The sequence below is a fragment of the Serinibacter arcticus genome (assembly GCF_004786095.1).
GTDB lineage: Bacteria > Actinomycetota > Actinomycetes > Actinomycetales > Beutenbergiaceae > Litorihabitans > Litorihabitans arcticus.
Genome location: NZ_RHPJ01000002.1, coordinates 344,908 through 460,250, shown reverse-complemented (window position 1 = coordinate 460,250; position 115,343 = coordinate 344,908). Strand labels below are relative to the sequence as shown.

Here is a 115,343-nt window from a genome sequence, read left to right as displayed (position 1 = left end):
CGCGCGACTCCTCCACGCCGACCCCCGCCGTCTCGCACTCGATCCTGCTGCACAACGGGGCGGCCACGTCCGAGGGTGTCCGCACCGCCGGCCCCGGCATCGCCGACGGCATCGTCATCACGCCGTCGCACAACCCGCCCACGGACGGCGGCATCAAGTACAACGGGACCGACGGCGGCCCGGCCGGCGGCGACGTCACCGGCTGGATCGCGCGCCGCGCCAACGAGCTGGTCCGCGCCGGCCTCGCCTCGATCGAGCGGATCCCGTACGAGCGCGCGATCACGCACGAGCTCGTCGCCAGGCACGACTACATGAGCACCTACGTCGACGACCTCGACTCGATCATCGACCTCGAGGCGATCCGCGCGGCCGGCGTCCGCATCGCCGCCGACACCCTGGGCGGCGCCGCCGTCGACTACTGGGCCGAGATCGGCGAGCGCTACGGCCTCGACCTCACCGTGATCCACCCCGAGCCCGACCCGCAGTTCTCGTTCATGACGCTGGACTGGGACGGCAAGATCCGCATGGACTGCTCCTCGCCGTACGCGATGGCCTCGCTGCGCGAGCTGATGGCGCCCGATGGTGCGAATGCCGGAAAGTACGACATCGCCACCGGCAACGACGGCGACGCCGACCGGCACGGCGTCGTGACGCCCGACGGCGGGCTGATGAACCCCAACCACTTCCTCGCCGTCGCCATCGACTACCTGTTCCGCACGCGGACCGGCTGGTCGGAGCGCTCGGGCGTCGGCAAGACGCTCGTCTCCTCCTCGCTCATCGACAAGGTCGCCGCGGACCTCGGCCGCCCACTGGTCGAGACGCCGGTCGGCTTCAAGTACTTCGCCGAGGGCCTGCTCGACACCTCGATGGGCTTCGGCGGCGAGGAGAGCGCCGGCGCGTCCTTCCTGCGTCGCAACGGCTCCGTCTGGACCACCGACAAGGACGGGTTCATCCTCGACCTGCTCGCCTCGGAGATCATCGCGACGACGGGCGAGTCGCCCTCGGCCGCGCACGCCAAGCTCGTCGAGAAGCACGGCGAGTCCTGGTACGCGCGGGTCGACGCCGTCGCCACGCGCGAGGAGAAGGCCAAGCTGAAGGACCTCTCGGCCGACGCCGTCACCGCCACCACGCTCGCGGGCGAGGAGATCACCGGTCGCCTCGTCACCGCGCCGGGCAACGGCGCCGCGATCGGCGGCCTCAAGGTCACGACGGCGAACGCCTGGTTCGCCGCCCGCCCGTCCGGTACGGAGGACGTCTACAAGATCTACGCCGAGTCCTTCGTCTCGGCCGACCACCTGGTCCAGGTGCAGGACGCGGCGCGCGCCGTCGTCGCCGACGCGATCGGCTAACCGACCACGTAGACGGTGCGAGAATCTCCCCCGTGGCGAACCCGTACAAGCAGATCCTGAGCAAGCCCGGCGCGTGGCAGTTCTCCTCCGCGGCCCTGTTCGCGCGGCTGCCGATCTCGATGGTCGGCATCGGGATCGTGCTGATGGTCTCGGACTCCCAGCTCTACGGGTCCTACGGTCTGGCGGGCCAGGTGGCGGCGGTGTTCGTCGTCGCGCAGGCGATCGCGGCGCCGCAGATCGCCAAGCTGATCGACACCTACGGCCAGGCGCGCGTGATGCGGCCGGCGATCGCGATCTCCATGGGCACCCTGGTGCTCCTCGCGATCGCGGCCACGCGCCTGTCACCCACGCTCGTGCTGTTCGTGCTCGCCGCGATCGTCGGCGCGACCATGGGCAGCATCGGGTCGCTGGTGCGCACGCGGTGGAACGCCGTCGTGGCCAACCCGACCGAGCTGCACACCGCGTACTCGCTGGAGTCCGTGCTGGACGAGGTCGTGTTCGTCGTCGGGCCCGTGCTCGCGACGATCCTGGCCACCACGGTCCACCCGACGGCGGGGATCGCCGTCGCCGTCGTCGCCGCCGTGATCGGTGGCTACGCCTTCCTCGCGCAGCGCAGCACCGAACCGGCGCCCAGCGGTCGGCGCGAGGGCGGGCACGGCCCGTCGCTGCTGCGCTCCCCCGCGATGATCGTGCTCATCGTCGTGTTCATCTGCATGGGCGCCATCTTCGGCGCCACCGACGTCTCGACCGTCGCGTTCGCCGAGGAGGCCGGGAGCAAGGGCCTGTCGGGCGTGATCCTGGCGTGCTTCGCCGGCGGCTCCCTCGTCGGCGGCCTGTTCTACGGCGCCCGCACGTGGCGCAGCTCGCTGTGGCGGCGGTTCGCGATCGGCACGGTCGCGCTCGCCGTCGGCGTCACGCTGTTCTTCTTCGCGAGCACGCTGTGGATCCTGGCCGGCGTCATGCTGGTGGTCGGCCTCGCGATCGCACCGACGCTGATCACCGGCAACGCCCTGGTGCAGGCGATCGTGCCGCACGAGCGGCTGACCGAGGGCCTGACGTGGATCGGTACGGCGCTCGGCGTCGGCGTGGCCGGCGGTTCGGCGATCGCCGGGCCGATGATCGACGCGCACGGCTCCCACCAGGGGTTCCTCGTGACGATCGGGGCGGGCGCGATCGCCGTCGTCGTGACGATCGTGACGATGGCGCTGCGGGGGCGTCGCAGCGCGGCCGCTGATCGGAATGAAGCCGTTGCGGCGAGCGTTGTCGAGTAGGAGAACCACCACCGACCTCAAGGAGTGCGCGACATGAGCACGATCGACCTCACGGCCAGCACGTTCGGCGAGACCATCACCGGCAACGGCACGGTCGTCGTCGACTTCTGGGCAGACTGGTGCGGCCCGTGCAAGCAGTTCGCCCCCACCTACTCGGCCGCGTCGGAGAAGCACGAGGGCATCGTGTTCGGCAAGGTCGACACCGACGCCGAGCAGGAGCTCGCCGGCCAGGCCGGCATCTCCTCCATCCCGACGCTCATGGTCTTCCGCGACCAGATCCTCGTGCACCGGTCCTCCGGCGCGCTGCCCCCGGCCGCGTTCGAGGAGCTCCTGACCAAGGTCAACGAGCTCGACATGGACGCGGTCCGCTCGGACATCGCCACGCGCGAGGCCGCCGAGAAGGCCGCCGCCGTCGAGGGCTGAGCCCGCCCGCTCGCTCCTGGCGAGCACCGCACCACGCACGAGAAGCACGAAGGCCGGACCCCCGCGAGGGGGCCCGGCCTTCGTGCTGTCAGCGCCGGTTCAGCGAGCGATCCGTCAGCCGAGCTGGCTGTAGCGGAACAGGAACGCCGCCATCGCGTCGCGCTTGACCGTGACGACCGGCTCGAACTTCACGGTGCCGTCGGCCTGCGGCCACCCGGTCGAGATGCCGGACTGCGCCAGCCAGGCGATCTCGGTGAAGAACTGGTTGTCCGTGGCGACGTCGGAGAACGGCGACGTCGTCGGCAGCTCGACGGCGGGCGAGTCGGCGAAGCGGTAGAGGAACGCCGCCATCGCGTCGCGGTTGACCGGTGCGAGCGGGCGGAACTCCTGCCCCGCGGGCGTCGTCCACCCGGTGCTGATCTCCTGCTCGTACAGCCAGGAGATCTCCGTGTAGAACTGGTTGTCCGTCGTCACGTCCACGAACGGCGAGGTCGCCAGGGGCACGTAGTCCGCGGGCGAACCGGCGTAGCGGAACAGGAACGCGGCCATGGCGTCGCGCGCCACGGGGGCGAGCGGACGGAACTCCTTGCCGGTGGGCGTGTCCCAGCCGGTGGTGATCTTCGTGGCCACGAGCCAGCTGATCTCGTCGACGAACTGGTTGTTCGCCGCGACGTCCGTGAAGACGCGGTCCGCACGCGGGGCGCACGGGTCGGTCTGCGGGCCGGGGTCGGGCGCCATCTCGCCGACCGTGCCGTCGGCGAGCACCACGGCGTCGTCCTCGCGCACGGTCAGGAGCCCGAAGGCGTCGGCCGTGACGGCGTTCGTGACGGTCGCCGCGGTGACGGCGATCGACGTCGTCGCCACGAGCGAGGGGCGGCGGTCGCCCTCGAGCGGGACGGCGAACGCGAGGCAGGTCTGGCCCGGTGCGAACGTGACGGACGAGGCCAGGCGCTGCGCGCCGACCGTGCCCGCGCCGCCGATGGCCTCGACGTAGGCGGTGACGGGCGTCTCGCTCGGCGCCGAGAGCGTGACGCCGACGAGCGCCTCGCCGGGGCCGTTGCCCTCGTTGACGTACGCGTCGCCCACGGTGAGGCTCGGCAGGCCGAGCTCGGCCACGGAGCCGACGTCCGGCGTCGAGAACGCGACGTCGGAGACGTAGGCCGCTCCGGCGTCGCCCACGCCGCCCAGGCGGATCTGGCGGACGTCCGTCAGGTCGATGCCGACCAGGTCGGCGACGGGGTGCGTGACGGTGCGCAGGTAGGTCTTCTTCAGCGGGGTGGCCGTGCCGGGCAGCGGCGCGAGCGCGTCGCTGACCTGCGAGGCGGTGAACGTCGCGGTGCGGCCCTGACCGTCGAGCACCGAGACCGTGAGGTCCTGGGCGCCGGTGGTGAGCTGGCCGGGGGCGGCGCGGAAGGACAGGTTCTCGAAGCCCGAGACGTCACGCTGGTCGGACGGGAGCGCGATGCGCACGCCGCCGCCCGCCGCGGTCCACCGCAGGTCGAGCATCTGCCCGGCCGGGGCCGACGGCGCGAACCGCATCGGGGTCCAGTGCGGCGCCTGCGAGCTGGTCACGTTGGCCTGCTGCGCGCACGCCGGGGTCTGCTGCGGGAACGGACGCCCGTCGAGCGAGGCGCAGTAGGTCGCCGTCGCGGCGCCCTGGACGGTGACGCGCGTGGAGGGCGCCATCAGCGGGGCGACGTCGAGCTGGCTCGCGCCGGCCTGGGCGGCGACCGTGTGGACCTCGGCGTCGCCGACGGCGGCCGGCACCGCGCCGGAACCGTCGAACATCGGGAGGAACTCGTCCTGCCCGCCCATCGTCAGCATGAACCAGCCGGAGACGTAGGCGTCGCCCAGGTTGTACTGCTCGGCGGGCGCGAGGCGCGACTCGGCGCTCTGCCCGCAGACCGGGTTGACCTGCTGGCGGTCCTGCGCGGCCCAGTCGTCGGACACCGCGTACGGGTACAGGCCGGGGGTCCAGTTGGTGTTGAAGAAGTTGTGGTTCGCGCCCATCACGAGGCCGGTGGTGCGGAGCACGCCGTCGTCGAACGCCTGGCGCGAGTCCTCGTAGAAGTGCTGACCCTGCAGGTTGACGACGTCGCCGTCGCAGTACGGCAGCAGCGTGTAGGTGGGGACGTTCGGGAGGCTGAGGCGGCCGAAGTCGACGGGCGCCAGCGGCAGCACCGACTCGATGCCGTACGGCTGCTCGAGCGCGTCGTTCATCAGGGCGGCGCGGACGACGCCGTCGCCCCCGCGGGAGTGGCCCATCAGACCCACGTGGTCCAGGTCGAGGCGGCCGGTCAGCTCGCTCGAGAGGCCGGCGGCGGCGCCGGTGTTGGCCTGCGCGAGCAGGTCGAGGTGGCTCAGCACCAGTCCACCGCGCGCCGTGGCGCCGTAGTCGGGCGCGAGCTGGTTGTCGTTGGAGTTGATCGCGTTGGCCGCGACCGAGACGACGACGTAGCCGTTCGAGGCCAGGGTCTCCGCCGGGGCGTCGTAGCCGAGGTAGCTCGGGATGTCGACGAGGCCCGGGGCGCAGGGGTAGCGCGCCGGGTTGGGGATCGGGGTGGCCGGCGTCGGGTTGGCGCACGAGCTGTGGCGGCCGTGCAGGAAGACGACGACGGGGCGCTCGCCCTCGGCCTCGACCGGGTAGTAGACGGCGGCGCGCATCTCGCCCTTGATGCCGCCGATGTCCTGCAGGTCGACGGCCTGGTCGCCCAGGTCGTAGTCGGCGCGGGCGACGGTGAACGCGCCGTCCGCCGTCGGGTCGGCCTCGAGGACCTCGCGGGCGGCGGCGGTGACGTCCGTGGTGTCGGCGGCGTCGTCGGGGCCGGTGCTCTGCGGGCCGGTGGAGCGCTGCTGCGACGGCGGCTGCGCGGCCTGGTGCTGCGCGGAGGAGGTGTCCTCGAGCGGCTGACCGGACCAGCCGGCCTCGACGCTCGCGGCGTCCAGCACGCTCGCATCGGCGGTCACGGCGGTGAGGCTGAGGCCGTCGGCGGACTCCACGGCGCTGCCGACCTCGACGCCGTCCACGAACACGGCGGGGGCGGCGCTGCGGATCTCGAGCTGCTCGTCCAGCTCGACGGTGACCTCGTAGAGGCCGCTGACCTGCTCGACCTGCCAGCCGTCGCCCTCGACGACGACGGGGGCGCCGCCGTCGGGCTCCGCGTGCGCGGCCACGGGCGTCACGACGAGCGCGGCCGCGGCGATCGCGGCACCCCAGCCCAGTGATCGACGGCGTGCGGGGGTCTGTCTCATGCGGGGAACTCCTTCAGGAGGGTGAGCGGCGTCGGGGCCGCGGGCGGTGCCGAGCGCGCGTGCTCCGCGCGCGGTGGCATCGTCACCATCCCCCGCCGATGAGGACCGGCGGTTTCCCTCGTGGAACGTCCGTGTTTCGATCTGCGGGATTCGTGTCTCACGCTGGAAACGTTCACAGTCGAACGGGTCCGGCGTGGCGCTGCGCCCCCGCCCACCGTCAGGGGATGCGCGTGAGGCGCTCCAGGAACGCGGCCATGGCGTCGCGGGCGACCGGCAGGGACGCGCGGTACTCGCGGCGCCCGTTCTCCTCCCACCCCGTCGAGACCCCGGCCGAGGAGACCCACGCCATCTCCTTGAAGTGCTGCTGGTCGGTGAGCACATCAGCGAACGGTGAGGCCGTCGGCGCCTGGAAGGTGGGGCTGCCGGCGAACCGGTACAGGAAGGCGGCCATCGCGTCACGCGCCACCGCCTCGTACGGGCGGAACTCTCGACCGGCGGCCGTCTCCCAGCCGGTGGAGATCCCGCGTTCCCTGAGCCAGGCGATCTCCTTGTAGTAGACGTTGGTCGTCGCGACGTCGACGAACGGGCTCGTGGACGGCGGGGTGTAGGCGGGCGACCCGGCGAAGCGGTAGAGGAACGCTGCCATGGCATCGCGAGCGACCGGGGTGAGCGGCCGGTACTCCGGACCCGAGGGCGTGCTCCAGCCCGTCGTCACGCCGGTCACGGCGAGCCACGCCATCGACTCGTGGAACAGCATCCCGGTCGGGACGTCCCGGAACAGCTCACCCGAGGTGCGCCCGCACGGGTCGGTGCGGATCGCCGTCTCGGGGGGGAGCGGCGGGATTGCGGGCCTCGTCCGTGTCGCTGGCGCGCCGTCGTCCTCGAGGACGGTGAGCAGGGTCCAGGGCACCGCCCCGACCGCTCCCTCGACCTCTGCCGCGCTGACGACCACGGCTCGTCGCGCGGCTGGCGACTCCAAGCGATCACCGACGAGCGCCACCGCCAGAACGGCACAGGTCTGGCCCGGTTCGAAGGTCACGGTGCGCACGGCAGGTTGCGCGTCGGGGCCTCGCTCGGTCACGGTCTCGACCGAGGCCGTCACCGGGACGGGCGCTGGGGAGGCGAGTCGGACCGGGACGAGCGCGATGCCAGGACCATTCCCCTCCCTGACTTCGAGCTCCTGGAGCCGGAGCTGCGGCAGGGCCTGCCCGTTCGGACCTCCGACATCCGGAGTCGAGAGGGCGACGTCGGAGACGAGCACCGCGCCCGTGGAGCTCGTTCCCTCGAGGCGGACCTCCGCGATCCGACTGAGATCGACCGCCGATCCGGGCGGCAGGTCGACCGGGAGCCGGACCGTCCGCAGCAGCGTCTTGGCCATCGGCGCCGCTCGACCGGGTAGCGGCTGCAGGGCCGCGTCCAGCGAGGCGTCCGCGAGGACGGCCTCGTTCCCCGCGGTATCCGAGACGATGACGCGCATACGCGGGACGCTCGTGCTGTCCGGGGCAAGGGCCGCACGGAACGAGAGGGCCTCGTAGGCCCGGGCGTCAACAGGTTGCGGCAACCTGATCCGAATACCCCCGCCCGTCGAGGTCCAGCGCAAGTCGAGCATCCGACCCGCAGGTGTCGACAGCACGTTGAGGGTCGGCGCCCAGTGCGGCGCCCGGCTGGGCGGCACGTCGGCACAGGCGGGCAGCGACGCCGCGGCCGGAGTCCCCGGGAGCGAGGCGCAGATCCGCGCCGTTGCACCGCCGATCGGTGCGACGGCGGACGACGCCGCCGTCATCGGAGCCAGGTCGACCCTCGCGCTCCTCGGCATCGTCGCAACCGTGGTCACCTCGACGCCCGACGCCAGCAGCTCCTGCGGGACGTGGTCCGAACCGTCGAACAGGTCGAGCAACCCGGCCTCCGCGCCCAGTGTGAGCCGGAACCACGCGGACGCGAACCGGTCCCGGACGTCGACCTGCTCCTGGGCGGTCAGCCTCTCCGACCCGACCACGTCGCCGTCGCCGTCGCCGTCGCGCGAGCAGGCGGGGTCGACGGGTGCCTTCGCCGCGATCTGTCGGTCCCAGTCATCTCCCACCCAAGGTAGAGGCAGGTCATCGCGGATCGGGTCGGGGAGCTCGCCCCCCGGTAGGGCGGAGTTGAAGTAGTTGTGGTTGGCGCCCATCACGAGGCTCGTCGCCCGGAGCACGTCATCGTCGAACGCGTAGCGCGAGTCCTCGTAGTAGTGCTGCCCCTGGAGCGTGACCAGATCGCCGTCGCAGTAGGGCAGCATCGTGTAGGTCGGCACGTCGGGCAGCGTGAGCCGCCCCATGTCGGTCGGCGCCAGCAGCATCACCGACCGGATACCCGAGCGCCCCTCGATCGCCGCGAGCTGCGTCGCCCGGACGACCGCCTCGCCTCCGCGCGAGTGGCCGAGGAGTCCGATGTCGGAAAGATCGACCTTCCCCCGCAGCACGACCGGCGCACCGCCCTCCGCCGTTCCCGCCTCCACCCGCGCGAGCAGATCGAGGTGGGCGAGGATCTGACCGGCGCGAGCCGCCGCCCCGCGGTCGGGAACGGAGGCGTCCCACGCCGCGACGGCGTTGGTCCGCATCGCGACGACGACGTAGCCGTCCTCAGCGAGATCCGTGGCGAGCGACGCGAACCCCGTCTGCGCCGCGACCTCCGCCTCGTCGAGGGCGCACGGGTACGACTGCGTCTCGACGGCGACCCCGCTGTCGGCGGTGGTGCAGATGGGACCTCGGCCGTGCGCGATCATCACGACTGGCCGCCGTCCGGCGGCATTGACGGGGTAGGTGACCTGGGCGGCAAGCTCACCCATCCGACCGGGGATGCCTCGGAGCGGGACCTGCGGCCCGAGGTCGTAGTCCAACGTCGCGATGTCGTAGGTCATCCGATCGGGATCCACCTCGGCGAACGGTCGGGCCTGCGTGGCCGCGTCGGGATCGCGCACCACCGAGGCACGAGCAGCATCGGTCGTCAGGCCGCCCTCACCGGACCACCCGGCCTCGATGTCGGCGGCCTGTAGGACGGCCGGGTCGTCCGTCACCGTCGTGAGGGTCGCGCCGTCCTCGGAGACGACGGCGACGCCCACCTCCTCGCCGTCGACCATGACCGCCGGTGCGGCCGCGCGGATCTCGAGCGGACCGTCGAGCTCGACCGTCACCTCGTACGCCTCACCGACGCGCTCCACGGTCCAGCCGTCACCCCAGGCCTCGGGCTCGGCGCTCGCCGGAACAGCCAAGAGGGCGGTGGTGGCGGCGAGCGCCGCCACAGCGACGACGGCGAGTCCGCGGCCGCGGCGGCACCGGCGATCACCGGTCGGTCGGGGTCGGGCGGCGGTCATCGGCGTCGTCCTCTCGAGGGGGCTCGAGAGGCACGACGGCGTGCGACTCGATCGTCCCGACCACGGTAACCCGACCTCCCCTTACCCGGGTACGGCAACGGCGCCCGGAGGGACGAGCCACCGGGCGCCGCTGGTCTGGGGGCCGGCACCCTCGCTGCTGCGGGTGCCGGCGGGGGATCGACCTCCGCGCGCTACCTCTGCACGAACGGGAGGAGGATCGCGTTCACCTCATCGGCGTGCGTCCACAGCATCCCGTGGGGCGCGCCGTCGATCTCGTGGTACTCGGCCTCGGGGAAGGCCTCGTGGAACGGGCGACCCGTGGCGTCGATCGGGAGGATCTGGTCGGCGGTGCCGTGCGCGATGAGCGAGGGCTTGCCGCTGGCGCGGACCGCCTCGACGTCGGCCGTGAAGTCCTCGACCCAGGTCGGCACGACGGCGTAGGCCGCTACCGGCGCGCTGCGCGTGGCGGTGGCCCAGCTGGCGTCGACGGCCTCCTGCGAGATGCGGGAGCCGAGGGTGTCGTCCAGGTTGTAGAAGTTCTGGAAGAACGACGTGAACCACGCGAACCGGTCCTTGCGGGCGTTGGCGTCGATGTCGTCGAAGACCTCCTGCGGCACGCCGTTGGCGAGCATGCCGGGCTCGAGGGAGCCGAGGAACGCGAACTTCGCGACGCGATCGGTGCCGAAGAGCTTCGCGTAGCGGGCGAGCTCACCCGTCCCCATCGAGAAGCCGACGAGGATGACGTCGGTCAGGTCGAGCTCGGTCAGCAGCGCGTTCAGGTCCGTCGCGAAGGTGTCGTAGTCGTAGCCGGTCTCGACCTTGGAGGACTGCCCGAACCCGCGACGGTCGTAGGTGATCACGCGGTAGCCGGCGCTGCGCAACTCGCGCGCCTGACGCTCCCAGGACGACCCGTCGAGCGGGTAGCCGTGGATCAGCACGACGGCCTGGCCGGTGCCGTGGTCCTCGTAGTAGAGCTCGATCGGGGTGGAGTTCTCCTGGCCGACGGTGATGAGTCCCATGATCGTGCCTTCCTTCCGGCGACGCGAGAACGGTCGTTCTCCGCGATGGGTCTACACTAGAGAACGAACGTTCTCAGCGCAAGCCCGTTGATCGCCGACAGGAGGACCGACGCATGACCACCACCGCGAGCGACCACGACCGCATCGTGCAGGCAGCCGATCGGCTCTTCTACCGACGCGGCATCCAGGCCGTGGGGATGGACGCCGTGCGGGCGGAGTCCGGCGTCCCGCTCAAGCGGCTCTACGCGCAGTTCGCCTCCAAGGACGCGCTCCTCATCGAGGTGCTGCACCACCGCGGCGCGATCTGGGACTCCGGCATCGCGGCCGCCGCGGCGTCCGCGGAGGGACCGCGCGCGAAGCTCTTGGCCGTGTACGACTTCCTCGACGCCTGGTTCCGGACCGACGACTTCCGGGGCTGCGGCTTCATCAACGCGTTCGGCGAGCTCGGGGCGGTGTCGTCCGAGGTCGCGGCCGCGGCACGCGAGCAGAAGCTGGCCTTTCAGCACTACGTCGGAGCGCTCGTCGCCGAGATGGGCGCCTCGCCGGTGCTGGCGGCCCAGCTCGCGCTGCTCGCCGAGGGCGCCCAGACGACGGCGGCGATCAGCGGGCTTCCCGACGCCGCCATCCACGCCCGCGCCGCGGCCGAGACCCTGATCGACGCCGCGCTCCTTACCGCCTGATCGGGGGCGCCCACGCCGCAGACGATGACGGCGCCCGGTGGGTCTCCCCACTGGGCGCCGCCTCGTCGAGTCGCCGCCTCGTCGAGTCGCCGACTCGCCGCCTCGCCGACTCACCGCCTCGCCGACTCACCGACCGCCACCCGGCCCAGCTGCCGAGTTCGGGGGTTCGCGCCGAGTTCGGGGCCCAGCCATCCGAACTCGGCGACAAACCCCGAACTCGCGGATTCGCGTCCCCGAACTCGATGGAGAACCCCGAACTCGACACGAAAGCCCGAACTCGGGGCCCCGACCCGGCGCGGCTGCGACTGGACTCGGAACACCCCGCCGAGAACGTCCGAGGTCGCGCGACGGCGCCCCGGAACCCGAGCCAGGACGTTCTCGGCGGGGGCTGAGGGGTGGGCGGGGCGGGCGGGACGGCGGGCGCGGCCGGTGCGGGCACCGGGCGCCGGGGCGGAGGCGTGGGCGGGCACGCAGCAGCCCCGCCCCTCGGATGAGGGACGGGGCTGCTGGACGTGCGTGGTGCTAGGCGCTCACGCGCTCAACGCTCAGCCCAGGTCGAGCTTGCTGTAGCGGTGGAGGAACGCGGCCATCGCGTCACGGTGGATCGGGGACAGCGGCTGGAACTGACGCGTCCCGTCGTTGCCGACCCATCCGGTCGTGATGCCCTGGTCGGCCAGCCACGTGATCTCCGCGTAGAACTGTGTGCCGGGCACGACGTCCGTGAACGGCGACGTCGCGGGGGCCTCCCACGTCGGCTCCTTCGCGAGGCGGTAGATGAACGCCGCCATCGCGTCTCGGTTGATCGGCTCGAGCGGTCGGAACTGACGCGTCCCGTCCGCCTGCACCCAGCCCGTGGAGATCTTCGCGTCGTAGAGCCACGCGATCTCCGTGTAGAACTGGTTGCTCGTGTCGACGTCCGAGAACGGCGAGGTCGTCGGCGCCGTGTAGTCCACGGGCTTGGCGAGGCGGTAGAGGAACGCCGCCATCGCGTCGCGGTTGATGTCCTCGAGCGGGCGGTAGGTGACCGAACCGTCCGCCTCGGGCCAGCCCGTCGTGATGCCGTTCTCGAAGGCCCACAGGATGTCCTCGGAGAACTGCAGCTCGAACGGCACGTCCGCGAACGGCGAGGGGTCGCCGGCCGTGACGGTCACCGGCACCTGGACGGTCGTGCCCGAGGGCGCCGCCGTCACGACGAGGTCGTACACGCCGGCCGCGAGGGTGCGGGGCACCTGCGCGGTGATCGTGGTCGACCCGGTCGCCACCGGGAAGGAGCCCAGCTCGACGTCGCCGAGCGTCGCCGTCACCGTCGTGTTCTCGGGCGAACCGAGCGACGTCAGGTTGAGCTGGCCGACGGGGACCGTCAGGTCCGTTCCCGCCTTGACCGGCGCGATCGCCGGAACCTGCACCGCGCGGCGGGCGAAGTCGGGCGAGATCGGCGAGCTGTCACCCAGGAAGCTGATCCACGCGTCGCGGTCGATGAGACCCGAGTCGCGCGTGTCCTTGCCCTGCGTGAAGATCCGGAAGTTGTCGCCACCGGCCACGAGGAACGAGAACGTCCCGATGCGGTACTCGGCCGCCAGGTCGATCGGCGCGCCGTCGATGGTGATGGACGTGATCCGGTTGTTCAGCGTCTGCGTGGCGTCGAACGTGTACGACACGTTCTCCGACAGGCCGAGCTGGAGGTACGGACGCGACGGGATCGTGCCGTCGGCGTTCGTCTGCCACTGCTGCTCGAGCAGCGTCTTGAACTGCGCACCCGTCAGCGTCGTGGTGGACAGGTTGTTCACGAACGGCAGGACCGCGTTGGCCTCGGCGTAGGTGATGAGGCTGTCGTCGCCCTTGAGCAGCTCGGCCCGCAGACCGCCGGGGTTGACCACACCGATCGTCGCCGCGCCGCGGTCCGGGGAGGACAGCGAGCTGACGAGCGAGTCGGCCACCAGGTTGCCCAGCGCGGACTCGGCCGCGCGGTTGTCACGCGTGCCACCCGTCCAGACACCGTCCACGTAGGAACCGCCGCCGAACGCGGACGTGATGTCCGCCGTGACCGAACCGACGGCCACCGAACCGACCGCGTTCGCGTTCGCGAGCGCGGCGTCGACGATCGTCTTGACCTCGGCGACGCGCGGGAACGCGGCCACGAGCTCGGCGTCCGCCGTCGTGCTGCGGGCGACGTTGCGAGCCGTGTAGGCCGTGACCTCATCCGTGTCGGTGTCGTAGGTGAGATCGATGCGGCCGAGGAACTCGCCGTAGTTGCCGGTCTGCAGGATCGGACGGGTCTTGCCCGCCTCACCCGTGACGGGGGCGTCCCACGCGTACTGCTTGTGCGTGTGACCGGTGAAGATGACGTCGACCGCGGGACTCGTCTTCGTGACGATGTCCGCGAACGCGCCGCCGTCGGCGACCTCCTCCTCGAGGGTCGAGCCCTCGACGAGACCGGCGCCGGCGCCCTCGTGGTACTCGGCCACGATGACGTCGGCCTCACCGTTGGTGAGGTCGCCGTCGGTGAGCTGGGTGGCCACGCGGTTGACCGCCTCGACCGGGTCGGTGAAGGTCAGCTCGGTGATGCCGTCGGGCGAGACCAGGGTGGGGGTCTCCTCGGTGACGACGCCGATGACGGCGACGTTCACGCCGTTGACCTCGTGGATGGAGTACTCCGGCAGCGCCGGCGAGCCGTCGGCCAGGCGCACGTTGGCACCCAGGTAGGCGAACTCGGCGTTCTCGCCACCGTCGACGACGCGGTCGACCAGGTCGTCGTAACCCTGGTCGAACTCGTGGTTGCCGACCGCCGAGGCGGCCAGCTCGAGCGCGTTCAGCACGTCGATGGTGGGCTGGTCCCCGGCGATCGCCGAGGCGAACAGCGAGGCACCGATGTTGTCGCCGGCGGACAGGAAGAGCGCGCCGCCGTCGGCGTCCTCGATCTCCTTGCGCTGCTGCTCGACAGTCCCGGCGAACTTCACCGTGTTGGCGTCGATGCGGCCGTGGAAGTCGTTGATGTTCAGCAGCGACAGGTCGACGGGGCCCTCGGGGACGACGACGTCGTCACCGGCCGTGAGGCCGACGATGACGGGGTCGTGGTCGGAGGAGCGGTACGGGCCCTCGGCGAAGAAGTCGGTCCCGTGGTTGAGGTAGCGGCTGTACTCCAGCGCGATGGACTCGCCGGAGTTGATGTTCCAGATGTCCGCACCGGTGGCGCGCTCGAGCGCGACCTCGTTGAGGAGCACGTGGTCGAGCGACCCGGACAGGCCGGAGAAGCTGTAGGAGTAGCCGACGCCGTCGAACGCGGTCTCGACGTTCGTGAAGCCGTCGCTGTACAGGACCTGGAGCGGGTCCTCCAGGCCGTAGGAGTTGAAGTCACCCAGCAGCGCGACGGCGTCGCCCTGCTCGGTCACGGTCGGCAGCCAGTCGCGCAGCGCCGTGGCCTGGGCCACGCGCGAGGCGTTCGACGCGCTCTGGCCGTCACCGGCGTCGGCGTCGCCCGGGAGCGGACCCGCCGAACCCTTGGACTTGAAGTGGTTGACGACGACGAAAATGCTCTCGCCGCCGTCGGCCGGGACGAACTCCTGCGCGATGGGCTCGCGGGCGTTCTGGAACGGCTGACCGGACGCGCTCTGGTTGCCCAGCGCACGCGCGGCGCCCTCCTCGACGACCTCGGCCGGCTGGAAGATGATCGCGTTCGTGATGACGTCCTGACCGGACGCGGCGGGCAGGTCGGCCGAGGACGGGACGTAGTCCCACTTGGCCGAGCCGGCGTCCGCGTTGAGCGCGGCCACGAGCGTGGCGGTGGCCTCGTCGGCCGTCTCGCCGAGACGGGCCGAGTTCTCGATCTCCATCAGGCCGACGACGCTGGCGTCGACGGCGTTGATCGCGTCGACCAGCTTGCCCTGCTGACGCTCGAGGTCCGCGGCGCCCCAGGCACCGCGCGGGTCGCAGCCGCTGTTGACCGTGACGGGGTTGCCGTCGCGGTCCTTGTACGACGTGCAGCCGGGGGTGTTCGCACCGAGCGTGGTGAAGTAGTTCAGCACGTTGAACGACGCGATCGCGAGGTCGGCGTCACCGATGGCGACCGTGTCCGGGCCCTCGGTGCGCGTGTTCTCGAACGTCGCCGGGTAGGCGGTGGTGTCGGCCGGGGTGACCTGGCTGACGGGGTTGAGCTTCCACGCGTCGTTGCGCCAGTCGAGGATCACCGGGTCGGTGAACTCGACGGCCGCGCCGACGATGACCGGCTCCGTCGTGGAGATGTACGGCGGCGTCTGGGTGCGGTTGTTGAAGAAGTTCGTCGTGGCGCCGTCGTCGAGGACGATCGCGCGGGCGGCGTTGTCGGCGGCGGCCGCGGCCGCCTCCGGGCTGCCCGGGCGGCCGACCTGCGTCGGCTGCACCAGCGGCGTCGTGCCGGTCGCCAGACCGAGCTCGCCGTACTGGTTGGTCGAGTACGTGTTGGAGATCGTGAAGTCGCCCTGAGGGGCGATGAGCATCGACTCGTAGGCCTCGCGGTCCGCGACGGCCGGCAGCTCGACGGCGGCGGGGACGACCGGGGCGGCCTCGTCGGTCAGCACCTGGGCGCCGTTGCTGGCGACGGAGATCTGCTTGAGACCGAAGAACTCACCCACGGTGCCGGTGACCTGGACGTGGTCGCCGATCTCGACCTGACCGACGGTGGCGGCCGAGTAGACGAAGATCGCGTCCGACACGGTGCGACCCGCGTTGTCGCCGCCCGTGCCGGGGGTCTGGATGACGTACCCGCTGAAGCCGCCGACCGGGTAGGCCGCGGTCACGACGCCGCGCGTGGTGACGGTGCCGGAGGTCAGGGCGCGCACCTGGGCGATCGGCAGGACCTCACCGGGCTCGGGCGTCTCCTCCTCGGGGGGCGTGGTGGAACCGGCGGCGGGTGTCGGTGCGCCGACCGTGAAGTCGGCCGCGTTGTTGGCCGTGTTGGTGCCGTCCTCGTCACGCGCGATCGAGGTCGTGTTGCTTCCTGCCGGAGCGGCGGCGCCGGCGAACGCGGCACCCGTGCCGAATCCGACCAGGTCGACGACGGCGGCGTCGGCCGCGCACGCGGCAGCGGCGCAGCTCAGCGCGCTCGTCGAGCTGACCAGCGCGACGTTGCCGTTCGTGGCGGACATGTTCACGCCGCCCGAGGCCGGCGCCTCGGGGAGGGGGGCGCCGTTCGCACCACCGGACGCGCCGGCCACCAGGTAGAGCCCACCGGCGGGGATCGAGCCGGTGAGGTTGATCCGACCGTTCCAGCCCGTTCCGGCGGCGGAGGCGTACTGGACCGACCAGCCGTCCACGCTCACGGCGGCGGCGCTCGTGTTGCGCAGCTCGACGAAGTCGTTCGTGTACGGGGCTCCGGAGTTCCCACCTCCTCCGTAGACCTCGTTGATCACGACGGGGGCGGTCGCGCTGACAGCTGCCACAGCTGTCCCCGGCGCGATCACCACCCCTGTCATTGCAATGGCAGCAGCACCTGCTACTGCGGCGGGACGAACCCACAAACGCATGACATCACCTCTCTAGACACTTCCGGAACGAACTCACGTTAGGTCGGCCGTACGACATCGCGACGTCGGTCAGGTAACTCCCGGGTGAACGCGAGCCCGGTTTCGCACGTGGGACGACGTCGTCGTCCGTCTCACATGACGGAACGACCATAACCCGGCCGGAGTGATCCAGGTCACCGGGAGTTCGTCGTCCGTTCACCGCCGCTCACGGAGTGGAACGCGCGCTTCGGCGACATCCCGGGGCGTTCGCGCACCGTCCCGTCACATCTGCCCCGGGCGCACGACGGCGGGGCGCACCCGCAGGTGCGCCCCGCCGTCGGACGTCCGGCCGGCCCCGCAGGGCCGGGCGTCAGCCGCGGTGCTCCCGGTAGTAGGCGACCAGCGCGCGGGTGGAGGCGTCCTGCGCGGCGAGCGCCTCGTCGTCGCCCTCGATCGCGGGCGCGATCTGAAGCGCGAGCTGCTTGCCGAGCTCCACGCCCCACTGGTCGAAGGAGTTGATGCCCCAGACGATCCCCTGCGTGAACGTGATGTGCTCGTAGAGCGCGATCAGCTGACCGAGCACCGACGGGGTGAGCGCCGGGGCGAAGATCGACGTCGTCGGCTTGTTGCCGCTGAACGTGCGGGCCGCGACCAGCGCGCCCGTCGTGCCCTCGGCCTCGACCTCGGCGGCCGTCTTCCCGAACGCGAGCGCCTTGGTCTGCGCGAGGAAGTTGGCCAGGAAGAGGCCGTGCACGTCCCGGCCGCCGTCGGTCAGCGGGTAGGCGGGGTTGGCGACGGCGATGAAGTCCGCCGGGATCAGCCGTGTGCCCTGGTGGATGAGCTGGTAGAACGCGTGCTGCCCGTTCGTGCCCGGCTCGCCCCAGAAGATCTCGCCCGTGTCGGTCGTCACCGGCGTGCCGTCCCAGCGCACCGACTTGCCGTTGGACTCCATCGTGAGCTGCTGCAGGTAGGCCGGGAAGCGGCTCAGCTGCTGCGCGTACGGCAGCACCGCGTGCGTCTGCGCGCCGAGGAAGTTGGTGTACCAGACGTTCAGCAGGCCCATCAGGACGGGGACGTTCTGCTCCAGCGGCGTGGTGCGCACGTGCTCGTCGACGGTGTGGAAGCCCTCCAGGAGCTCACCGAACGCGTCGGGGCCGAACGTGATCGCGAGCGACAGCCCGATCGCGGAGTCCACGGAGTAGCGGCCGCCGACCCAGTCCCAGAAGCCGAACGCGTTGGTGGGGTCGATGCCGAACGCCTCGACCTTGTCCAGCGCCGTGGAGACCGCCACGAAGTGGTGGGCGACGGCGTCGGTCCGGGCCGCGTCGTCGTCCCCGATCGCGCCCGCCTGGGCGAGGTTCTCCCAGAGCCAGTCGCGGGCGAGCCGCGCGTTCGTGAGGGTCTCGAGCGTCGTGAACGTCTTGGAGGCGACGATGAAGAGCGTGGTCTCGGGGTCGAGGTCGGCGACCTTCTCCGCGAGGTCGGTCGGGTCGATGTTCGAGACGAACCGCGCGGTCAGACCCGCCTGCGCGAAGGGCTTGAGCGCCTCGTAGACCATGACCGGGCCGAGGTCGGAGCCGCCGATCCCGATGTTGACCACGGTGGCGACCTTCTTGCCCGTGACGCCGAGCCAGTCACCGCTGCGCACGCGGTCCGCGAACTCCGACAGCCGGCCGAGCACCTCCTGCACGTCGGCGTCGACGTCCTGGCCGTCGACCTCGAGCGACGGCGACGCCTCCGCCGGGCGGCGCAGCGCGGTGTGCAGGACGGCGCGGTCCTCGGTGGTGTTGATGTGCTCGCCCGCGAGCATCGCGGCGTAGCGCTCGACGACGCCGGTGTCCTCCGCCAGGTGCACCAGCGAGGCGAGGATCTCGTCGGTCACGAGGTTCTTGGAGAGGTCGACGTGCAGGTCGCCGACGGTGCGCGTGAGGCGCTCGACGCGACCGGGGTCGCCGTCGAACCAGCCGCGCAGGTCCGGGGTGAACGAGCCGTGCAGGGCGGTGAGCTCCGCCCAGGCCGGCGTGGTGGTGGGATCCGTGGGAGCGGTCATGGTTCGACCCTAGCGGCGGGCACGACGGACACGACGGACGTGGCCCCACCCCGGTCACTAGGGTGTCCACGACCTGCCGGTCACTCAGCCACGACTTCCCCTGGACGGCCCATGCCCGCCTCGCCCTTCTCCTGGACCCTGCACGGCGACGGCCGCACGGTCGCCCCCGGCACCGTCGTCTCCCCCGGGGAGCGCCTGACCTGGCCGCGGACCATCGGCATCGGCATGCAGCACGTCGTGGCGATGTTCGGCGCGACCTTCCTCGTGCCGATCATCACGGGCCTGCCGCCCGCCACCACGCTGTTCTTCTCCGGCGTCGGCACGTTCCTGTTCCTGCTGATCACGCGCGGACGGGTGCCGAGCTACCTCGGCTCGTCGTTCGCGTTCATCGCGCCGATCGCGGCGGCGAACGAGGCCGGCGGGATGGCGAGCGCCCTGGGCGGCGTGGTCGTCGCGGGGGTGACGCTCGCCGTCGTCGGCCTGATCGTCAACCGGGCGGGGCACCGCTGGATCGACCTCGTGATGCCGCCCGTGGTGACGGGCACGATCGTGGCGCTCATCGGCTTCAACCTCGCGCCCGCCGCGTGGAACAACGTGCAGCTCGCGCCGGTCACGGCCGTGGTCACGATCCTGGCGATCGTCCTGGTGACCGTCCTGTTCCGCGGCATCCTCGGCCGGCTGTCGATCCTCGTCGGCGTGCTCGTGGGCTACGCCGTCGCGGCGATCCGCGGCGAGGTGACGTTCGACGCCGTCGCCGACGCCGGGTGGATCGGCCTGCCCGACTTCACCACCCCGACGTTCAGCGTCTCCGTGCTCGGTCTCTTCATCCCGGTCGTGCTCGTGCTGATCGCCGAGAACATCGGCCACGTGAAGTCGGTCGCCGCGATGACCGGCGAGAACCTCGACCCGGTCACCGGCCGCGCGCTGTTCGCCGACGGCGTGGCCACCACGCTCGCCGGCTTCGGCGGCGGTTCGGGCACGACCACCTACGCCGAGAACATCGGCGTGATGGCCGCGACGCGCGTGTACTCCACGGCCGCCTACTACGTCGCGGCCGCGACCGCGCTGCTGCTCTCGCTCTCCCCCAAGTTCGGCGCGCTCATCGCCACGATCCCCTCCGGGGTCATCGGCGGCGCCGGCACGGTGCTGTACGGGATGATCGGCGTGCTCGGCGCCCGCATCTGGATCCAGAACAAGGTCGACTTCTCCGACCCCGTCAACCTGACGACGGCGGCGGTCGCCCTCATCGCCGGCATCGCCAACTTCACGTGGGCCGTCGGCTCCCTGACGTTCGAGGGCATCGCGATCGGTACCGCCGCGGCGCTCGGGATCTACCACCTCATGCGGAGCGTGGCGCGCTGGCGCGGGACGACGGCGGAGCCCGTCTCCCCCGCCTCGGTCCCGTCCGACGCGCCCGCGGACGAGCGCGGCTGACCGCAGCCGACGCCGGCCGTGGGCTCCGGCTCAGACTCCGACTCCGACTCCGACTCCGACTCCGACTCAGGCCAGCGGCAGGAGCCGCCGGCCGAGCGAGCCGACCAGCGCCGTGATCTCGGCGACGTCGTCCCGCGCGACGGCGACCAGGGGCAGGCACTCCTCGTCGCCGTCGCCCTCGTCCAGGGCGAGCAGGTCGAGCCCGACGGCGGCCAGCACGTCGCGCGCGGCCGCGATCGCCGCGGTCAGGTCGTCGACGTCGACGACGGCGCGGAGGTCGACGTCGCGACCCGTGGCGAGCTCGGCGCGCGCGATCCGCGGCAGCGCGGTCACGGCGTCGACGAGCAGGTCCCCGGTGTCGCCCGTGTCGAGGCAGGCGATGGCGCCGGACTCGTCCAGGGCGTCGAGGAGGGCGGCCCAGGGGTCGGTGTCGAGGGAGCTGGCGTCGAGCGTCCGCTGCACGCTGCGCCACACCTCGGGGTCGGGTTCGAGCAGCGAGCAGAGCCGCTCCCAGTCGTCGGTGCGGTCGGTCCGCTCGCTGGAGGTCGTCACCGATCGAGCCTAACCAGCGCCCCGCGCACCCCGGATCCACACCCGTGGGGAATGAGATGGACGGGATCGTGGTTGTCACGTACGGTGGATCTGGTTCGGACGGCGACGTCCCGAACTCAGGAGCAGGCGAACTGACGCGTCGGCACCACCTTCCCGAGAGGCCCCAGCGCCCCTCACCCGTTCGCACTACGGCTCTGACGCGGTGAAAATCCCCGCAGCCGGCACCGCGAGATCACGGCAGCGCACCGCGCGCCTGGAGATCCTGCGCGCCGCACGCCCACCGAACGAGCGGGCCACAGTCATGTAGCACCAGGAGTACCCATGTCCACGATTCACTTCACCGATCACCGATTCACCGAGCGCACCGCCACCCCGGGCGCCGGCCGCAACGAGACCGAGACCGCCGCGCTCGCGGTGGGCGACGCCGTCGCGCACGTCCTCGCGGGCACCATGCCCGACGCCGAGCGCGTGCTGCGCCGGCCCCTTCCCATCGCGTTCCTCGACGACGGCCGTCGTCTCTTCCTCGTCATCGACGCCGGCCGTGGCCGTGCCGCCGACGCCCCGCGCTCGTGGGGCGTCGAGGTCGTCACCGACGGCGACCTCGTCGGCGAGCCGTCCGGCGGTCAGACCGCCGTGCGCTCGACGCAGCGCCTGACCCCGGAGTCCGCGGCCGCCGCCGCGCTCTACGTGCTCAGCGCCAGCCGCTGATCTCGCGCGGCACCCGCCGCACCCCTGCAGCAGCCCGGTTCCCGCCTCGAGAGGCGGGTGCCGGGCTGCTGCTCTACGTTGGGCGGCATGAGGACCTCGTCGTGACCGCGGCCGCCCCCGCCCGCCCCGCCGGTGCCACCGGCCCTCGGCGCATCGCCAGCCTGGTGGTGCGCGCCCTCGTCGTCGTGCTCGTCGTGGCGGCCGAGATCGAGCTGATCAGCGCCGCGGGCGAGACGTTCCAGGCGGCCAACCACTACTCCTACTTCACGATCCTCTCGAACGTGTTCGGCGCCCTCGTGATGGCCGCCGCGATCGTGCGACCGATCCCCGACGGGTTGCGGGGCGCCGCGGTGACCTTCCTCATGCTCACGGGCATCGTCTACAACCTGATGCTGCGCGGGGTCGACGTGCAGACCACGGCGTTCGCCAACCTCGCGCTGCACGTGGTCGTGCCGATCCTCGTGGTGCTCGACTGGTTGCTCGCACCGCCGAGGACACGGCTGACGATCCGCCACGTGCTGCTGTGGATGATCGTGCCGCTCGCCTACCTCGCCTACTCGCTGGTGCGCGGACCGATCGTGGACTGGTACCCCTACCCGTTCCTCGACCCGCGGCCGTCGGGCTACGGCACGGTCGTGGTCGGGGCCCTGAGCGTGGCGGTGGCGTTCTTCGCCGCGTCGCTGTTCGTGGCGTGGATCGGCAACCGCCTGGGCGGGCACGGCAGCGGCGTGCACCGTGACAGGGTGACGGTGTGAGCCGACCTTCGCAGGACGAGCCACCCGTCGACGGGGCCGACGGGTCGGTGCCCGACTACGGGACGCCGCCGCCGTCCGACGTACCCCCCGCGGGGTACTCGCCGGCGCCGTACGACGCCCCCGTCCCCGGGGCCGCCCCCGGCTACGGCGCCGCGCCGGGCTACGGGGACCCGTCCGGCTACGGCAGCCCACCGCCCGAGCACCGGCCGTACGCGGTCGGGGACGCGGGGGGACGCCGTCGGCCGGGCAACCGCGCCCGCCTCATCACCTCGTTGCTGCCGCTCGTCGCGATCGTGCTGTTCTTCGTGCTGCGCGGGAACGGTGTCGGCGCGTTCTGGCTGCCGTTCGCGTTCATCATCGGCATCGGCGTGATCTCCCGGGTCCTGCGGCGCGGGTCGTTCCGCGACTGACCGAGCGCTCGGCGCAGGTGACGCCGTCGGGCCGATGCGGCAGGGTGGTCGCATGAGCGGACAGCCGGACGACCGACCCTGGCAGGACCGACCGCCGGACGAGCCGCGCGACGGGCTCACCCCGCCGCCCGCCGCACCGCCGGGTGGCGCCCTCGTCCCCGACCCGACGGCCATCCCCAGCGCGTCGCCCTACGCCGTCTCGGGACCGGGCGCCTACGGGACCGCCGCGGACGACGCCTACCGCGCGGCCGCCGTCGTCCCTCCCCGGGAGCACCGCGGACTGTCGCGACGCAATGCGAAGCTGGCCACGTCGCTGTCGCCGTTCGCGGCGCTGATCCTGTTCTTCGTGCTGATGAACGTGGGCGGGCCGCCCGCGTGGCTGGCGTTCCTCCTCATCCCGATCACCGGTGTCGTCACCGAGCACCTGCGCGGCGACAAGGGTGAGGACCGCGACGGCGACCGGCGCCGGTCGTGACCGCCGCGCCCCTCCCGGACTCGACCGACGTCGTCATCGTCGGCGGTGGCCACAACGCCCTCACGGCCGCGGCCTACCTCGCGCGTGCCGGACGCCGCGTGCTCCTGCTCGAGGCCGACGACCACGTCGGCGGGGCGGCCGTCTCCGCGCTGGCGTTCGACGGTGTCGACGCCCGGCTGTCGCGCTACTCCTACCTCGTCAGCCTGCTGCCGCGGCAGATCGTCGACGACCTCGGGCTCGACATCTCGCTGGTCCGACGCCGCTACTCCTCCTACACCCCGGATCCGCACGATCCCTCGCGCGGGTTGCTCGTGGACAACGAGGCGGACGACGACGCGCGCGCCCGTGCCTTCGCCCGGGTCGGGGCGGGCGACGACGTCGAGGCGTGGTCGGCCTGGTACGACGCGACGGCGCTGCTCGCGCGGGCCGTGTTCCCGACCCTGACGCGGCCGCTCCCGACGCGCGCCGAGGTGCGGGCCGCGGTCGTCGCCGAGGCGGGTGCCGGTCGCGGGGAGGCCGCGTCCCAGGTGTGGCGCGACGTCGTCGAGCGCCCCATCGGTGAGGCGGTCGAGCGGCGCTTCGCCTCGGACCTGGTGCGCGGCGTCGTCGCCACCGACGCCCTGATCGGCACGTTCGCGGATCTGCACGACGACTCGCTCGCGGCCAACCGCTGCTACCTCTACCACGTGATCGGCGGCGGGACCGGGGACTGGGACGTCCCCGTCGGCGGGATGGGCGCCGTCTCGGGGGCGCTCGCCGCGGCCGCGCGCGACGCCGGCGCGCAGCTCGTCACCTCCGCCAGGGTCACGGCCGTGACGCCCGACGGCGACGTCACCTACGTCCTCGACGGGCGCACGCGGCAGGTGCGGGGCGAGGTGGTGCTCAGCGGCGTCGCTCCCGCCGTGCTCGACGCGCTGCTCGACGCCGGGATCGGGCTGCCCGCCGCGCCCCGGCCCGCGCTCGGGGCCGGACGGGTCGAGGGCGCCCAGGTCAAGGTCAACCTGCTGCTCACGCGCCTGCCGCGGCTGCGCGACACCGAGGTGGACCCGGTCGCGGCGTTCTCCGGGACGTTCCACGTCAACGAGCTCGCGACCCAGATCGCGACGGCGTTCGCCCAGGCGGTCGGGGGCGAGGTGCCGTCGCCGCTGCCGTGCGAGATCTACTGCCACACCCTCAGCGACCGCTCGATCCTGGGGCCGGAGCTCGCGGCGGGCGAGACCCAGACGCTGACGGTCTTCGGGCTGCACGTGCCGGACCGGCTGGTCGACGCCGTCGGGAACGACGCGCTGCGCGCGCGGCTGGAGACGGCGGTGGTGGCCTCGCTGGACTCCGTGCTGGCCGAACCGCTCGCCGACGTGCTCGCGCGGGACGCGCAGGGGCGGCCGTGCCTGGAGGTGCGCACGACGCGCGACATCGAGGCATCGGTCGGCATGCCGGGCGGCAACATCTTCCACGGTGACCTGTCGTGGCCGTGGCGCGAGGACGACGGCGGGGCCGGCCACCGCGGGCTCTCGCCGGCGCAGCGCTGGGGCGTCGCGACGCGGCACCCGCGCATCCTGCTGTGCGGGTCCGGGGCGGTGCGGGGCGGCGCCGTGAGCGGTATCGGCGGCCACAACGCGGCGATGGCGGTGCTGGAGGCGGGCTGATAGGTTCGCGGCCGCCCGAACCCCACGAAAACGCGCTGCCGAGCACCTCGGTCACCTGCCGCGGCGGGAGCATCCGCACCGTCACCCTGAACTACTGGTGACCGCCCCGCGGTGACGACCGCCGTCGTCCCCCGCTCGCGAGCTGCCACCACCGTGGCGGCGCCGCGGCGTCCGGTCCGACGGCGTCCTCCGGGGCGGGCCAGTGCTCCAGCAGGTCGCCGGGGCCCAGACCCAGCGCGTGCTCGATGTCCGCGGGGGTCGCGTGCTGCAGGTGGGCCGAGACGCTCTCGGTGACGGCCGCCCAGTACCCGCGCAGCGTGGACTCGGACAGGTACAGCTGCGCCCCCATCTCGGCGTAGGTGAGGCCGCGGGCGCGACCCGCGAGGACCTGGCGCTGCCGCTCGGACAGGATCGTCAGGCTGTTGCGCCGGACCAGCACCTCCACCAGGCCGACGAGTCCCTGCGGGATCACCACCTCCCCCGCCGCGACGGCGGTGATCGCCTCCTGCGCGACGGCCAGCGGTTCGGCCTTGGACACCACGCCGCGAGCGCCGGCGGCCAGGGTGGCAGCGAGAACGAAGCGCCGCTCCTCCTGGCTGTAGGCGCAGACCCGGTACCCCGCCCCGACCGCGGCGCGCACCGCCGCGACCCCCTGCCGCGAGTCGGGCTGCGCGGAGTTGGCCAGGTGCAGGTCGAGGACGACGACGTCGGCGGCCGGGCGGCGGTCGAGCAGCTGCTCGACGGTCGGGAACGTGCCGACGACATCGATCTGCGGCATCAGCACGGCGAAGGACTCGCGGATGACCGTCGCGTCGTCGACGACGGCGACGCGGGGTCGCTCAGACGGCACGAGCGGACTCCACCCGGGCGCCGGCGCCGGTGAGCACGGCCGTGCTGCCGTGTCCGGGTCGTGACGTGATCTCGACGTCGACCCCCAGCTCGGTGAGCTGCGCGTGCACGACCTCGCGCAGGCCGACGCCCCACCGCGCGCGATCGGTGTCGAACCCGCGGCCGTCGTCGTGCACCGTGACGGTCCACCGCGTGCCGTCCGGCGTCGCCTCCGCGTCGGCGTGGACGACCACCGTCGAGGCACCGGAGTGGTCGCGGACGTTCAGCAGCAGCGCCGCCAGCGCGTGGTCGAGGGCGGCCCCGACGGCGCCGTCCACCCGGACGCCCTCGGCCAGGTCGAGGGCCGCGTGCAGCGGAAGGTCGGAGAAGCGGGCCGTGGTCGCGAGGACCAGGGCGACGAGGCCCCGCTCGTCGCCGTCGTCGCCGTCGAGGTCGGGCCGGCGGCCGAGGAGGTAGCTGCGCATCCGCCGCGCCTCGCGCTCCGCCTCCTGCCGGACCGCCCGCCGGACGCCGTCGTCCAGATCGGGGTCGGCGAGGAGCCGCATGATCGCGGCCCCGTTGTGCAGGGCGACCTGGGCGCGCCGCTCCTCGTCGCGGCGCGCCAGCGCGGCCGCCTCGGCACGGGCGGCGTCGCCGTCGGCCGCGACCCTGCGCATGTAGGTGGTGACCACCCTGCTCACCGAGACCAGCACGACGTAGGTCAGGACATTGCCGATCACGGTGCTGGCGTTGTCCGACGACGCCTGCGCCCAGCGGAAGGCCACGTCCGCCACGACCACCACCGCGAGACCCGCCACCCACAGACCGAGGCCGCGCACGAGCGCGCCGCTCAGGAGCGCGCCCAGGGCGTTCCCGGGCTGGAAGCCGATCCAGGTGCCGATGCGCTGATCCGTCGGGACGCACAGTCCACCCAGCAGGAGCAGCACGACGGCGAGGACCACGTCCGCTGCGAAGACTGCACGGCCCAGCGGTCCCTGGCGCACCAGCGCGAGCACGCTGATCACGACGGCCGCGGCGGCCGCGGCGATCCAGCTCGCGAGGTAGAGGCCGGGCCGCTGCGAGACCGCCACGCCGGGCGCGAGCGAGGGCGCCATCTGGAGCAGGGTGCCGAGACGGATGCCCACGACGAGGAGCGAGAGCGCCCGCTCCAGACCCGACGCCGTCGTCGCGATCCGGCCGTGGACCAGGTCGGTCAGCGCGTGCCACCACGGGCGCTGCGTCGAGGTCGGGGCGGTGGGAGGCACGGCCGCCATCATCGCCGATCACGGTCCGCGGCAGGGCGATGGCCTTCCCGCGGACCGTGATCGAGGGGCGCTCGCCCCGCGCCTCAGGTGAGGGAGGGCCCGGGCCTCCCGGGATACGGGAGGACTGAACCGTCCGAGACGATGACCCGTCGCGACTCCACCGTGACCGGGGCCTTCCCGGGCAGGGATCCCGTCACGGCCACCGTGATGCCGACGCCGGGGTCCTTCGTGGTCAGGGCCAGGGTCGTGCCGGTGGCCGAGCGCACGGCGACGCCGTTGCGGTACCACTGGTAGGTCAGCGTGACGCCGGCCGGACCCCACGTCCCGGGCTTCACGGTGAGGGTCGAGCCGGGCTGCGCGAGACCCTGGATCGTGGGCGTCCCGGCCACGACGGTCGCCGGCACGGCCACCGCCGCGGACCGCACGGTCACCGGGGCGTACCGGTCCCGCGTCCCGGTGACGGCGACGGCGAGCTGCGCTCCGCCGTCGGCCGCCACCGCGGTGTAGGTGGCGCGGGTGGCGCCGGGGATCGCGGTGCCGTTGCGCGTCCACTGGTAGGTGAGGGCGACGGCGCCCGGCCCCCAGGTCCCCGGCGTCGCCGTCAGGGTCTGCCCCGCCGCGGGGGTCCCCGTCACGGTGACCGCACCGGGGGTGAGGATGCCCGGGAGCTGCGTGAAGAGCGTCAGCTCGTTCTCGTAGCTGCTGGGCTGGCCGAACGTGAAGTCGTAGATGCGGGCGCGGACCCCGATCGCCTTCCCGGCGAGCGTGGGCGTGATCGCCAGCGTCGGCCCGCGGCCAGTGGCACCTGCTGACGGCGGGTGCGTTCATCTCGATGATCGTCCCGATCGTGGTGTTCATCGCGCTGCAGCGGTTCTTCGTCCGCGGTCTGCTGGCCGGGTCCGTCAAGGGCTGAGCCCTCGCGGGGCCGCTGTCCCGAGAGCCCCGGCGTCGTCCCTCCGACGACGCCGGGGCTCTCGTTCGTCCGGCGGCTGTCACCCCTGGTCCGGATCGGTCCGGTGGCTGTCACTCCTCATCCGGTTGAATGACCCGAACCGGCAGGAACGTGCCAGCCACCGGCGGTTGCCGTCGAACGGTGACGGTCACGGGCGACGGCGCGCCCGGTGCAGCAGTGGCGAGGGTGCGACGGTCCGCGTCACGTTCGGGACCGCGACCGCGACCGGGACCGCGACCGGGACCGGGACCCAGACCTCGGACCGGACCGGCGCGCCGCGGGTGAGGCGCGGTGAAGCGACCAGTCGCGGGCTAGGGGAGCGGGAGCGGCGGGCTGGGGTGGGCCGCCGTGGTCAGCCGCCGGAAGGCGCCCAGATCGGCGAGCGCCTGGCCACCGTGCGGGAGCGTGTCGTCCAGACCCGGGGAGTGGACGAGGTACGCCGCCCACTGCGCCCGCGAGATCGCGACGTTGAGACGGTTGCGGTTGATGAGGAACTCGGCCCCGCGCGGTGCGTCCCTGGCGGAGGACGCCGCGAGCGTCACGATCGCCACCGCGGCCTCCTGGCCCTGGAACTTGTCCACGGTTCCCACGCGGACCTGGGCCAGCCCGACGTCGTCGAGCGCCGCGCGCACGAGAGTGACCTGGGCGTTGTAGGCCGCGACCACGAGGACGCCGCGTGGCTGCAGCGGCTCGGGAGGGTCGATCACGTCGGGCGTGGTGCCGGCCCGCCACGCGCGGCCGAGCAGCGAGCGGACGAGGTCGACCACGACCGCCGCCTCCTCGGGGCTCGCCGAGGAGTTGCCGCGGTGCGGCACGAGAACCTCGTGCACCCCGGGCGCGACGCCGTCGAGGTGCCGACGATCCGTGACGCCGGGCTGCGGCAGGAGCCGGCCGTCGTAGCTGAGGGAGGAGACCGCCGAGCACAGGTCCGGGTGGAGCCGCCAGGTCCGCTCGATGAAGTAGCCGCGATCGGCCGGCATCGTCGCGGCGTCCTGCGCGATCCACGCCAGGGCGGAGGCGTCGACCGGTTCGTCGTGCGTGCCCTGCGTGACCTGCGGCAGCTGCTGGGGGTCGCCGAGCAGCAGCACCCGCCGGGCCGCGGTGGAGGCCGCCACGGTGTTGGCGAGCGAGAACTGGCCGGCCTCGTCGACGACGAGGAGGTCCAGCTTGCCGTCGCCGATCCGCTTGCGGTTCGTCATGTCCCAGACGGTTCCGCCGATGACGCAACCGTCGGCCTCGTGCTCCGCGAGGAACGCCGAGTACTCGTCCTTGGCCAGGGCCGTCCACGGCGGCGGTGCGATCTCGCGGTCGTCCCTCCCGGGCGCGTCCTTCGGCGTCTTGCCGACCTGCGCGGCCGGGAGGCCTGCGGCGACGACCTGGTCGAGCAGGTGCTCCACGACGGCGTGCGACTGCGCCACGACGCCGATCCGCCACCCGAGCTCGGCCACGAGCCGACCGATCACCCGGGCGCCGACGTACGTCTTGCCCGTGCCCGGCGGGCCCTGCACCCCCAGCACCGAGGCGTCCAGCGACGCCGTCGCGGCCGTGACCGCTGCGACGTAGTCCCCGTCCACGACGGGCGGGAGCCCGTCGCCCGCCCGCAGCCGCGGCAGGGTGCGGCGCAGCAGCTCGAGTCCGGGCAGGCGCAGGTAGCGCAGACGCGCGACGGCGTCCTCCCGTGCGAGCGGCGCGACGGCGTCGCCCAGGTGCTCGATCTCGTCCAGGCGCGTGCCCGCGACCTGCTCCGCGAGCTCGACGAGCGCACGGTGGATCGACGTGGTCATGAGGGGCCGCCCGGGGACGACCGCGATCGGCACCGCGCCGCCACCCGCCCCGGACCCGGCACCGTCGGCGAACTCGCTCGACGCGCTCTCGCGCACGGTCCAGGCCGCGCGTGTGCCGTCGGGCGAGACGCTGACGTCGAGCATCGTGAGGCTCGTGGTCGCGTACGCCGCGCCCGGGTCGACCCTGAGCCCGCGCGACCGGCCGACCGGGTAGACGGCGAACGCCTCGCGCACGCCCTCCGGCGTGCTCCCCGCCCCCAGCCGTCCCTCGAGGCGCAGGACGCGGCGACGGTGGCGACCGCCGCCGGACCAGTCCTCCAGCACCTCGCAGCCCACGGGGGTGTCGTCCACGACGAGCACGTCCCGGGTGTCGGCCCACCAGTCGACCGGGTGGGTCAGCCGCTCGAAGTGCGCGCGCCAGACGGGGGCGTCCTCACGGCGGTGGTAGTCCAGCGCCGCGGCCAGCAGGCCGAGCGCGTCGGCGTCGACGTCCTCGCGCGGGGCCGGCCCCGCCGCGTCGCGCAGCAGACCGGCGAGCCGTTGCTCGGGAGTGGGGGCGAACGTGTCGACGCCGACCTCGGCGGGTCGCACGGCGCTCGGAAGGGCCCGCACGGCGAGGTCGTCGGTCGCGCGGCCGTCGATCGGACCGCCGGGCTCGCTCCCCCCACCCCCGTCCGCGGCGTGCCGACCGTGCGCGAGCGATCGCAGCCACCGGACCAGGCGCCGCGTCGAGACGCAGTCGTAGCGGTTGTAGTCGGCGATGTCGGCCATGACCGCGTCGAACTCGCCCACGTCGCCCGCGGCGCGCGCCGCCACGCCCGCCGCGTACTGGGCGACCGAGTCCCCGCCGGTGGTCACGCCGTCGGCCGCCCGCAGCTCGTCACCCATGTAGAGCGGCTCGAGCTTCTTGATGGAGTAGCTCGCCTGCGACACGGCGACGCCGCCGCGCACCACGGGGAAGAGGTCCACGAGCACGCCCTCGCGCACGAGGGTCAGCACCGCCTCGAGGCCCTCGCCGTGCCGTTCGGCCAGCTTCTCGAGCGCCGCACGCTCGTAGTTGGCGTAGTGGTAGATGTGCAGATCGGGGTAGCGGGCGCGCCGCCGGCGCACGTAGGAGAGGAAGTCGACGAGCGCGACCTTCTCCTCGGCGCGGTCGTGGGCCCAGAACGCGACGTACGTCTCGTCCGGCGACCCTGTGCCGGCCTCCGGCTCCTCGATCAGCCCGAACAGGTACTCGAGACCGCCCTCCATGCCGCCCGAGGTGCTCCACATCGGGTCGCCCTCGAAGTCGAAGTAGAGGTCGCCGGGGGACGGCTGGGGCAGCGATCGGAGCAGCGCCGAGTTCACGACCTCGACCCGGACGACGTCACCGATCGACGAGGCCGCCTCGGCCGCCGCCCCGGTGGGCTCACCGCCGCCGGCGGTCGTCAGCCGCATCCCCGGTCCGACGACGAGCCCGGCCGCCTCGGCGCGCGCGACCCGGTCGAGCTGGGCCGCCTGCAGGCGTGCCTGCCGGGTGAGCCGCTCCTGGATGACCGGGTTCATGCGCGGCACGGGGTGGGCGAGGACGGCGAGCTCGACGACCGTCCTGACACCCTGGCCGTACAGGCGTGTCCGCTGGACGGCGCGGATGCCGTGGACGAGCTGCACGTCGCGCGTCCGGGCGACCTCGCGCGCGCAGTACTCGCAGCGGCCGCACGCGCGGCGTGCCGGTGCGACGTCGGGCGGCAGCGCCGCGAGCAGGCTCGGCACGCCGGCGGGGTCGCGCCACTCCTCCCAGGACGCGGGCGCGTCCGCGGCGACGTGGGCGTCGAGCAGCGCCTCGACCAGCCGGCGCTCGCCCCGGTAGACCTCGAGGAGATCGACGAGCGGCTGGTCGCTGCGCTCACCGTTGCCGTGGTGCACCGTCACGCGGTCGACCACCGGCACGCCGGCGGCGAGCAGCTGGTCTGCGTAGGCGGCCATCTGGAGCAGCGCCGTCGCCCGCACCTTGTTGGTCAGCTTCGTGTCGACGACGGCGTACGCCGTCACCGCCCCGGCCCGCTCGGAGGCGTCCGACCCGCCCCGCAGCACGAGCCCGGCCCCGGCCGCGCCCGCGCCCGCCGTCGGTCGCTCCTTCAGCAGGAAGTCGGCACGTCCGTAGAAGCGCCCGTCGAAGAACGTCGCCTGGAACACGACGTCCGCGCCGGCGTCGATCGCGGCCAGCGTCGCGTCCCGCGCGGGGACCAGCCCGGCGCGGAAGGCCTCGCGACCCTCGCCGTCGTCCACGATCTCGGCGACGCCGCGGTGGGCCGCGGCGTCGAACGCCCCGAACTCGGACCGGTAGGACTCCAGCACGCGCAGCTCGTGCGCGTCTCCCATCCGAGCGGCGCGGTCGCGCATCGGGTCGGGCGCCGGCACGAGCACGGGGACGCGACCGAGCTTCTCGTCCAGGAGCGAGAGGAGCTCGTAGGGGCACGCGGCCCGGGTGATGTCGGTCGGTGAGTAGACCACCACGTCGTCGAGCAGGAACATCGCACCCCCTGGGTCTGGCTGTCTCTCGAGGCTACGGGTCGCCACCGACATCCGCGCCGTCGCGGGGCCCGGCGGGCCGCCCCACGCCGAGAATTCGGCCACCCGACACGTTGCGCGAGCCGATCGAGGCGCGTCAGGATGCGTCGTGCCCACCCCCGCAGACATCCGCCGCTGGCGCGCCTACCTCGCGGACGAACGAGCCGAGGGAGCGGTCTACCGCGACCTCGCCGGTCGTCGCGACGGTGAGGAGCGCGCGATCCTGCTCGAGCTCGCCGAGGCCGAGAAGCGCCACGAGCAGCACTGGATCGACCTCCTCGGCGAGGACGTCGGCAAGCCCCGCAGGGGCGCGCTGCGCACCCGGTGGCTCGCGTTCCTGGCCCGCCGCTTCGGCTCCGTGTTCGTCCTCGCGCTCGCGCAGCGTGCCGAGGCGCGCGGCGTGTACGCCGACGAGCGCGACGCCACGCCGCAGATGGTCGCCGACGAGCGCATCCACGAGGAGGTCGTCCGCTCGCTCGCCGCGCGCGGTCGGGCCCAGCTCTCCGGCTCGTTCCGCGCCGCCGTGTTCGGCATGAACGACGGCCTCGTCTCCAACCTCGCCCTGGTGCTGGGGATCGGCGCGACCGGGGTGAGCACCGGCGTCGTCCTCGCGACCGGGCTCGCGGGCCTGCTCGCGGGCGCGCTCTCGATGGGGGCGGGCGAGTTCGTCTCCGTCCGCAGCCAGCGCGAATTGCTCGAGGCGTCCACGCCCGACCCGCAGTCCCGGACCGCCTACCCCCACCTCGACCTCGAGGCGAACGAGCTCGCGCTGGTCTACCGGGCGCGCGGCGAGAGCCCGGACGAGGCGAGCGAGCACGCCATCCGCTCCATCCGCTCCTACCGCCCCGACCAGATCCAGCCGCGCCGCACGCACGCCGAGTTCGAGGAGATCGGCAGCGCGTGGGGCGCCGCGCTCACGAGCTTCGGCCTGTTCTCGGCCGGCGCGATCATCCCCGTGCTGCCGTACCTGTTCGGCCTCGCGGGCACGACGGCGGTGCTCGTCTCGGCCGCGCTCGTGGGCCTCGCGCTCCTGGTCACCGGCGCCGTCGTCGGCATCCTGTCCGGCGGCCCGCCGCTGCGGCGCGCGCTGCGGCAGCTCGCGATCGGCTGGGGCGCGGCGGCCGCGACGTACGCGCTCGGCCTGCTGTTCGGGGCGGGTGTCGCCTGACCTCGCGCAAGATCGACGTCGTCGGGCACACTCACCTGGCATGGGGCTCCTCCTTCGCACACGTCGCACCGCGCCGGTCCTGACGACGGCGGCCGTGCTCGCCGCCACGCTCCTCACCGCGTGCGGTGGTGGCGGCGGCGGTGCACCGTCCGGCCCCGAGGCCGCGTGCGGTGACCCCGTCGCGGTCGACGGCGTCACGCTCGCGGGGCTGACGGCGGAGGACGTGCTCCTGGTGGAGTCCTCCTTCCGCCTCGAGGAGGTGGTGGTCTACGACGACGGTCGCGTCGCCGTCGTCGGAAGGACCGCGACCGAGTGGACTCGGGCGCTCGAGCGGCGAGCTTCGGGCGAGGCCGCCGCCACCGCGGCCGCCGCACTCGTCGCGCGGACCGCCGTCGTGGTCCCCGCCATGGCCTGGCTCCCGCACCCGGAGTCGCCGTCACTCCTGGTGGGGCAGCTGCCCGACTGCGCGCTCGACGACCTCGCGAGCCTCGCGCGCGAGCTCGGCGACGTCGTGGCCACGACGAACGGCGACCTCGGCGATCCGATGATCACCGACTCCCCCACGACCACGCTCGACTACCGCGGCGACCCCGCCGTCGAGGCGTCCGCGTACGCGCTCACCCAGGACTTCGAGGACGGACTCACGCGCGAGGAGCGCCGGGGCCGGGCGTTCATGCGCGCGATGCTGGACACGGTGACGTTCAACCTGCCTGACGTCGGCGAGGTGGCGCCCGAGGCCTTCGAGTTCTACCCCGACGGCTCGGGGGCGTGCGAGCCGATCACCGATCCCGACGACGTCGCGGCGGTGCTGGCGGCCTACGAGGAGGGTGACGACGACGTCGAGGCGCGCGCCGTGCCGCCGGGCATCGAGCCCTGCACCTGATCCCGCGCTGATCCTCGACCGCGCTGATCCTCGACCCGCTGCGCCCGCTCCCGGCGGATCGGCCGGCGAGACCCGCGGAGTAACGTGGACCCACGTGCCCCGCATCCTCGTCGACACGCGTCCGCTGCGCGAGTCGCCGGCGTACCGCCGGATGTTCTGGGGCCTCGGCGTCAGCCAGATCGGGACCCAGGTCACCGTCGTGGCCGTCGGCCTCGAGGTCTACCACCTCACGAGCTCGACCTTCGCCGTCGGCCTGCTCGGCATCTCCGCCCTCGTGCCGCTGGTCGTGCTTGGCCTGTACGGCGGGGCGCTCGCCGACGCCTACGACCGTCGCACGGTCTCGCTGATCGCCGCCGGTGTGATGGTGACGGCGACCGCCGGGCTGGTCGTGCAGGCCGCCCTCGGGCTCGCCTCGCCGGGGGTGCTCTACGGACTCGTCGCGCTGCAGTCGGCGGGATCCGCCGTGTACGTCCCCGCCAGGATGGCGATCATCCCGCGCCTGGTCGGGAAGGAGCTGCTGCCCGCCGCCAACGCGCTCGGGGCGCTCACGGGCTCCGTCGGGCTCATGGTCGGACCGCTGCTCGGGGCGCTGCTGGCCGCCCAGGTCGGGTACGCGCTGACCTACGCGCTCGACCTCGTGCTGTTCCTGTTCGCGTTCTACGCGCTGCTCCGGCTGCCGCACCTGCCGCCCGAGGTGGCGGCCGTCGAGGCCGACGCGGACGTGCCCGATCCCGCCGACTCCTCCGCCGGCGCCCTCACCCCGGTCGCGGCCGCACCGCAGCGCCGTCGCGTCGGGTTCGCCGCGGTGGCGGAGGGGCTGGGCTACCTGCGCACGCGCCGCAACGTGCGCATGACCTTCCTGCTCGACATCGTGGCGATGGTGCTCTCGATGCCGCGCGTGCTGTTCCCCGCCGTCGGCGCGGTCATCCTCGGCGGCGGCGAGACGACGACGGGCCTGCTCACCGCCGCGATCGCCGTCGGCAGCGTGCTCGCGAGCGCGTTCTCGGGCGGTCTCGGACGGGTGCGGCGGCAGGGGGTGGCGATCGTCGTCGCCATCTGCGCCTTCGGGGCGTGCACGCTCGGCTTCGGCACCACGCTGCTGGTGGCCGGACGGACGGAGCCCGACTCGGTGCTGGTGCCGCTCCTGGTGATCGGCGGCCTGTTCCTCATCGGCTCGGGCATCTCCGACGCCATCAGCTCGGTCTTCCGCCAGACCGTGCTGCAGTCGGCGACGCCGGACCACCTGCGCGGCCGACTCCAGGGCGTCTTCATCGTGGTCGTCGCGGGTGGTCCCCGCCTGGGCGACCTCGTGCTCGGGTCCGCCGCGACGTGGTGGGGTGAGGCGTTCGCGGCCGTGGGCGGCGGGGTGCTGTGCATCGCCGTCGTGCTGCTGCTGGCCGGCCGCAACCGATCGTTCCTGCGCTACGACGCCCGCCACCCGGTCGCCTAGGTCCCTCCCGCACCCGCCGAGAATGTCCTGGCTCGCGCCGAGGGCGCCGTTGCCGCGTGCCAGGACGTTCTCGGCGGGGGTGGGGGAGCCTCTACAGACCCAGGTGGCGCAGGAGGGCCGTGACGCCCGCGCCCAGCAGCACGCTGACCGCGAGCGGTGCGTGGAGCCGGGCCGCCGTCAGGGCGCACGCCACCCCCAGGGGACGGGCCCAGCCGGCGGGGGCGTCGCCGTCGTAGACGGCGGTGGTGAGGGTGACGCCGATCAGCAGCGCGATGATCGCGTGGTCGAGCAGGCGCTCGGCGTGCTGGGCGCGCGGCCCCTCGGTCACGTGGCCGCCGAGCGCGACGCCGGCGCGGCGCGTGCCGTAGGTCCCGATCGCGAGCAGCACGACGGCGATCATCACCTCCGTCACGACGTCACCTCGCGGGCCCCGCCGCGCGCCCCGCCGTCACGGCGCCCCACCAGCAGCACCGCCACGGCCGCCAGCCCGAGCACCGGAGCCAGCCCGAGCGGGACGTGCGGCTGCGCGAGCAGCGCGATCACCCCGGCGAGCACGGCGACGGCGAACGCGCTGCCCCCGCGGATCGCCGGCACCGCGAGCGCCCCCAGCAGCGCGGGGAGCACGGCGTCCAGCCCCCAGGCCTCGGGCTCCGGCACGACCTGGCCGAGCGTCGACCCGATCACGGCCCCCACCGGCCACCCCAGGGCGACCCCGATCCCGGTGACGAGGAAGGTGGCGCGTCGCTGCTCCACGGTGCGCGGTGGACCTCCCGTCGGCGCGGCGGCGAGCGCGACCGTCTCGTCGTTGACGAGGTGGGCGCCGCACCAGCGCTCCCACCGGCGCAGCAGCAGCGGCGAGGCCGCCATGCCGTAGACGACGTTGCGCAGGTTGAGCAGGAGCGAGGCCCCCAGCGCCAACCACGGACTGGCGCCGGCGCCGATGAGCCCGACGAACAGCAGCTCGGCCGAGCCCGCCAGCACCAGCACGGCCAGCAGCACGATCTGCCAGACGGCGAACCCGTCGGCCGACGCCGTCACCCCGTAGGCGATCCCTACGAGCGCGACGGCGAGCGTCACCAGCAGCACGCCGCGGCGCAGCTCGCGCGGGACGTCGGACCAGATCGAGGACGCGCAGGACATGGTCAGGATCGTGAACCCCGGACGGAGCGTTCGTCAAGTCGAACGATTCGTCCGCTAAGCTGAACAGATGGACGAGGATCCGACGCTCCCACCGCCGTCGCCGCAGCCCGACATCCGCACGCTCGTCGCGACGGGACTGCGGGCGGCGCGCGCCCGGAGCGGCCTCAGCCTGTCGGAGGTCGCGCGGCGCGCCGGCGTCGCCAAGTCGACCCTCTCCGCGCTCGAGCAGGCGCAGGGCAATCCCGGCGTCGAGACGCTCTGGGCGCTCAGCGATGCGCTCGGGGTGCCGTTCTCGGCGCTGGTCGACCCGCCGCCGTCGCCCGTCCGACTCATCCGTGCGGGGGAGGGGCCGCGCGTCCCGTCCGGCGACGCCACGTCCTACACCGCCACGCTGCTCGCGGCCTGCCCGCCCGGGGCGCGGCGCGACGTCTACCTCGTGACCGTCGAACCGGGAACACCGCGCCGGTCGGCGCCGCACGCGGCCGGGACGCAGGAGCACGTCGTGCTCTCCTCGGGGCGTGCGCTGGTCGGCCCCTCCGACTCCCCGGTCGAGCTCGCCCCCGGGGACTACCTCGCCTACCCCGGCGACGAGGCGCACGTCTTCGACGCGCTCGAGGCCGGGACGACGGCGGTGCTTCTCTCTGAGCGCGGCTGAATGCGGCTGAACGCGGCTGAGACGCGGCTGAGACCTCAGGCGAGCCGACGGCGCGACGCGGCCGGTCCGTCGTCGACCGGCAGGAGGGCGACCTTCTGCCAGATCTTTCGCGACATCCCGGTCGTCAGGTCCTCGATGTCGGCGATCGTGGCCAGCACGGCCGGATCGGTCGTGTGCTCGGCGTAGAGCGCCGCGGTCTTGCCCACCAGGGACAGCAGCTCGGAGCAGTAGTCCAGGTAGGACGCCATGTCGGTCGCGCTCAGGTTCACCTCGACGCTGCGCCGCGTGGGTCGGAACGAGGCGTTGAAGCGCTCGGGATCCTTGGTGAGCTGGTGCATGTCGATGACGTGCGCGAGCGAGCGCATCCGGTGCAGCACGCGCAGCACGCGGTGCCGCTCGACCCGCGTGGGCAGCAGCCAGAGGAAGAGGATCGCGAACCCGAGGAAGACGGCGTCGTTCACCGTCGTCTCCAGGCCCCGCAGCCACTCCAGCGCGGGGAGCGCGGGCACCTGGCTGCTCTGCCGCAGCAGCTCCGCGGCGGCCAGCACCACGATGAGGACGATGAGCAGTGCCAGCAGGCCGATGAGGGTCCAGCACGCGAGGCGCAGGACGCGGAGCGGGTCGGAGGCGCGGGTCGCGTCGCGCACGTCGGTCGCCACGACGCGCAGCCGCGCCGCCACCTGACCCAGACCCCGCTCGGGGAAGCGTGCGGCGATGCGGCCCTCGAGCCGCTCCACGGTGACCAGCACCGCGTCCGCGTCCAACCGTTCGTACGGCACCGGCGTCCTCCTCGTGTCTGGGGCGAGCCTAGGGGTGGACGGGGCGCCGCGGTCACAGCCTCGCCACAGGGTCCCCGCAGCGCAGCCGAAGGCGCGGACCGGAGCGTGGCGGTCATGACGAACCCCGACACCGCCGGCCGCCCATCCCGCCAGCGCGTGCCCGCGCTCTCCCGCCTGCCCCGCATCGTCGCCGCCGGTGCGGCCGCGGGCCTCGTGCTCGCCGGGTGTTCGACGGCCTCCGCCAGCGACACGGCGGCCGACGCCGGAGCGGGCGGCTCGACGGCGTCCGCCACCGCCGTGCAGGCCGCCGCCGGCACCGTCCTGGATGCGAGCGAGGTCCACAGCATCTCGCTCGACGTCGACGAGACGGCGCTCGCGGCGATGATCCAGACCTACCTCGACTCCGGCGACAAGGAGTGGATCAGCGCCACCCTGACGGTCGACGGCACCACCTACGAGAACGTCGGCGTCAAGCTCAAGGGCAACTCCTCGCTGCGCGGCATCGGCACGGACACGCCCGCACAGGACCTGCCGTGGCGGATCAGGACGGACGAGTACGTGGATGGCCAGACGGTCGACGGCTACTCCGATCTGGTCGTGCGGGCCAACTCCTCGGAGACGTCGATGAACGAGGCCGTCGCGCTCGAGCTGCTCGGGGCCGCCGGACTCGCGACGGAGCAGTCGGTCGCGACCCGGTTCTCGGTGAACGGGAGCGCGGAGGTGCTGCGGCTGACGCTGCAGAACCTGGACGACACCTGGCTCCAGGAGAGCTTCGGCGACGACGGCGCGGGAGGTTCGGTGCTCTACAAGGCGGACGCCGAGGGCGACTGGTCGTGGCGCGGGGACGACGGCGCCGCCTACGCCGAGGCGTTCGACGTCGAGGCAGGTGCGGAGGACTACGCGCCGCTCGTGGAGCTCCTCGACCTCGCGAACAACGGCACGGACGAGGAGTTCGCGGCGCAGCTGCCCGAGCTGCTCGACGTCGAGCAGCTCGCGCGCTACCTGGCCTTCGAGGACCTGATCGGGAACGTTGACGACATCTCGGGGCCGGGCAACAACTCCTACCTGTACTGGGACGCGGAGGAGGCTCGGTTCACCGTCGTCGCGTGGGACCACAACCTGGCGTTCGGCCAGCAGAACGTCGGCGGCGGTGGTGGAGGACTCGGCGGTGGGAGGCCCGACGGTGATGCAGGACGGATGGCTCCGCCGTCGGGCGAGATGCCGACTGATCTGCCGACCGACGGGGCGATGCCGGGTGGCGGCGGGATGACTGGCGGGATGGGTGGCGGCGGCATGTCGCAGGACAACCCCCTGGTCGACAGGTTCCTCGCCGACGACGGCTTCGCGGCTCTCTACGACGACGCGGTCACCGACCTGCAGGCGGAGCTCGTCGACTCCGGGCTGCTGGCGGACGCGGTGGCCGAGTGGTCCGCCGTGCTGACGGACGGCGCGAGCGACCTCGTCGATCCCGCCACGATCACCGCCGAGGGCGAGGCGATCACGACCTTCACCACGCAGGGCGCGAACGCCGGGGCGAGCCGGGTGCCGGGCGGTGGGTCGTCGAGCACGGCGCCGTCGACCCCGCCGTCGGAGGAGACGGACCCGACCACCACCTGATCCCGGGGAGAAGCGGCCCGTCGTCGTCGTGCCGGCACCCATCCGTCGGGGGTTCTGCTCCGAACTGGACGGACGCGTACGCGCCGGCACCAGCTCGCAGCGACGCGAAGGCTCCAGAAGGGTTCACAGATGCATCGTTCTGTCTCCACGCGAGAGGGCCGCCTTCGCGGCTCTCTCCGCTCGCGGGTCGTCGGGCTGTTCGCCGCGCTCGCGCTCCTCGGTTCCACCGCCCTGGTCGTCGCCCCCGCCGCGTCCGCGGTCGAGCTGCCCTTCCAGGTGCAGAGCCCGGCGAACGGCTCGACGGTCGACACGACGTCGCCCGTGTACTCGGGCACCGGCACCACCGGCAACACCGTGACCGTCATCTACAGCGGTCAGGGCCTCGACAACTACACCGCGGGCACCGCCACGGTCGACGAGGCGGGGAACTGGAGCACCGGTCCGACGACCTTCGCCTCGGCCAACCCCGGTGAGACCGAGAACCGCACGCGCGTCACGGAGCGCACCCCCGACGGCACGGCCGTCGGCGAGACGTTCGTGACGATCACCTTCGCCACCGCGCCCGTGCCCGCAGCGGGCCAGTTCCGTCTCGACTCGCCCACCGAGGGCGAGGAGCGCAGCGACCTGCTGAACATCGTCAACTTCCTCGGCGTCGGCGACCCGGGCAACCTCATCGTCGTGCAGTACTTCAACGGCCGGGGCGGCCTGTCGGAGGCCGGTCGGGGCGAGGTCAACGCGGACGGCACGTTCAACGTCCTCACCACCTACCGCGACCTCCCCGCCGGACAGGACTTCGTGAACACGTTCACGGCTCAGTTCACGCCGACGGGCGCGTCCGTCGCCCGCGAGATCGGTCGCAACTTCACGTTCGCCGTCGCACCGGTCGAGCTCAACCCGTTCGTCGTCACCTCGCCCACCAACGGGGAGCAGGTCGACACCCTCACGCCGGCGTTCACCGGGACGGGCGCCCCCGGCGACACCGTCACCCTGACCTACGGCGGCCAGCGCCTGGGCAGCTACGTGGCGGGCACGACGACCGTCGATGCCGACGGCGACTGGGTCATCCCCACGACCGACTTCTCCGACGCGAACTTCGGCGAGACCGAGATCCGCGTGTCGGCCGAGGCCACGAGCCCGACGGGTGCCGGTCGCCCCGGTGGGACGTTCGTGAACATCGTGCTGCCGAGCGCTCCAGCGCCGGTGACCGAGTTCACCCTCGCCACCCCGCAGGAGGGCGACATCATCGCCAACCCGCGTACCGGGGTGCCGTTCGTCGGCACCGGTCAGCCCGGCAACACGATCGTCGTGGAGTTCTTCAACGGCCGCGGCGGCCTGTCCGTCGCGGGCGAGGCCGTCGTCGAGGAGGACGGCTCGTTCCAGGTGGACGCGTTCTTCGCCGACCTGCCGGTCGACCAGGACTTCGCGAACACGTTCACGCAGCAGGAGAACGCCGACGGCGAGCGCGTCGCGGCCGAGATCGGCCGGACGATCTTCTTCGAGCTCGCTCCCGTGGTCGCGCCGCTCGCGGCGCCGACCCTCGACCAGCCGGTCGTGGACGGGACCACGGTGACGTTCTCGGGCACCGGCATCGCCGGCGCGACCGTCGAGGTCAGCGCCGTCGACTCCGTGCCCCCGACCGACGACGGCCCGGAGCCGGCTCCCGGCCGGACGCTGACCGCCACGGTCGGCGAGGACGGCACCTGGAGCGTGTCCGGCACGTTCGTCGCCGCGACGTACATCGCGACGGCGACGCAGTTCACCACCGACGGTGCCGACCGGTCCGCCCCCACGCAGGGGCGCACGTTCACGGTCGAGGCCGTCGTGACGCCTCCGGGCGGCGGTACCCCGGACCCGACGCCCGCGCCGACCCCGGACCCGACCCCGGCTCCGACTCCGGCTCCGACGCCCGCCCCCGGTACGCCGGGCGGGTCGGGTGGTTCCGGTGGGTCGGGCTCGCTGCCGAGCACGGGTCTCGATGCAGGCGCGAACATGATCGCGCTCGCCGCGATGCTCCTCGCCGGCGGTGCCGCGACGCTCGTCGTCCGCCGCGTGCGGGCTGCAGCCAGGGACTGATCCGGCACGACTCGGCCCCCGCATCCTCGTCGGATGCGGGGGCCGAGTCGTCTGCCGTTCCCGGGTGCGCTACGTGCGACGCCCGGCCGTCGTGTTCAGGTCATCGCACGCCCAGACAAAGGCGGAGGCAGATGAGGCCGTCACGGATCCGGCTCTTCACGGTGGGCAGGGCGACACCGAGGCGGTCCGCGACCTCGCGGTAGGTCAGGCCTCCCCAGTAGGCCAGGATGATCGACTCGCGCTGGGTGTCGGTCAGGCCCGCCATGCCGTGAGCGACGCGGTCCGCGTCAGCGCGACGGAACACCTCGTCACTCACCTCGTCCACCTCCCGCACGTAGCTGCTGTTGGCGTCCTGCTCGTCGCGCGCTCGCGCGGCCTGGACCGAGCGGACCCGGTCCACGGATCGGCGGTGGGCCATGGTGGCGAGCCAGGCCTCGGCTGATCCGCGGTCGGCGTCGAAGGCTGCGGCCGAATGCCAGGCCTCGAGCATGACGTCCTGCAGCGCCTCGGCCGCCAGGTCGGGATCCCGCAGGACCCGCAGGCACGTGCCGTAGACCATCGGGCCGGCCGCGTCGTAGACCTGGGCGAACGCCGCCTGGTCCCCGTCCGCGCTCGCACGGAGCAGCGACGCCAGGACGGGACCGGCGTCGTGAGCTGTCACGAGGGTGCTCATGAAATGAGTGTGACCCACGACGGCGCAATTCTAAGGTTTTCATGTCACCCCAAGTTTGTTTCTGACTTACAGAGGTGATCGATGCCGGCCGCCGTGCCGAACCGTGCCGAGCCTTGCTGGCCGTGAAGTCCGCGATTTCGTTGGTTCCGGTGCCGGGGGGCTGCCGGTCACGATGGCGAGGCTGCCCGCTCCGCGGGGCCAGCTGACGCTCACCTGTCCGGGGGACACCGATGACCACAGCACGAGACCGCGCCGGCACCCGATCGCGCGCCGGTACCCGCTCCCGACGGGCGGCCGCCACGCTGGTCGCCGCCCTGGTGGCCACGGGACTCGGTCTGACGGCCGCCCCCGCGCGGGCCGACACCACCGTGACGCTGACCGGCGTCGTCGTCGGCGAGGACGGCAGCACCGACACCCGCGCCGAGGTCCACGTGTCCCCGGAGGGCGGCGGGACCGTGCAGCGGGCCTCCGTCGCGGCCGACGGGTCATTCACTCTCGCCGGCCTCCAGCCCGGCCGCTACCACGTCGGTGCGAACGACACGCGCACCGGTGCGGACGCCGTCTTCACGTGGGAGTGGTGGAACGGCACGACCAGCGATCCGCGCTACTTCGGGGCGGTTGACCTGTCCGCGGGCACGACGCAGGTGCGGTTCGAGCTCGACTACGCCCGGGGCGTGCTGGCGACGGCGGTCGACACCACCGGGGCACCGCTGCCGGGCATCTCGCTTTACTTCGAGGAGTACGACGCCGCGTCCGACCGCTGGATCGGTCCGCGCAGCGACACCCCGGTCACCGACGCCCAGGGTCGTGCGCTGCTCCGGACCACGCGGGACGTCCCCCACCGCGTCTGCTTCCGGGACGTGAACTACTCGTACGAGAATCGACCGACGCTCCGCTACCACCAGGCGTGCTGGAACGGCGCGACCGAACCCGCCGGCGCCACCCCGATCACGCTCGGGGCGCAGGACCGCAAGGTCGAGATCACGATCCCCCTGACCCTCGCGGGCCGCTCGCTCCGGCACGGCTACCCGTTCGTCCACGGCACGCCGCAGGTCGGCGCACCGCTCACGGCCGAGCCGACGGCGTGGGGCCCCGTCCCCGTCGCACTGACCTACCGCTGGCTCTACCTCGAGGGTTCGACGCTCGTGCCGATCCCCGGCGCCGTCTCCGCCACCTTCACCCCGACCGCCGACCTCGTGGGCCGCGACCTCCACGTCGAGGTCACCGGGACCGCGGCCGGTCACGTCACCCCGCCCGCCGTCACGGCGCCGGCCGGTGTCGTGGGCGGCAGCACGCCGTCGGCCGCCGGTCTCCGCCTGACGGGGGCGACCACGGCGGGCTCCACCGTGACCGCGCACGTCGACGCACCCGTGCCGGCGTCGTCGAACGTGGAGCTCCGGTGGTACGCGGACGGCGAGACCGTGGCCGGCGAGGAGACCGTCGTGCTCGGCTGCGAGGACGGCGTGCTGATCCTGCACGGCGACCACTTCCACAAGGTGGCCTCGCCCGACGCCTACGGGCGGATCGGCAACCAGTTCGGCACCGAGACCTCGGCCGTCGTGCTCGGCGACTACAAGACCGACCCCGAGGGGATCCTCACGAGCGTCTCGCTCATCGACACCGAGGCGGAGACGATCCAGATCGTCGACATCGGCTCGCAGTACACCTTCCGCAACCTCGCGCGCGGTGACGACGACACCGCGCTGGTGCTCGGCACGGACGGCGCCCTGCGCGTGATCGACCCGGCCACGGGCGAGATCGTCCGCAGCACGCCGGTGATCGACGCGTGGGAGGTCCCCGAGGAGTGGCAGCAGCCGCAGCCCGCGATCAAGGTCGTCGACGGCATGGCCTACATCACCGAGCCGGCCACGGACGAGCTGCACGTCGTGGACTACGAGACCGGTGAGGTCTGGAAGTCGGTGGAGCTGCCCGCGACGCCGAACGAGATGGTGGTCGTCACGGGCTGACCACACGGCTTCCTCGCCGTACCCCGCCGTTCCCTCCCGTACCCCGCCGTGCCCCGCCCCCGCGAGTTCCTCTCGTAGGGTCGGGGCATGGCTTCCATCCAGCGCGTCCTGACCCACGGCACCCACCCCGTCGACGGCCGCGAGGTCGAGCTCGACAACAACGTCTGGATCGTGGGTGACGACACCGAGGTCGTCGTCATCGACGCCTCGCACCAGCCCGAGGTGATCGCCGACGCCGTCGCCGGCCGCCGCGTCGTCGGCATCCTGCTCACGCACGGTCACCGCGACCACATCGGCGGAGCGCCCGAGCTGGCGCGCCTGACCGGCGGCCCGGTGTGGCTCCACCACGCCGACGAGCCCCTCTGGGAGGCGGCGCACGGCGACGTCCCGTTCCCCGCGACGGCGCTGCCCCCGCACCAGATCGTGCACGTCGCCGGCATCGAGCTCGAGGTCAGGCACACGCCGGGGCACACACCGGGGGCGAGCGTCGTCGTCGCCGCGGCGCTCGGCGCCGTGTTCACCGGCGACACGCTGTTCGAGGGCGGTCCGGGCGCCACGCGCTGGGAGTACTCCTCGTTCCCGCAGATCGTGCAGTCGATCACCGACAGCCTGCTGACGCTGCCGCCCGAGACCGTCGTGCACACCGGTCACGGTCCCGACACGACGATCGGCGCCGAGGCCGAGCACCGCCAGGAGTGGCTCGACCGAGGCTGGTGACCGGCGAGTCAGCCTCAGACCTTCGGGTTGCGGATCCCGACGAGGCTGACGAGGCCGCCGAGCACCAGCAGCGAGGCGACCACCACGAGTCCTCGGTGGAACCCGTCCACGGTGAGCGCGCCGCCCACCACGGTGCCGAGCATCGCGACCGAGACCAGCCCGGCAACGCGCGAGACCGCGTTGTTCACCGCGGACCCGATGCCCGCGTCGGACGGCCGGACCGCCCCGAGGATGGCGGCGGTCAGGGGCGCGACGGTGATCGCCAGACCGAGGCCGAACACCAGCAGGCCGGGCAGCAGCTGCGTCGCGTACCGCACGTCCTCGGTCGCGCCGAGCATGAGCAGGTAGCCGAGGGCGCCCACGAGCGGGCCCACGGTCATGAACAGCCGCGGTCCGAACCGCCCCGCGAGCGCGCCGAACCTGGCCGACAGCGCGAGCATCAGGAGCGTGATCGGGAGCTGGGAGAGCCCGGCCGCCGTCGCGCTCCAGCCCGCGACCTCCTGCAGGAACAGCGTGACGAGCAGCCCGCCCACGTACAGCGCGGCGTAGACGGCCGCCGTGGCGAGGTTGCCCCACGCGAAGGTGCGGCTGCTGAACAGCCGCAGCGGGAGCATCGGGTCAGGCGCCCGCCGCTCCCACGCGACGAAGGCCACCAGCCCGACGACGCCGAGCACCAGCCCGCCGAGCACCACGGGGTGCGTCCAGCCGAGTCGGCCCTGCTCGATGAGCGCCAGCACCGCACCGGCCAGGCCGACGACGGCGAGCACGGCACCGACGACGTCGATGCGACGGCGGGTCGACGGCGGGGCGTCCGGTGCGATGCCCCGCACCAGCAGCAGCGTGACGGCGAGCACGGGGACGTTGATCCAGAACACCCAGCGCCACGTGGCGTGGTCGACCAGGAGGCCGCCGAGGAGCGGGCCGGCGATCGAGGCGGTGCCCGTCCACGCCGTCCAGATGCCGATCGCGCGCGCCTGCGCCGCTCCGGAGTAGGCGGCGATGATCATCGCCAGCGACGAGGGCACGAGCAGCGCGCCCGCCACCCCCTGCAGCGCGCGGGCGAGCACGAGCAGGAGACCCGTCGGGGCGATCGCGCACAGCACGCTCGCGAGGGCGAACCCGATCAGGCCGGACACGAGCACGCGACGGCGGCCGAGCACGTCCGACAGCGATCCCGCGAGCAGGATCAGCGCGCCCAGCGTGAGGAGGTAGGCGTCCACGACCCACTGCTGCAGCGACAGCCCGACCAGCGGTCCGGTGACGAGGTCGCGCGAGATGGCGGGCAGGGCGACGTTGACGACGGAGCCGTCGAGGAAGGACACGAACGAGGCGAGGATCGCCACGACGAGGACGCGGCGCTGGGCGGTCGCGCTCGCCCTCGAGAGGTCGGGCGGCGGCGCGGGGGCGGGGTCGGGCACGGCCGAACCCTACGCCCGGTCGCTCGGCCCCGCCGGGCGGCTCGGACGTGATGGCTCAGACGGTGACGTCGCCCAGCTTCAGCAGGTAGACCGAGGACGTCGAGGTCAGCGCGAGCCGCCGCAGGTCGGGCGAGAAGGCGAGGTTCGCCGTCACCTGCGGCACCAGGATCGTGCCGAGGTGGCGCGCGCGCTCACCGGGCAGACCGGGCCGCAGGATCTCGACGCCCGCGCCGCTGGAGGACCAGAGGCGGCCGGTGGGGTCGACGCGGATGCCGTCGGGGCTGCCCTCGAACGTGCGGTGCACGATCCACGGCTGGTGGAGCTCGGGCCCGTCGAGGCTCAGGCGCACGCGGAACCCGAGGATGTGGTTCGCGCTCGAGTCCGAGACGTACAGGACGGACTCGTCCGGGCTGAGCGCGAGACCGTTCGGGGCCGGCATCGCTGGCAGGTGCGCGGTGAGGTTGCGGACGCCGTCGCGCAGTCCGCGCGGTCCGGCGCGGAAGACGTGCGACCCGCCGATCTCGCTCGGCATCGCGGGGGGTTCGAAGCCCTCCTCGCTCTGGTGCAGGCCGAAGGTCGGGTCGGTGAACCAGGTCGCGCCGTCGGAGGAGACGATGACGTCGTTCGGGGAGTTGAACCGCTTCCAGTCGGGCGTGAAGTCGGCGATCGTGGTCCAGCGGCCGTCGTGCTCGCGGCGGACGACAGCGCGCTCGCCGTGGCTCGCGGCGACGAGTCGGCCCTCGCGGTCGACCGTGTGGCCGTTCTGGTGGTGGGACTCCTCGATCCAGGTGCGCGCGCCGCGCTCGCGGTCCCACGCGTGCAGCCGGTTCCCGCGGACGTCGCTCCAGACCAGGGTGTCGCCGAGCCACGCGGGGCCCTCGAACCACTCCCCGCCCGAGGCGATCTCCTTCAGTCGGGCACCGGGGGCGACGAGGGAGCGGACGGCGGGGTCCGCGACGTCGAGACGGACCTGGCTCTGCTCACTCACCCGTCAACCCTACGTGGGCCGCCGGGCCGGTCTCGTGGCACCCGTCCGACGCCCGACGGCGGCGAGCGGACGAGGGCGCGCCGTCGAACCGCTTCGACGCGAGGCCGGATCGTGGCTACGGTGGTGCCGATCCCGCCGTCGACGTCAGGACCTCCCGTGAGCACGCCCGCCGCCCCCGCCCCCCGTTCCGTCAGCACCGCTCCCTACCTCGACCCCGCACTCCCGGTCCCGCAGCGGGTCGCCGACCTCGTCGGCCGCATGACGCTGCCGGAGAAGATCGGCCAGATGATGCAGCTGCCCGCGGGGCCGGGCGAGGACCTCACGGCGGAGCTGACGCCGATCGTCGTCGAGGTGGCCGTCGGCTCGATCCTGCACGCCTCCCCCGAGCAGCTCGCGCTGGCGCACGACCTCGTCGCCACCACGCGCCTGCGCATCCCGCTGCTGGTGGGCGAGGACTGCATCCACGGCCACTCCTTCTTCCGCGGTGCGACGATCTACCCCACGCAGCTCGGCATGGCCGCCACCTGGGACACCGCCCTCGTGGAGCGCGTCGCGCGCGCGACCGCCGTCGAGGTCGCCCCCACGGGCATTCACTGGACCTTCTCCCCCGTGCTCTGCATCGCGCGCGACCTGCGCTGGGGCCGCGTCTCGGAGACGTTCGGCGAGGATCCGCACCTCATCGGCGAGCTCGCGAGCGCCATGGTCCGCGGCTACCAGGGCGACGGCCTGGCCGACCCGAGCGCGATCCTCGCCACCGCGAAGCACTTCGCCGCGTACAGCGAGACGCAGGGCGGCCGCGACGCCAGCGAGGCCGACGTCTCGCGCCGCAAGATGCTCTCCTGGTACACCCCGCCGTTCGAGCGGGTCGCGCGCGAGGGCTGCGCCACGTTCATGCTCGGCTACCAGTCGACCGACGGCGTGCCCATCACGATCAACACCTGGCTGCTGAACGAGGTCATGCGCGAGCAGTGGGGCTACGGCGGCATGCTGGTGACGGACTGGGACAACGTCGGCCAGCTCGTCCGCATCCAGCGGCTCAGCCCCGACTTCGCCGACGCCGCCGCCCGTGCCGTCCTGGCGGGCAACGACATGATCATGACGACGCCGGAGTTCTTCGCCGGCGCGCAGGAGGCGGTCGAGAAGGGGACGCTCCCGATCGAGGCGGTCGACGCCGCCGTCGGGCGCATCCTGCAGGTGAAGTTCGCGCTCGGGCTGTTCGAGGACCCGCGCCGGCCCGACACCACCGCCCAGGCCGCGCTCATCGGGACCGCCGAGCACGCCGCCCTCAACCTCGAGGTCGCGCGCCGCTCGCTCGTGCTGCTCCGCAACGACGGCGTGCTGCCGCTCGCCGCTCCGGCGGTCGGCGACGGCACGGCGCGCACGATCGCCGTCGTCGGCCCCAACGCCGACGACGAGCACACGATCCTCGGCGACTGGGCGGGGGCGTCCGGGCAGGCCCCGTGGCTGATGGACGGGCACCCGCGCGAGCTGACCACCACGGTCCTCGACGGCTTCCGCACCGGGGTGCCGGGCGGCTGGGAGATCGTGCACGCGCGCGGGGCCGACATCCTCACGCTCGCCGACGACCCGCTGGGCACCACGTTCTCCGACGGTCAGCCGCGCCCGCAGGTCGTGCTGCCGTCCCCGCCCGACGAGGCGCTCCTCGCCGAGGCCGTCGCCGCGGCGCGGGCGGCCGACGTCGTGGTGGCCGTGGTCGGCGACCGCATCGAGCTGGTCGGCGAGGGCCGCTCGACGGCGACGCTCGAGCTCGTCGGCGGCCAGGTCGCGCTCCTGGACGCGCTCGCCGCGGTGTCGGAGGAGACCGGGACGCCGCTCGTGCTGGTCGTCCTGGCGAGCAAACCGCACGTGCTGCCGACCTCGGCCGAGCGGGCCGCCGCGATCGTCTGGGCCGCCAACCCCGGCATGCAGGGCGGTCGCGCCGTGGCCGAGCTCGTGCTCGGCGCGATCGAGCCGACCGGTCGGCTGCCGCTGTCGTGGCCGCGCCACGTCGGCCAGCAGCCGGTGTTCTACAACCAGATCACGAGCCAGCACGGCACGCGCTACGCCGACCTCACGCAGGACCCGGCCTGGGTGTTCGGCGAGGGGCTGAGCTACTCGAGCGTGGCCTACGCCGACCTCCGCGTCAGCACGCCGGTCCTCGGGCGGGGCGACGTCGTGCGGGGACGCGTGACGGTCACGAACACGGGCGCCCGCCGCGTGCTCGAGACCGTGCAGGTCTACGTGCGCGACGACGTCGCCTCCGTCACCTGGGCCGGCAAGGAGCTCAAGGCCCACCACCAGGTGTGGATCGAGCCGGGCGAGACGGTGGACGTCGACCTCGCGCTGCCGGTCGCCGCCTGCTCGATCGTGGACGCGGACGGCGTGCGCCGGGTCGAGCCCGGCCGCTTCACGCTGCTCGTGGGTCCGAGCTCGCGGGACGAGGTGCTGCTGGACGCCCCGTTCGACGTGGTGTGAGCGCAGGATGGGGTCATGACCGAGCCCGCTGACGAGCTGCTGGACACCGCCACCTTCCGCGAGGTGGTCGGCCGCCACCCCGCCGGCGTGTGCGTCGTGGCCCTGACCGACGCCGACGGGGCGCCGGTCGGGTTCACGGCGTCCTCGGTCGTCTCGGTGTCCTCGACACCGCCGATCCTGGCGTTCTGCGTGTCGGGGCGCTCGTCGTCGTGGCCCGCGCTCGCCGTCGCCGGCAGCGTGGCGATCAGCTTCCTCGCCCAGGACCAGGACGGGGTGGCCGAGCGGTTCGCCGCGCGCGGTGTCGATCGGTTCGCCGACGGCGGGTGGTCGCGCCTGCCCGGTGGCGAACCGGTCGTGGACGGGGCGCGCGAGTGGGTGCGGGGGCGCGTGCTGGAGCGGGTGACGCTGGGGTCGAGCCACCTCGTGGCGCTCGCCGTCACCGATCACGGGTTGCCGCACCCGGGCGCCCTGCCGCTCGCCTACCGCGAGGGCCGCTACCAGGAGGTGCGGGCGCTCGACGGCTGAGTGCCCGTCCCGCGGCGGCGCCCGACGGCGAGGAGCACCCCGCCCACCACGATCAGCACCGCGCCGAGGACGCCGAGCAGCCCGGCCCCGATCAGCGTGAAGAACGACACGACCGGCCCGACCGTGAACTGCCCACCGTCGACGGGCCCGTCGCACGTGATCTCGAGGGTGCCCGCGCGCTCCATCGCCAGGTTCCCCCTCGCCTCCCACCGCTGCGGCACCACGAGGTCCTGCATCGTCATGTCCGGGCGCAGCGCCCGCTCCTCGCCGCCGACCTCGGCGGTGCAGGAGATCTGGCTCCACACGTCCGACGGCGTGACGTAGACCCCGGCGTCACCCGCCGGGAGCGACACGGTCATCGACTGCCCGAACGGCGCGGGCTCCGCCGTGCGGAGGCCCGGTCCGAGCACCAGGGCGAGGGCGCCGAGCAGCGCCACGAGGCCGAGGGGGACCAGGATCCACCCGGCGACGCGGGTTCCTCGTGACGACGACGTCATCGATCGTTCCTTCCCGTGGCGAGTGGTTCCCGGGGGAACGTACAAGCCCCGCTCTCCCGGGGTCGATGGGGACGTCTGCCCGGCGGTCCCGGGTCGAAACCCGACCGGCCGCTTTCTCGCGGCCCAGGGTGATACTCGAGGAGCGGTCAGGCACGATCCTGCTGGCGGCGCGGTGCGCGACGGTGGGAGTGGGCTCCATGACGATTCTGGTGACGGGTGCGACGGGGTACGTGGGCAGCCGACTGGTGCCGGCGCTGCTGGAGCAGGGCCACACGGTCCGCGCCTCGGCGTCGTCCGCAGAGAAGCTGGACTCGCTGTGGTGGGGCGAGCGCACCGAGAACGTCGGCATGGACGTCGGTGACGACGAGCAGGTGCGCGCCGCCGTCGTCGGGATCGAGACCGTCGTCTACCTGATCCACGGCCTGGACGCCGACGACTTCGTCACGAAGGACCGCGAGGCCGCCGAGCGCGTGGCCCGGTACGCCCGTGACGCCGGCGTCCGCCGCATCGTCTACCTGTCCGGCATCGTCCCGGACGTCCCCCGCGAGGACCTGTCGGACCACATCCGCTCGCGGCTCGAGGTCGAGGAGGCGCTCGCCGCCACCGGCATCCCCACGGTCTCGCTGCGCGCGGCCGTCCTGCTGGGCTCCGGATCCACCTCGTTCGAGATCATCCGGCAGATCTCCGAGCGCCTGCCGGTCCAGACGATCCCCACCTGGATGCACTCCGAGATCCAGCCGATCGCGGTGGTCGACGCCATCGCAGCCCTGGTCGGTGCCGTGAGCTGGGACGGGTCGCGCGCCTTCGACATCGGCGGCCCCGACCGGATGCCCTACCCCGAGCTGCTGTCGGTCTACGCGGACATCACCGAGCTGCCGCGCCCGCAGATCCCGCTGCCGCTCGTCCCCGAGGGCGCCGTCGGCGCCATCGCCGCGCGGCTGACCGACGTCCCGACCGACACGGTCGAGGCGCTGATCGACAGCCTCAAGCACGACATGGTCGCGTCCGACGACGACTTCGTCCGCGAGCTCCTGCCCGCCGGCCACCGGCTGCTCGGGCTCGAGGAGTCCATCCGTCGGGCGCTCGCCGACAAGGATCCGGGCTCCGATCCCGCGACCGCGGACCCGATGGGCCCGCTGCCGCAGGACCCGGACTGGGCCGAGGGCGGCTCCGGCATCGTCTCCCGCATCACCGGCGCGATCGACGCGTTCCAGAAGCGGTTGTCCTGACGACGGCGGGTGCCGGGAATCGCGGGACCGCACCCGGGCGTTGAACCGGACATGACCCTCGATCTCCCCGGCGTCTACGCCGCCGCCGTCGCCCGCGTCGCCGAGCTGGCGGAGGGTGTGGACGAGCGGACCGCGCGCCGCGGCGTCCCCGCCACACCCGCCTGGACGGTGCACGACCTGCTGGCGCACGTCGCGGGAGCGGCGAACGACGCCGTCGTCGGGCGGATGGACGGCGCCCCCGGTCGGGGCTGGACCAACCGTCAGGTCGTCGAGCGGCGCACCGCGAGCGTCGGTGAGCTCGCCGACGAGCTGCGCGAGTTCGGCGCCCGGATGCCGGTGGACACGTTCGACCCGGCCGAGCCGAGCCCCGCGTGGGACCTCCTGGTGCACGAGGCCGACCTGCGCGAGGCGCTCGACCTCCCGCGGGCCGATCCGTTGACGTGGGAGCTGCTGCTGCCCGGCGTCGTGGCGCAGCTGGGCAGCCGGCCGAGCGTCAGCGGGTTCGAGGTGCGCACCGCCGACAGCACGTGGCAGGTCGGGGTGCCGAGCGGCGTCGTGACCGTGGCCGCCGACGACTACGAGCTGCTGCGCATCCTGTTCTCGCGCCGCTCGACCGAGCAGATCGCGCGCGTCAGCGACGGCGTCGGCCTGCTGGAGTCCGTGGCGATGTTCGGGCCGCGCGCCGCCTGAGCCGCCCGAGTCCCCTGCCGCGTCACCGTCCCGGCCACTGCCTCAGCGCTGGAAGCGGTAGCCCATCCCCGGTTCGGTGATGAGGTGCCGCGGCACCGCGCCCACGGCGGCGTCCGGCTCCAGCTTGCGGCGCAGCTGCGACAGGTACAGCCGCAGGTAGCCCGTGTCCGTCACGTGTGCGCTGCCCCAGATCTCCGCGAGCAGCTGCTGCCGCGTGACCAGCCGACCCTCGTTCCGCACCAGCAGCTCCAGGAACTGCCACTCGGTCGGCGTCAGGCGCACCGGGTCGCCGCCCCGCAGCACCGTGCGCGCCGCGAGGTCGACCACCACGTCGCCGAACGTCACCACCGGTTCGTCCGACGCACCGCCGCCCGCGGCCCCCGTCCCGACGCGTCGCGTCAGCGCCCGGATGCGCGCCAGCAGCTCGTCGATCGCGAACGGTTTGGTCACGTAGTCGTCGGCCCCGGCGTCGAGGGCCTCGACCTTGTCGGCCGACCCCGTCCGCCCCGAGACCACCAGGATCGGCGCGCTGGACCAGCCGCGCACCGCCTCGATCACCTCGAGACCGCCCATCCCCGGCATGCCCAGGTCGACCATCAGCAGGTCCGGCTTCTCCTCGACGGCGGCGTTGATCGCGCCCGTCCCGTCGGCGGCGGTCACGACGTCGTAGCCCCGCGCCCGCAGCGTGATCCGCAGCGCGCGCAGGATCTGGGGGTCGTCGTCGGCGATGAGGATCTTCACGCGGCGTCCTCCCCCGGGTCGCCCGCGTCGCCGGTCGGGAGCGCTTCGTGCGTCGCGACGGCGAGTCCCACCACCATCGTCACGCCGCCTCCCGGGGTGTCCTCGACCTCCAGCGTGCCACCCATCCCCTCCACGAAACCCGACGAGAGCGCGAGTCCCAGACCGAGCCCGGTCGTGTTGTCGTCGTCGCCGAGCCGCTGGAACGGCACGAACACGTCGGCGCGCCGGTCGGCGGGGATGCCGGGGCCGCGGTCGATCACGCGGATCTGTCCGCGCTCGCCGAGCGTCGACGTCGCGATCCGCACCGGTGCACCGGCGCTGTGCCGCACCGCGTTGCTCAGCAGGTTCACGAGCACGCGCTGCAGCAGACCGGGGTCGGCCAGCAGCGGCACGGCCGGCGACTCGAGGTCGAGCTCGACCTGGGCGGGACCGAGGCCGAGCTCGTCGAGCGCGGGCAGGATGACGTCGCCGGGGTAGGTCGGGGCCGTCGCGACGGCGAGCACGCCGGCCTGCAGCCGCGTCACGTCGAGCAGGTCGGTCACCAGCGCCGTGAGCGTGCCGAGGCTCTCGTCCGCGGTCGCGAGGAGGTCGCGGCGGTCGACGTCGGACCACGTCACGTCCGGGGAGCGCAGCGCCCCGACGGCGGTCGCGGCCGCCGCGAGCGGGCGCCGCAGGTCGTGGCTCACCGCGGACAGCAGCGCGCTGCGCACGCGGTCCAGCTCCGCCAGCGGGGCGAGCGAGCTGGCCGTCCGCTCGAGGTCGGTGTTCTCCAGCGCGACGTCGACCTGCGCCGCGATCACGGCCAGCAGGCGGCGCTCGGACGGCGAGGGCACGCGCCCGACCACCTCCAGCGTGCCGCGCTCACCGATGGGGAGCGTCGCCGTCGGCACGCTCCCGGTATCCCCGGCACGTCCCGCATCGGCGATGTCGGCGCCGGGCGCTCCGGCGCTGGCGAGCACCTCGCCCCCGGCCACCACGCGCACCTCGCGCAGCCCGAACGCCTCGCGCGTGCGCCCGAGGATCGCCTCCAGGGCGTCCTGGCCGCGCAGCACGCTCCCGGCCACGCCGGCGAGCAGCTCTGACTCCGCGGCGGCCCGGCGGGCGGCCCTGGTCCGGCGGGCGGCCTGGTCCACGACGTAGCTGACGAGCAGCGCGTTGACGACGTACAGCCCGAGCGCCAGCGCGTGCAGCGGTTCGGCGATGCTCACCGTGTGCAGCGGTTCGATGAAGAAGTAGTCGAGCGTCAGCCCCGAGAGCACGGCGGTCAGCAGCGCGGGCCACAGCCCGCCGACGAGCGCGACCACGATCACGAGCAGCTGGTAGCTCAGGACGTCGCCGATGATCGACTCCTCCGACCGCCAGCCCACCAGCGCCCACGTCAGCAGCGGTCCGCCCGCGAGCGAGAGCGCCAGGCCGAGCAGCCGCCGTCGGACCGTCAGCCCGCCCGCGAACCGCGGCAGCCGCAGGGCGCCCCCGGCGGCGTCGTGGTTGACGATGTGGACGTCGATCGTGCCGGCCTCGCGGATGATCGCGCGCCCCGTGCCCGGCCCGCCGAGCAGCGAGCGCAGCCAGCCGCGCCGGCTCAACCCGATGACGAGCTGCGTCGCGTTCGCCGCGCGCGCGAAGTCCACCAGGGCACCCGCGACGTTCTCGGCCACCACCTGGTGGAAGGTGCCGCCGAGGCTCTCCGCGAGCGCACGCTGTCGCGCGAGGGCGCCGGGCGGGCCGGCGCGCAGCCCGTCCGGCGCGATGGCGTGCACGGCGAGCAGCTCGCCCCCGGCCGAGCGTGCGGCGATCCTGGCGCCGCGGCGCAGCAGCGTCTCCCCCTCCGGTCCGCCGGTGAGGGCGACGACGACGCGTTCGCGCGCCTGCCACGTCGAGGAGATCGCGTGCGCGTCGCGGTAGGTCAGCAGCGAGGAGTCGACCTCGTCGGCCAGCCACAGCAGCGCGAGCTCGCGCAGCGCCGTGAGGTTGCCCAGCCGGAAGTAGTTCGACAGCGCCGCGTCGACCCGTTCGGCCGGGTACACCTGGCCCTGCGCGAGCCGGCCCTGAAGGGTCTGCGGCGCGATGTCGACGAGCTCGACCTGGTCCGCGGCGCGCAGCACCGCGTCCGGCACGGTCTCGCGCTGCGGCACCCCGGTGATCTGCTCGACGACGTCGTTCAGCGAGGAGATGTGCTGGATGTTGACCGTGGTCAGGACGTCGATGCCGGCCCCCAGGAGCCGCGCGACGTCGTCGTACCGCTTCTCGCCCGCCGACCCCGGGGCGTTGGTGTGCGCGAGCTCGTCGACCAGCGCGACGTCGGGCGCGCGCGCCAGCACGGCCTCGACATCCATCTCGCTGAGCTCGACCCCGCGGTGCTCGCGCCGGCTGCGCGGCACCACCTCGAGGTCGGCGACGGCGGCGGCCGTGGCGGCGCGACCGTGCGTCTCCACGACGGCGACCACGACGTCCCGGCCCCGCTCGCGCAGGCGGCGGCCCTCCTCGAGCATCGCGCACGTCTTGCCGACGCCGGGGGCCGCCCCGAGCAGGACGTGCAGCGTGCCTCGACCCGCGCCGCTCACCGCACCCACCCGGCCCGTCCCTTCCGTCACCACACGTCCTCAGCCCACCGACAGCTCGTCGAGCGCGATGTTCACCGCGAGCACGTTCACCCGCTCCTCGCCGAGGAACCCCAGGTCCCTCCCGGCGATGCTAGACCGCATGAGCGACTCCACCTCGCTCTCCGGCAGGCCGCGCTCGCGCGCGATCCGCGGCACCTGGAGCAGCGCGTACGCGGGGCTGATGTGCGGGTCGAGCCCGGACGCGGACGCCGTGACGGCGTCGGCCGGCACGTCGGCGACGTCGACGCCCTCGCGCTGCGCGACCTCCGTCCGACGCTGCTCGACGGCGGCCACCAGATCGGTGTTCTCGGGGCCGAGGTTGGAGCCGGAGGAGGCGCCGCCGTCGTACCCCTCGCCGGCGGCGGACGGGCGGGACTGCAGGTACCCCGGGAGCGCGACGCCGTCGGGGTCCGTGAAGGACTGACCGATCAGGCTCGAGCCGACCGTGCGCGCTGGTTCGTCCGCGGCGCCGGCCGTGACGAGCGATCCGGCCGCGCGGTCGGGCATCGCCACGGCGGCGACGCCCGTGATCAGGAGCGGGTAGACCAGGCCCAGCGCGAGCGTTGCGACGAGCATGGCGCGCAGCGCGACGGCGTAGGGGCGAAGGGTGGAGGAGCGGGACACGGGAGGGCCTTTCGGGGGGCGGATGTCGGACGGTCGCGCGGAGGCGGGGCTCAGAAGCCGGGCAGCGCGCTGACCACGAGATCGATGAGCTTGATGCCCACGAACGGCACGATCACGCCGCCGAGTCCGTAGACGAGCAGGTTGCGCGAGAGCAGCGACGCGGCGGGCACCGCGCGGTACGTCACGCCGCGCAGCGCGAGCGGGATGAGCGCGACGATCACGAGCGCGTTGAAGACGACCGCGGACAGCACGGCCGAGGCGGGCGAGCTGAGCTGCATCACGTTGAGCGTGGCGAGGCCCGGGAAGACGCCCATGAACATCGCCGGGATGATCGCGAAGTACTTCGCGACGTCGTTGGCGATCGAGAACGTCGTCAGCGAGCCGCGCGTGATGAGCAGCTGCTTGCCGATCCGCACGATGTCGATCAGCTTGGTCGGGTCGGAGTCCAGGTCGATCATGTTCCCGGCCTCCTTCGCGGCCGAGGTGCCGGTGTTCATCGCGACGCCGACGTCGGCCTGCGCCAGCGCGGGCGCGTCGTTCGTGCCGTCGCCCGTCATCGCGACGAGGTTGCCGCCCGCCTGCTCGCGCTTGATGAGCTCCATCTTGTCCTCGGGCGTCGCCTCGGCCAGGAAGTCGTCGACCCCCGCCTCCTTCGCGATGGCGGCCGCGGTGAGCGGGTTGTCGCCGGTGATCATCACGGTCCGGATGCCCATCGCGCGCAGCTGCGCGAACCGCTCGGTCAGGCCGGCCTTGACCACGTCCTTGAGGTGGACGACGCCGAGCACGCGCGACTCGCCGTCGGCGTCCTGCTGCGCGACGACCAGGGGCGTGCCGCCGCTCGCGGAGATCGCGGTCACGGCGCCGTCGAGCTCGGCGGCCGTGGCGGACGGCACGTCCGTCCCCGTGCCGGCCACCCACGCGGCGACGGCGGAGCCGGCGCCCTTGCGGATGCGGGTCCCGTCCGACAGGTCCAGACCGCTCATGCGGGTCTGCGCGGTGAACGGGACGACCTCGCCGTCGGGGGTCGGGGCGCCGTCGGCGGTCGAACCGTCGGCGTCGGGGCCGAACGCGTGCCCCTCGCCCGCGGCGAGCGTGACGATCGAGGCGCCCTCCGGCGTCGGGTCGGCCAGGGACGCGAGCGCCGCGGCGCGCAGCAGCTCCTCGCGGGAGGTGCCGTGCAGCGGGACGACGTCGGTGGCCTGCCGGTTGCCGTAGGTGATCGTGCCCGTCTTGTCGAGCAGCAGGGTCGTGACGTCTCCGGCCGCCTCGACGGCGCGGCCCGACATCGCCAGCACGTTGCGCTGCACGAGGCGGTCCATCCCGGCGATGCCGATGGCGGAGAGGAGAGCGCCGATCGTCGTCGGGATGAGGCACACGAGGAGCGCGACCAGGACCGTCAGGCTGACGGGCGCGGCGGCGTAGGACGCGATGGGGTTGAGCGTCAGCGTGACCACCAGGAAGATCACCGACAGGCTCGCCAGCAGGATGTTGAGCGCGATCTCGTTGGGCGTGCGCTGGCGCGCGGCGCCCTCGACCAGCGCGATCATCCGGTCGACGAACGTCTCGCCGGGCTTGCTCGTGATGCGCACGACGATGCGGTCGCTGAGCACGCGGGTGCCGCCGGTGACGGCGCTGCGGTCGCCGCCGGACTCCCGCACGACCGGGGCGGACTCCCCCGTGATCGCGGACTCGTCGACCGAGGCGATGCCGTGCACGATGTCGCCGTCGCCGGGCACGAGCTCCCCCGCCACCACCACGACGACGTCGCCCACCACGAGCTCGGAGGACGCGCGGTCGGTCAGGGGCGCGGCGGTGGCGGCGGGGTCGTGCGCGGCGTCGTAGACCGACACGACGCGCGCCGTGGTGGTGCTGCGCGTGGAGCGCAGGCTGTCGGCCTGCGCCTTGCCGCGGCCCTCGGCGACGGCCTCGGCGAGGTTGGAGAACAGGACCGTGAGCCAGAGCCAGACGGCGATGATCGCGGTGAACGGGGCAGGAACGGGTGACCCGCCGGAGTCGGCGGGACCGCCGAGGAACGGTTCGGCGATCGCGAGCGCCGTGGCCAGCACGGCGCCGGCCTCGACGATCAGCATCACGGGGTTGTGCCACATGACGCGCGGGTCGAGCTTGCGCACGGCGAGCGGCAGGGCTTCGACCGCCTGGGTGCGGGTGAGGAGGAGGGACATCACAGACCTTCTGCGAGGGGCCCGAGGGCGAGGACGGGGAAGTAGGTGAGGGCGGTGACGACGACGGCGACGCCGCCCAGCAGCCCGGCGAACAACGGGCGCGAGGTCGGCAGCGTGCCGCTCGTGGCGGGGACGGTGTCCTGCGACGCGAGGGACCCGGCGAGGGCGAGCACCAGGAGGATCGGCAGCAGGCGGCCGAGCAGCATCGCGACACCGAGCGCGGTGGTGAACCACGGGGTGTCGGCCGTGAGGCCGGCGAACGCCGAACCGTTGTTGTTCGCGGCTGACGTGAACGCGTAGAGGACCTCGCTGAGGCCGTGCACGCCCGGATTCGCGATCGACGTGGCCTCGACGTCGGCCCGCACGCCCGGGATCGCGAAGCTCAGCGCGGTCCCGGCGAGCACGAGGACGGGAGTCACGAGGATGTAGAGGCTGGCGAGCTTGATCTCGCGCGGTCCGAGCCGCTTGCCGAGGTACTCGGGCGTGCGCCCGACCATGAGGCCGCCCATGAAGACGGCGACGATCGCGAGCACGAGCATCCCGTACAGGCCGGAGCCGACGCCGCCCGGCGCGATCTCGCCGAGCATCATGTTGACCATCGGGACCATGCCGCCGAGCGAGGTGTAGGAGTCGTGCATCGAGTTCACGGCGCCGGTGGAGGTCAGGGTGCCGGCGGCGGCGTAGAGCGTCGAGGCGACGATCCCGAACCGTTGCTCCTTGCCCTCCATCGCGGCGCCGGCGAGCTGCGGCGCGGTGCCGGCACCGCGGAGCTCCAGCCATGTGAGCGCCGCGAGGGAGATCACGAACAGGCCCGCCATCACGGCGAGGATCGTGCGGCCCTGCCGGCGGTCGCCGATCACCGTGCCGAACGTGCGCGGCAGGCTGAACGGGATCACGAGCATGAGCGCGACCTGCAGCAGGCTGATCCACGCGGAGGGGTTCTCGAACGGGTGGGCCGAGTTGGCGTTGTAGAAGCCGCCGCCGTTGGTCCCCAGCAGCTTGATCGCCTCCTGGCTCGCGACCGGACCGCCGGGGATCTGCTGCGTGCCGCCCGCGAGGGTGGCGACGTCGGTGAACCCGGTGAGGTTCTGCACCACGCCACCCGCGACGAGCACGAGGGCCGCGACGACCGACAGCGGCAGCAGGATGCGGACGACGGCGCGCGTGACGTCCACCCAGACGTTGCCGAGGGTTCCGGTGCGGCGGCGGGCGAACCCGCGCACCAGGGCGATCGCGACGGCGATGCCGACGGCCGCGGAGACGAAGTTCTGCACCGCGAGGCCGAGGAGCTGGACCGTGTAGCCGATCGTCGCCTCCGGGGAGTAGGACTGCCAGTTGGTGTTGGTGACGAACGAGACCGCGGTGTTGAACGCGAGGCCCGGTTCGACGGCGGGCATCCCGACGGCGTCGGGCAGGATCGCCTGCGTGCGCTGCAGCAGGTAGACCAGGCCGATGCCGACGACGGTCAGCGCGAGCACGCCGCGCAGGTAGGCGCGCCAGGTCTGCTCGCCGCGCGGGTCGACGCCGATGAGGCGGTAGAGGCCGCGCTCGACGGCGAGGTCGCGCTCGGTGGTGAAGGTGCGGGCCATGTGGTCGCCGAGGGGGCGGTGCACGGCCATCAGGACGACGGCGAGGACCGCGACCTGCGCGAGGGCCAGGAGGAGCGCGGCGCCCATCAGAACCGCTCCGGCTTGATCAGGGCGAGCAGGAGCAGCGCGAGCGCGGCGACGCCGAGGGCGGCGGCCACGACGTGGAAGACGATCACAGCTTCTCGACCCCCTTCGCCGCGAGGGCGACGAGGCCGACGACGGCGAGGGTGAGGACGATGTAGACGAGGTCGAGCACAGGGACTCCCGGTCAGGCGTGGGTGGCGTACGTGCCGACTCCACACCCGCCGGGGGTGCGTGCTTCACCGTCCTGACGGAATCCATACGGCCGCCGCCGGAACCCTCACGGGTGCCTGACGGGTGGGTGCTCGCGCTCCCCGCACGCCCTGGTGGTCGCGCGCCCCGCACGCCCTGGTGGTCGCGCGCCCCGCACGCCCCACGCCCAACGCCCCCAACGCCCCTGGGGGGCGGCCGGCCCAGACGGCCGGCCCACCCCAGGCGGCCGCCGGCCCACCTTCACTGTGCACGGTTGGTCGTCGGCAGCACTTCGCTGTGCACTGTTGGCCGCCACGCTGGCCCGGGGCGACCACCGCTGCACAGCGAACGATCACGCGCCACGCGCCACGCCCGGGCACCCTTGCGGAGCCCTCACCTCACGCCTGCGCGGCTTCGCCCCACCCTCGCCCAGCACCTGGGCGACCTCACCGCACCCTCACATCTCGGCGCACGGCCTCGTGGATCCGCGATCGTTCGTGTCCTTCGGAAGGACACGAACGATCGCGGATCCGAGTGGCCGGGGTGATCGGGGTGAGCGGGCCGGATCACGCGAGACCTATCGGCGGCGTGGAGCGCCGCCGATCGGTCCCGAGAGCGCGCTCGCTATGTGTGGCTGGTGCTCCGGCGACGCCGTCGCAGGCCGAGCGCGACGTCCACGAGCACGAAGGCGGCGAGCGTGTACCCGAGCAGCGGCAGCCACAGCCCCACGAGGACGCCGACCGCCACCACGACCACCCGGCCCCACCACGGTGCGGCCGCCCAGGCCTCGGGCTCGGGAGCGGCGCCGAAGCCGCGCGTCGGGCGACGCTTCCACCACATGAGGTAGCCCATCACCACCATGGCAGCGAGCGCGCTCGCCGTCAGGAACAGCAGGATCTGGTTGGGCAGACCGAACATCGTTCCCTGGTGGATGTCGATGCCCCACCGCGCCAGCTTGGCCACGAACGGGTACTCGTCGAAGTCGACGCGGTCGACCACGGTCATCGACGAGGGGTCGATCGCGACGCCGTCGACCTGCGTGGGGTAGGAGCGCTGGATCTCGTTCACCGTCCAGGCGCTGCCGACCTCCGTCGGCGGCTTGATCTCGACGAGACCGGTCGTGATGTTGACCGTCTGGCCGAGCGCGAGCACGGCGTCGAACATCGCGGGGTCGTCGACCGCGGCCTGGGCGGACTCCTCGTCGGGGGTCGCGCCGCCGTGACCGGTGTGCTCGGCGTGACCGGTGTGCTCGGCGTGCTCGTCCGGCGTGTGGTTGGCGTGGTCGTCGGGGTCGACGGCGCCACCGCCGTCGTCCTCGATCGCGGTGCTGAGCGCCGGTGTCGCCCAGGCCGCCGCGGTGCGCAGCTCGCTCACGTTCGCCCCCGCGTACTGCGACCACGTGATGCCGGTCGAGGCGAGGAACAGCGCGCCGAGCGCGAGCCAGATCCCGGTCGAGGCGTGCCAGGAGAAGATGCGGCGGTGGCCGCGTCGCCGGTTCGAGGGGCGCACCATCTCGCGGCGGTTCCGGGTGCGGCGGTAGCGGGCGATCCAGATCCCCACGCCCGCGAGGACTACGACGCCGAGCCACGACGCGGCCAGCTCGCTGTAGAGGCGGCCGACGTCGCCGAGGTGCAGCCCGCGGTGCAGGTTGTCGATCCACGTGCGCAGCGGGAGGGCACCGCTGGTGCCGTAGACGGTCAGGTCGCCGCGGATCTCCCCCGTGCCGGGATCGACGAAGACGGCGCGCGACTCGCTCTCGGCGAGCCCGTCCTGCAGATACATGATGCGCGTCGTGTCGCCGGGGTTCGGGGCGGGGCGGACGGCCGACAGGGTGACGTCGTCGTCGCCGAGGTAGGCCTGCGCGGCCTCGACCTGGTCGGCCAGCGTCAACGCCACCGCGCCGTCGGTGACGGGGGCTCGGAGCTCGTCGGCGTAGACGACGCGTTCGATCTGGGGCGTCAGCGCGTACAGCGCGCCGGTCAGGGCGGCGATGAGGATGAACGGGCCGACGAGGATGCCGGCGTAGAAGTGCAGCCGTCGGCCCAGCGGTGCGAGCCAGGGCGCCCGGGTGCGGGCGGGACGTGCCGGGGCGGGGTCACCCGGCGGTTCAGGTGTGTGCGGTCGGTCGTCGGTCGTGGTCATGGGTCAGCTCTCGTCAGGGGGTGCGCGCGAGCGCGCGGGGACAGCGGTCATCGGGGTGCGGGGTGTACCCGGCGGTGGCCCGCGCCGCGGTGCGGCGGCCGGGCAGACCCCGGGGCGGAAGCCGAACGGCAGGGGCGCGAGGTCGCGCGCGCGGCCGGCGGTCCGACCCTCCGGGGCGACGGCGACCGCCCCGGTCAGGAGGTCGGCCCACCGGGACAGCCGGGCATCGGCCCAGGCGCGCACCCGCTCCAGCGCCCGCTCGCCGCGATGCAGCAGCACGAGCGTCAGGAGGGCGGCCGCGAGGTGGGCGGCGATCATCGCGACGTCGCCGTGGGCGTGCCCGGCGTGCGCGGTGTGCGTCGCGTCGGCCATCCCGACGACGGGGGCGACGGACGCGACGGGGTCGACGTGGCCGGTGTGCCCGGCGGGCATCGGGTGGGTGAGTGGCGCGGCGGGTGCGGCGTGGGGACCGCCGGCGTGGGGCGCGTGGGGAGTGCGGGGCGCGCTGGGTGCCCCGAGCACGAACAGCACGTGGAACAGCACCTGGGCGGCCGTGACGGTCAGCGCCAGGCGCCCGAGCGAGAGCCGGTGCCCGGCCAGGAGCACGCCGACGAGGACCGACGCCCCGAGCGGCGCGAGGATCGCGAGCGGGGAGGGTGCGGCGCCGTCGGCCAGCAGGTGGAACGCGAGCGCGAAGAGGGTCGCGGCCGTGCCGGCGGAGGTGCCGCGGACCACGCGCGGAGCGACCGAGCGCGGCGCGCTCGACGGGGGCGTCGTCGTCATCGACCTCATGGTCTCTCCCCTCCTCGTCGAGGGCGGTCGGAACGCGGGACGCCGCCCCCGGTGGGTCGAAGGACCCTCCGGGGGCGGCGCCCGTGGTGCGTACTGCTGGAGGCGGTCGCTCAGCCCTGTCCGCCGACGTCGGAGAACCCGGCGTCGTCGTAGCGGAAGAGGAACGCGGCCATCGCGTCACGGTTGATCGGGCTGACGGGGCGGTACTCGGCCGTCCCGTCGTTCCCGACCCAACCGGTGGAGATGCCCTCGTTCACGAGCCAGGTGATCTCCTTGTAGAACTGCGTCGACGGCGTCACGTCCGTGAACGGCGAGACCACCGGTCCCGTGAAGGACGGCGAGTCCGCCATCCGGTACAGGAACGCGGCCATCGCGTCACGGCCGATCGGCTCGTACGGACGGTAGGAGACCGTCCCGTCGCCGTTGTCCCACCCGGTGGAGATGCCCTCCTCGTGCAGCCAGGAGATCTCCGTGTAGAACTGGTTGCTCGTGGACACGTCCGAGAACGGCGAGTCCGCCGGGGCCGTGTACGCCGGGCTGTTCGCCTGGCGGTAGAGGAACGCCGCCATGGCGTCACGAGCGATCGGGGTCACGGGGCGGTACTCGCGGCCCGCCTCGGTCTCCCAGCCGGTCGAGATGCCGTTGTCGAACATCCACGAGATCTCCTCGAAGAACTGCGTCAGCACCGGCACGTCCACGAAGGGCACGGGCGTGGGGTCGCCGGCCTCGAGACCCGTGAGGTACTCGAAGCCCTCGGACGCGAAGCTCTCGCCGTCGGCCGCGAGGTCGTACTCCATCGTGAAGATGTCGACGCCCTGCTCCTGCGCCTCGGTGAGGATCGCCTGCAGCGGGACCCTGCCCTGGCCGAGGTTGACGAACGTCGGGCTGGCCTTGGCGGGCGTGCCGCCGAGGTTGACCGCGTCCTTGATGTGGAGCAGGTCGATCCGGCTGCCGTGCTCCTCGAGGAGCGCGGGGACGTCGACGCCGGCGTGCGTGGCCCACGCGACGTCCACCTGGAACGTCACCCACTCGGGGTTGGTCTCCATGACCAGGATCTCCCAGGCCGAGCGGACCTCACCCTCGTGCTCGTAGGTGGTCGTGAACTCGCGGTCGTGGTTGTGGCCGAAGAACTTGCCCACCCCCGCCGCGACCGAACGCTCGCCCAGACGGTTCATCGTGGCCGCCGTCGCCAGCACGTTCTCGTAGGAGGAGATGCCGGGGTCGGCGAACCCGCCCGAACCGACGTAGCGCTGGCCGAGGGTCTCGACGAACTGCAGGGTCTCGTCGAACGTGTCCTCCTTGACGTTGTAGTGCGACGTCGGCACGTTCAGACCGAGGCGGTCCGTCAGCGCCCGGAACTCCGGGGCGGTGTAGCCGGCGAAGTTCGCACCGAACGGCTCGACGTTCTCGAAGCCGATCGAGGACATGCGCTCCAGGACCGGACCGACGCCGGCCTGGTTCGTCCACGGGAACAGCGAGAACATGCCGATCGAGACCTGGTCCACCGGCACGACGACCGGCTCGGTGGGCTCAGGGTCGTTCGGCTCGCCGGCGGGGACGCCGGTGAGGTACTCGAAGCCCTCGGCGACGAAGTCCTCGCCGTCGGGCGCGAGGTCGTACTCCATGACGAAGTAGTCCACGCCGATCTCCTGGCCCTTGGCCAGGATCGCCTGCAGCGGCACGTCACCCTCACCGAGGTTGACGAACGTCGGCCACTGCTGGGTGGTGAGACCCGTGGCGTCCTTGACGTGGAGCAGCTCCACGCGGTCGTCGTAGCGGTCGAGCAGGTCGACCACGTCCACCCCGGCGTGCGCGGCCCAGGCCACGTCCAGCTGGAACGTGACGTAGGCGGGGTCGGTCTTCTCGACCAGGATCTCCCAGGCCGTCTTCGTCACACCGTCCTCGACGAACGAGGTGGTGAACTCCCACGAGTGGTTGTGGCCGAAGATCTTGCCCACCCCCGCCTCGACGGAGCGCTTGCCGAGACGGTCCATCGCGGCGGCGGTCTCGATGACCTCGTCGTAGGTCGGCTTGCGGTCGAAGCCGCCCAGACCCGGCGCGGGGAAGCCGCCCGAACCCACGTAGGACTGTCCCAGCGTGGAGACGAAGTCCAGCGTGTCCTCGAAGGTGTCCTCGGCGACGTTGTAGTGCGAGGACGGGATCGCCAGGCCGAGGCCGTCGGCGAGGTTGCGGAACTCGAGCGCGGTGTAGTCGCCGAACGTCTCGCCGTACGGCTCGATGTTCTGCAGGCCGATCGAGGAGAGGCGGTCGACGACGGACTCGACGCCCACCTCCTCCACCCACGGCTTGAGGGAGTACATGCCGATCGAGACCTGCTCGGCCGGGACGACGACGTTGCTCACGGTGTCGTCGAACGTGAAGGACCACTGCGGGTCGACGCCGCCGACGAGCACGAAGCCCTCGGTGGCGCGCGCCGTCACGGTGACCGTGCCGGCGCCCGGGTAGGTTCCGGCCGCCACGACGTCGCCGTCGACGAGGTACTCCACACCCTCGACCGCCGGGACGGTGAACGTGTCGTCCTCGGTGCCGCTCACGTCGGCGAACGTCACGGCCGCCGGGGTGACGGCGGTGCACTCGGCCAGGTCCATGACGCGCACGTTGCGGTAGTTGACCGCCTCGCCGCCGCCGTGGTTCTGGATGCCGATGAAGCCCGAGGACAGGTCGCGGGCCGGGTCGGTGCTCGTGAAGTCGTTCACCAGCGCGCCGTTGAGGAAGACCTTGATGGTCTGACCCTCGACGACGATCTCGTAGGCGTTCCACTGACCCACCGGGTTGAGGTTGGCCTCGACCGCGGCGAGGTCGGCGCCCTGGAACGTGTAGATCGCACCGGTGGTGCGGTCGTCCTCGTCCGAGGCGTCGATCTGGATCTCGTAGCCCTGGTTGACGGCGACCCACGGGTCGGTGCCCGGGTCCGGGAACCCGACGAACACGCCGCCGTTGTCGTCCTTGGTGAGCTTCCAGTCCAGCTTCAGGCTGTACTCGGCGAGCTCGTCGTCGTGCCAGAGGAGGCCGAGGCCGCCGCTGGTGCGCAGGCTGCAGTCGGCCTGACGGCCGAACGAGCCGGGGCCGGCCATGTTCCACTCCTCGAACGTGGCGAGGGTGCCGTCGAAGAGGCTGGTGTAGCCGGCCTCGATCTCGGCCGGGGCGCAGATGTCGCTGCCGTCACCGACCGTGAGGAGGTCGATGTTGACGTTGCCGTCGTCGCCCTCGTCGTACTGGATCTTGACGGCGTTGACGCCGGCGCGGAGCGCGACCTCGGTGGACTCGACGCCCCAGCGGTTCCAGGCGCCGGTGTCGGACAGCGCCCACGGTCCGACCTTCTCGCCGTTGACGTAGAGCGAGACGTCCTTGTCACCCTGGTAGGGGTTGGGGCCGTTGGCGTAGCGGAGGTTGATCGGGTAGGTGCCCGCCTCCTCGACGGTCACGGGGAAGGTGACGCCGGCGCCGACGGTGTTGAAGCCGTCCACGAAGCCGTCGCCCGAGTAGCCGTTGTGCTCGGTGTCGATGCCGGCGGTGCCGGTGATCTGGCCGAACTCGGCCTCGTACCAGCCGCGGTCGGCCGGGGCCTCGTAGCCGGGGAGGGAGTTGAGCGTGTACCAGGCCTCGGTGCTCCACAGCTCCTGGCCCGTCTCGGACTCGAACGGGCGCGGGGAGCGCAGGTGCACGACGTTGCCGGGCTCGAGGCCGTCGAGCTGGATCGTCACCGTGGTGCGGTCCTCGGACACGGTCGCCGAGGTGACGTTGAGGATCTGCTCGTTGACCTTCGGACCGCCGTAGGCGGCCGTGGGCACGTAGCGCCACTGCTCGGCGCGGTAGGCGGTCGCGATCGAGTCCGCGGTCTCCTGCGAGATCGGCTCGGTGTAGGTGATCTCGAAACCACCCTCGACGACGGCGACGGACGCCATGTCGAACGTGTCCTCGTTGACCGGGCTCAGCTTCTGCAGCCCGTAGACCAGCTTGCCGGACTCGCCCCAGTTGCCGCCCTCGCCCGTGCCGCCGACGTACAGCGCGCCGTCGGGACCGGTGATGACGCGGTTGACGCCGACCTCGAGGCCCGCCGTGTGGCGGAAGACGGCGCCCTGGTACTCGCCGTCGACCTCCTCGAGGTACGCGCGCTGGAGGCCGCCGTAGGTGACGTCGCCGAAGACCATCTGGCCGGCGAACGGGCCCTCGTCGAGCAGGATCGGCGTGCTCGGGGAGTTGCCGATCTCGTTCTGCGGGATCCACAGGGCCGGCGGGGTCACGGGCTCGTCGTCGTAGGGCCCGGCCGGGTTCATGTAGTGGTTGAAGAACCGGCCCTCCTCCACGTGCACGAGCTTGGAGCTGGGGAGCCAGCCGCCCTGGTTGTCCATCGCGAAGATCTCGCCGTCCGGACCGTAGGCGATGCCGTTCGGGGTCCGCAGGCCGCCGGCGATGTACTCGACCTCACCCGTCTCGCGGTCGATGCGCAGCGTGGTGCCGCGGTTCTCGGCCGGCTGCGGGTTCGTGGTCGCGCCACCGTTGTCGATCGCGACGGAGAGGTTGACGTAGAAGCTCTCCTCGTCGTGGATCAGGCCGAACGCGAACTCGTGGAAGTTGCCACCGTCGGGCCACTCCGCCACCGTGCGGTGCACGTCGTAGAAGCCGTCGCCGTCGGGGTCGCTCAGCTCGGTGAGCCGGTCACGCTCCGAGACGTAGATGAGGTCGTCGATGACGTCGATGCCCATGGGGTTGAGCAGGTCGGTCGCGACCTTGGTGGGCGTGACGTCCTCGGGACCCGTCGCGTCGATGACGCCGTCCAGGAGGAAGACCTCGCCCGGCTCGGCGTCGGGGACCCAGCCGCCGGCGCTGACGGATCCGGTGGTCGTGACCAGGAGCTGGTTCTCGGCGTTGAACGCGAGGCCGGACACCTTGGGCTCGAAGTCCGCCGGACGCAGGTCGGTCAGCGTGTAGTTGGGGTTGACGGAGTCGAGCTGCAGGCCGTCACCCGCCGTGTCCTCTGCGCCCTCGCAGTACTTGGTGCCGGGCGCGGTCACGCGGACCACACCGGCGTCGGTGCTGAGGTTGGTGCTGGGGATCGTGGCCCAGTCGGCCGCGCCCGGGGGCTTCCACTGCAGCAGCAGGCGCTGCCCGTAGCCACCCTCGAAGTGCTCGACGAAGAGCTCGTGCGCACCCGGCTCCAGCGTCACGGCAGTCTCGACGGAGGTCGAGTCCTGGAAGCCGTCGTTGTCGAGGATCTGCTGGCCGTCGAGCGTCACGCGCGAACCGTCGTCGCTCGTGATGCGGAATCCGTAGCTGCCGGCCTCGGCCACGGTCAGGTTGGCCCGGACGTGCGTGAGGAAGTTGTCCACGAGACCGAAGTCCTCGTCGGTGGTGAAGTCCACCACCGGCATGAGCTTGTCGACGTTCGGCGTGGTGCCGCCGCGCAGGGTGCACAGCGCGCTGATGCCGTTCGGCACCTGGAAGGTGCGCAGCGTGACGCCGGGCTCCTGCGGGGGAAGGGCACCCGGGTCGACCGGGGCCGCCGTCGCCGAGACGGCACCGCCCGCGAGGGCGGCAGAGCCCACGAGGGCGCTGAGGGCGAACAGCCCGACGGTGCGGCGCAGGCCGTTCCGTCGCAGGGCTGGGGGACGTGCTGAGGGCATCGTTGCTCCTGGTGTGTGGTGCGCGGGGCGAGTCGTCGGTCGCGCGGGACGACGCCGTCACCGCCGTCGTCGCCGCGTACTAACGTCGACACCCAATCATCTTTTCGAGGCGCGGTCCAGGGCTTCCGCTGTCCGTACCACGACTTTTCACAGTGGTCGACATAAGCCGTGAGACGTTGCCTCACGTCCGACCGGCGTGCGGGACCATGGGCGCAGGACGAGGCGACAGGAGCATCCGGTGGGTGGCAGGCACGAGGAACGATCGACCCGCCCGCGATTCTGGACCCGCCCCCACGAGGGCGGCCTGCTGCTCGGCCTGATCTTCGCGATGCTGGCCATGACCCCGTCGCTCATCCCCCGGACGTGGTTGTTCCAGGGCCTCGTCTCCGGCGTCACAGCAGCGGTGGGCTACCTCCTCGCCGTCGTCCTCGCGTGGTGCCTGAACCGCGTCCCGGCGTGGCGCCGGCTCGTCGGGCGCGTGACCGCGCGCGTCGGCCCGCGCCGCGGCGGTCAGGTCTGGGGCGCCGTGGAGGCCGTCGTCGTCGTGATGACGGTGGTCGTGCTGGTGGTGAGCCACGGCTGGCAGGCCGACGTCACGGCCTCGATGGGGATGCCGGCGCCGGGCTGGCCGGCCTGGCTGCTCGCGGGACCGGTGCTCGTCCTCGTGGCCGGGCTCTTCATCCTGATCGGCCGGGTGCTGCTGCGCACCGCGCGCCGCATCGCGACCTTCCTCAACCGGCGCCTGAAGGTGCCGCGGGTGGTGGCACCGGTCGTGGCGGCGGTCGTGGTGACGCTCGCCGTCGTGACCCTCGTCAACGACGTGCTGCTCGCACGGGCGGCGTCCGCCGTCGATGCGGCCTTCGCGCTCGCGAACACCGAGGACCACGCCGGCGTGGTGCGGCCCGAGATCCCGGAGCGCTCCGGCTCGCCCGAGTCGCTGGTGGAGTGGGACACGATCGGGCGCGAGGGGCGCCGGTTCGTCGCGACGGGACCGACGCCGTCGCAGCTCGAGCAGGCGTCCCAGGGCGACGGCGCGGCTCTGACCCCGATCCGCGTCTACGCCGGGCTCGACAGCGCGCCCGACGCCGCCGCCCGTGCCGCGCTCGCCGTCGACGAGCTGGAGCGCACCGGCGCGTTCGAGCGCGAGGTGATCGTGATCGCGACGACGACGGGCAGCGGCTGGGTGAACGGCGACGCGATCGAGGCGCTCGAGCTGATGCACGGCGGCGACACGGCCGCCGTCGCCACGCAGTACTCCTACCTGCCGAGCTGGCTGTCCTTCCTGGTGGACCGGTCGCGGGCCGAGGACGAGGCGCAGGCGCTGGCCGGAGCGCTCGAGGAGGCGGTCGCGGCGCTGCCGCAGGAGGGTCGGCCCGAGGTGCTCGTCTACGGCGAGAGCCTCGGCGCGTTCGGCTCGGAGCAGGCGTACACGTCGCTGGCGGACATCCGCGCGAACACCGACGGTGTGCTGTGGGTCGGGCCGCCGAACGCGAGCGAGGTGTGGAAGTCGCTGGTGGACCGCCGCGACCCCGGTACGCCGGAGATGCGCCCCGTCTACGCGAGCGGGCTGCTGGTGCGGTTCGCGAGCGACACGTCGCAGATCGCGACGCCGCCCACGGCGTGGGAGGACCCGCGCGTGCTCTACCTGCAGCACGCCTCTGACCCCATCGTGTGGTGGTCGCCAGGGCTGCTGCTGCAGCGGCCGGACTGGGCCGCGGAGGACGACGGGACCGGTCGCGGACCGCGGATGGACTGGTGGCCGCTCGTGACGTTCTGGCAGCTGACGTTCGACCTCGCCAACTCCAAGTCGGTCCCGGACGGCAACGGCCACAACTACGACGCGCTCACGCTGGACGGCTGGGTCGCCGTCGCGGCCCCGGACGGGTGGGACGGCGACGACACGGCGCGCGTGCGCGAGGTGATGAACGGCGACTGACGGGCGACGACGCCGCTACCGGAGGCTGAGCTCCCGCGTCGCGAGCGTCTCGACCTCTCCGGCGTCGTGCGTCACCAGGACGGCGGGGATCGCCAGCTCCCGCAGCGCGTCGGCGACGAGCGCGCGGACGTCGTCGCGCACCCTGACGTCGAGCGCGGCGAACGGTTCGTCGAGCAGCACCAGGCGCGGCGAGGCCGCGAGCGCCCGCGCGAGCGCGACCCGCTGCGACTGCCCCCCGGAGAGACGGTCCGCGCGCAGGTGGGCGCGATCGGCGAGACCGAGCCGCTCGAGCCACGCGTGACCCTCGGAGCGCGCGTCGCGACGGCGCATCCCCCGCGCGCGCAGCCCGAACGCGACGTTCTCCACCGCGCTCAGGTGGCCGAACAGCAGGTGCTGCTGCGGGACCAGGCCGACGCCGCGCCGCTCGGGCGGCACCCAGGCGGCGTCGCCGTCGAGCACCTCCCCGCCGAGCGCGATCGCACCGCCGTGCAGCGGCAGCAACCCCGCGAGGGCCGCGAGCACGCTCGACTTCCCGGTCCCGTTCGGGCCGGTCAGGGCGAGCACCTCCCCGGGGGCGACCGAGAGGTCGACGGTGACCTCGAAGTCCCCGCGGCGCACGACGGCGTCGCGCACCTCGAGCGCGCCGGTCGCCGTCGCGCCGCTCACGTCGTGCTCCCGAGCGCGGTCAGCCACCGCGACCGCAGCAGGATCAGCACCAGGGCGGAGATCGCGACCAGCACGATCGACAGCGCGATCGCGGCCTGCGGGCTCTGCTCCATCGCCAGGTAGATCGCGATCGGCATCGTGCGCGTGGTGCCGGGGAAGTTGCCGGCGAACGTGATCGTGGCGCCGAACTCGCCCAGCGCGCGGGCAAAGCAGAGCACGGCACCCGCGCCGACGGCCGGCGCGATCATCGGCAGCGTCACGCGGCGGAACGTGGTCCAGCGCGAGGCACCCAGGGTCGCCGAGACGTCCTCGTACCGGCGGTCCAGACCGCGCAGCGCGCCGTCGACGGACAGCACGAGGAACGGGAGCGAGACGAAGGTCTGCGCCAGGACGACCGCCGTCGTGGTGAACGGGATCGTGAGGCCGAACCAGGCGTCCAGATGCTCACCCAGCAGTCCGCGGCGGCCGAGCAGGCTCAGCAGCGCGACGCCGCCGACGACCGGCGGCAGCACCATCGGCAGCGTCACGAGCGCCCGGATCACTCCGCCTCCCGGCAGCCGCCCGCGCGCGAGCAGCCACGCGAGCGGGACGCCGAGGACGAGGCTGACCAGGGTCGCGGTCGTCGCCGTGCGCAGCGAGAGCCAGAGCGCCTGGGCGACCGGGCCCGTCGCCACGATCTCGACGAGCTCCGACCAGGGCGCACGCACGAGGAGCGCGACCAGCGGCAGCGCGAGGAAGACCAGCGCGGCGAGCCCCGGAACGAGCAGGACGAGCGGCGGGCGGGCGGCGTGGGCGCTCTGCCCCGGCCGCCTGCCCGCCTGCCCGTCGCTCACGGCAGGCTCATGGCAGGTCGAAGCCGGCGGCCGTCAGGACGGCGGCGCCCTCGTCGGACAGCACGAGGTCGAGCCACGCCTGCGCCGCGGCGGCGTTGGGTGCCTGCGCGGCGGCGGCGATGAGGTTGTCGTTCACGGCCTCGGCGGACTCGGGGAAGGTGATCGTGGAGACGGTGTCCCCGGCGCCGAGCGCGTCGGTGGCGTACACCAGCGACGCGTCGACCTCCCCGGAGACGGCCAGGTTGAGGGTGGCCGTGACGTTCTCCGCGAAGGTGTCGACCGCGGGGGTGATCCCCGCGGCCGTGAAGACCTTCTCGGCCGCGGCGCCGCACGGCACCTCGACGGCGCAGACGGCGAGCGTGAGATCGGGGTCGGCGAAGTCGGCCAGGCCGGTGACGACACCCGGGTTGTCGCTCGGGGTCACGATCACGAGCGTGTTGCTGGCGAACGTGACCGGGTCGCTCACCTCGGCCGCGGCCTGCTCCATGGTGCTGGCGCTCGCCGTCGCCAGCACGTCGACGGGTGCGCCGGCGTTGACCTGCTCGGCCAGCGCGGAGCTGGCCGCGAAGTTCAGCGCGACGGTGACACCGGGGTGCTGCTCCTCGAACGTGGTCGCCAGCTCCTCGAACACGCCCTGCAACGAGGCGGCGGCGAACACGGTCAGGTCGCCGGTGATCTCGTCGGGGGCGGGCGCCACCGTCCCGGAACCCATGAGGTCCGAGGGTCCGTCGTCGGGTGTCCCACCCGAGCACGACGCGAGCAGCATCGCCGTCAGCACGACCCCGGCCGAGCGCCCCAGCCTCATCGGGAGACTCCTTCGATTCCGACGTTGGTGGCCTTGACCGTCGCGGCGACGATCGAGCCCTCCTCGAGCTCGAGCTCGTCCGCGGCCTCGCGGGAGATCAGCGAGACCAGGCGGTAGGGCCCGGCCTGAACCTCGACCTGCGCCATCACGCCGTCGCGCAGCACCCGGGTAACGATGCCGCGCAGGCGGTTGCGGGCCGAGGCGGGTCCGAGCTCGCCGAGGGTGTCCTGCCCGGAGGCGGCCGCGGTGGCCTGCTCCGCCGCGAGCCGCGCGACGGCGGCGGCCGGGTAGGTCGTGTGCCCCGCCGTCGCCGACGCCTCGATCCTCGCCGCGGACGCGCGGCGGCGGACGGTGTCGGTGCTGACGCCGAGCAGGGCGGCGGCCTCGGCCACCTTCAGATCGCGAGCGCTCATGCGCCTATCTGACCACATTTCAGCCGCATCTGCGCCACTGAGCCGTGATTCAGCCCGACGCGCCGTCGGCGCCGTGCTCGTGCCGCACCCGGTCCGCCCGCGTGTAGACGACCATCGACCCGCCGCGCACGAAGCCGATCAGGGTCAGCCCGATCTCCTCGGCGAGGTCCGCGGCGAGCGACGAGGGCGCCGACACCGCCGACAGCACGGGGATCCCCGCCATCGACGCCTTCTGGACCAGCTCGAACCCGACGCGCCCCGACACCTGCAGCACGCACCCCGTCAGCGGCACGCGCCCCTCGCGCAGCGCCCACCCGATGACCTTGTCGACGGCGTTGTGCCGACCCACGTCCTCGCGCACGACGAGCACGTCGCCCGATGCCGCATCCACCAGCGCGGCCGCGTGCAGCCCGCCCGTGGTCGCGAACACCGCCTGCTGCTCGCGCAGGCGGTCCGGGAGCTCCGAGACGAACGCGGTGTCGACCACGACGTCGTCGCCCGCCACGGCGTGCCGTGAGACCGTCCGGACGGCGCTGATGCTGGCCTTGCCGCAGATGCCGCACGACGACGTCGTGTAGAACGCGCGGCTCGCTTCGGGGTCGGGCTGCGGGACGCCGGGCGCGAGCGTCACGTCCACGACGTTGAAGGTGTTCGACCCGTCGGCGAGCTCGCCGCCGCGGTAGGTGATGGCGGCGACGTCGTCGGCCTGCGCCACGACGCCCTCCGAGAGCAGGAAGCCCGCCGCGAGGTCGAAGTCCCCGCCCGGGGTGCGCATCGTGACGGCCAGCTCGCGGCCACCGACGCGGATCTCGAGCGGCTCCTCGGCCGCGAGCGTGTCCGCGCGGACGACGACGTCGTGGCCCGGCCGGATGCGCGTGACGGGGCGGCGCTGCGTGCTGCGGGCCATGGGGTCAGCCTAGTGAGGGTGCTGCGACCGACGCTCGACCACGGTCGCGAGGTCCTTTCGGGCGTTCGCGAGGTCCTTTCGGGCGTCTCCGAGGTACTTCTGGGCGTTCCCGAGGTACTTCTCGGTCGCGCGTCCGGCGCGGCCGCGCTCGTTGGCACGCCTGGCCCCGAAGCCGACTAGCTGTCCGGGGCGAACGTGACAGTCGACGTCTAGCCGGCTCCGGCCGACCGGAAAGTACCTCGCCGACGCCCGAAAAGACCTCGCGAACGCCCAGAAGTACCCCGGAGACGCCCAGAAGCACCTCGCGGTTCTCACAGGGTCCGAAACGCGACTGTGCGCAAAAGGCAGCACGGGCGTGACGAGCGGACACGTCCCGGGAAACACGGCCTTCCTACGGTCGGGTCAACCGCGCTGCGCATCCCTGACGCAGGCCCGGCACGAGGAGACTCGCATGACCGCTCCGGCCCCGCTCGACCCGAGCCTCACCCCCGTCGCGACCCCCGCCCCCGCACCCACCCGCACCTCGCAGGCGCTGACCACGCGCCGCGGCCGCTGGATCGAGGGCTGGGATCCCGAGGACCACGCGCAGTGGGAGGGCGGCGGACGGCGCGTCGCGCAGCGCAACCTGGTGCTGAGCGTGTTCGCCGAGTTCCTGGGCTTCGCCGTCTGGGCGAGCTGGAGCATCGTCGTCCCGCAGCTCTCCGCCGCCGGGTTCGCCCTCACGGTCGACCAGAGCTTCTGGCTCATCGCCATCCCGAGCCTCGTGGGAGCGGCGCTGCGCATCCCGTACACGTTCGCGGTCGCACTGTTCGGGGGTCGCAACTGGACGATCGTCTCGGCGCTGCTCCTGCTCATCCCCACGGGCGCGATGGCGGTCGTGCTCCAACGGCCCGAGACGCCGTTCGGCGTGATGGTCGCGATCGCGGCGCTCGCGGGCTTCGGCGGAGGCAACTTCGCCTCCTCGATGGCGAACATCTCCTTCTTCTACCCGCAGGCCGAGAAGGGCAAGGCGCTCGGCCTCAACGCGGCGGGCGGCAACCTCGGCACCGCCGTCGTGCAGCTCGCGGTGCCGCTCGTGATCGTCGGGGCCGCGGGCGTCCAGCTCGAGCGCGCCGGCCTGATGTTCGTGCCGTTCATCCTGCTGGCCGCGATCCTCGCGTGGCGCTTCATGGACAACCTCGCCGACGCCTCCTCCGACCCGCGCGCGTACGCGAAGGCCGCCGGCCACCGCCACACCTGGGTCATCTCCTTCCTCTACATCGGCACGTTCGGTTCGTTCATCGGCTTCTCCGGCGCGTTTCCCACGCTGCTGGCCAGCACGTTCCCCGAGGTCTCGCTCTCGCTCGCGTTCCTCGGCGCGCTCGTCGGCTCGGTGGCGCGCCCGCTGGGCGGGATCGTCGCCGACCGTCTCGGCGGGGCACGCGTCACGATCGTGGCCTTCACCCTCATCGGAGCGGGCGCCGCTGGCGCCGTCCTCGCGCTGCGGCAGCAGAACTTCGGGCTGTTCTTCGGCTCGTTCCTCGTGCTGTTCACCGCCACGGGCATCGGCAACGGTTCCGTCTACCGCATGATCCCGGTCGTCTTCCGGCACGGCGCGAGTGACGACGTCGAGCGGACCCAGCGTGCCCGCGCCGCCGCCGGCTGCATCGGGATCGCGGGCGCCGTCGGCGCGATCGGCGGGTTCGCCGTCCCGCGTGCGTTCGCCGCGTCGACGTCGATGACCGGCTCCATCCAGGCCGCACTGGTGGCGTTCATCGGCCTGTACGCGATCATGGCGCTCGTGACCTGGTGGACGTACGCGCGCCGCGGCAGCGCCTTCGGCGCCACGGTGGTGTGAGGGTGACGGCGAGCCACTGCCCGTACTGCGCGCTGCAGTGCGCCCAGACGCTGACGGCCCATGCGCCCGACGGCGTGGCGGTCACGGCCCGCGTGTTCCCCACCAACCGGGGCGGCATGTGCCAGAAGGGCTGGACCAGCGGGTCGGTCCTGACCGCGACCGACCGGTTGCGCACCCCGCTCGTGCGCGGCACCGACGGCGAGCTGCACGCCGCCACCTGGGACGACGCCCTCGACCTCGTCGCGTCCCGGATCGCCGCGCTGCAGGCCGAGAGCGGCCCCGACACGATCGCGGTCTTCGGCGGCGGCGGCCTGACGAACGAGAAGGCCTACGCGCTCGGGAAGTTCGCCCGCACCGTGCTGCGCACCCGCTTCATCGACTACAACGGTCGGTTCTGCATGGCCAGCGCCGCGGCCGGCGCCAACCGCACGCTCGGCGTCGACCGCGGCCTGCCCTTCCCGCTGGCCGACCTCGGCGGCGCGCAGGCCGTGCTGCTGCTGGGCTCCAACCTCGCCGAGACGATGCCCCCCGCGGTGCAGCACCTGGCGGGCGTGCGCGCGCGGGGCGGGCTCGTCGTCGTCGACCCCCGCCGCAGCGCGACGGCGTCGCTCACCGCCGACGGCGCGGGCCTGCACGTCCAGCCCGTGCCCGGCACGGACCTCGCGCTGCTGCTCGGTCTCGCGCACGTCGTGCTCGCCGACGGCCTGGCCGATACCGACTACCTCGCCGCGCGCACCACCGGGCTCGAGGAGCTCCGCCGCAGCGCCGCCACGTGGTGGCCCGAGCGCACCGAGCTGGTCACCGGCGTCGACGTCCCCACGCTGCGACGACTCGCGCACCTGCTTGCCGCCGCCTCGCCGTCGCGCGGCGGGTCCGGCGCGTACGTGCTGACCGGCCGCGGCGTGGAGCAGAGCTCGCAGGGCACCGCGACGGTGACGGCGGCGATCAACCTCTCCCTGCTGCTCGGTCTGCCGGGGCGCGTGGGCTCCGGCTACGGGGCGATCACCGGCCAGGGCAACGGCCAGGGCGGGCGCGAGCACGGGCAGAAGTCCGACCAGCTCCCCGGCTACCGCTCGATCGAGGACGACGCCGCCCGCGCCCACGTCGCGCGGGTGTGGGGTGTGGATCCGATGACGATCCCCCGTTCCGGCGTCCCCGCCGTCGAGCTGCTGCGGCGGCTCGGGACCGACGGCGGACCCCGCGCGCTCCTCGTGCACGGGAGCAACGTCGTGGTCAGCGCCCCGGCCGCGCGCGGTGTGCGCGACCGGCTCGCCGCGCTCGACCTGCTCGTGGTCTGCGACTTCCTGCCCTCGGAGACGGCGCTGCTGGCCGACGTCGTCCTGCCCGTCACGCAGTGGGCGGAGGAGGAGGGGACGATGACGTCGCTCGAGGGCCGGGTGCTGCGCCGCCGTCGGGCGATCGCCCCGCCGCCCGGCGTGCGGAGCGAGCTCGAGGTGGTCGCCGACCTCGCTCGGCGTCTCGGATCGACGGTCGCGTTCCCCACCGAACCGGCCGTCGTGTTCGACGAGCTCGCGAGGGCCTCCGCGGGCGGCCGAGCCGACTACTCGGGACTGTCCCACGCGCGCCTCGACGTCGAGGACGACCTCTTCTGGCCCGTGCCGGCGGCGTCCGACGGCGCGGCGTCGCACCCGGGCACGCCGCGACTGTTCCTCGACGCCTTCCCCTGGCCCGACGGCCGCGCCCGGCTCGTGCCGGTCCAGCACGTCGGCCCCACCGAGGACGTGCACCCCGGCGCCCCGACCTACCTCGTGACGGGCCGGGTGCTCGCGCACTACCAGTCCGGCGCGCAGACCCGCCGCGTCGCGGAGCTCGTCGCGAGCGCACCCGAACCGCTCCTGGAGATCCACCCGCTGCTGGCCGACCTGCTCGACGTCGAACCCGGGGACCTGGTGCGCCTGACGACGCCGCGCGGCACCGCCGTCGCCCGCGCCCACCTCACCACCGACGTGCGACCCGACACCGTCTTCCTGCCCTTCCACTGGAGCGGCGCCGGCAGCGCCAACCGCCTCACGACCGATGCGACCGACCCGATCTCCGGCATGCCCGAGTTCAAGGTGTGCGCGGTCGAGGTCGCGCGGTGGGAGGGGTCGGTGGACGTGCTCGACGACGAGTCGCTGCTCGACGAGCTGGGTGTCGGCGCGACCGCCGCCGGCGTCGGGGCGGTCGGCTGATGCGCATCGTGGTCGTGGGGCACGGGATGGTCGGGCACCGGGTGCTTGACGAGCTGGCCAACCACCGGCCCGCGGGGGTGACGGACGACGTCGTCGTGCTCGGCGCCGAGCAGGCAGAGCCGTACAACCGCGTGCTGCTCTCGGAGGTCGTCGCCGGGCGCTACGCCCCCGCAGCGATTCGGCTGCCGTCGCTGGGGGCGGGCGCCGGGCGGATGCTGACGGGCCGCCGCGCCGTCGCCCTCGATCGCGAGGCGCGCGTGGTGCTCGACGACGCCGGGGACGCCCACCCCTACGACGCCCTCGTGCTGGCGACGGGCGCCGCGGCGCGCGTGCCGGACGTGTCGGGGCTCGCCGACCTGCCCCTCCTGCCCGACGCCGGGGTGCACGTGCTGCGCGATCTGGACGACGCCGTCGGGATCCTCGGGCAGGTGCACGAAGCGCGGCGCGCCTGCGTCGTCGGCGGCGGCGTGCTGGGGGTCGAGATCGCGCTGGCGCTGGCCGGGCACGGCGTCGCGACGACGATCGTGCACGGCGGTGACCACGTGATGGATCGGCAGCTCGGATCGGGCGCCGGCACGGCCACGACGGGCGTGCTGGAGCGCGCCGGGGTGCGGGTCCGGGCGGGGTCGCGGCCGACCGCCGTCGGGCACACCGGTGGTCGCGTCACCTCGCTCACGCTCGCGGACGGGAGCCAGGTGCTCACCGACCTCGTGGTGCTCGCGGCCGGGACGCAGCCCGACGTGGAGCTCGCCCGGGCGGCCGGGCTGCCGGTGAGCCGCGGCGTCGTCGTGGGCGCGGATCTCGCGAGCCCCGGTGACCCGCGGGTGTTCGCCGCCGGCGACTGCGCGCAGCCGCCGCAGGGGTCGACCGGGCTCGTGGCGCAGGGCTGGGAGCAGGCGCGGCGGCTCGCCGTCGTGCTGGAGCGACGCCGGGCGGCGCTGGAGTCCGGGACCGGTCTCGACGCCGTCGCCGACGCGGCGGATGACGCCCCGCTCCCCGCCGGGGGTGCCGACGTCGTGCGCGTCAAGGGCGCGGGGATCGACGTCGTGAGCATGGGGGTGAGCGGCGGGGCGCACCGGCCGGAGGGGTCGCGGCGCGTGGCGCTGGAGGATCCCGACGGCGGCCGTCACCTCGAGGTCGTCGTGCTCGATCGGCGCGTGATCGGGGCTACGTGCGTGGGCGGCGGACGGGTGGCCTCCGACCTGGTGGCGGCCTACACGCGCGGCACGCTCGTGCCCGCCGACCCCGCGCAGCTGCTGCTGCGGCCGGTCGCGGGGGCGGCGGTCGAGGCGGAGACGCCGCTGCGGATGCCCGACGGCGCCACGCTCTGCCGCTGCAACAGCGTCACCAAGGGACAGGTCGTGGCGGCGTGGCGCGACGGCGCCCGCTCGGTTCCCGACGTCGCGGCGTGCACCAGGGCGACGACGGGGTGCGGCGGGTGCACCGACGCCGTCGGCGGCGTGGTCGAGTGGCTGCGCGAGTCCGACCCGGAGACCGCGCGCGACGGGGCGACGTCGTCGGCCTCGCGCTGAGGCGGCCTAATCAGAGCAGGCGCAGCTCCAGGAAGCGGAGAACGAGCACCGCGCCGACCACCCCGAAGACCCCCCAGACGAGCGGTGACCCGCGGTACTTCACGCCTCGACTCTCAGATCGGCGCCGCTCCCACACGATGAGTGCGAGTACGCCCAGGTTGAGCAGCATGGCGCCGAGGAAGATCAGACCCATCTCGTCGATGACGGCGGGCGCGACCCGCGCGATCAGCACCCCCAGCCACAGCACGACCGCGGCAACCCCGTAGGAGGTCCACCAACGTTCGGCGCCCCGCCACGCGCGACTGCGCAGCACGAGCGCCACGATCGTCAGGACGCTCATCACGCCGGCCGCCACCGTCGCCCACGTCACGAACGCGTCCACGTCGATCCCCCTCGCCTCTGTCCTGCACGACCCCGTGTGCGCGGACGGTCGGTCGTCACCGTCCCTCCCGGCCAGCGTTGCACAGGGAACGCACAGTCGCAGTTCGGGCGGCCGTGACGGGTCGCGAGTCAGCCGTCGGTACCGCGGGCCCAGGCCTGTTCGAGGTAGATGAAGTCGTCGGCGTACAGGTCGACGACCTGCTGCTCGTAGGCGTAGCGGATCGCCGTGAACCGGTCGGAGTAGGTGGTGGAGAGCTGACAGGTCGCGTCGTCGACGGCGATGGTGATCTCTCGCTGCTCCAGCCGCGCGACCTCGGGATCGTCGAGAGGGAGGGTGCCGTCGGGGGCGGCGTTCTCGTTCATCCACGCCGACCAGGCTTCGCTCGCGAGAGCCCAGGCCTCGAACGGCTCGACGAGGCCGGAGTAGCCGGCGTCGGCCATGCAGGTCGACCACTCACCGTTGAGGTCGGTCATCCGGCGATCGCCAGACATGCGATCGGTGACCTCCCCGGACGCCTCGGTCAGCTCGATGTAGACCGGGTCGGAGCTCAGAGCGCTCGGGGTCGGCGGCCGTACCTCGTTCAGGTGGTCGTTGGCCCGCTCCCGGCAGGTCTCCCCCGCACCCGGCAGCGTCACGGTGTTGCCGCTCTCGTCGAACACCAGCTGGTCGTCCACGTCCCGCTCGAAGCCGTCGAGCACCAGGTCGTACGCGGCACGTTCGGACGAGGACAGCGCCGCCCTGAGAACGTCGTTGGGCCGCTCACCGACGACCTGCTCGGCGGCGGCCCGGCTGTCCTCGACGATCCCGTAGCCGGTGAGCCGCGCCTGCTCCAGCGTCTCCGCGGCGTCCGGCGGCTCGTGGCTCCCTGTCGGAACCTCCGCCTCTCGCGCGGGCACGAACGGGATGTACTCGAAGCCCTGCTCGCCCATGCACTCGGCGACGTACGTCTCGGTGATCGTCTGCTGGTCGAGGAAGTCGCGCTCGGAGTCGAGCGGATCGACGCCGTTCGCCCCGTAGATCCGCGTCCACGCGGCATCGAGCGGCGACTCGGTCGGCGTCTGCGCCAGCAGCTCGGGCACCGGGAGCTCGTCCGCGGGCGGCGAGCTGCACGCCGCCGCCACCGCAGCGAGCGCCGCCGCCAGCAGCACCATCGATCGAGTCCGTCCCCCGCGCCCCATGCGCGGCACCGTAGTCCTCCCGGTCCGCACGGCGCTCGGCACCGCGCCGCTCGCTGTGCACGTTCGGCCTCGTGCGTACCTCGGCTGTGCGCCGATCGTCGGTCATGGGCCCTGTGAACGGCCAGGAGCGCACAGCGAGCAGGGCGAGCGACCACCGGTGCACAGGGAGGGGCGGGTCGGGGCACCGGCCACCCGGCAGAGGGCTGGCGGCCGGCCCGCCGCCCGCCACCGCGCAGGGAACCGCGGCAACCTCACACGCCGCCGCCGCCCGCTGTGCACCACATGTTCCCCGCCCGTAACGCACCCGGTGCGAGCGCGAGACACGGCATCCCTAGCGTCGGGACCGAGCCGAGCAGCCGCTCGGCCCGTCGATCGCAGGCCCGGAGGACCCCATGCCGCAGGACACCGAGCCCCGTCACCTCGTGGTGATCGGCGGCGGCATGACGGCGCACCGGCTCGTCGAGGCGCTCCGCGCCCGCGACACCGCCGGTTCCTGGCGCATCAGCGTCTACGCCGACGAGCCGCGTCGCCCCTATGACCGCGTCGCCCTCACGTCCTACTTCTCCAAGCGCGACCCCGAGGAGCTCTCGCTCGGCGACGACGCGCTCTGGCACGACGAGCTCGTCACCCTCCACACGGGCACCCCCGTCACCGCGATCGACACCGCCGCCCGCACGGTCACCGACGACCTCGGCCGCGTCACTCCCTACGACGAGCTCGTGCTCGCCACCGGCTCCTCGGCCGCCGTCCCGCCGATCCCCGGCGCCGACCTGCCGGGTGTCTTCGTCTACCGCACGATCGACGACGTCGCAGCGCTGCGCGGCTGGGTCGCCGAGCGCGAGCAGGCCGGGCGCGGCGCCTCCTACGACCGCCCCGTGCGCGGCGCCGTCATCGGGGGCGGCCTGCTGGGCCTCGAGGCCGCGGGCGCGCTGCGGGCCCTCGGCGCGCAGGCCACCGTCATCCAGTTCGGCAGCCACCTGATGAATGCCCAGATCGACCTCGGGGGTGGCGAGGCGCTCAAGCGCCTCATCAACGGGATGGAGGTCGGCGTCCGCGTCGGCACCGCCACGAAGGCGATGGTCCCCTCACGCCGCACCGGCCACGTCGGCCGGCTCGACTTCACGGACGGCACGCGCCTGGACGTCGACGTCGTCGTCCTCGCGACCGGCATCCGGCCGCGCGACGAGCTCGCGCGGGCCGCGGGCCTCACGGTGGGCGAGCGCGGCGGCGTCGTCGTGGACGACACGTGCGCGACGGCGGTGCCGCACGTCTGGGCGATCGGCGAGGTCGCGTGCATCCAGGGGTCGTGCGTCGGCCTCGTGGCGCCCGGCTACGCGATGGCCGAGATCGTGGCCGACCGGCTCCTCGGCGGCGCCGCGACCTACCCCGGCGCCGACACCGCGACCAAGCTGAAGCTCTCCGGCGTCGACGTCGCCAGCTTCGGGGACGCCTTCGCGCGCACCGAGCGCTCGATGGAGATCGTCTGGGCGGACCCGGTCGCCGGCGTCTACAAGAAGCTCGTGATGTCCGACGACGCGCGCACCCTCCTCGGCGGGGTGTTCGTCGGCGATGCGTCGGCCTACGCCTCCCTCCGCCCGATGGTCGGTGCCGAGCTCCCGGGCGACCCGTCCGCGTACCTGCTCCCCGAGGGCACCGGTGGCGCCCCCGACCTCGAGCTGCCCGAGAGCGCGACCGTCTGCTCGTGCAACAACGTCTCCGCCGGCGAGGTCCGCGCCGCCGTCACCGAGCACGCCTGCACCGACATCGGCGCCGTCAAGGCGTGCACGAAGGCCGGGACGAGCTGCGGCTCCTGCCTCCCGCTGGTGAAGAAGCTCGTCGGCACCGAGCTGGAGCGCCTCGGCATCTCCGTCAGCACCGCGCTGTGCGAGCACTTCGCGCTCTCGCGAGCGCAGCTCTACGACGCCGTCCGCCTCGCGGGCACGCGCACGTTCAGCGAGATCGTGGAGCGGTTCGGGCGCACGGGCAGCCGCGGCTGCGACATCTGCCGCCCCGTCGTCGCCTCCATCCTCGCCACGACGGCGCCCGCGCACGTCCTGGAGGGCGAGCGTGCGTCGCTGCAGGACACCAACGACCACGTCATGGCCAACATCCAGAAGGACGGCTCGTACTCGGTGGTGCCGCGGATGGCGGGCGGCGAGGTCACCCCGGCCGGGCTCATCGCGATCGGCGAGGTCGCCCGCGACTACGGCCTCTACACGAAGATCACCGGCGGCCAGCGCGTGGACATGTTCGGCGCCCGCATGGAGCAGCTGCCCGAGATCTGGGCCAGGCTGATCGAGGCCGGGTTCGAGTCGGGCCACGCCTACGGCAAGTCGCTGCGCACCGTGAAGTCGTGCGTCGGCTCGACGTGGTGCCGGTTCGGCGTGCAGGACTCGGTGGCCCTGGCGGTGTTGCTGGAGCTGCGCTACCGCGGCCTGCGCTCGCCGCACAAGATCAAGCTCGGTGTCTCGGGCTGCGCCCGCGAGTGCGCCGAGGCGCGCGGCAAGGACGTCGGCGTCATCGCCACGGACAACGGCTGGAACGTCTACGTGGGCGGCAACGGCGGGTTCACCCCGCGCCACGCGCAGCTGCTCGCGGAGGACCTCGACACCGACACGCTCATCCGCGTCATCGACCGCTTCCTCCTCTACTACGTGCGCACCGCCGACCGCCTGCAGCGCACCGCGCCGTGGATGGAGGACCTCGAGGGTGGGCTGGAGACCGTCCGCGCCGTCGTGCTCGAGGACTCCCTCGGGATCGCCGCCGACCTCGACGCCGAGATGGACGCCCACGTGGCGAACTACGTCGACGAGTGGAAGGCGACGCTCGAGGATCCCGAGAAGCTCCGCAAGTTCGCACCGTTCGTGAACGCGCCGGGCGAGAGCGACCCCGACCTGCAGTACGTGCCGGTGCGCGGCCAGATCCGCCCCGCCACCGCCGAGGAGCGCCGCGCCGGCGCCGTGCTGGTCGCCCCCGCCACCCTGGAGGTGCGCTCGTGAGCACGCTGAGCGCGGCGGCCGAGGCCGCGACCGACGCCACCGCCGTCGACGCCACCGCCGTCGGCCACCAGGACGTCTGCCTCCTGACCGACCTGACGCCGGAGCGCGGGGCCGCGGCGCTGCTGACCGAGACGGTCGACGGCGAACCGCGCCGCACCCAGATCGCGCTCGTCCGCACGGTGGGCGACCTCGTGCTCGCCGTCCAGCACCGCGACCCCGTCACGGGGGCGAACGTGATGGCGCGCGGCCTGGTCGGCACGCGGCTGGTCGACGGCGAGGAGGTCCCCACGCTCGCCTCGCCGCTGCACAAGCAGGTCTACGACCTGCGGACCGGGGCCTGCCTCGACGCCGCGGGCAAGGAGCCGCTGCCCGGCGAGGGCGGGCTGCGGACCTGGCCGGTGGCCGTGGTCGACGGCGTCGTCCGGGTCCTGCTCGACGAGAGCGCCTCGTGACCACGCTGATGGGCCTGGACCTCACGGGCCGCGCCGTCCTCGTCGCGGGCGGCGGGCCGGTCGCGGCGCGCCGCGTGCAGGCGCTGCTCGCCGACGGCGCGGCCGTGACCGTCGTCGCCCCCGACGTCTGCGAGACGCTGCGCGACCTCGCCCTGGCCGGTGAGGTCGTGCTGCACCGGCGGGAGGTCGAGTCCGGCGACCTCGACGGCGCGTGGCTCGTGCACACCGCGACGGGCGACTCGGTCACCGACGTCGCGGTCGTGGCGTGGGCGGAGGAGCGCCGGATCTTCTGCATCGACGCCGGCAGCCGCGGCCGCCCCGCCGCCGGTTCGGCCCGCACCCCCGCCACCACCCGGACGGGTGACCTCGTGCTCGGCGTCGTCTCCACCGGTGCCGCCGATCCGCGCCGGAGCGTCGCCGCGCGCGACGCGCTGGCCGCGCACCTGCGGGAGGGCGCCGTCGACCTGCGGCGCCGTCGCGACCCCCGACCGGGCCACGGCCACGTCACGCTGGTCGGCGGCGGACCGGGCGAGCTCGGCCTCATGACCGTGGAGGGGCGGCGCGCGCTGGCGCAGGCCGACGTCGTCGTGACCGACCGGCTCGGTCCCGTCGGCGTGCTCGACGAGCTGCCCGCCAGCGTGCAGGTCATCGACGTCGGCAAGGTGCCAGGCCACCACCGCTTCACGCAGGCCCAGATCGGCGACCTGCTGGTCGAGCACGCGCGGCTGGGACGCGCCGTCGTCCGCCTCAAGGGCGGTGACCCGTTCGTCTACGGGCGCGGCGGCGAGGAGGTGCTCGCGTGCCGGGCGGCCGGGGTGCCGGTCACGGTGGTCCCCGGTGTCAGCAGCGCCTTCGCGGCGCCGCTCGCCGCCGGCATCCCGCTGACGCACCGCGGCGTGGTCGGCAGCGTGCTCGTGATGAACGGGCAGGACGGGTTCTCGGGCGCGGCGCTCACCGGGCTGCGGGAGTCCACGTGCACCGTGGTGGTGCTCATGGGCGTCGGGGTGCTCGGCGACCTGGCGACCACCGCCCTGGCCGCCGGCGTGCGGGCGGACCTGCCGGTCGCCGTCGTGGAGAACGGGACGCTGCCGAACCAGCGCGTCACGCACGCGACGCTCGCCACGGTGACGGCCGCGGCCGCCGAGCGCCGGGTCAAGGCGCCCGCGGTCATCGTGCTGGGTGACGTGGCCGATCCCGGACTCCTCGTGCCCGCGAGCGGCCGGGGGGTCGCTGCCGCGACAATGGGCTCGTGAACAGCCACATCGACCAGGTCCTCACGGGGTGTGTCGTGCTGATCACGGCGGAGCGGCGGGCCACCGAGCTGGCCGCAGCCCTGGCCAGGCGCGGCGGGATATCGCGGCACGCCCCCGCGCTCAGCATGCTCCCGCACGCCGACGACGAGCTGCTGCTCGACCGCACGCGCGCCGTCATCGCGAGTCCGCCCGACGTCGTCCTGGCGACGACCGGCATCGGCTTCCGGGCCTGGATCGAGGCCGCCGACACCGCGGGGCTCGCGGAGGACCTGGTGCGCGCGCTCGGCACCGCCCGGCTCATCGCGCGCGGTCCGAAGGCGCGCGGTGCGATCCAGGCGGCCGGCCTGACGGCCGACTGGGTGGCGGAGTCGGAGACGTCGACCGAGGTCGCCGAGCTGCTGCTGGAGGAGGGGGTCGACGGTCTCGACATCGTCATCCAGCACCACGGCGCCGGCGCGGACGGGCTGGACGAGGAGTTCCGCGACGCCGGCGCGCGCGTGACCAACATCGTCGTCTACCGCTGGGGGCCGCCGAAGGACCCGGTCCTGGTGCTCGAGTCCGTGCGCGCCGTCGCCGACGGCGAGATCGACGCCGTCACCTTCACGTCCGCGCCCGCGGCGACGGCGTGGCTCGGCGTCGCCCGCGAGGCCGGGATCCTGGACGCGGTGCTCACCCGCGACGACGTGCTGTGGGCCGCCGTCGGCCCCATCACGGCCGCGCCGCTGTGGACCGCCGGACTCGAACCGCTCATCCCCGACCGCGGCCGGCTCGGCTCGTTCGTGCGCGCGATCACGACCTACTACGCGGCACAGCCGGGGGTGGCGACGTCGGCCGGCGCGCTGCACCTGCGTCGCGGCGGGGCCGTCCTGGACGGGCGCGACCTCGCGCTCACGCCGTCGGGGCTGGCGGTGCTGCGCCTGCTGGCCGACCACGTCGGCACGGTCGTCAGCCGCGACGCGGTGCTCGGTGCGCTGCCCGGCGGATCGCGCGATCCGCACGCGGCGGAGGTCGCGATCGCGCGGCTGCGCGACGCCGTCGGGAAGCAGGTGATCCGGACCGTGGTGAAGCGCGGGTACCGGCTCGAGGGTGCGGTCGATCCGGCTGACGTGGTCACGAACGAGGAGGGCGCATGAGCAGGCGGACGAGGAGGGCGGCGAGGGCCGCGGAGGTCGCGGCGGCGGACGCGGCGCTGAACGCCGCGGGCCCCGTGCTGATCGGCTGCTCGCACGGCACGGACAGCGTGGCCGGGCGCGCCGCGATCAGCGGCCTGCTGGACCAGGTGCGCGCCGCGCGGCCGGGGCTGGAGGTGCGCGAAGCGTTCGTCGACGTGCAGGACCCGCGGATCGACGACGTCGTGGCGGGCATCGACGGCCCGGCGGTCATCGTGCCGCTGCTGCTGTCGACCGGCTTCCACGTCAAGCAGGACATCCAGGGTGCGTGCGTGCGGGACGACGTCGTGGCCGCGCCCCCGCTCGGACCGCACCCGGCCCTCGCGCAGCTCCTGGCCGACCGGCTCGCACCGCACGACCTGCAGCCCGGCGACCAGGTCGTGCTCGCCGCGGCCGGATCGAGCGACCCCGAGGCGGCGGACGCCGTCGCCGCCGTCGCGCGCGACCTCGCGCAGCTGCTCGGGCGCGGCGTGGTCGCGTCCTACGGGGCGGGCGCGCAGCCGCGCGTGGGCGACGCCGTCGCACAGGCGCAGGTGCCCGACGGCGGCCGCGTCGTCGTCGCCTCCTACCTCCTCGCGCCGGGCTACTTCCTGGACGTGGTGCTGCGCGCGGGCGCCGACGTCGTCACGGACGCTCTCGCCCCGGACGAGGCGCTCGCCGCCCTCGTCCTGGAGCGCTACGACGAGGCAGCCACCCGCCTCCCCCGTTCGCGAGGCACTTCGGGGCGTTCGCGAGGCCTTTTCGGGCGTTCGCGAGGTACTTCTGGGCGTCCGCGAGGTGTTTTTCGTCGGCGCGCCTGAAGCCTCACCGCTCGCCGAGGCCACGAAAAGTACCTCGCCGATGCCCAGAAGTACCTCGGAGACGCCCAGAAGTACCTCGCGAAGTGGGGTGGTTAGGCTGAGGTGGTGCGACTTCCCCCGCTGGTCAGCCCCGGTCCGCCCCTGCGCGGCGAGGAGCAGCTGCGCACCGCGCGGCAGAGCCTCCTGCCCGAGCTCGGCGAGATCGGCCAGCGCCGCCTCGCCGCCGCGCACGTCGCGGTGATCGGTGCCGGCGGCCTCGGCGCCCCGGTGCTGCAGTACCTCGCGGCGGCCGGCGTCGGCACGATCACGATCATCGACGACGACCTCGTCGACCTGACCAACCTGCACCGTCAGGTCATCCACTCCGCGGGCGCCGTCGGCGAGCCCAAGACCACCTCCGCGGCGCGACGGCTGCGCGACCTGGCACCCGACGTCGTCGTGCACGAGCGCCGCGAGCGCCTGACGCCGGAGAACGCCGCGGCGCTCCTGACCGACGCCGACCTCGTGCTCGACGGCACCGACACGTTCGCCACCCGCTACGTCGTCTCCGACACGTGCGCCGAGCTCGGCACGCCGCTCGTGTGGGGTTCGGTGCTGCGGTTCGACGCGCAGGTCTCCGTGTTCTGGTCCCGCCCGCCCGCGGGCATCGCGCCCGTCACCCTGCGCGACCTCTTCCCGAAGCCGCCCGCCCCCGGCACCGTCCCCTCGTGCGCCGAGGCGGGGGTGCTCGGCTCCCTGTGCGGGATCGTCGGGGCGATGATGGCGACCGAGGCGGTCAAGCTCGTCGTCGGAGCCGGCGACGTGCTGCTCGGCCGGGTCGCCGTCGTCGACGCGCTGAGCATGCGCGTGCACGAGGTCCCGCTGGTGGGTGCCACGCCGTCCGCCGTCTCCGCCGTCTCCGCGGCGGCCACGGCCGGCACCGCCGCCGTCAACCCGGCCGCCGACCAGGCGGCGAACGTCTCCGTCGTCGACCCGGCCGTTCCCCCCCTCGCGGGCGCTGCGGCCGACACCACGCTCGACGCCGATGCCTACCTCGCCCTGGCCGGCCCCGTCGCCCTTCTGGACGTCCGCGAACCCTCGGAGTTCGCCCTCGACCACCTCCCGGGCGCCGTGAGCCTCCCGGTCTCGGTGCTCGAGCAGGCCGCGCGCACCGGCACCGACGACGTCGCGGTCCTCCTGCGCGAGACGGGGATCGACGACGCCGCCTCCCTCGTCGCGTACTGCTCCGCCGGGATCCGCGCGGGTCGCGCCGTGCGCTCGCTGAGCGCCGTCGGCCGCGACGCCCGCGTGCTCCACCCCGACGGCGTCGACACCCTGCGCGCCCGCGCCACCCAGCGCTCCGCGCACACCCCCGCCACCCTGATCCCCGAGGCCTCCTGATGAGCATGACCCCCGTCGCCGACCAGCTCGCGCGCGTCCTCGCCGCCACCCCGGTGCTCGACCCCCACGAGGTCCCGCTCGCCGACGCGTTCGGCCGCCGCGTCGCCGACCCCGTGCACGCGCTCGTCCCGATCCCGCTGTGGCGCAACTCCGCGATGGATGGCTACGCCGTGCGGCACGACGACGTCGCGCACGCCGGGACCGACCCCGTCACCCTGCGCGTGGTCGAGGACCTGCCGGCGGGCTCCCCGCTCGACCCGGCCCTGGCCCCGGGCGAGTGCGCGCGTATCATGACCGGCGCCGTGCTCCCGAGCGACGCCGACACGATCGTCCAGCTCGAGCACACCGACCGCCTCGACCCGCTCGCCGACGTCACCGCGACCGTCACGATCCTGCGGTCGCCGGAGCGCGGCGCCCACGTGCGCGAGATCGGGGACGACATGGGTGTCGGGGCGCTGGTGGTCGACGGCGGCACGCTCGCCACGGGCGCCGTCCTGTCCGCGCTGTCCTCGGCCGGGCACGGCACGGTGGCGGTACGTCGCGCCCCGCGCGTGAGCGTGATCGCGACGGGCAGCGAGCTCGTCGCGCCCGGAGGCGAGCTGCGCCGCGGCCAGATCCCCGACTCCAACTCGCTCCTGATCGCGGGCCTGGTGCGCCGCGCGGGCGGTGAGGTGCTCGCCGTCGAGCAGGTGGCCGACGAACCGGCCGACCTCGAGGCGGCGCTCGCGCGCGCGGCCGGCAGCGACGTCGTCATCCTCACGGGCGGCGTCAGCGCCGGCGCCTACGACCCGGTCAAGCAGGTCTTCGCCGACTCCGACGACGTCGCGTTCGCGTCCGTCGCGATGCAGCCGGGCAAGCCGCAGGCGTTCGGCACGCTGCCCGGCGGCGCGCTGCTGTTCGGCCTCCCGGGCAACCCCGTCAGCGCCTGGGTCTCGTTCCACGTCTTCGTGCGGCCCGCCCTGATGCAGCTGCAGGGCGCGGTGGCCGAGGAGGTGCGCGTGCCCGTCGCCCGGGCCCGCGCCGCGACCGACTGGGGCACCCCGCCCGGCCGCACGCAGTACCTCCCGGCCCGCCTCGCGCTCGTCGACGGGACCCTGACGGCGACGCCGGTCGCGGCCCGCGGCTCGAAGTCGCACCTCGTCGGCAGCCTGGCCGCGGCGAACGGCTACGCGATCATGCCGGCCGAGGTCGACCGGGTGCACGTCGGGGACGTGGTCGACGCCGTCGTCATCGGGACCGACCAGTCGCTCACCGCTGCGAAGGTGGAGGCATGAGCGAGTTCACCCACCTCGACGGCGCCGGCCACGCGCGCATGGTCGACGTCACGGAGAAGACCCCGACCGTCCGCTCGGCCACGGCCACCGGCGTCGTCCACTGCTCCCCCGCCGTGCTGCAGGCGCTGCGCGATGACACCGTGCCCAAGGGTGACGCGTTCGCCGTCGCCCGCATCGCCGGCATCGCCGGGGCCAAGCGCTGCGCCGAGCTGCTGCCGCTCGCCCACGTCATCGGGGTGCACGGCGCGAGCGTCGACCTCGAGCTGACCGACGACGGCGTCGCCATCGCCGCGACCGTCCGAACCGCCGATCGCACGGGCGTGGAGATGGAGGCGTTCACGGCCGTGTCCGTCGCCGCCCTCGCGCTCGTGGACATGGTCAAGGCCATCGACAAGGGCGTCTGGATCGGCGAGATCCGGCTGCAGAGCAAGACCGGCGGGAAGTCCGGTGACTGGCACCGCTCCTGAACGGACCGGGCCGACCGCGGCGATCGTGCTGGCCGGAGGCAGGGCCGCCCGCCTCGGTGGGGTCGACAAGGCCGCGCTCGAGATCGGCGGCCGCACGCTGCTCGCGCGGGTGCTCGACGCCGTCGCCGCGGCCGGGATCAACGCGGCGCGCACCGTCGTGGTCGGGGGCGAGGGCGCTCTGCCCGACGGCGTGCGCCGCACCCGCGAGGAGCCCCCGTTCGGCGGACCGCTCGCCGCGCTCGGCGCCGGGCTCACGCTGCTGACGGACCGGGACGCGCCCGAGGTGCTGGTCCTCGCGTGCGACCTGCCGCGCGCGGCCTCGCTCGTGGCGCTGCTGCCCGCCGAGGTCCCCGCGGGCGCGGACGGCACCGTGGTGCGGGACAGCGGCGGCCGCGAGCAGTGGCTCGCCGCGCGCTACCGCACGGCCGCGCTGCGCGAGGCGGTCTCCGCCGTCGCGGCCACGAGCGCGACCGGGCTGACCGGCCTGCCGCTGCGTGCCGCCGTCGGGCGACTGCGGCTGGTCAGGGTCGACGACGTCGGCGGGGCCAGCCTCGACGTCGACACACCTGCCGACCTGGCGCGTGCGCGCGCGACAATGGACGCCCCGTCATCCCACCGTGAGGACGCATCATGACCGGATCGCAGCACCTGCCGCCCGAGGCCCTGAACGACTGGCTCGCCGGGGTGGCCGACCTGTACGGACTGGGGTCGGACGTCGCGCCGACCACCGACGTGGCCGTGTCCCTCGACGTCGCGCGGGACGTGGCGCGCGGCGTGGCACGCCCTGCGGCACCGCTGACGACGCTGCTGCTGGGCATCGCCGTCGGGCGCGCCGTGCCCGCCGGGCAGCCCGTGGGCGAGGAGCTCGCGCGCCTCGCCCGCCAGGTGCAGGACCTCGCGCTCGCGACGCCGGAGGCCGAACGGCCCGGTGAGAACACCTCGGAGGACACCGCGTGAGCGCCGGCACGGTGGCTGTCCGGCTGTTCGCCGGCGCGGCCGAGGCCTACGGCGCCGAGACGGCGAGCGTGCCGCCCGGCCAGTCCGGCGCGGCGACGATCGGCGACGTCGTCGCGGCGCTCGTGGCGAGCGGGGGACCGGGAACGGCCGATGTGCTCGGCCGCTGCTCGTTCCTGGTGGCCGGCGTGCGGACCGACGACCCCGCCACCGCCGTCCCGGCGGGTGCGGGAGTCGACGTGCTGCCGCCCTTCGCCGGCGGCTGAGGCCGAGGGCAGCGGTTCGACCGCCGGACGCAGTCCCTCCGCCCTTGGCCCACTCAGACGGCGACCGGGTCGTCGTCGATCTCGCCGGCGACTGAGTCCGAACGCACCGGACCGGCCGCCGCTGTGAGCGGCTGAGTCTCGCTCGCAGCGGCTGACTGCGGAGGCCGCACCGCCCGCGCAGCTCCGACCTGCGGCGATGCCGCCACCGGTCGGCACGTGCTCGCACCTGGCCGCCGTCGGCGAGACCCAGCCGCTGAGAGCGGCGGCTCCTGACGGGCCACGGGCCACGGGCCACGGGCCACGAGGCAGGAGGGGCGTCAGCCGCCGATCGCGTTCATCCCGCGCGCGGGCTGCAGGAAGCCCGGGTCGTTGATCGCGTGACCGGGGAGCTTCGCGTGGATCGCCGCGCGAAGCATGGCGTCGACGTCACCGTCGATGCGTGCGGGATCGTCGCCCCGCAGCAGCGGCAGCAGGTCGAACTCGGCGTTCGAGAACAGGCAGTTGCGCAGCTGACCGTCGGCCGTCAGCCGCATCCGGTCGCAGTCGCCGCAGAACGGGGCGGTCACCGAGGCGATCACGCCGACCGTGTGCTCGCTCTCCCCGAGGCGCCACCGCTCGGCCGGGGCACCACCGCGGCCGGGCACGGGCGTCAGGTTCCAGCGCCCGGCGAGCGCGTCGAGGATCTCCTCGCGCGTGACCATCTCCGCGCGGTCCCACGTGTGTCCCGCGTCGAGCGGCATCTGCTCGATGAACCGCATCTGCGCGTCGTGCGCGACGGCGAACTCCACCAGGTCGACCAGCTCGTCGTCGTTCACCCCGCGCATCGCGACGGCGTTGATCTTCAGCGGCCGCAGCCCTGACGCCTGCGCCGCGGCGATGCCGGCCAGGACGTCGTCGAGCCGGTCACGGCGCGTCAGCTCGGCGAACCGGTCGCGGCGCACCGTGTCGAGGCTGATGTTGAGGCGCTGCAGCCCGGCGGCCATCAGCTCCGGCAGCGCGCGGTCGAGCCCGATGCCGTTGGTCGTCATCGCGATCTGGACGGGCGTCCCTTCCGGTCCGCGCAGGGCCGCGAGGCGCGCGACGACGTCGGGCAGATCCTTCCGCAGCAGCGGCTCGCCGCCCGTCAGCCGGAAGGTCGTGATGCCGGCGTCGGCGCAGATCGAGGCGATCCGGACGATCTCGTCCGTGGTCAGCACCGACGACCGCGACAGCCACTCCATCCCCTGCTCGGGCATGCAGTACGTGCAGCGCAGCGAGCAGCGGTCGGTCAGCGAGATGCGCAGGTCGCGGTGGACGCGGCCGAACGTGTCGACGAGCGGGTCACCCGGGTTGCCGAGGGCGCCGGGCGACCCCGCCGGAACGACGCCGGACCACCGCTCCTGCGGGGGACGCCGCCCGATGGAGACGGGGACGCCGGTCACAGCCCCACCCAGTGCGTGCGGCCGTCGACCTCGTGCTGCCGCTTCCAGATGGGGAGCTCGGCCTTGACCGCCTCGACCAGCGCGCGGGAGGTGTCGTAGGCGTCGCCGCGGTGCGACGTCGCCACGCACGCCACGAGCGCCAGGTCGCCGACGGCGAGCGTGCCCACGCGGTGGCTGATCGCGATGCGGGCGCCCTCGGGGCCGGCGGCCGCCGCCCGCGCAGCGAGCTCCCCCAGGATGCGCTCGGCGTCGGGGTGGTGGGAGTAGTCGATCCCGGTGACCTCGCCCTGCGCGCCCGGGTCGTGGTCGCGGATGCGGCCGACGAACGTCACGACGGCGCCCGAGGTCGGGTGCTCGACGGCGTCCTCGTGCTCGGCGAGGTCGAGCTCGTCGGTCGTGACGCGCGCGATCGCGACGGTTCCGGCGGTGTCGGTCATCAGTGGTCGCCCCCGCCCAGCTGGTCGATGACGTGGCCGACGAGCGGCAGCAGCACCTCGAACGACTCCGCGACGGCCTTGGGCGAGCCCGGAAGGTTCACCACGAGGGCGCCCGGTCCGGCGTCGAGGCCGACGATCCCGGCGACGCCGCGCGAGAGGGCGGCGGTCGGGGTGGCGGCGAGGCCGCGGGCACGCACGACGTCGGCGACCCCCGGCAGGTCGAGGTCGAGCAGGGCGGTGGTGGCCTCGGGCGTGCGGTCGCGCGGTCCGACGCCGGTGCCGCCGAGCGTGAGGATCAGGCGGGCGCCGTCGGCGATCGCGGCGGTGAGGGCGTCCCGGACGGAGGCCTCGCCGTCGGGCACGATCCGGACGTCGACGTCGGTCAGGCCGGCCGCGACGAGCCCGTCCCGCGCCGCCGGGCCCGAGAGGTCGGCCCGTTCGCCCGCGGCCGAGCGGTCCGAGACCGTCACGACGACGGCGCGGACCTGGGGCAGACGCGGGTGCGTGTGGGCGGTCACGTTCCGAGCGTAAGCGAGTGCGGCGGGGGTACGGCCCGTCAGAGTGGAGTGTTCAGCCACTCCCAGCCGTCGGCGACGAAGTCGCGCCAGCCGGCGTCGATCTCCTCGCGCACCTGCTGCGGCACGGTCTCCTCGTAGATCCAGGCCGCCCCGCCACCCACGCCGACGACGACGAGCGCCGGGATCCCGACGCTCGCCACGACACCGGCACCCGCGGCGGCGAGCAGACCCCCGACGGCGAGCCCCGCCGCTCCGCCGACGACGATCTCGACCGCCGTCGCTCCGGCGTCGTCCCCCTGCGCCAGCCCGGAGGCCGTGAGGATCCACCCGATCCCCGCCCCGACCACGGGCAGCGCACGCACCACCTCGGCCGCGTCGTCCACCCACGTCTGCAACCGCACGCCGCCGTGCCCGAGGTGACGCACGCGCACCTGGTCGATCGCGTCGCCCACCTGATCGTTCTGCGCCCGGATCTGCGCGAGCGCCTGATCGGCTCGCGTCCGCATGTCGAGGGCCTGCGCCTGCAGCTCGGGAAGCTGGATGCGCCAGCGCGCCGCCTCGGCGTCGACGTACAGGTCGACGACGTCGCCCTCGTCGGCGCTGAGGTCCTCCAGCAGACGGACCGCGGCCGAGGGCTCCAGCCCCGCGAGGAACCCCTCGAGGTGCTCGGTGACCCACACCTCCAGGTCCCCCAGTCGGGTGCCGACGTCGGTGGAGATCCCGTTGAAAAGGTCGACCCGGTCGAGGTGCTCGCTGTACTCGGGGTAGCGGGGGTCGTCGGTGTCGGGCACGTGGCCCACCGGGTTGACGGGCGCTTGGACGACCGTCCCCGTGCGCGTGAGTCCGCCGGCGTCGGCCGCGTCCCGGTGGTCGTCGAGATGGCCCTGGAGGCGTTCGAGCTGACCGGCGTAGGAGTGCAGCTTCTCCGCCGTGTCAGCCACCATCTGCTCCACCTCCCACCCGGCGTTGCGGCCCAGCACGAGAACGTTCCGGTAGCTCTCACCGGACCAGGACTGCCAGTGGTGGGTGCTGGAGTCGCGAATGCTGTCGAAGATCTGGGCCGCGTCGCCGACGGCGGCCTGAAGGGTGGAGTCGAGCCACACGGCGAGCTCGGTCACCGACACGTGGTCGGGGTCCCCGGGGATCCTGAGGTCGAGGCAGCTCACAGTCCCAGCAGCTCCTCGTCGAACCCCGCGAACTCCTCGGAGACCTGCTCATCGGTCAGGGTCGTGTCGCGCGCGATTCCCGCCACGATCCCGCCGACCACGCTGTGGGTGTCGACGATCGCCTGCGACTCGGTCATGACCCGCTCGAGCAGGGCCTGCACGAGGGTCGCGGCCATCCCCGCCTCCGCGACGGGGACGATGCCGTTGAGGACGCCCTGAAGGTCGTCGGCCGCCTCGACGTGGTCCTGGGCGTGCCCGAGCGCTTCGTCGGGGTCGATGAGCAGGTCCACCTCGCCGCTCACGCGATCGCCCCGTCCCGGCGCGCCTCGAGCGGCACCTCGACGTCCAGCACGATCGCGTCGTAGTGCTGGACCTCCTTGATGTCACCCAACCCGGCGGTGTGCGCGAGCACCCACGGCTGGTTCGGTCCGCACAGGTCCAGCAGGCGGTCGAGCGCGGTGTACGCGAGCAGCACACCACGCCCGTCGGGCGCCCGCCGGATCTCGACCTCGGGCATCGCGGGATCGGATCCGCGGCGCAGCGGCAGGTACACGACGGGCGGGACGGTCGGTCGGGTCTCGGTGTGCGTGGACATGGTGCCTCCCTGGATTTCCGACGATCGTAGAGTGCCCGACCCGCGCGCGGGCAGCGCGAATTTCGCGGTCCTGCGACGAACCGACCTCGGGTCAGGTCAGGTCGCCGCGCTCCCATCGGGCCAGCGCACCTGCCCCGATCTCGGGGCGGAGAGCCGGGCGACGTCGGTAGAGGTCGACGACGTCGGCGACGAGTCGGGCGTCGCTCGCGAGGTCGCGAACGCCCAGATCGATCGCGGTGCTGCCGTCCACGTCCGCGATCCGGAGGCGGGCGCCGACGATCCGCACGCCGAGCACGTCCTCCCAGTCCAGCGTGTTCGAGCCGCGGCCACCGACCACCCGCAGCCCGTCGGGCGTGAGCGTCAGGGAGGTGTAGCGAGCCCGGCCGCGCCAGGCCCGCACGGCCGCCGGAACGGCGAGGAGGCCGATGATCAGCGCCGTCGCCCGCGCGAAGATCGGCAGCTCGACGGGGTCGCGCTGCACGAGGGAGAGCAGCGGGGGCACGATCAGCAGCGTCGCGAGCGTCGCGAACACCCGGTTGATCCACGGCAGGCCGGGGGGTGCGGGCAGCGTGAGCGAGCGCTCCCCCACCACCACCTCGAGCCGGTCGCGGCGCCGATGACCCACCACGAGCACGACTGCGACGAGACCGGTCGCCAGCATCCCGGCCAGGACCAGACCGAGCACGACAGCGGCCGGAGAACCCTCCCCCAGCAGCGCCACCACGCCGATGGCCATCAGGGCGGTCAGGACCAGGACGACCACCGCGAGCCCGACCGTGGTGCGCGTCGAGGCGTGGGGTCGCCCGCTCGGGCGCGCCGGTCGCACCACGAGGCGCTCGTTCCGTGACGGGAACGCCGCACCGGCGACGTGGGCATCAGGACCGCTCACCCGAAGGCCCAGTTCCACGCGCCCTCGACGGCGCCGGACGTCGCGTCCCAGGCGTCCTCGGCGAAGTCGGTCGTCGCGTCCCACGCACCGGACGCCGTGTCCCGGATGCCGGCGTCGATCGCCTCGCGGACGTCCTGCGGAACGATCTCCTCGTAGGCCCACTTCGCTCCCCAGCCGACGGCCAGCGCGGCGCCACCGACGACGGCCGCCGTCCCCCAGACCGGGAGCGTCACACCGGCGAGCGCGAGGGCCCCGACGGCGAGGGCGCCACCGGCGACGCCGCCCACCAGCTCGATGCCCACCGAGCTCGGCGAGTCGCCCTGCGCGATGTCGCTGCCGGCCAGGACGACGTCGAGCACCGGGCCGACGATGGGAAGCACCTTCCCCGCGCGGCCGAGGCGCCGGGCGGCGTCCGCCAGCTCCTCGGCGTCGACCTTCATCCCGGACGGGTTGGCCGCCGCGGCTGCCGCCTTCACGGCCGGGTTGCCCGAGCGGAGCTCGCGCTTGAACTCCTTCGCCGCCTCCGCCAGGTCGGTCGACTGGTTCTGCAGGTCGAGGACGTTCCGCTCCCACTGGCGGGTCGTACCGTCCACGTAGGTGGTCAGCAGCGACTCGTTGCCCTCCTTGAGGGCCGCGATGAGGTCGCTGGCCGGCGTGGTGGGGACACCGATGATGAACGCGGTGAGGTTCTCCTCGATCCACTTCTCGAGCTCGCCCCAGCGCGTGCCGACGTCGTCGGCGATGTCGTTGAACGTCTCCACGCGCTCCAGGTGCGCCTCCCACTCCTCCCACCGGGGGTCGTCCTCGTCGGCGGGGCAGTAGGGCACGGTCGAGACGGGCGGGTTGATGGTCTTGTCGCTGACGGGGATCCCGGAGGTGCGCGCCCGGTCGCGGTGGTCGGCGAAGTGCCCGGCCATGCGCTCCAGCTGCCCGGCGTACGACCGCAGCTTCTCGGCGACGTCGCCGCACAGCGACGCGACGTCGTCACCCGCCTCGACCAGCAGCGACAGCGTGCTGCGGTAGCTCTCCCCCGAGAGCGAGAACCAGTGGCCGTAGCTGCCCTGGAAGCTCATGTGGACATCGGCCGTGGCGTCGTCGACGGCGCCCTTCGCCGTCGGGTCGAGCCAGTCGGCGGCCTCGCGGATCTGATCGGGGTCCCCGGGGATGTCGGTGTCGATGCTCACGGTTCCATCAGCCCCTGGACCAGCGGCTGGAACGCCTCCTGCGCCGACTCGTCCGTCGCGGTCGTGGAGCGGGCGATGCTGCGGACCACCCCTCCGACCACCGAGTTGGCGTCGGCGAGCGCACCCGCCTCACCGACCGCCAGCGTGATCATGAGCGCGACCTCCTGGGCAGCGACACCGCCGTCGACCGCGGACGGAACCCCGTCCAGGGCCGTGTGCAGCGTCGTGGCCGTGGTGTCGTGGTCGTCGGCGTGCCCGATCGCCTGCTCCGGGTCGATCGTCAGACCGGTCATGCGATCGCCCCCGCGGAGCGGTACTGCTCCGGCACCGCGAGGTCGGTGATGACGACGTCGAAGGGCTGGCGGGCCTTCAGCTCGGCGAGGTCCGGGGTGCGCACGAGGATCCACCGCTGGTTCGGCCCGCACAGGTCGAGGAGCCGGTCGAGCGCGGAGTAGACGAGGAGGGCCGTGCGCCCGTCGCGAAGCCGGCGGATCTCCGCGCGCGGCTCCGTCTCGGTCGAGCTCCGGTGCAGCGGCAGGTACAGCACGGGCGGGACCGGTGGCACGTCAGGTGCGGACGCCCGCGGCCCGGCGGCGTCCGGCGGGTTCCCCTGGTCCGGGGTCGAGGCAGTGGTCATCGTCGTCTCCGTTCTCGGTCCTCCCGAGGGTAGAGGGGGCGGCCCGCGCGCCGGGGGATGGAGGTGACGGCACCGGTCCAGCATCCGACCCCGGCCGGTGACGGCTTGAGCGCGCGACGGCACGAGCGCACGCTGAGCCCCATGTCCCTCTCGCACGTGCCGGCGCCGCCCACTCGCGAGCCCGACGCCGAGGCCGTCCTCGACCAGGCCCCCTGGCAGTCGCTGGCCGGGCCTCACCGCCACCTCGCCGAGGGCGGCGACCTCGCCCGCCGCTACCCCGTCGACGTCTCCCCCTTCGGGGCCGTCGCCTCCTGGGAGGACCCCGGCGTGTGGCGCGCGATCCAGGACCTCGTCGGCCCCGGCGCCCCGTTCGCCGCACCCCCGCCGGGCATCGAGGTCCCCGGGGGCTGGAGGGTCCTCGAGCGCGTCCAGGGTGTCCAGCTCGTCGAGACGCCCGCACTCCTGACGCGCCCGGACCCCGAGGCCGTCGAGCTCGGGCCGGACGACGTCCCCGAGATGCTCGCCCTCGTCGGGCGCACCAGGCCCGGCCCCTTCCTGCCCCGCACGATCGAGCTCGGCCGCTACGTCGGCTTCCGTCGCGAGGGCCGGCTGGTCGCGATGGCCGGCGAACGCCTGCACCCACCCGGCTGGACCGAGATCAGCGCGGTCTGCACCGACGTCGAGGTGCGAGGACAGGGGCTGGCGACACGACTGGTGCTCGACGTCGCCCACCACGTCCGCGAGCGCGGCGACCGCGTGCTGATGCACGCGTCGGCCGCGAACTCCCGCGCGATCGGGCTGTACCTGCGCCTCGGGTTCCGCCTGCGGCGCACGGTGGCGTTCGGCACGGTGCTGACACCGCCGGAGGCCGCTCCCGCCTGATCTCGTGTCAGGATCGAGCATGGACGAGCTCGCACGCACCGCCCTGGCCACCCTCCTGCGCGAGGAGCCCACCGACGTCGTCGAGCTGGGGGGATCCCAGCGCTCGATCGTGGTGCGGGTGACGCTCGCCGACGGCGGCACCGTCGTGGCCAAGCAGTTCCTCGGGGACGCCGCCGAGACGAGCTACCGGCGCGAGCGCGCCGGCCTGCGCCACCTCCCCCGCACGCCCAGCCTGCTGGAGTGCGACCCCGACGCGCGCCTGATCGTCATGACCGACGTCGGCACGGACGACACCCTCGCGGACCTCCTGCTCGGCTCCGACCGCGACACCGCGTGGGCCTCGGCGATCTCCTGGGCCGGGGCGCTGGGCGACGTCGTCGGGCAGACCGTGAACCAGCTCGACGACGTCAGGGCCGACCTCGACGGCGCCCCCGTGTACGACCCGACGCTCTCGCTCCGCGAGGGCGCCCAGGCGCTGGCGGACCTGGCCGGCATCGACGTCGCCGTGCTCGCCGAGGACCTCGACCGCATCGACGCGCTGCTGGGCATGGTCGGGGCCGAGGTCGCGTGGCCCAGCGACACGTGCCCCGACAACGCTGTCCAGACCTCGACCGGGTGGACGTTCCTCGACCTCGAGGGCACCGACGTCGCGCACGCCGCCCTGGTGGCCGCCTACCCCGCGATGCCGTTCGCCACCTGCTGGTGCGTCTTCGACCCGCCCCAGGACCTCACCGAGCAGATGCTCGCGGCCTTCACGCTGTCGCTGTCCGGCCACGCCCCGCACATCACCGACCGCGCCGAGTGGCGCACCGAGGTCGAGGTCGCCTCGGCCGTGTGGATCCTGGCGGCGACGGCGTGGCTCCTCCCGAACGCGCGCACGAACGACGGCCCCCTCGGCCCCGAGGGCAGCCGCTCCCCGACGCGGCGCCAGCTGCTCCGGTCGCGCTGGCGGTGGCTCGCGCAGCGCCTGCACCGCTCGATGCCCGCGCTCGCCGCGGCCGGCGCCGACGCGGTCCTGTGGGCCGAGCGGGAGTGGGCCGACGAGCCCGGGATCGGGCCGTTCCCGGCGTTCGCCGAGCGCGAGGCCGGGGAGATCCCCGAGCACGAGTAGCGCGGGCCGAGGGGCGGCCGGAGGGTCCCCGGGTAAGGGTTACCTTGGTGGGGTGCCCCCCGCTCCTTCCGGATCCTCCCCTGCCCCGGTGACACCGCCACCGACCGCGCGCACGCTGCTGCGCGGGGTGCTCACCGGAGGCGGTCGACGTCGGGGCGCGACCGTCGCCGCCCTCGGCCTCACCGGTCACCAGGTCGCGGAGATCCTCGTCCCCGTCGTCATCGGCGTGGTCATCGACGCCGCGGTCACCGACTCCGAGGTCGGGAGCCTCGTGCTGTGGCTGGGCGTGCTGACCGCCGTCTTCCTCGTGCTCACGTTCTCCTGGCGCGCCGGGTTCGTCACGGGGACGGCGGCCTTCCAGTCCGCCGAGCACGAGCTGCGGCAGCGGATCGTCGCGACGGTGGTCGACGGCGGGGCTCGGGCAGACGAGGCGGGTGACGCGCGCGACGGCGCCCCCGCCTCCCCCGGGTCGGCCGCCCCCGGCGCCGGCACGGTCCACAGCCTCGCCACGTCCGACGCGGCCGCCGTCGCCGGCGTCATCTGGCTGCTGGGCGAACAGGTCGCGGCGTTCGCCGCGCTCCTCACGGCCGCCGTCACGCTCACGCTCATCTCGCCGCCGCTCGCGCTCGCCGTCGCGCTCGGCATCCCGCTCGCCTGGGTGCTCAACCGACTGTCCCACCCGCTCGAGCGGCGCACCCGCGAGGCGCAGCGGTCGGCCGCCGGCGCGGCGTCGCTCGCGGCCGACCTCGTCGCGGGGCTGCGCGTCATCGCGGGGCTCGGCGCGGCCGCCGCCGGGGCGCGGCGCTACCGCTCCGCGAGCGCGCAGCTGCGCACCGCACGCATCTCCGCCGCACGCGCCGAGAGCGCGTTCACCGCGGCCAGCGAGGTCCTCGCGGGGCTGCTGGTCGCCGTCGTCGGCGTCGCGGCCGGGTGGCTCACGCTGCGCGGCGACCTCTCGATCGGGGCGCTGGTCGCCGTCGTCGGCGTGGTCCAGACCCTGCAGTACCCGATCTCGACCGTCGGCATGCTCGGCCCGTCGCTGGCTCAGAAGCGGGCGAGCGCGACGCGCATCGCCGAGGCGCTGAGCGGCGCGTCGTCGACGTCGGCGGTCGGTACGACCGAGCACCACGCCCCGCCCGCGGACGGCGACCACCTCGAGATCGCCGCGGGCGACGCCGTCGTCCGGCTCGAACCGGGCGCGCTGGTGGGCCTGGCCACCACCCCGGAGCTCGCGCAGCGCGTCAGCGACGTGCTCGGGCACCGGGTCACGGCACGTCCCGGCGAGGCGCACCTGGGCGGGGCCGACCTGGCCGCGCTGGGCGCCGCCGTGCGCGAGCACGTCCACGCGCCGCCGCGCGCCGCCCACCTCTTCCGGGGAACGCTCGCGGCCGCCGTCGCCGCGCCCGCTCCGCGCGAGACGGACGCGCTCGACGCCCGGATCACCGGGGCGACGCTGCTCGACGACGTCGTGGCGTCCCTGCCCGGCGGGCGGACCGGCGACCTCGCGGCCGGGGGCGCGAACGTCTCGGGAGGGCAGCGCGACCGGATCGCCCTGGCGCGCGCGCTGCACCGCGAGGAGGCGTACCTCGTCCTGCACGAGCCGCTCACCGCCGTCGACTCCGTCACGGAGGCCGCGATCGCCGCGGCGCTCCCCACGCTGCTGCGCTCCCCCACCGGACGGCCGCGGGGCGTCCTCCTGATCACCGACAGCCCCGTCCTGCTGCGCGCGTGCACCTCGGTGGTGCGCGCGTGAGCGCCGTCGTCCCCGGGTCGCGCCTGCCCGTGGCGACCGCGCGGCGCACCTGGCGCGAGGTCTCCCGCCTCCTGCGCCCGCACCGCGCCCGCCTCGTGGCCGTGACGGTCGTGCTGCTGCTGGCCGCCGTGGCCGGGCTCGGGGCGCCCGCGCTCCTCGGACTGATCGTCCAGGTGGTGGCCGACGGCGGCTCCACCCGCACGCTCGTGCTCCTGGGCGCGGCGATCGCCGTCGCCGGGGTCGTCGCCGCCGCGCTGGGCGCCGTCGGCCGCGTGCTCATCGCGTCGGTCACCCAGACCTCGCTCGCGACGCTGCGCGAGGAGGTGGTCGACACCGTGATGCGGCTGCCCGTCCAGCGCGTGGAGGAGGCGGGCGACGGCGACGTCGTCTCGCGCGTCTCCGGCGACGTCGAGAGCGTCGGGGAGGCCTCGAGCCAGGTCCTGCCCACCGTGGTGACCGCGCTGTTCTCGATCGTGGTCACGGCCGCGGGTCTGGGCGCGCTGGACTGGCGCTTCGCCGTCGCCGCGCTGGCCGCGGTGCCGCTGCAGTGGTGGTCGGTGCGCTACTTCCGACGCCGCGTGCCCGGCATCTTCCGCCGCCTGCGCGAGGCGGAGGCCGAACGTGCCGAGGCCGTGCTGGAGACGGTCGAGGGCGCGGGGACGGTCGTCGCCCTCGGGCGCGAGAACGAGCACCTCGAGGAGATCGCCGCCCGCTCGCGCCGCGCGATCGGCATCGAGATGCACGGCGTGCGGTCCATCTCCTGGTTCTACAACGGTCTCAACATCGCCGAGCTCCTCGGCCTCGCCGCCGTGCTCGTGGTCGGGTTCCTCTCGGTGCGCGCAGGCACGGTCGAGATCGGCGCGGCGACGGCGGCCGCCCTGTTCTTCCACCGCCTGTTCGGGCCGATGATGCTGCTGCTCGGGAACGTCGACGACCTCGCGGTCGCCGGGGCGGGTCTGGCGCGGCTCGCCGGGGTGCTGGAGCTGCGCGACGGCAGCGGTGACGACCGCCGTGACGGCGACGACCGTGGGTCCGACGGCGGGACCGACGCCGAGGTCGCGCCGCTCGGCCCGGGCCCGCACGCCGTGCACCTCGACGCCGTCTCGTTCTCCTACGGCGGGGACGTCGACGCCGTCCTGCACGACCTCACGCTGCGGATCGCCCCGGGGCAGACGGTCGCGGTGGTGGGCACGTCCGGGGCGGGCAAGTCCACGCTCGGGCGGCTGGTGGCCGGGACGCTGGAGGCCGGCGCGGGCACGGTCCGCGTCGGCCGGGGCGAGGCGGCCGTCCTCGCGCACGAGCTGCACCGGCGATCGCCGGGGCGCGTCGTGCTCGTGGACCAGCAGTCGCACACGTTCTCGGGTTCGCTGGCGGCCGACCTGCGTCTCGTCGAGCCCGACGCCGACGACGCGCGCCTGCACGCCGTGCTGGACCGGGTCGGGGCGACCTGGGTGGCGGATCTGCCGCGGGGGCTCGAGACCGCCGTCGGCGCCGACGGGACGCAGCTGCGGGCCGACCAGGCGCAGCAGGTCGCCCTCGCCCGCGTGCTGCTGGCGCGGCCCGACGTCGTCGTCCTCGACGAGGCGACGGCCGACACCCCGCGCTCGGCGCAGCAGACGCTCGACGCCGCGCTGGACGTGCTGGTCGCGGACCGGACGGCCGTCATCATCGCCCACCGGCTCGATCAGGCCGTCCGCGCCGACCGGGTGCTCGTGATGAGCCACGGCCGCATCGTGCAGGACGGCCCGCCGTGGGTGCTCGTCGAGGAGGTCGGGCCCTTCCGCGAGCTCTGGCAGGCGTACACGGCCTGACGATCGGGGGCACCATGGTGGGCACCGACCTACCCGCCCGACCCGTACCCGAGGAGCAGCCCGTGCCGGACGACACCTTCCTCCACGTCCACCCGCACCGGGGTTGGCTCAACGACCCCAACGGGATGGGCCTGTGGGGCGGCCGCTGGCACGTCATGTACCAGTGGAACCCCGACGCCACCACGCACGGCAACATCCACTGGGGGCACGCCAGCTCGTCCGACCTCGTGCACTGGCGCGACGAGGGAGCCGCCCTCGCACCCCGCGCGGGCACGGTGGACGCCGGCGGTGCGTGGAGCGGGGTCGCCGTCGTCGACGACGGCGTGCCGACCCTCGTCTACACCGCCGTGCGCGACGGTGCGCACGACTCCGGGGTGGTGATCGCCCCCGGCCGGAGCGGTCCCCACGGCGACACGTTCACCCAGGCCACCACCTCGGTCGCCCCCCACCCGCAGGGCTGGATCGACGTCCGCGACCCCTTCCTCCTCACCGTCGAGGGGCGGCGGTACGCCGTGCAGGGCGCCGGACGTCCCACGGGCGGTGGAGCGGTCCTGGTCTACGCCGTGCCCGAGGTGTCGGCGTCGTGGGAGCTGCTCGGCGAGCTGGCGGCCGCCGCCGACCTCCCCGGTGGCGTCCCGACCCGCGGTGACGTCTGGGAGTGCCCGCAGCTCGTGCGGCTCGGCGAGACCTGGGTGCTGATCGTCTCGTGGTTGGAGGACGAGGGCGCCCGCCAGGGCGTCACGGCCTACACGGGCGACCTCGAGGTCACCGACGGCGTGCCGCGCTTCGTCGCGGGCGGCGGGGCACCGCTCGACCACGGGCCCGACTTCTACGCGCCGCAGGCGCTCGTCGCCGACGACCGGGTGCTGGTGTCGGGCTGGTCGTGGGAGTCGAGGGCCGACGGCGTCGACGGCATCTCGCTCGACGAGATCGCCGCCCGGGGCTGGGCCGGACTGCTGACGATCCCGCGCGAGCTCGTCCTCGAGGACGGCGTGGCGCGCCTCGTGCCGTGCCGCGAGGTGGTGGCGCTGAGCGGCGCCGCCCTCGACGTGACCCGCCACGGGGACGGGGACGTCCTGACGACCCCGTCCCCGACCTGGCTGGCGCACGCGAGCGGCCCGGTCGAGCTGCACCTCGTCTCGGCCGACGCGTCGCGCACGGTCTGGAGCGGCGACGTCGGGACCGCCGCGACCGTCCTCGTGGACGGGACGATCGTGGAGATCTTCGCCGCGGACGGTTCGCACACCCTCCGCGTCTACCCGCGCGACGGCGAGGCCTGGGTCCTGCACGCCCGCCACCCGGGGGCGGGTCTCGAGGCCCGCGCTCTCGCGCCCGCGTGGTCCACCCGGCCGTGACGCGGGTCCGCGGAGCAATACCCTCGACCGGGCTGGGATGATGGAAGGCGATGTCCGACGCCACCGAACCCTCCCAGCCCGCCCCCGACCCGAGCCCGGGCAGGGACCGGCCGCGCCGTCGCCGGGGAGCGAACCGGAACGGTGCCGAGCGGCGCGGCGAGCGCGAGCCCGGAGAGCGGCGTCCGCCCGGTGACCGGCGCGATCCGCGCGAGCAGCGCCGCGGCCAGGGCCGCGGCCGTGGTCGTTCCGTCCCCCGCCCGCTGACCCCCGAGCAGCTCGAGGCCCGCCAGGCCGCGCTGCCCGAGATCACCTACCCGCCGCAGCTGCCGGTCACGGCCCGCCGCGAGGACATCGCCGCCGCGATCCGCGACCACCAGGTCGTCGTCATCGCGGGCGAGACCGGCTCGGGCAAGACCACCCAGATCCCCAAGATCTGCCTGGAGCTCGGCCGCGGGATCACCGGCTCGATCGGTCACACGCAGCCGCGCCGGATCGCGGCGCGCGCCGTCGCCGACCGCCTGGCGGAGGAGCTCGGCGTCGAGCTGGGCAGCGTGGTGGGGTTCCAGGTCCGCTTCACCGACAAGGTCAGCGCGACCACGCTGATCAAGGTGATGACGGACGGCATCCTGCTCGCTGAGATCCAACGCGACCCGACCCTCTCGCGCTACGACACGATCATCGTGGACGAGGCGCACGAGCGGTCCCTCAACATCGACTTCATCCTCGGGTACCTGCGACGGCTGCTGCCGCAGCGGCCCGACCTCAAGGTCGTCATCACCTCGGCGACCATCGACTCCGACCGGTTCGCACGCCACTTCGCGCAGGGTCCGGACGGCCTCGTGGTCGCCGACACGCGCGCCGCCGACGCCGAACCCGCCCCGGTCATCGAGGTCACCGGCCGCACGTTCCCTGTCGAGATCCGCTACCGCCCGCTCTCGCCCGACCGCGTCGAGGACGACGACGAGGGCGCCCCCGCCGTCGCGCAGGAGGATCTGGACCAGCCGACGGCGATCGCCCGCGCCGTGGACGAGCTCGCCGCCCTCGGACCCGGCGACATCCTGGTGTTCTGCTCCGGCGAGCGCGAGATCCGCGACGCGACCGACGCGCTGCGCGAGAGCCTCGGCACCCGTTTCACCCACCCGGGCGCCACCAGCACGGTGCCCGGCGCCGTCGAGGTCGTGCCGCTGTACGCGCGGCTGAGCGCGGCCGAGCAGCACCGCGTGTTCGAGCAGCACCCCTACCGCCGCGTCGTCATCTCGACCAACGTCGCCGAGACCAGCCTGACGGTGCCGGGCATCCGCTACGTCGTGGACACGGGCCTGGCGCGCATCTCGCGCTACTCCAACCGCACGAAGGTGCAGCGACTCCCGATCGAACCCGTCTCGCAGGCCAGCGCCAACCAGCGCTCCGGCCGCTGCGGGCGGGTGGCGGACGGCGTCGCCGTCCGGCTGTACTCGGAGACGGACTACACGGGGCGCCCGGAGTTCACCGAGCCGGAGATCCTGCGCACGTCGCTCGCGAGCGTCATCCTGCAGATGGCCGAGCTCGGTCTCGGGCTCATGGAGGACTTCCCGTTCGTGGAGCCGCCGGAGATGCGGGCGATTCGCGACGGCGTCGCCCTGCTCACCGAGCTCGGCGCGATCGCGGTGGACGAGAACCCGCTCGGAGAGCCCCAGCCGGCCGCGCGCGAGGTGCGGCTGACGCACGTGGGGCACCAGCTCGCGCAGCTCCCCATCGACCCGCGGCTCGGGCGGATGCTCATCGAGGCGCAGCGCGTCGGGTGCGTCAGCGAGGTGATGGTGATCGTGGCCGCGCTGTCGGTGCAGGACGTGCGCGAGCGACCCGTCGACAAGCAGGAGCAGGCCGACGCGAGCCACCGCCGGTTCTCCGACGTCACGTCCGACTTCCTCGGGCTCCTGACGCTGTGGGACTACCTCGGCGACCAGCAGAGCGTCATGGGCTCGAGCGCCTTCCGCCGCCTGTGCCGCACCGAGTACCTGCACTTCCTGCGCGTGCGCGAGTGGCAGGACATCCACGGTCAGCTCAAGCAGCTGGCCGGCGCCGTCGGCATCCATCCGGAGCACGCCGACCGCCGTGTGCGGATCGACGGCGAGCCGGAGGCAAACGTGGTGCGACGCCGTCGCGTCGACTCCGACGGCGTGCACCAGGCGATCCTCGCCGGCCTCCTGAGCCACATCGGCAGCTGGGACGATCGCAAGCGCGACTACGCCGGCGCGCGCGGCACCCGGTTCGTGCCGTTCCCCGGTTCCGCGCTCGCGCGCAAGCCCCCCGCGTTCGTGATGGCGGCCGAGCTCGTGGAGACCTCGCGCCTGTTCGCGCGCACCGCCGCCCGCATCCAGCCCGAGTGGGCCGAGAAGCTGGCAGGGGAGACCGTCAAGCGCACCCACTCCGAGCCCTACTGGTCCAGCAAGCAGGGCGCCGCGATGTGCCACGAGAAGGTGCTGCTCTACGGCGTCACGCTCGTGCCCGACCGCATCGTCCCCTACGCCAAGGTCGACCTCCGGCTGGCCCGCGAGATGTTCATCAGGAACGCGCTCGTCGACGACGCGTGGAGCAGCCACCACCGCTTCGTCGCCCGCAACCGCGAGCTGCGGGCCGAGGCCGCCGAGCTCGCCGAGCGCACCCGGCGGCTCGACCTCCTGGCCGACGACGAGGCCCTGGTCGAGTTCTTCGACGACCGCCTGCCCGAGCACATCGCCACGTCCCGCACGTTCGACGCCTGGTGGAAGGACGCGCGCCGCGACACGCCCTACCTCCTCACCTACACCCTCGACCTCCTGGCGCCCGGCGCCTCCGACGTCGACACGTCCGGCCTGCCCGAGACCTGGACCCAGGCGATGCCGGGTTCGGGTGCGAGCGGCGCCGGTTCCATCGAGCTGCCGCTGACCTACCAGTTCTCCCCCGGTCAGGACGCCGACGGCGTCACCGTCCACATCCCCCTCGCCGTGCTCCCGCGCGTGCGGCCCGACGGCTTCGACTGGCTCGTGCCCTCCCTCGTCCCGGAGCTCGCGACGGCGACCATCCGCGCCTTGCCCAAGCCGGTGCGCGTGCAGCTCGTCCCCGCCCCCGACACCGCGTCCGCCGCCGTCGCCCGCCTGCCGGAGTGGGCCGACGCCGCCCCCGCGCCCGACGGCGCCCCCTCCTTCCACGGCGCGTTCGCCCGCGCGCTGCGCGAGGTGCGCGACGTCGTCGTGCCGCCCGAGGCGTTCGCCGACGTCGCCGACAAGCTGCCGGCGCACCTGCGGATCACGTTCCGCGTCGTCGGGGAGCGCGGGGCCGTGCTGGAGGAGTCGCACGACCTGCGGTACCTGCAGCGGCGGTTGGCGGTGCAGTCGCAGGCGGCTGTGCAGTCGGCTGTGCGGCGGGCGCTGCGGGAGGCCTCTTCGGGTGGGGAGGTCGAGACGCCGGGACGTGCGTCGGCCGCCATCCGCGACGGGTCGGCTCGTTCCTCGCGCGACGCGTCGCTCCCGCCAGGCCCGCCATCGTCCGACGCACGTCCCGGCGTCCCGTCCTCGGGTGGCGTCGCCGGCTCACCTGGGGTGGGGAGTGGGGGGTCCGGGGTGACCTCTGCCGGGGGGTTGACGTCGGCTGGGGCTGTCGAGGTCGAGGATGTGGCGTCCTGGGAGTCGTTGTCCGGTCGGGTGATTCCGTCCGAGGTGTCGACCGTCGTCGGGGGGCTCGAGGTGCGCGGGTATCCCGCGCTGGTGGTGGAGGCGGCCGGGTCGGGGAAGAAGGCGGCTCGGGTGGCGCTCCGGGTGCTGTCCCAGGCGGAGCTGGCGCCGGCGTCGCACGCGGCCGGGGTGCGGGAGCTGCTGCTGCGCGATCTCGCGCTGAGCGAGTCGCGCGTGACCTCGCGGTGGACCGGGCGCGAGGCGCTGACGCTCGCGTCCTCGCCGTACCGGAGCACCGCCGACCTCGTCCGGGACGTGCAGACGGCTGCGATCTCGGCTCTCACGCAGGCCGTGGACCTGGGTGCGGTGCGCGACGACGTCGCCTACCGCACGGTCCGCGCCGACGTCCGCGGGGCGCTCGAGGACACCGTCTACGGCGTCGTCGCGCGCGTGGTCGAGGCGCTGGTCGCGCACCGCGAGCTCGAGGCGGCCGTGCGCGGCGCGACGTCGATCGCGCTGCTCGCCACGCTCCAGCAGATCCGCGAGCACGCCGCCTCGCTCGTGCACGCGGGCTTCGTCGCCGCGACCCCGCCCGACCGCCTGCGTCACCTCGTGCGCTACCTGCGGGCCGACGGCGTGCGGCTGACCAAGGCGCAGGAGAACCCCGCGCGCGACGCGACCCTCGCGTGGGAGGTGCAGGAGCTGACCGACGCGGTCGCCGTCGTGGACGCCCCGGGCCTGGCGCCGGCGCGCAAGGCTCGCGCAGTGGCGGTCCGGTGGCAGATCGAGGAGCTGCGCGTGTCGCTGTTCGCGCAGCAGCTGGGGACGGACGGCCCCGTCTCGGCGAAGCGGATCCGCAAGGCGCTCGCGGAGATCTAGCCTCGGACTCCGTGCCGAGCATGCCTCAGGGGTCGTTCTGACGCTCAGAACGACCCCTGGAGCATGCTCGGTGGGCGCGGTCGACGGAGCGTCGGCGCCGGGAGCGCCCTACTTCTTGTCGAGGAACTTCTTGGCGGCCTCGACGGCCTGGTCGACCTTGCCGTCGACGTTGTCCGGCGTCTTGCCCTTGATGAGCTCGGCCGCCTTGTCGAGCGCGCCGTCGGCCTTGCCGTCGCCCAGAGCGTTCTTGGCCTTGGCGATGATGTCGTCGAGAGCCATCGGGGACCTCCTGTGTCGGGTCGTGCTGACGTGGACGGGGCTGTGCACCGCCCGGGCTCCGGTGAGCCGCACGACACGGCGAGCATAGGCCCGCCCGCCGCGCGGTGGCAGGAGTCGCGACGATCAGACCGCCCGGCGGAACACCACGCTCTCCCACGGCCGCAGCACGAGTCGGCCCTCGCCGTCGGGACGCGAGGCCTCGGCGTGGGACGCGACGGCGACCTCGCTCAGGGGCGCTCCGCCGTCGAGCCCGATCTCGGCCATGGCGAACCCCAGCTCCTCGCCCGACAGGTTCGCGACGACGACGAGCTGCGCGTCCGCCGTCGTGCGCGTGAACGCCCACAGCTGCTCGTGGTCCGGCGCGAGGAGCTCGAAGGCGCCGTCGACCACCACCGGATCGGCGTGCCGCAGCTCGACCAGGCGCCGGTAGTGGTGGAAGACCGAACCCTGGTCGGCGCGGGCGGCCTGCGCGTTGACGGTCTCCCAGCCGGGCGTCATGTCGATCCACGGCTCGCCCGTGGTGAAGCCGGCGTTCGGGGAGGCGTCCCACGGGACGGGCGTACGCGCGTTGTCGCGGCTCTGCGCCGCGAGCCCGCGCAGCAGCGTGGCCTCCTCGATCCCGAGGCGGTCGGCGTCGGCTGCGTAGTTGAGGCTCTCCAGGTCGCGGTACTGCGCGAGCGAGGTGAAGCCCGCGTTCGGCATGCCGAGCTCCTCGCCCTGGTAGACGTAGGGGGTGCCGCGGTGCAGGTGGAGCACGGTGGCGAGGGTCTTGGCACTGGCGACGCGGTGCTCGCCGTCGTCACCCCAGCGGCTCACGATGCGCGGCTGGTCGTGGTTGTCCCAGTACAGGGCGTTCCACCCCGTCTCCGCCAGACCGTCCTGCCACCGCGCGAGGTTGGCCTTGAGGTCGGGCAGGTGCAGCGGCTTGGGGTCGAACTTGCCGCCGACCCCGCTGTCGAGACCCATGTGCTCGAACTGGAACACCATGTCGACCTCGCGGTTCGCGGGGTCGGTGTAGCTGCGGGCCTGCTCGAGGGTGACACCCGGGGTCTCGCCGACCGTGAGGTAGGTCCCGGGGAACGCGTCGAAGACCTGCTGGTGCATCTCGGCGAGGAACGCGTCCATGCGGGGACCGTCGACGTACTGGGGGAACCCGTTGCCCCAGCCGTCCGCGCGCGGGGCGCCGTCAGCGAGGCTCCCGGGCACGCCGTCCGCGCCGAGGCGCTTGGAGATGAGGTTGATGACGTCCATGCGGAAGCCGGCGATGCCGCGCCGCAGCCACCAGCGCATCATCGCGTAGATCTCGCCGCGCACCTCGGGGTTCTCCCAGTTCAGGTCCGGCTGCTTGCGACTGAACAGGTGCAGGTAGTACTCACCGGTCGCCTCGTCCAGCTGCCACGCGCTGCCGGAGAAGAAGGAGCCCCAGTTGGTCGGCTCGGCGCCGGGCTCGCCGGCGGTGGTGCCGGGGCGCGCCGGGCGCCACCAGTACCAGTCGCGCTTCGCGCTGTCGGCACTGGAGCGGCTGTCCCGGAACCACTCGTGCTCGTCGCTGGTGTGGTTGACCACGAGGTCCATCACGATGCCGATGTCGCGGGCGGCCGCCTCGGCGATGAGGTGGTCGAGGTCGGCGAGCGTGCCGAACGCGGGGTCGACGTCGGTGTAGTCGGAGATGTCGTAGCCGTTGTCGTCGTGCGGCGAGCGGTAGACGGGCGACAGCCAGATGACGTCGACGCCGAGCTCGGCCAGGTGGTCGAGCCGGCTCGTGATGCCCGGGATGTCACCGATCCCGTCACCGTCGGAGTCGGAGAAGCTACGCGGATAGACCTGGTAGACGACGGCGGTGTGCCACCAGGGGCGGGCCGCGGCCTCGGAGCGACGGCGCTCGCGGCGGGTCACGGGCGGCTCGGACCCGGGAACGGCGACGGCGTCAGCGGTGTCGGTCATCCGCCGATCCTTGCACCTCGGTCTCGTCGTGGCACCTGGCAGGGCCCGGGCGCGACCTCAGCGCAGCGCGAGGAACAGCGCCAGGGCGATGCCCAGCACGACGAAGATCCCGATCGACACCCCGGCCGCGAGCCTGTCGTGGCGGCGGTCCTGCCCCAGGTCCTCGACGGAGTCGACCGAGCGCAGCGTGGCTCCCAGCAGGTTCTGGTTCAGCCCGGGGCCGAGCGAGCCGAGGGTCTCGGCGTCGTGGGAGGCGTCGACCCGCTCGTCGACCTGCTCGCCGTCGCCCCGCTCGGCGTCGCGGTCACGGTCCTCGGCGGCGCGCTCGTCCTGGCTCATCACCCCACCGTAGCCCCGATGTCAGACCCCCCTCCTACAGTCGAACCATCGCACCGCACACGCGTTCGAGAAGGGGATCAGGCCATGAATCTGTTCGAGGCTCGGCGACTCACCGTCACCCTGCTGCACCGCCACGGGCTCGACGCCTGGAAGGTCGAGTTCAGCAGGGCCAAGACCCGGGCGGGAGCGTGCCGCCACGAGCGGCGGGCGATCGTCCTGAGCGCCCCGCTCGTCACCGTGATGTCGGAGGCCGAGGTCGTCGAGACGGTGCTGCACGAGGTCGCCCACGCCATGGTCGGCGCCCAGCACGCGCACGACGAGGTGTGGCGCCGCACGGCTCAGCGCATCGGTGCCACGGGTCGGGTCTCCCTCCACACCTCTGCGTCGCCCGCACACGACTGGGTCGGCACCTGCCCGCGCGGGCACGAGGCACAGCGTCACCGCCGCCCCGCCCACCCGATGTCGTGCGGCGAGTGCGCGCGCCGGTTCGACGTCACGGCGCTGGTGGCGTGGCGGTACAAGGGGCGCGACGTCCCGATGACCCCCGCCTACCGGGCCGAGGAGGCTGCGCTCCTCGCCCGGACCTCGGCCTGAGGCCGCGCGTCGCGTGGGATCGCGAGCGACCAGGATGTGGGACGACGGCGCAGGTCCCGCCGCGTCCTCGGCGCGCGCGTATCGTCCCGGTCGTGCTGGAGTCCACCGGTCCTCGCGTCGTGCTCGCCCTCGTGGTGCTCGCGATCGCGACCGCCGTCGGTCTGCTGCTGCGGGCCAGGGACGGTCGGCGTCGAGCGGTGGGTTCGGGCGGTCCTCGTCTCGGCGACGTGCTGGGTCCTGACGCCGCACGCGGTCGGGCGGGCGGCGCCGGCGTGACGGTCGTGCAGATCTCGGCAGCCGTCTGCTCCCCGTGCCGGGCGACGGCGCGGCTGTGGCAGCGGGTCGCCGGGCCGGAGCACCACGTCGAGATCGACGTCGAGCATCGGCCCGAGGTCGCCGAGCTGCTGTCCGTCTGGCGCACCCCGGCGTCCTTCGTCTTCGACCCCGACGGCATCCT

Annotated in this window: 91 protein-coding genes and 1 pseudogene (2 of these 92 only partly in view); 46 read left to right on the top strand and 46 right to left on the bottom strand. The window is 73.6% G+C overall.

The genetic code is table 11. The annotated features are described in order from the left end of the window. The 3 genes in view from pgm to trxA are tightly spaced (at most 33 nt apart) and all read left to right on the top strand, a layout consistent with a single transcriptional unit that may run on beyond the window. Nucleotides 1-1,349, top strand: the 3' portion of a protein-coding gene (pgm, locus tag SERN_RS06775) for a phosphoglucomutase (alpha-D-glucose-1,6-bisphosphate-dependent) (RefSeq protein ID WP_135849356.1). The gene continues 331 nt to the left of window position 1, outside the view; 1,349 of the gene's 1,680 nt are visible here — the last part of the coding sequence; the start codon falls outside the window, past its left edge; the stop codon is at nt 1,347-1,349. A gap of 32 nt (nt 1,350-1,381) precedes the next feature. After that, entirely contained in the window at nt 1,382-2,620 is a 1,239-nt protein-coding gene (locus SERN_RS06770) for an MFS transporter (protein WP_135849355.1), read from the top strand. Between the two features lie 33 nt (nt 2,621-2,653). Then, nucleotides 2,654-3,043 (top strand): thioredoxin, encoded by a 390-nt coding sequence (trxA, locus tag SERN_RS06765; RefSeq protein WP_135849354.1) that lies wholly within the window; start codon nt 2,654-2,656, stop codon nt 3,041-3,043. 114 nt (nt 3,044-3,157) lie between these two features. Here the strand turns inward: trxA and SERN_RS15275 are convergent, their stop codons facing one another. The 3 genes from SERN_RS15275 to SERN_RS06740 all read right to left on the bottom strand — a co-directional run bounded on the left by SERN_RS15275 (nt 3,158) and on the right by SERN_RS06740 (nt 10,663). Further along, on the bottom strand, nt 3,158-6,295 hold the full coding sequence (locus SERN_RS15275; protein ID WP_158292593.1) for a poly(ethylene terephthalate) hydrolase family protein: 3,138 nt from the start codon (nt 6,293-6,295) through the stop codon (nt 3,158-3,160). Nucleotides 6,296-6,512: 217 nt separating this feature from the next. After that, a complete protein-coding gene (locus SERN_RS15755; RefSeq protein ID WP_233251517.1) occupies nt 6,513-9,644 on the bottom strand; it encodes an S-layer homology domain-containing protein in 3,132 nt (1,043 codons plus the stop codon). 191 nt (nt 9,645-9,835) lie between these two features. Continuing rightward, entirely contained in the window at nt 9,836-10,663 is an 828-nt protein-coding gene (locus SERN_RS06740) for an alpha/beta fold hydrolase (RefSeq protein WP_135849353.1), read from the bottom strand. Nucleotides 10,664-10,776: 113 nt separating this feature from the next. Here SERN_RS06740 and SERN_RS06735 point away from each other — a divergent pair, with 113 nt between their 5' ends. After that, nucleotides 10,777-11,343 (top strand): TetR/AcrR family transcriptional regulator, encoded by a 567-nt coding sequence (locus SERN_RS06735; RefSeq protein ID WP_135849352.1) that lies wholly within the window; start codon nt 10,777-10,779, stop codon nt 11,341-11,343. A 545-nt stretch (nt 11,344-11,888) separates the two neighbouring features. Here SERN_RS06735 and SERN_RS06725 read toward each other — a convergent pair. Next, nucleotides 11,889-16,841, bottom strand: a complete 4,953-nt coding sequence (locus tag SERN_RS06725) for an ExeM/NucH family extracellular endonuclease (RefSeq protein WP_408640862.1) — start codon at nt 16,839-16,841, stop codon at nt 11,889-11,891. Nucleotides 16,842-17,190: 349 nt separating this feature from the next. Further along, nucleotides 17,191-18,870 carry a glucose-6-phosphate isomerase gene (pgi, locus tag SERN_RS06720; protein WP_135849351.1) on the bottom strand — a complete coding sequence of 560 codons (1,680 nt, stop codon included), beginning with the start codon at nt 18,868-18,870 and terminating at the stop codon, nt 17,191-17,193. 111 nt (nt 18,871-18,981) lie between these two features. On the opposite strand from pgi, the gene SERN_RS06715 reads away from it, so the two are divergent. Next, nucleotides 18,982-20,304: a uracil-xanthine permease family protein gene (locus tag SERN_RS06715; protein ID WP_135849350.1), complete on the top strand. Its 1,323-nt coding sequence runs from the start codon at nt 18,982-18,984 to the stop codon at nt 20,302-20,304. Between the two features lie 66 nt (nt 20,305-20,370). Here SERN_RS06715 and SERN_RS06710 read toward each other — a convergent pair whose 3' ends face one another. After that, nucleotides 20,371-20,856 (bottom strand): DUF6630 family protein, encoded by a 486-nt coding sequence (locus tag SERN_RS06710; protein ID WP_135849349.1) that lies wholly within the window; start codon nt 20,854-20,856, stop codon nt 20,371-20,373. 321 nt (nt 20,857-21,177) lie between these two features. On the opposite strand from SERN_RS06710, the gene SERN_RS06705 reads away from it, so the two are divergent. The 5 genes from SERN_RS06705 to SERN_RS06685 all read left to right on the top strand — a co-directional run bounded on the left by SERN_RS06705 (nt 21,178) and on the right by SERN_RS06685 (nt 24,850). Further along, a complete protein-coding gene (locus tag SERN_RS06705; RefSeq protein WP_135849348.1) occupies nt 21,178-21,564 on the top strand; it encodes a hypothetical protein in 387 nt (128 codons plus the stop codon). 101 nt (nt 21,565-21,665) lie between these two features. Continuing rightward, nucleotides 21,666-22,319 (top strand): Pr6Pr family membrane protein, encoded by a 654-nt coding sequence (locus tag SERN_RS06700; RefSeq protein WP_135849347.1) that lies wholly within the window; start codon nt 21,666-21,668, stop codon nt 22,317-22,319. Beyond that, complete coding sequence (locus tag SERN_RS06695; protein WP_135849346.1) at nt 22,316-22,729, top strand: hypothetical protein; 414 nt, start codon at nt 22,316-22,318, stop codon at nt 22,727-22,729. The genes SERN_RS06700 and SERN_RS06695 overlap by 4 nt, the downstream gene beginning before the upstream one ends. Nucleotides 22,730-22,781: 52 nt before the next feature. After that, complete coding sequence (locus SERN_RS06690) at nt 22,782-23,204, top strand: hypothetical protein (RefSeq protein ID WP_135849345.1); 423 nt, start codon at nt 22,782-22,784, stop codon at nt 23,202-23,204. Then, nucleotides 23,201-24,850 carry a phytoene desaturase family protein gene (locus SERN_RS06685; protein ID WP_135849344.1) on the top strand — a complete coding sequence of 550 codons (1,650 nt, stop codon included), beginning with the start codon at nt 23,201-23,203 and terminating at the stop codon, nt 24,848-24,850. The genes SERN_RS06690 and SERN_RS06685 overlap by 4 nt, the downstream gene beginning before the upstream one ends. Before the next feature lie 91 nt (nt 24,851-24,941). Here the strand turns inward: SERN_RS06685 and SERN_RS06680 are convergent, their stop codons facing one another. From SERN_RS06680 to SERN_RS06670, 3 genes are all read right to left on the bottom strand, one after another. Next, nucleotides 24,942-25,700 carry a helix-turn-helix domain-containing protein gene (locus SERN_RS06680; protein ID WP_135849343.1) on the bottom strand — a complete coding sequence of 253 codons (759 nt, stop codon included), beginning with the start codon at nt 25,698-25,700 and terminating at the stop codon, nt 24,942-24,944. After that, nucleotides 25,690-26,943, bottom strand: coding sequence for an ATP-binding protein (locus tag SERN_RS06675; protein WP_135849342.1), 1,254 nt, complete (start codon nt 26,941-26,943; stop codon nt 25,690-25,692). Before SERN_RS06675 ends, SERN_RS06680 begins: the two co-directional genes overlap by 11 nt. A gap of 83 nt (nt 26,944-27,026) precedes the next feature. Next, entirely contained in the window at nt 27,027-27,578 is a 552-nt protein-coding gene (locus SERN_RS06670) for a hypothetical protein (protein ID WP_135849341.1), read from the bottom strand. 152 nt (nt 27,579-27,730) lie between these two features. Between SERN_RS06670 and SERN_RS15750 the strand changes: the two are divergent. Then, nucleotides 27,731-27,856 (top strand): annotated as a pseudogene (locus SERN_RS15750) (carbohydrate ABC transporter permease); the annotation flags it as partial. A gap of 350 nt (nt 27,857-28,206) precedes the next feature. Here the strand turns inward: SERN_RS15750 and SERN_RS06660 are convergent. Next, entirely contained in the window at nt 28,207-32,193 is a 3,987-nt protein-coding gene (locus SERN_RS06660) for a TM0106 family RecB-like putative nuclease (RefSeq protein ID WP_135849340.1), read from the bottom strand. 145 nt (nt 32,194-32,338) lie between these two features. Here SERN_RS06660 and SERN_RS06655 point away from each other — a divergent pair, with 145 nt between their 5' ends. The 3 genes from SERN_RS06655 (at nt 32,339) to SERN_RS06645 (ending at nt 35,730) form a co-directional block, all read left to right on the top strand. Continuing rightward, nucleotides 32,339-33,397, top strand: a complete 1,059-nt coding sequence (locus tag SERN_RS06655) for a VIT1/CCC1 transporter family protein (RefSeq protein ID WP_135849339.1) — start codon at nt 32,339-32,341, stop codon at nt 33,395-33,397. Nucleotides 33,398-33,437: 40 nt separating this feature from the next. Beyond that, nucleotides 33,438-34,280, top strand: a complete 843-nt coding sequence (locus SERN_RS06650; RefSeq protein WP_135849338.1) for a hypothetical protein — start codon at nt 33,438-33,440, stop codon at nt 34,278-34,280. Nucleotides 34,281-34,374: 94 nt separating this feature from the next. Further along, on the top strand, nt 34,375-35,730 hold the full coding sequence (locus SERN_RS06645; RefSeq protein WP_135849337.1) for an MFS transporter: 1,356 nt from the start codon (nt 34,375-34,377) through the stop codon (nt 35,728-35,730). Nucleotides 35,731-35,821: 91 nt separating this feature from the next. Here the strand turns inward: SERN_RS06645 and SERN_RS06640 are convergent, their stop codons facing one another. Further along, on the bottom strand, nt 35,822-36,142 hold the full coding sequence (locus SERN_RS06640) for an AzlD domain-containing protein (protein WP_135849336.1): 321 nt from the start codon (nt 36,140-36,142) through the stop codon (nt 35,822-35,824). Beyond that, the gene (locus SERN_RS06635; RefSeq protein WP_135849335.1) at nt 36,139-36,870 is read right to left on the bottom strand and encodes an AzlC family ABC transporter permease; all 732 of its coding nucleotides are present in this window, start codon (nt 36,868-36,870) and stop codon (nt 36,139-36,141) included. Before SERN_RS06635 ends, SERN_RS06640 begins: the two co-directional genes overlap by 4 nt. 67 nt (nt 36,871-36,937) lie before the next feature. Between SERN_RS06635 and SERN_RS06630 the strand changes: the two genes are divergently transcribed. Beyond that, nucleotides 36,938-37,525: a helix-turn-helix domain-containing protein gene (locus SERN_RS06630; protein WP_135849334.1), complete on the top strand. Its 588-nt coding sequence runs from the start codon at nt 36,938-36,940 to the stop codon at nt 37,523-37,525. Between the two features lie 35 nt (nt 37,526-37,560). On the opposite strand, the gene SERN_RS06625 is transcribed toward SERN_RS06630, so the two are convergent. Continuing rightward, complete coding sequence (locus tag SERN_RS06625) at nt 37,561-38,304, bottom strand: hypothetical protein (protein ID WP_135849333.1); 744 nt, start codon at nt 38,302-38,304, stop codon at nt 37,561-37,563. Between the two features lie 114 nt (nt 38,305-38,418). On the opposite strand from SERN_RS06625, the gene SERN_RS06620 reads away from it, so the two are divergent. Beyond that, the gene (locus SERN_RS06620) at nt 38,419-39,921 is read left to right on the top strand and encodes a CotH kinase family protein (protein ID WP_135849332.1); all 1,503 of its coding nucleotides are present in this window, start codon (nt 38,419-38,421) and stop codon (nt 39,919-39,921) included. A gap of 129 nt (nt 39,922-40,050) precedes the next feature. Further along, nucleotides 40,051-41,994, top strand: coding sequence for an LPXTG cell wall anchor domain-containing protein (locus SERN_RS06615; protein ID WP_135849803.1), 1,944 nt, complete (start codon nt 40,051-40,053; stop codon nt 41,992-41,994). Nucleotides 41,995-42,094: 100 nt separating this feature from the next. Here the strand turns inward: SERN_RS06615 and sigK are convergent, their stop codons facing one another. Further along, the gene (gene sigK, locus SERN_RS06610; protein ID WP_135849331.1) at nt 42,095-42,667 is read right to left on the bottom strand and encodes an ECF RNA polymerase sigma factor SigK; all 573 of its coding nucleotides are present in this window, start codon (nt 42,665-42,667) and stop codon (nt 42,095-42,097) included. Nucleotides 42,668-42,897: 230 nt separating this feature from the next. Between sigK and SERN_RS06605 the strand changes: the two genes are divergently transcribed. Further along, complete coding sequence (locus SERN_RS06605) at nt 42,898-44,634, top strand: hypothetical protein (RefSeq protein ID WP_135849330.1); 1,737 nt, start codon at nt 42,898-42,900, stop codon at nt 44,632-44,634. Nucleotides 44,635-44,721: 87 nt separating this feature from the next. Further along, nucleotides 44,722-45,351: an MBL fold metallo-hydrolase gene (locus SERN_RS06600; protein WP_135849329.1), complete on the top strand. Its 630-nt coding sequence runs from the start codon at nt 44,722-44,724 to the stop codon at nt 45,349-45,351. A gap of 14 nt (nt 45,352-45,365) precedes the next feature. Here SERN_RS06600 and SERN_RS06595 read toward each other — a convergent pair whose 3' ends face one another. Both SERN_RS06595 and SERN_RS06590 read right to left on the bottom strand, forming a co-directional pair. Continuing rightward, nucleotides 45,366-46,769, bottom strand: a complete 1,404-nt coding sequence (locus tag SERN_RS06595) for an MFS transporter (protein WP_135849328.1) — start codon at nt 46,767-46,769, stop codon at nt 45,366-45,368. Nucleotides 46,770-46,824: 55 nt separating this feature from the next. Further along, entirely contained in the window at nt 46,825-47,757 is a 933-nt protein-coding gene (locus SERN_RS06590; RefSeq protein WP_135849327.1) for an SMP-30/gluconolactonase/LRE family protein, read from the bottom strand. Between the two features lie 156 nt (nt 47,758-47,913). On the opposite strand from SERN_RS06590, the gene SERN_RS06585 reads away from it, so the two are divergent. Together SERN_RS06585 and SERN_RS06580 are read left to right on the top strand one after the other, a co-directional pair. Next, entirely contained in the window at nt 47,914-50,232 is a 2,319-nt protein-coding gene (locus tag SERN_RS06585; protein ID WP_233251515.1) for a glycoside hydrolase family 3 N-terminal domain-containing protein, read from the top strand. 15 nt (nt 50,233-50,247) lie between these two features. After that, nucleotides 50,248-50,757: a flavin reductase family protein gene (locus SERN_RS06580; protein ID WP_135849326.1), complete on the top strand. Its 510-nt coding sequence runs from the start codon at nt 50,248-50,250 to the stop codon at nt 50,755-50,757. Here the strand turns inward: SERN_RS06580 and SERN_RS06575 are convergent. Beyond that, entirely contained in the window at nt 50,727-51,254 is a 528-nt protein-coding gene (locus SERN_RS06575; RefSeq protein ID WP_135849325.1) for a hypothetical protein, read from the bottom strand. The genes SERN_RS06580 and SERN_RS06575 overlap by 31 nt on opposite strands. Before the next feature lie 197 nt (nt 51,255-51,451). Here SERN_RS06575 and SERN_RS06570 point away from each other — a divergent pair, with 197 nt between their 5' ends. Next, on the top strand, nt 51,452-52,483 hold the full coding sequence (locus tag SERN_RS06570; protein WP_158292592.1) for an NAD(P)H-binding protein: 1,032 nt from the start codon (nt 51,452-51,454) through the stop codon (nt 52,481-52,483). A gap of 51 nt (nt 52,484-52,534) precedes the next feature. Beyond that, entirely contained in the window at nt 52,535-53,173 is a 639-nt protein-coding gene (locus SERN_RS06565; RefSeq protein WP_135849323.1) for a maleylpyruvate isomerase N-terminal domain-containing protein, read from the top strand. A 42-nt stretch (nt 53,174-53,215) separates the two neighbouring features. Here the strand turns inward: SERN_RS06565 and SERN_RS06560 are convergent, their stop codons facing one another. The 9 genes from SERN_RS06560 to SERN_RS15745 form a co-directional block, all read right to left on the bottom strand. Beyond that, on the bottom strand, nt 53,216-53,914 hold the full coding sequence (locus tag SERN_RS06560) for a response regulator transcription factor (protein WP_135849322.1): 699 nt from the start codon (nt 53,912-53,914) through the stop codon (nt 53,216-53,218). Further along, entirely contained in the window at nt 53,911-56,508 is a 2,598-nt protein-coding gene (locus SERN_RS06555; protein ID WP_269846125.1) for a DUF4118 domain-containing protein, read from the bottom strand. Before SERN_RS06555 ends, SERN_RS06560 begins: the two co-directional genes overlap by 4 nt. A gap of 9 nt (nt 56,509-56,517) precedes the next feature. Further along, nucleotides 56,518-57,141 carry a potassium-transporting ATPase subunit KdpC gene (kdpC, locus tag SERN_RS06550; protein ID WP_135849321.1) on the bottom strand — a complete coding sequence of 208 codons (624 nt, stop codon included), beginning with the start codon at nt 57,139-57,141 and terminating at the stop codon, nt 56,518-56,520. Nucleotides 57,142-57,191: 50 nt separating this feature from the next. Then, nucleotides 57,192-59,324, bottom strand: coding sequence for a potassium-transporting ATPase subunit KdpB (gene kdpB, locus SERN_RS06545; protein WP_135849320.1), 2,133 nt, complete (start codon nt 59,322-59,324; stop codon nt 57,192-57,194). After that, the gene (kdpA, locus tag SERN_RS06540) at nt 59,324-61,000 is read right to left on the bottom strand and encodes a potassium-transporting ATPase subunit KdpA (protein ID WP_135849319.1); all 1,677 of its coding nucleotides are present in this window, start codon (nt 60,998-61,000) and stop codon (nt 59,324-59,326) included. The genes kdpB and kdpA overlap by 1 nt, the downstream gene beginning before the upstream one ends. After that, nucleotides 61,000-61,089: a potassium-transporting ATPase subunit F gene (locus SERN_RS06535; protein WP_135849318.1), complete on the bottom strand. Its 90-nt coding sequence runs from the start codon at nt 61,087-61,089 to the stop codon at nt 61,000-61,002. The genes kdpA and SERN_RS06535 overlap by 1 nt, the downstream gene beginning before the upstream one ends. A gap of 721 nt (nt 61,090-61,810) precedes the next feature. Further along, complete coding sequence (locus SERN_RS06530; RefSeq protein WP_135849317.1) at nt 61,811-63,328, bottom strand: PepSY-associated TM helix domain-containing protein; 1,518 nt, start codon at nt 63,326-63,328, stop codon at nt 61,811-61,813. Nucleotides 63,329-63,331: 3 nt separating this feature from the next. After that, nucleotides 63,332-64,111 (bottom strand): hypothetical protein, encoded by a 780-nt coding sequence (locus SERN_RS06525; protein ID WP_135849316.1) that lies wholly within the window; start codon nt 64,109-64,111, stop codon nt 63,332-63,334. A gap of 119 nt (nt 64,112-64,230) precedes the next feature. Then, the gene (locus tag SERN_RS15745) at nt 64,231-69,765 is read right to left on the bottom strand and encodes a family 16 glycoside hydrolase (RefSeq protein ID WP_135849315.1); all 5,535 of its coding nucleotides are present in this window, start codon (nt 69,763-69,765) and stop codon (nt 64,231-64,233) included. Nucleotides 69,766-70,003: 238 nt separating this feature from the next. Between SERN_RS15745 and SERN_RS06515 the strand changes: the two genes are divergently transcribed. Beyond that, nucleotides 70,004-71,701: an alpha/beta hydrolase gene (locus SERN_RS06515; RefSeq protein ID WP_135849314.1), complete on the top strand. Its 1,698-nt coding sequence runs from the start codon at nt 70,004-70,006 to the stop codon at nt 71,699-71,701. A 15-nt stretch (nt 71,702-71,716) separates the two neighbouring features. On the opposite strand, the gene SERN_RS06510 is transcribed toward SERN_RS06515, so the two are convergent. The 5 genes from SERN_RS06510 to fdhD are packed head-to-tail and all read right to left on the bottom strand — an operon-like array spanning nt 71,717 to nt 75,325. After that, nucleotides 71,717-72,367 (bottom strand): ATP-binding cassette domain-containing protein, encoded by a 651-nt coding sequence (locus SERN_RS06510; RefSeq protein ID WP_135849313.1) that lies wholly within the window; start codon nt 72,365-72,367, stop codon nt 71,717-71,719. After that, nucleotides 72,364-73,200: an ABC transporter permease gene (locus SERN_RS06505; protein ID WP_135849312.1), complete on the bottom strand. Its 837-nt coding sequence runs from the start codon at nt 73,198-73,200 to the stop codon at nt 72,364-72,366. Before SERN_RS06505 ends, SERN_RS06510 begins: the two co-directional genes overlap by 4 nt. 7 nt (nt 73,201-73,207) lie before the next feature. Continuing rightward, nucleotides 73,208-74,005: a molybdate ABC transporter substrate-binding protein gene (modA, locus tag SERN_RS06500; RefSeq protein ID WP_135849311.1), complete on the bottom strand. Its 798-nt coding sequence runs from the start codon at nt 74,003-74,005 to the stop codon at nt 73,208-73,210. Then, complete coding sequence (locus tag SERN_RS06495) at nt 74,002-74,418, bottom strand: TOBE domain-containing protein (RefSeq protein WP_135849310.1); 417 nt, start codon at nt 74,416-74,418, stop codon at nt 74,002-74,004. Before SERN_RS06495 ends, modA begins: the two co-directional genes overlap by 4 nt. 49 nt (nt 74,419-74,467) lie before the next feature. Continuing rightward, nucleotides 74,468-75,325, bottom strand: a complete 858-nt coding sequence (gene fdhD, locus SERN_RS06490) for a formate dehydrogenase accessory sulfurtransferase FdhD (protein WP_135849309.1) — start codon at nt 75,323-75,325, stop codon at nt 74,468-74,470. A 451-nt stretch (nt 75,326-75,776) separates the two neighbouring features. Here fdhD and SERN_RS06485 point away from each other — a divergent pair, with 451 nt between their 5' ends. From SERN_RS06485 to SERN_RS06475, 3 genes are read left to right on the top strand one after another with little or no spacing between them, the layout of a single operon-like run. Further along, nucleotides 75,777-77,162 (top strand): MFS transporter, encoded by a 1,386-nt coding sequence (locus tag SERN_RS06485; RefSeq protein ID WP_135849308.1) that lies wholly within the window; start codon nt 75,777-75,779, stop codon nt 77,160-77,162. Further along, on the top strand, nt 77,159-79,354 hold the full coding sequence (locus SERN_RS06480; RefSeq protein WP_199241533.1) for a molybdopterin oxidoreductase family protein: 2,196 nt from the start codon (nt 77,159-77,161) through the stop codon (nt 79,352-79,354). Before SERN_RS06485 ends, SERN_RS06480 begins: the two co-directional genes overlap by 4 nt. Continuing rightward, a complete protein-coding gene (locus tag SERN_RS06475; protein ID WP_135849306.1) occupies nt 79,354-80,886 on the top strand; it encodes an FAD-dependent oxidoreductase in 1,533 nt (510 codons plus the stop codon). Before SERN_RS06480 ends, SERN_RS06475 begins: the two co-directional genes overlap by 1 nt. Nucleotides 80,887-80,896: 10 nt before the next feature. Here SERN_RS06475 and SERN_RS06470 read toward each other — a convergent pair whose 3' ends face one another. Further along, a complete protein-coding gene (locus SERN_RS06470; RefSeq protein WP_135849305.1) occupies nt 80,897-81,268 on the bottom strand; it encodes a hypothetical protein in 372 nt (123 codons plus the stop codon). Between the two features lie 128 nt (nt 81,269-81,396). Continuing rightward, nucleotides 81,397-82,446 (bottom strand): hypothetical protein, encoded by a 1,050-nt coding sequence (locus SERN_RS06465; RefSeq protein ID WP_135849304.1) that lies wholly within the window; start codon nt 82,444-82,446, stop codon nt 81,397-81,399. Between the two features lie 392 nt (nt 82,447-82,838). Between SERN_RS06465 and nirB the strand changes: the two genes are divergently transcribed. The 11 genes from nirB (at nt 82,839) to SERN_RS06415 (ending at nt 93,460) form a co-directional block, all read left to right on the top strand. After that, complete coding sequence (gene nirB, locus SERN_RS06460) at nt 82,839-85,445, top strand: nitrite reductase large subunit NirB (RefSeq protein ID WP_135849303.1); 2,607 nt, start codon at nt 82,839-82,841, stop codon at nt 85,443-85,445. Further along, entirely contained in the window at nt 85,442-85,897 is a 456-nt protein-coding gene (locus tag SERN_RS06455) for a nitrite reductase (NAD(P)H) small subunit (protein ID WP_408640861.1), read from the top strand. The genes nirB and SERN_RS06455 overlap by 4 nt, the downstream gene beginning before the upstream one ends. Continuing rightward, nucleotides 85,894-87,150 (top strand): uroporphyrinogen-III C-methyltransferase, encoded by a 1,257-nt coding sequence (gene cobA, locus SERN_RS06450; RefSeq protein ID WP_135849302.1) that lies wholly within the window; start codon nt 85,894-85,896, stop codon nt 87,148-87,150. The genes SERN_RS06455 and cobA overlap by 4 nt, the downstream gene beginning before the upstream one ends. Next, on the top strand, nt 87,147-88,283 hold the full coding sequence (locus SERN_RS06445) for a uroporphyrinogen-III synthase (protein WP_135849301.1): 1,137 nt from the start codon (nt 87,147-87,149) through the stop codon (nt 88,281-88,283). The genes cobA and SERN_RS06445 overlap by 4 nt, the downstream gene beginning before the upstream one ends. Then, nucleotides 88,280-89,119 carry a sirohydrochlorin chelatase gene (locus SERN_RS06440; RefSeq protein WP_135849300.1) on the top strand — a complete coding sequence of 280 codons (840 nt, stop codon included), beginning with the start codon at nt 88,280-88,282 and terminating at the stop codon, nt 89,117-89,119. The genes SERN_RS06445 and SERN_RS06440 overlap by 4 nt, the downstream gene beginning before the upstream one ends. Before the next feature lie 105 nt (nt 89,120-89,224). Beyond that, nucleotides 89,225-90,499 carry a ThiF family adenylyltransferase gene (locus tag SERN_RS06435; protein ID WP_135849299.1) on the top strand — a complete coding sequence of 425 codons (1,275 nt, stop codon included), beginning with the start codon at nt 89,225-89,227 and terminating at the stop codon, nt 90,497-90,499. After that, nucleotides 90,499-91,773, top strand: coding sequence for a molybdopterin molybdotransferase MoeA (locus SERN_RS06430; RefSeq protein ID WP_199241532.1), 1,275 nt, complete (start codon nt 90,499-90,501; stop codon nt 91,771-91,773). The genes SERN_RS06435 and SERN_RS06430 overlap by 1 nt, the downstream gene beginning before the upstream one ends. Beyond that, nucleotides 91,770-92,240 carry a cyclic pyranopterin monophosphate synthase MoaC gene (gene moaC, locus SERN_RS06425; RefSeq protein WP_135849298.1) on the top strand — a complete coding sequence of 157 codons (471 nt, stop codon included), beginning with the start codon at nt 91,770-91,772 and terminating at the stop codon, nt 92,238-92,240. The genes SERN_RS06430 and moaC overlap by 4 nt, the downstream gene beginning before the upstream one ends. Continuing rightward, entirely contained in the window at nt 92,221-92,874 is a 654-nt protein-coding gene (gene mobA / locus SERN_RS06420) for a molybdenum cofactor guanylyltransferase (protein WP_199241531.1), read from the top strand. Before moaC ends, mobA begins: the two co-directional genes overlap by 20 nt. Beyond that, nucleotides 92,871-93,197 carry a DUF6457 domain-containing protein gene (locus SERN_RS15510; protein WP_233251514.1) on the top strand — a complete coding sequence of 109 codons (327 nt, stop codon included), beginning with the start codon at nt 92,871-92,873 and terminating at the stop codon, nt 93,195-93,197. The genes mobA and SERN_RS15510 overlap by 4 nt, the downstream gene beginning before the upstream one ends. Then, on the top strand, nt 93,194-93,460 hold the full coding sequence (locus SERN_RS06415; protein ID WP_233251513.1) for a MoaD/ThiS family protein: 267 nt from the start codon (nt 93,194-93,196) through the stop codon (nt 93,458-93,460). The genes SERN_RS15510 and SERN_RS06415 overlap by 4 nt, the downstream gene beginning before the upstream one ends. Nucleotides 93,461-93,777: 317 nt before the next feature. Here SERN_RS06415 and moaA read toward each other — a convergent pair whose 3' ends face one another. From moaA to SERN_RS06365, 10 genes are all read right to left on the bottom strand, one after another. Beyond that, nucleotides 93,778-94,881, bottom strand: coding sequence for a GTP 3',8-cyclase MoaA (gene moaA / locus SERN_RS06410; protein ID WP_233251512.1), 1,104 nt, complete (start codon nt 94,879-94,881; stop codon nt 93,778-93,780). After that, nucleotides 94,878-95,318, bottom strand: coding sequence for a molybdenum cofactor biosynthesis protein MoaE (locus SERN_RS06405; protein WP_135849297.1), 441 nt, complete (start codon nt 95,316-95,318; stop codon nt 94,878-94,880). The genes moaA and SERN_RS06405 overlap by 4 nt, the downstream gene beginning before the upstream one ends. Continuing rightward, nucleotides 95,318-95,836 carry a MogA/MoaB family molybdenum cofactor biosynthesis protein gene (locus SERN_RS06400; RefSeq protein ID WP_233251511.1) on the bottom strand — a complete coding sequence of 173 codons (519 nt, stop codon included), beginning with the start codon at nt 95,834-95,836 and terminating at the stop codon, nt 95,318-95,320. The genes SERN_RS06405 and SERN_RS06400 overlap by 1 nt, the downstream gene beginning before the upstream one ends. Nucleotides 95,837-95,874: 38 nt before the next feature. Continuing rightward, nucleotides 95,875-96,954 carry a hypothetical protein gene (locus SERN_RS06395; RefSeq protein WP_135849296.1) on the bottom strand — a complete coding sequence of 360 codons (1,080 nt, stop codon included), beginning with the start codon at nt 96,952-96,954 and terminating at the stop codon, nt 95,875-95,877. Nucleotides 96,955-96,998: 44 nt separating this feature from the next. Further along, the gene (locus tag SERN_RS06390; RefSeq protein ID WP_135849295.1) at nt 96,999-97,304 is read right to left on the bottom strand and encodes a hypothetical protein; all 306 of its coding nucleotides are present in this window, start codon (nt 97,302-97,304) and stop codon (nt 96,999-97,001) included. Then, a complete protein-coding gene (locus SERN_RS06385) occupies nt 97,301-97,597 on the bottom strand; it encodes an SAV_915 family protein (protein ID WP_135849294.1) in 297 nt (98 codons plus the stop codon). The genes SERN_RS06390 and SERN_RS06385 overlap by 4 nt, the downstream gene beginning before the upstream one ends. A gap of 91 nt (nt 97,598-97,688) precedes the next feature. Further along, nucleotides 97,689-98,486 (bottom strand): PH domain-containing protein, encoded by a 798-nt coding sequence (locus SERN_RS06380; protein WP_135849293.1) that lies wholly within the window; start codon nt 98,484-98,486, stop codon nt 97,689-97,691. Further along, the gene (locus SERN_RS06375) at nt 98,483-99,670 is read right to left on the bottom strand and encodes a hypothetical protein (protein ID WP_135849292.1); all 1,188 of its coding nucleotides are present in this window, start codon (nt 99,668-99,670) and stop codon (nt 98,483-98,485) included. Before SERN_RS06375 ends, SERN_RS06380 begins: the two co-directional genes overlap by 4 nt. Then, the gene (locus SERN_RS06370; RefSeq protein WP_135849291.1) at nt 99,667-99,963 is read right to left on the bottom strand and encodes a hypothetical protein; all 297 of its coding nucleotides are present in this window, start codon (nt 99,961-99,963) and stop codon (nt 99,667-99,669) included. The genes SERN_RS06375 and SERN_RS06370 overlap by 4 nt, the downstream gene beginning before the upstream one ends. Continuing rightward, on the bottom strand, nt 99,960-100,307 hold the full coding sequence (locus tag SERN_RS06365; RefSeq protein ID WP_233251510.1) for an SAV_915 family protein: 348 nt from the start codon (nt 100,305-100,307) through the stop codon (nt 99,960-99,962). The genes SERN_RS06370 and SERN_RS06365 overlap by 4 nt, the downstream gene beginning before the upstream one ends. 141 nt (nt 100,308-100,448) lie before the next feature. On the opposite strand from SERN_RS06365, the gene SERN_RS06360 reads away from it, so the two are divergent. The 6 genes from SERN_RS06360 to hrpA all read left to right on the top strand — a co-directional run bounded on the left by SERN_RS06360 (nt 100,449) and on the right by hrpA (nt 111,730). Then, nucleotides 100,449-101,189 carry a GNAT family N-acetyltransferase gene (locus SERN_RS06360; protein WP_135849290.1) on the top strand — a complete coding sequence of 247 codons (741 nt, stop codon included), beginning with the start codon at nt 100,449-100,451 and terminating at the stop codon, nt 101,187-101,189. Between the two features lie 19 nt (nt 101,190-101,208). Further along, nucleotides 101,209-102,300 (top strand): hypothetical protein, encoded by a 1,092-nt coding sequence (locus SERN_RS06355; protein WP_135849289.1) that lies wholly within the window; start codon nt 101,209-101,211, stop codon nt 102,298-102,300. A gap of 88 nt (nt 102,301-102,388) precedes the next feature. Then, nucleotides 102,389-104,053: an ABC transporter transmembrane domain-containing protein gene (locus SERN_RS06350; protein ID WP_135849288.1), complete on the top strand. Its 1,665-nt coding sequence runs from the start codon at nt 102,389-102,391 to the stop codon at nt 104,051-104,053. Next, nucleotides 104,050-105,864 (top strand): ABC transporter ATP-binding protein, encoded by a 1,815-nt coding sequence (locus tag SERN_RS06345; protein ID WP_158292591.1) that lies wholly within the window; start codon nt 104,050-104,052, stop codon nt 105,862-105,864. Before SERN_RS06350 ends, SERN_RS06345 begins: the two co-directional genes overlap by 4 nt. A gap of 62 nt (nt 105,865-105,926) precedes the next feature. After that, nucleotides 105,927-107,219 (top strand): glycoside hydrolase family 32 protein, encoded by a 1,293-nt coding sequence (locus SERN_RS06340; protein ID WP_158292590.1) that lies wholly within the window; start codon nt 105,927-105,929, stop codon nt 107,217-107,219. A 50-nt stretch (nt 107,220-107,269) separates the two neighbouring features. Further along, a complete protein-coding gene (gene hrpA / locus SERN_RS06335) occupies nt 107,270-111,730 on the top strand; it encodes an ATP-dependent RNA helicase HrpA (protein ID WP_135849285.1) in 4,461 nt (1,486 codons plus the stop codon). A gap of 108 nt (nt 111,731-111,838) precedes the next feature. Here the strand turns inward: hrpA and SERN_RS06330 are convergent, their stop codons facing one another. The 3 genes from SERN_RS06330 to SERN_RS06320 form a co-directional block, all read right to left on the bottom strand. Beyond that, the gene (locus tag SERN_RS06330; RefSeq protein WP_135849284.1) at nt 111,839-112,009 is read right to left on the bottom strand and encodes an Rv0909 family putative TA system antitoxin; all 171 of its coding nucleotides are present in this window, start codon (nt 112,007-112,009) and stop codon (nt 111,839-111,841) included. Between the two features lie 123 nt (nt 112,010-112,132). Next, complete coding sequence (locus SERN_RS06325) at nt 112,133-113,953, bottom strand: glycoside hydrolase family 13 protein (protein ID WP_135849283.1); 1,821 nt, start codon at nt 113,951-113,953, stop codon at nt 112,133-112,135. Nucleotides 113,954-114,010: 57 nt separating this feature from the next. Beyond that, nucleotides 114,011-114,292 carry a hypothetical protein gene (locus SERN_RS06320; protein WP_135849282.1) on the bottom strand — a complete coding sequence of 94 codons (282 nt, stop codon included), beginning with the start codon at nt 114,290-114,292 and terminating at the stop codon, nt 114,011-114,013. Between the two features lie 84 nt (nt 114,293-114,376). On the opposite strand from SERN_RS06320, the gene SERN_RS06315 reads away from it, so the two are divergent. Beyond that, nucleotides 114,377-114,886, top strand: a complete 510-nt coding sequence (locus SERN_RS06315) for a SprT-like domain-containing protein (protein ID WP_158292589.1) — start codon at nt 114,377-114,379, stop codon at nt 114,884-114,886. Nucleotides 114,887-114,978: 92 nt separating this feature from the next. Continuing rightward, a protein-coding gene (locus SERN_RS06310) for a TlpA family protein disulfide reductase (protein WP_135849280.1) crosses the window boundary here: on the top strand, nt 114,979-115,343 show its 5' portion. The gene runs 88 nt beyond the window's last position; the window shows 365 of its 453 coding nt (coding positions 1-365); it begins with the start codon at nt 114,979-114,981; the stop codon falls past the right edge of the window.

Coding starts and splice junctions, on each gene's coding strand:
- trxA (WP_135849354.1), top strand. CDS start 2,654: ATGAGCACGATCGACCTCACGGCCAGCACGTTCGGCGAGACCATCACC.
- SERN_RS15275 (WP_158292593.1), bottom strand. CDS start 6,295: ATGAGACAGACCCCCGCACGCCGTCGATCACTGGGCTGGGGTGCCGCG.
- SERN_RS15755 (WP_233251517.1), bottom strand. CDS start 9,644: ATGACCGCCGCCCGACCCCGACCGACCGGTGATCGCCGGTGCCGCCGC.
- SERN_RS06740 (WP_135849353.1), bottom strand. CDS start 10,663: ATGGGACTCATCACCGTCGGCCAGGAGAACTCCACCCCGATCGAGCTC.
- SERN_RS06735 (WP_135849352.1), top strand. CDS start 10,777: ATGACCACCACCGCGAGCGACCACGACCGCATCGTGCAGGCAGCCGAT.
- SERN_RS06725 (WP_408640862.1), bottom strand. CDS start 16,841: ATGCGTTTGTGGGTTCGTCCCGCCGCAGTAGCAGGTGCTGCTGCCATT.
- pgi (WP_135849351.1), bottom strand. CDS start 18,870: ATGACCGCTCCCACGGATCCCACCACCACGCCGGCCTGGGCGGAGCTC.
- SERN_RS06715 (WP_135849350.1), top strand. CDS start 18,982: ATGCCCGCCTCGCCCTTCTCCTGGACCCTGCACGGCGACGGCCGCACG.
- SERN_RS06705 (WP_135849348.1), top strand. CDS start 21,178: ATGTCCACGATTCACTTCACCGATCACCGATTCACCGAGCGCACCGCC.
- SERN_RS06690 (WP_135849345.1), top strand. CDS start 22,782: ATGAGCGGACAGCCGGACGACCGACCCTGGCAGGACCGACCGCCGGAC.
- SERN_RS06660 (WP_135849340.1), bottom strand. CDS start 32,193: ATGTTCCTGCTCGACGACGTGGTGGTCTACTCACCGACCGACATCACC.
- SERN_RS06650 (WP_135849338.1), top strand. CDS start 33,438: ATGGGGCTCCTCCTTCGCACACGTCGCACCGCGCCGGTCCTGACGACG.
- SERN_RS06635 (WP_135849335.1), bottom strand. CDS start 36,870: ATGTCCTGCGCGTCCTCGATCTGGTCCGACGTCCCGCGCGAGCTGCGC.
- SERN_RS06630 (WP_135849334.1), top strand. CDS start 36,938: ATGGACGAGGATCCGACGCTCCCACCGCCGTCGCCGCAGCCCGACATC.
- SERN_RS06620 (WP_135849332.1), top strand. CDS start 38,419: ATGACGAACCCCGACACCGCCGGCCGCCCATCCCGCCAGCGCGTGCCC.
- SERN_RS06615 (WP_135849803.1), top strand. CDS start 40,051: ATGCATCGTTCTGTCTCCACGCGAGAGGGCCGCCTTCGCGGCTCTCTC.
- sigK (WP_135849331.1), bottom strand. CDS start 42,667: ATGAGCACCCTCGTGACAGCTCACGACGCCGGTCCCGTCCTGGCGTCG.
- SERN_RS06605 (WP_135849330.1), top strand. CDS start 42,898: ATGACCACAGCACGAGACCGCGCCGGCACCCGATCGCGCGCCGGTACC.
- SERN_RS06600 (WP_135849329.1), top strand. CDS start 44,722: ATGGCTTCCATCCAGCGCGTCCTGACCCACGGCACCCACCCCGTCGAC.
- SERN_RS06580 (WP_135849326.1), top strand. CDS start 50,248: ATGACCGAGCCCGCTGACGAGCTGCTGGACACCGCCACCTTCCGCGAG.
- SERN_RS06575 (WP_135849325.1), bottom strand. CDS start 51,254: ATGACGTCGTCGTCACGAGGAACCCGCGTCGCCGGGTGGATCCTGGTC.
- SERN_RS06570 (WP_158292592.1), top strand. CDS start 51,452: ATGACGATTCTGGTGACGGGTGCGACGGGGTACGTGGGCAGCCGACTG.
- SERN_RS06565 (WP_135849323.1), top strand. CDS start 52,535: ATGACCCTCGATCTCCCCGGCGTCTACGCCGCCGCCGTCGCCCGCGTC.
- kdpB (WP_135849320.1), bottom strand. CDS start 59,324: ATGTCCCTCCTCCTCACCCGCACCCAGGCGGTCGAAGCCCTGCCGCTC.
- kdpA (WP_135849319.1), bottom strand. CDS start 61,000: ATGGGCGCCGCGCTCCTCCTGGCCCTCGCGCAGGTCGCGGTCCTCGCC.
- SERN_RS06530 (WP_135849317.1), bottom strand. CDS start 63,328: ATGACCACGACCGACGACCGACCGCACACACCTGAACCGCCGGGTGAC.
- SERN_RS06525 (WP_135849316.1), bottom strand. CDS start 64,111: ATGACGACGACGCCCCCGTCGAGCGCGCCGCGCTCGGTCGCTCCGCGC.
- SERN_RS15745 (WP_135849315.1), bottom strand. CDS start 69,765: ATGCCCTCAGCACGTCCCCCAGCCCTGCGACGGAACGGCCTGCGCCGC.
- modA (WP_135849311.1), bottom strand. CDS start 74,005: ATGAGGCTGGGGCGCTCGGCCGGGGTCGTGCTGACGGCGATGCTGCTC.
- SERN_RS06495 (WP_135849310.1), bottom strand. CDS start 74,418: ATGAGCGCTCGCGATCTGAAGGTGGCCGAGGCCGCCGCCCTGCTCGGC.
- fdhD (WP_135849309.1), bottom strand. CDS start 75,325: ATGGCCCGCAGCACGCAGCGCCGCCCCGTCACGCGCATCCGGCCGGGC.
- SERN_RS06485 (WP_135849308.1), top strand. CDS start 75,777: ATGACCGCTCCGGCCCCGCTCGACCCGAGCCTCACCCCCGTCGCGACC.
- SERN_RS06475 (WP_135849306.1), top strand. CDS start 79,354: ATGCGCATCGTGGTCGTGGGGCACGGGATGGTCGGGCACCGGGTGCTT.
- SERN_RS06465 (WP_135849304.1), bottom strand. CDS start 82,446: ATGGGGCGCGGGGGACGGACTCGATCGATGGTGCTGCTGGCGGCGGCG.
- nirB (WP_135849303.1), top strand. CDS start 82,839: ATGCCGCAGGACACCGAGCCCCGTCACCTCGTGGTGATCGGCGGCGGC.
- SERN_RS06440 (WP_135849300.1), top strand. CDS start 88,280: ATGAGCAGGCGGACGAGGAGGGCGGCGAGGGCCGCGGAGGTCGCGGCG.
- SERN_RS06430 (WP_199241532.1), top strand. CDS start 90,499: ATGAGCATGACCCCCGTCGCCGACCAGCTCGCGCGCGTCCTCGCCGCC.
- moaC (WP_135849298.1), top strand. CDS start 91,770: ATGAGCGAGTTCACCCACCTCGACGGCGCCGGCCACGCGCGCATGGTC.
- SERN_RS15510 (WP_233251514.1), top strand. CDS start 92,871: ATGACCGGATCGCAGCACCTGCCGCCCGAGGCCCTGAACGACTGGCTC.
- SERN_RS06405 (WP_135849297.1), bottom strand. CDS start 95,318: ATGACCGACACCGCCGGAACCGTCGCGATCGCGCGCGTCACGACCGAC.
- SERN_RS06385 (WP_135849294.1), bottom strand. CDS start 97,597: ATGTCCACGCACACCGAGACCCGACCGACCGTCCCGCCCGTCGTGTAC.
- SERN_RS06370 (WP_135849291.1), bottom strand. CDS start 99,963: ATGACCGGTCTGACGATCGACCCGGAGCAGGCGATCGGGCACGCCGAC.
- SERN_RS06365 (WP_233251510.1), bottom strand. CDS start 100,307: ATGACCACTGCCTCGACCCCGGACCAGGGGAACCCGCCGGACGCCGCC.
- SERN_RS06360 (WP_135849290.1), top strand. CDS start 100,449: ATGTCCCTCTCGCACGTGCCGGCGCCGCCCACTCGCGAGCCCGACGCC.
- SERN_RS06355 (WP_135849289.1), top strand. CDS start 101,209: ATGGACGAGCTCGCACGCACCGCCCTGGCCACCCTCCTGCGCGAGGAG.
- hrpA (WP_135849285.1), top strand. CDS start 107,270: ATGTCCGACGCCACCGAACCCTCCCAGCCCGCCCCCGACCCGAGCCCG.
- SERN_RS06330 (WP_135849284.1), bottom strand. CDS start 112,009: ATGGCTCTCGACGACATCATCGCCAAGGCCAAGAACGCTCTGGGCGAC.
- SERN_RS06325 (WP_135849283.1), bottom strand. CDS start 113,953: ATGACCGACACCGCTGACGCCGTCGCCGTTCCCGGGTCCGAGCCGCCC.
- SERN_RS06320 (WP_135849282.1), bottom strand. CDS start 114,292: ATGAGCCAGGACGAGCGCGCCGCCGAGGACCGTGACCGCGACGCCGAG.
- SERN_RS06315 (WP_158292589.1), top strand. CDS start 114,377: ATGAATCTGTTCGAGGCTCGGCGACTCACCGTCACCCTGCTGCACCGC.